A 115,343-nucleotide genomic window follows, 5' to 3' on the forward strand; every position below is an offset into this window, starting at 1 on the left:
GATTTTTCTAAGGAATGAAGCATATTTTCCTGTTATTTTATCAAACCCGCTGTTAAAAGAGTCTAAAGCTTTGGTGAAAATATTGACTTTCTTAGGTTTTCCATGATGGTTTTTCAATAGCATTGCAGCTAAAACCGGAGTCAGAGTAAGGGCTACTACCGCAGAAATCACAATAGAGCTTGCCATGGTAATAGAAAACTGACGATAGAAAGTTCCCACCGGACCTGTCATAAATGAAATAGGAATGAATACGGCTACCATCACGGCTGTAATGGCAATAATAGCTCCGGCAATTTCACCCATCACTTCTTTTACCGCTTTATAAGGCGAAATATTACTGTCTTCCATTTTGGCGTGAACGGCTTCTATCACTACAATCGCGTTATCAACCACAATACCGATGGCCAGTACCAAAGCAAAAAGAGTAACAAGGTTGATGGTTAACCCAAAGAATTGGATCACAAAGAATGTTCCGATCAAAGAAACCGGCACGGCAATAATAGGAATCAAAGTAGAACGCCAGTCACCAAGGAAAATGAAAACCACGATGGCCACAAGGATAAACGCATCTCTCAACGTATGCATTACCTGTTCGATAGAAGCATCAAGGAATTGGGAAACGTCATAACTGATTTTATAATCAACTCCCGGAGGAAAGTTCCCTTTCATTTCTGCTAGTTTTGCTTTCACATCTCTGATTACGTCATTGGCATTACTTCCGTAATTCTGTTTTAAAACGATAGATGCGGAAGGATGCCCGTCAAGATTGGAATAAATATCAAAGAATTCACTTCCCAATTCTACTTTGGCAATATCTTTTAGCTTTACATTTTCTCCTTCGGCATTGGAACGCACGATAATATTTTCATATTCTTCCGGTTTGTTGTATTGCCCTTTATAAGTCAGTACATATTCCAGTGACTGTGCTGCAATACCGGAACTTTGTCCGATTCTCCCCGGGCGTCCAATGATACTTTGTTCGCCGATAGCTTTCATCACCTCATCTACAGAGATGTCATAAGCACGCATACGGTCAGGGTTCAGCCAGATACGCATGGCATATCTTCGGCTTCCCAGGATCTGAGATTTTGCAATTCCGTGGATACGGTTAATTTCCGGGATGATATTCACCATAGAGTAGTTGTACAGGAATTTTTCATCCATACTTTTATTGGTGCTGTAAAGGTTCACGTACATCAGCATACTGGGCTGAATCGGGTTTACTACAACCCCTTCTTTCTGTACCAGTTCCGGTAATAAAGGCATTACCTGATCCACTCTGGTTTTTACCAGAACTACCGCTTCATTGGGATCGGTTCCGGGATCAAAGACAACGTTCACCGTAGCTTCCCCGGCACTGGTAGCATCGGTGGTGATATAACGCATTCCCTGAACTCCATTGATGGCATTTTCAATTGTAATCAAAGATGATTTTACCAATACATCTGCACTCGCTCCCGGATAAGCAATAGAAACAGCTACGGTGGTAGGGGCAATTTTTGGAAACTGTTCAGTAGGAAGCTGCTTCATAGCAATCCCTCCCATAAACAGGATCACAACCGATATCACAATGGCGAAAACCGGTCGGTGTATTACTTTTTTAAACATAATGCTGTTTTTGGGTTACTCGGCGTACAGATCCAGGTTCGACATTACTTTTTCAGGCTTTTGGTATTTTGAGCTGATCTTCTGGTTTTCCTGAACCATTCTAAGCCCTTCCAAAAGGATTCTGTCATCCTTTCCAAGCCCTGAAGCGACGACATAAATATGGGGTAATTCAGCAGCCACTTTTATTTCTCTCGCATGTACTTTACCATCTTTACCAATCACATAGACATATTTCTTTTCCAGCTCTTCGAAAGTCGCTTTCTGTGGAATCATCATTGCATTGGCATAAGGTGAGGTGATAACGATGTTTCCGGTTTCTCCGTATCTCAACAGTCCTTTCGGATTTGGGAAAGTAGCCCTGTAAGCGATATTTCCGGTTTCATTGTCAAAATCAGACTCTATGGTTTGTACAATACCATCTTGTGTAAACTCTTTGCCATTGGCCATTCTTAAACGTACATGCATTGGATTATTATCCTTTTTGGCATCCATCTGATTAAGATATTCAGCTTCCGGTACATTGAAATATACCCACATTTTGCTGTTGTCGGAAAGCTCGGTTACAAGCTCACCTTCATCTACAAGACTTCCTTTACGTACGTGTAATTTTCCTACAATTCCATTGAAAGGAGCACGGATTTCGGTAAATTTTAAATGGGTATTCATTGAAGCAAGTTCGGCCTGCGCTTTTTCATACCTTGCTTTAGCCATAGCCATTTCCTGAGGAGCAACGATGTTTTTGTCAGAAAGGTTTTTGGTATTCTGATATTCGATTTGCGCATATTTGGATTCCGCTTTGGCACGGTTTACATCAGATTCATAAAGATTAGGCATGATTTTGAACATCAGCTGCCCTTTCTGAACAAATTGCCCTTCATCTACATAAATAGACTGGATGTATCCTTTTTCCTGGGCACGAAGCTCAATATGATTGATAGAACGGATCTGTGCAACATAATCTTTGTTGACTAAAGTATCTTTTATAAGAGGGCTTGTTACGTTGAATGACGCTGCTTCTGTTTTTTCCTTTTTTTCAGATTGACAGCTTACAAACAAGAGAATAAGGCACAAGTTGATATACATGAGACTTTTCTTGACCATGATAAATATTGTTTTTATAATAATTTATAATTGAAAAAATAGAGTTACCGGCTCTCACAATAAAGCATGAAAGCAGATAAGATTTTCGAAAAAATTAGTATAAAATCACAGTCGGATGACCCTGTACTGAAGGTACAGATCATCATGTAAGGTCTTTAAATGTTCTGATTGAGCAAGTGAAACAGCAATTTGTTTGTTGTGAAATGTCGTAACAAAGCCTGAAATAAGATGCCAGAAGCCATCTTTGAAAAGAGCAATAAGTTCTGTAGAACCGGAGGACTCTACGTTGTCGTCATTTTCATTGTCGTTTTCAGAAAGATTAGCTCTGATTTTATTGTAGCGGGGATGGCTGACATTGTAGGCATCATTAGACTCATTTTTAAGAAATGCAAAAGATTCTTTGATGCTCTTTTTTTCATGAACAAGAAGATCCGTAGTAAAATGAAGGTCAGAAGAAATATCCGTTGAAATATACTGCTGAATTTGCCCATAGTACCATCCTAAAACGGTAAGCAACGCAAATAACAAACTGTACAAATATTGATAAAATCTTTTCCGCATTCCAGAGACAAAGGTAATTAAACTTAAAAATAAGTGCAACGGCTAAAGATTAAAAAAGTGTTAAAAATTTGATTGCTTCATTGAAAAAATACATCTGTTTATGATGTTTCCTTTTTGGCTAATAAGAAAATAGGTTTTAGTGAAGTCTTCTGATGAATATTTCGGAATTTTGTCTATGCAAAAAAATAACAGGTGCTTTAGGGAACCTCTTAAACCATTTACAAATGGATTATATTTTTTATATGAGCATGAACAAAAAAATTAAAGCATAATATTTCTAGCTGGAGGCTCAAAAAAATAATATTATCTTTGAATTAGCTTTACTTTGCACAATTTTTGCTATAACAAGCTACTTTTATTTTATCGGTTAAAACATAACTGACAGTACAAACCCCTCCAATATTTAGTATGATGAAAAAATACCTTATTTATATATCACTTTTTGCAGCACCCTTATTTTGGGGGCAAGGTAAAGTAACTGAAGAATCTGCATACCAGCAGAACCTGGCATTATCAGAGAAAGAAAATGCAGCAATGGCATTTGATGCCGATATAAAATTGTCCGATGCAGAAATGACTTTGGATAAAAAACTCTTCCAGATCCGTAAACAGTTTCTCAGTGATTCGGAAGCAAAGAAAATATCTTTATATAACAGCTCTTTTAATGAATTAAAACCATTAATGGAAAGCAGCAAACTGTTTGAAATCCTTCAGACCATGCCGAAAGGTGGTCTGTTGCATACCCACAGTGGGGGAATTACAGATGTGAAATGGATTATTTCGACTGCCAGAAAATATCAGGAATGCTATGTTTTTGATCAGAAAGATAATGATCAGTACATTTTCGGACAGCTGGCTTTTTTTGAAAAAGGAAAAGTTCCGGAAGGATTTGTAAGCCTTGATAAAAAGCTGGCCTCAACCACTGGTTTTGAAAAAGAACTGCAGGACCTTCTTACATTGAAACGAGACAATCTTTGCTCTTACACAGATTATTGGATTGAATTTGAAAAACGTTTTAAACGTATCAGTTTACTGCTTCCGTACCGTCCTTTCTTTAAGGCATATTATCTGAAAGGATTTCAGGATTTGATAAAAGACAAAGTACAGCACGTAGAAATCAGATATATCTTTGATGAACTTTATGATTTTCAACATGGAAAATATCCTATGAAGACGACGATTACAGATCTGCAGGATATTCTTAAAGAAGTACATCAGTCAGATCCGCAGTTCACCCTTAAACTGATCTATTCGAGTTTTAAATTCTTAGATAATGAAAGTATTGAGAAGCAGCTGGAAACGGCATTTGAAATGAAGAAAGAATTTCCGGATATGATCTCAGGCTTTGACCTTGTGGCAGATGAAGCAGCGGGACATCATATCAGTTTTTTTGAGAAAAGCTGGGCCACAATGAGCGGACTTCATAAAAAATACGGAGTAGAACTGCCTCTTTTCCTTCATGCCGGAGAAAGCAATTCTATCCTGAATAAAAATATTCTGGATGTAGCGCTGCTCAACAATAAAAGAATTGGTCACGGACTGAATCTGATCTATTTCCCCAAAACGATGGAACAGATCAGAAAACAGGATAGGCTGGTGGAAGTAAGCCCACTTAGTAATCAGATCTTAGGATATGTAAGTGACCTGAGAAATCATCCTGCAAGGGTTTTATTGAGCAACGGAGTACAATGTTCCATTAACAGTGATGATCCTTCAGTGTATGGATACACAGGTCTGAGCTATGATTTTTGGGTAACACAGATCTATTGGGAACTTAATGTGAAAGCATTGAAAAAACTGGTTTTTAATTCCATTAATTATTCTTCTATGAATGATGGTGAAAAAAAGAAAGCAATAACTTATTTGAACCAGCAATGGAATGATTTTGTCCAGAAAACAAATCAGAAATTAAATTAATAGGAGCTTCCTAAAAAATAAAATCGCATTATTGAAGTCAATAGTGCGATTTGTCTTTTTAATAGTTCTCCATTACTTTTTAAACTTTACTTTGGATAATTCTTTTTTGATAACAGTGGTCAATTTTGATGGACTTACTTGAGTCAGAGCCAAAGACTCACAACCATTGAAAATGGCAAAGCGTTTTAAGGTCTCTACGAAAGGCTTAAGCCATAAATCAAGATTAATAGTACTGTTTTCAATATGTAAATGAATAAGCTCCAGTTTTTTTTCTTTTCTGTGCGCTTTACAATCAACCCTTCCGATAAACTGATCTCCAAACAGGATAGGCAGACAGAAATAACCATACTGTCTTTTTTCTTTTGGAGTATAGCATTCCAGACGGAAATCAAAATCAAAAATCTGTTTGATTCTATCCCGATGAATAATGGAATTGTCAAACGGAGACAACAGCCATACACTGGAGCTTGCCTGATCAAATGTTTTTTCCAGTATTTCATTTTGAACAAAAACAGAAGATCCTCCTTCACTGGTCACTTTTGATATTGTATCTTCTTCAAGCATCATCTGTAAAACCTTATTGACATTCGTTTTTAAAGCATTTCCTTTTCTGAGGTGAGTGATTTGTTTTAATGTCGTAAATCCATAGGCTCTCAGATTGGTTTTTACCAGATATTCTGCAAACTCCAATGGAGTAGGTTCTGAGATATTCGTGGAAGATGGCAGAACCCTTTCGGCCAGATCATACGTTTTCTGCATTCCGGAACGTCCGCTGATCATCAGATCTCCCTGCATGAAAAGTCTCTCAAGAGCCAGCTTGGCAGGTTTCCAATTCCACCAGCTTCCTGCTTTATGGCTTTCATTCTCAAAATCTCTTGCTCTTTTAGGACCTTCATTGCGTATGGTATCTACTACATACTTCATCACTTTAGGATCAGCATTGTAATAACGGGATTCTCCTCTTTTAATCATCAGCATCTGAGGCAAAACATATCGGAAATCCTGCATCGGAAGATAAGAAGCAGCATGAAACCAATACTCAAATACTTTACGGTCCTCTACCAGTTCTTCCAGATTATCTGCCTTAAAATCCGGGATTCTTGTCCATAGCGTATGGTGATGAGCCCGTTCCACTATAGATAATGTATCAATCTGTATATATCCGAGATGTTCCAAAGCGTTCAAAACTGCAGTTTTTCCGGTTCCGAATGGTGTATTTTGTGTTAATCCCTGACTGTCTAATGTTAGCCGTTTTAAGTGTTCCGGTGTCAGCTTCTTTTCCATATTTTAATTTGAATAAAACACGTTTGATGATGTTCCTCCAAATATAATGATTTGGCAGAAAAACATTAAAGAGTATCTGACTTAAGTATATTGAGGATGAAGTGCAAAGATCAGTTGTTTTGACGGTTATTTCTTTTCAATTCTCTTTCTACTTCATTTATATAAGGAAGGGGAGTAAGGTAGCTTTCTTCAATATACTTTCTGATACTTTCGTCCGTTTTTTTGTTAACCTTTCTGATGAAAAGCTGATTACCAGATTTTAATGATTGAATATAATTGAATGTATTCTGTGTATTTTGAAAAAAGGAGGTCTCAAGTACTGCTCTTTTATCATCATTGACGATAATATCATTGAACGATGTATTCATAAGAACAGTCTGAAAAAATGAATCTGCAGGTAAAAAAGTATGAAGATAATAGTCTTCAAAATCCATTACCATTTTGTTGTTTGTTAAAAATAAGCAGGTTTCTCTTGTAAACATAAACCATTTACCACCTATATAAGGAATCACATCTTTCATAAAAGATCTTTTGTAGATGAAAGATGAAATAACATAAGCCAATTCTGTAAAGTGATTTTGTATTCTTTTCAGCGTGTCGGGTCTGTAAAACTTCTGATCATAATAAAAAAGATAATTCCTGCCTTTATTGGTCGTAAGAAATTTACGGATAATATTTTGTGATTTCAATGGATAATCTTCACCGCTCAGATTAATAAAATAATCCCATTCTTTGCTTACATTCAGGAGGAATTCCATAGCGTTCAATTCTGCCTGAACGATGTTGAAACCTCCCGAAACTATATTCATACTGTCCAGAATATAGACATTGGGAAAATGAACGATGTAAAGTTGTATTTCTTCAATGAACTCTTGTTTCGATTTTTTATCAATATGGATAAGATAAAACTGATCTCTTGTATAGATTTTCTCAAACATGCTTTTAAATACTTCAGGTTTATGATGTATCATAATGAAATAAGCAATTCTTACATGTGGGCCGGAATGGGATTCTGATATTCTGGGAGAAGGTTGGGGGATGGGTGAAAAAGCTTGCATATTCCGGAGTTTAAAATCATCCGCGTCAGCAAATAATTTGGTTAATTTGCAGAAGGTACGAATAAATTTTTGATAATCAGTTAATTAAATAATGTGGTGTTATTTTTTTTATTGTAGGTTTGCAGAACATTTATAAAAACAGGTCACTGCCTTTGCTATTCTGTCATAGTTTAAAATCACTTTTTTCTTTCAGTTTTGCTTTTTCAGCTACCAATTTATAGCCTTTGTTTTCATAGTGGAAATAAGAGATTATAAAGTTCTATTGTAGATAAGAGCGACACGTTATTGCCTGGCCATTCGTAATATAGATAAAAATATTATTGTAGCTGAAGCAAGAGAAAGATGAACAGAAAAGAATACTCTTTTTGTTTGTCATTATAATATACCGATTCAAATTCTGATCAACAGATTTGTGTTAAGATACCGGGAATGCCGGATTTATAATGAATTTTAAAAATTTAAATCTAATTAATCCTATTATCCGTGCAGTGACAGAAGCCGGATATTCCAGGCCTACTGAAATACAGTATTCTGCAATTCCGCATATTTTGGCAGGAAGAGATATTATAGTGTCTGCACAGGCAGGTGCTGGAAAAACAGCTGCATTTGCGATGCCTATTTTACAGCTGCTGAAAAGACAAACTCCGGATCATAAAGAAATAAGAACTTTAATACTTACACCCACTCAGGAACTGGCAATACAGATAGAAGAGAATTTTAAAATCTACAGTAAATATTTACCATTATCTCTGCTTTCTATTTATGAAGGGGTTTCCATTGGAAGCCAACTTGCTGCACTGAGAAAAAGAGTAGATGTTCTTGTGGCAACACCCGGAGGATTGCTTGATGTAGAAAATCAGAGACATATTGATCTTTCTAAAATTGAGCTGTTTGTTTTAGATGATGCCGATAAAATGCTTGATATGGGATTCGCTAATCATATAAAAAAAATATTAAATCTGGTTTCTCATAGAAGACAAAACCTGCTTTTTTCTGCTGCAATGCCGGGAAGTTTAAAATATTTCGCCAAAGCAATCCTGAACAAGCCTGTAGAGATTATTGCAGATCCTGCATCTTCAATACCACAGACGATGAAGCACCCGGATCTTAAAAATATTCAACCATTGATGGGAAGCACAATACCTCTCAGAATATCATAAATAAAATCTGTAGCGTTTACAGATCATAATACACAATTTTTTAATAACAATTACAATGCAAGAAGGCACCGTAAAATTTTTCAATGAAGCAAAAGGCTTCGGTTTTATTACTCCGGCAGACGGAAGTAAAGATATATTCGTACATTCTTCAGGATTAAACACAAGAATGATCCGTGAAAATGATAAAGTAGTTTTTGATATACAAAAAAGCGATAAAGGTTTAAATGCTGTTAACGTAACGTTGGCATAATAAAAGTCTTAATTGCAAATATGTTGAAATAATATACTTTGCCATATCAAGCCTCATATTTTATATTTTTTCTTATTCAAATCCATAAAACTTCTGGATCTGGATATATTGTCTGAAAGAACATTGATGTAATACGGATTACTTTTTATTTTTTATTTTCATGATGTTCATTAGCCTCTTACTTTTATGTAAGAGGTTTTCAGGGATTTAAGAAAATAAGGCAGCAATTGGTCTGAATATTGACAGACTAAGACCGGATGCCTGGAAAATAAATATGCAGACTTGATATACACTCGGCTACGATGATAATGATTGAGCTGTACATATTGTAATTCCTAAAAGGTTCAGAAAAAGATATGATTATTATTAATAATTTTAGTGAGTATAAGTCTCTTGAAGGGCAAATGCTGGGAGATTCTGCCTGGCATACGATAAGTCAGGATCAGATTAATAGATTTGCAGATGCCACCCTGGATCAGCAGTGGATTCATACGGATCAGAAAAAGGCAGAGAAAGAAGGCCCTTTTAAATCAACCATTGCTCATGGGTATTTAACATTGTCTTTGATTCCCTATCTCTGGAAACAGATTGCAGATGTGAGAAATGTAAAAATGGAAATCAATTACGGAATAGAAAATCTTAAGTTCGGAGAAGCTGTTCCCGTAAATAGTGAGGTAAAACTACAGGCAACCGTAAAATCTGTTACTAACCTTAGAGGAACTGTAAAAGCAATCGTGGAGGCCAAACTCCTGATTAAAGACCATGTGAAACCTGCCTATACTGGAGATGTGATTTTCCTTTATCATTTTAAAGATTGATTTTATTGTGAGTGTTCAAGTTGTTGATATTTTGCATTTTACAAATAACAAAACATCATTGAATACAATGATGTTTTCGATTTTGATGACCTTCTAATAAAATAATTACACTGTAAGTACAATCTTCCCCAATAATGGTCTGTCCCGTTTAGAATCCTCTATTCTTTGATGAGCTTTTTGAACCTCTTCAAGCGGATATGTACTGTCTATCACAGGTTTTACTTGTCCGTTCTCAATTAATTCAGTGATCTGATACAGCTCATCTCTGCTTTGTCGGGTAAAAACAAAATGATAGGTGGCATTTTTTTCCCAGGCATTGATAAGGTTTTGAGGTTGTGGAATATCTACCAGTGTTACAACAGAACCATAATCTGCTAAAGCAAGTGGGCTGTCTGAAAGTGTTGTTCCTCCTACAGTATCAATAATCACATTAACTCCTTTTCTGTTGGTATGTGCTTTTATTTCTTCAATCCAGTTTTCCTTATGGTGATCAATGACTACATCTGCTCCAAGCTTTTTTAATTCCTCATGCAGAACACTTTGTCCAGTTGTATACACAAAAGCACCCAGTGATTTCGCAACTTGTATAGCCAGTGTTCCTACGCCACCTGCACCACCAAGAATGAGAATGCTGTCTCCTTTTTTCAATTGAGCTCTTACCACAAGCATTTCCCAAACTGTTCCTCCAATAAGTGGAATGGCAGCAGCCTCTTCATAGCTGATGTTATCCGGCATTCTGGATAATGAGGACTCATCAGTAAGGTGATACTCCGCATAACCGCCTGAGCTGCCAAAGCGAGGAGAATAGTAGACTTTATCACCAGGCTTCCATTGTTTTACCGCTTCACCTACAGTCATAATATCACCAGCGATATCATGACCCGTTATAATAGGGAGCTCGAAAAATGATTCATAATCTCCCCGTCTTATCTGATAATCAAGAGGATTAATAGATGTTGCTCGTACTTTTACTAATACCTGAGAAGGATTTGTTATCATAGGAACAGGCATTTCCGCAAGTTGCAGAACTTCAGGTCCGCCAAAGTTTTTAATGACAATTGTCTTCATAATGAAATGTTTCGATTATTTCTTAATTGATTCAATAGCTTATAGCCACTATCGAGGTAATGTTCCCATGAATTCAAAGATTTCAGCACCTATTTCTTCCGCATTCGTTTCCAGGGCAAAATGTCCGGTGTCATAAAATTTTAATTTGGCTTCCGGCAGATCTTTTTTATAAGCTTCAGCTCCTGCAGGTAGGAAATAGGGATCTTTGTTCCCCCATACCAGTAATAATTTGGGCTGATGCTTTCTGAAATATTTATGGAATTTTGGATATAAAGCCACATTGGTTCTGTAATCTTTAACCAGATCCAGCTGGATTTCAATATTTCCAGGTCGGTCAAGGAATTTTTGATCAAGGGTATAGGCTTCCGGAGCAATCAAAGAAGGATCAGACACACCATGCTGGTACTGAAACAAAGTAACTTCTTTGGAAACAAAACCTTTTAATGCAAGACGGTTGGCTTCCGTTGTGTCATACCAGTATTTTTGGATCGGATTCCATTCACTGCTTAATCCTTCTTCATATGCATTTCCGTTTTGTGAAATGATCCCTGTAATTTTCTCAGGATTGTTCATCGCGAGACGTAAACCTACCGGAGCGCCGTAATCAAAGATGTAAATAGCAAAACGTTTCATATCCAGCTTTTCTACAAATGCCTGTACGGTTGCTGCAAGATTGTCGAAGGTATAAGAGAACTCCTTATGATCAGGAGCGTCAGAATAACCGAATCCCGGTAGATCCGGTGCTATGACATGGTATTTTTTGCTTAAAATCGGGATCAGATTTCTGAACATATGAGATGAGGTAGGATAGCCGTGTAAAAGAAGTATCGTAGGCGCATTGGCCGGACCTGCTTCTCTGTAAAACAGATTTAAATCATTTACTTTGATGTTGCGGTAGTGAACAGGTTGATTTTTCATAATGTGATTATTTACATATAATTTTGATTGTTTTATGCTATTGTCATAGTGCCAGTGAAAAGGACAACTGATACACCTGCAATGAATGGTCTTGAATTTATTTTCATTTATTTTTTTTGATAGTCCAAAATTAATACGGATATTTGATTATTAAAAACGATTAATTGTAATGAATTGAATCACTAATAATGATTGATTAAGATGAATATTAATGATTTAAAAATATTTGAAGCCGTAGCTGAAACGGGAAGTTTTACAAAGGCTGCTTCTGTGATGTTTACGGTTCAGTCAAACGTTACGGCAAGAATAAAAAATCTTGAGGATGAGTTTGATACAAAGCTTTTCTCCCGTACATCCAGAAGGGTAGAGCTTACTTCTGAAGGGATGATCCTGATGCAGTATTCAAAACAGATTCAACATTTGGTGGAAGAAGCAAAAAATAATATCCGGAGTGGTGATAATATCAGAGGATGTCTGAAAATAGGCTGTATAGAAACAACCATGGCGCTGAAAGTTCCGGAAATCCTCCATACTTTTGATGAAAAATTTCCTGATATTGAGCTTGAATTCAAATCAGATACCAGAGATTCAGTGTTGTCTGATGTTTTGAATTACAACCTGGATGCTGCCTTTGTTTCTGCTCCAGTGAATGCCAAAGGACTGGAAAAAATCTGCATTAAGGAAGAACAGCTTGTGATTCTGGCTTCCTCAAAAGGTCCGGATCTGCAGACGTTGATGGATAAAGAACCCTTAAAAATAGTGGTATTTGATGAAGGATGTATTTTCAGAGAAAGATTAGAATCCTGGTTAAGCCACAAAGGAATTCTTAACTACAAAAGTACAGTTCTGAATTCCATTGAAGGAGTCATCAACTTTGTGGAAGCAGGATTGGGAGTCAGCATATTGCCGGAAGAAGTGGTTACTAAATATTATGCCGGAAGAGGCATTAAGACCTATAAACTGAATAAGCAGCTGGGAACGATGAATACCATTCTTGTTTTCAGAAAAGACGGACCACAGTCAAGAGCATTACAATGTTTTATTGATATGCATTTAGAGGTATAAATTTTACCGGGAAAATAAAGGCTATGGCAAAAACTACCGAGACACTTGATGAGTTTTACAGGAATAAATAGGAAGCTTTATCAGGCGATTTTCCCAAAAATGACGGACAGTTTAATGTCTTCAGAACAGATACAATATTGGAAGGAACTTTCCTCATCCACAGATTTTAAAGAATAGCGCTACAGTCATTTTAATGATGTCATTTTTTACCAAATGGTAAATACACCCAAATGATAATGGCTAACTTTGTTGTTATGAAAGAGTTTATAGAATTTATTCTGCAGTTTGGTCATTTGAACCAGCAGCAAATAGACCTCATCACAAGCAAAGCAAAAGAGGTTGAGCTAAGCAAAGATGAGTATTTTGCAGAAGCAGGAAAAGTCCTCAGGCAGGTAGGTTTTATTCTTGACGGAATCATTCGTATCTGCTATTATAACAATAAAGGAGAAGAAATTACCAAGATCTTTATTGAAGAAAAACATTTGCTCTTCAATCTGAAAAATGTGCCTTCCACAGAATATATTCAGGCTGCTACGGATTGTAAACTTCTTGTGTTTTCTAATCAGGATTGGAAAGAAATTTCAGATACCATTATCGACTGGGAAAATATTATTCAAAAAGTGACCAATAAAGCCCTTGCCCAAAAGCTGGAAAGAGTAAGCCCGTTAGTCTCTCAGGATGCCACCACCCGCTATCTGGAATTTATGGAAAAATACCCCACATTGGTCAATCGTATTCCTTTGTCCTATATCGCTTCTTATCTTGGAATCACGCAGCAGTCATTAAGCAGAATCAGGAAAAATATCAGGTAAGATGCTTTTTACCAAATGGTAAACAGGTTCTTTTTTTATCGTTGCAACTTTGCAATATCAATCTAAAACAATAAAAAATGAACCCAACAATTTTCATTACCGGCGCTTCATCAGGACTGGGAAAAGCCACCTCCAAACTGTTTGCATCAAAAGGCTGGACGGTAATTGCAGCAATGCGATATCCTGAAAAAGAAACTGAACTTACAGAATGGTCTAACATTCATCTCCTGAAATTAGATATCAGCGATTCGAAACAGATTTCAGAAATTGCTTCAGAAGCAGAAAAAATAGGTCCGGTAGACGTAGTCCTTAATAATGCTGCTTACGGACTTATGGGACCTTTTGAAGGAATTGAGGATGAACAACTTGCCAGCCAGATCAATACCAATTTCTTAGGAACACTACTGGTGACAAAGTCATTTCTTCCTTATTTAAGAGCCAGAAAAAATGGAACAATTATTACGGTAACATCATCTACTGCCAATATTCCTTACCCGTTTGTTTCCGTATATGCTGCCACAAAATCTGCATTGGAAAAGTGGTCTGAAGGAATGAGCTATGAACTGAAAGAGTGGAATATTAAGATTAAAACAGTAGTTCCTGCTTATATGCAGACCAATTTCGGAAATAATGCACAAATGGTTTCGCATCCGGATTACCAGTCTATTTTTAATCAATATATAACAGCCATGAGAGCCGATTCATCCTCAAAACGTGATACTCCTGAAACCATAGCTGATATTGTGTATGAAGCCGCCACAGACAACAGAGAGCAGCTTCATTATATTGCTGGTGCACTGGCAACTTCTGAGTATGAATGGTTGAGAAAAGAAGGAATAGAAACGGTAATTAATGAGATGAATGAACATTTTTTTGGCTAATGAGTCAATAGTTAGTCATGTCTGTAAATAAACTCCTCAATTTCCGTTTGTCTGGCATTGGCAAACCCTTTATCGGTACCGATTTTTATAAAACCACATTTTTCCAAAACCTTTTGTGAACCCAGATTATCAAAGGCAACCCGTCCAAAAATTGGTCTTGTAGTTTCTATTGTGAGAAAATCTTTTAGAGCGGTTGTGGCAATACCTTTTCCCCAGAAATTTTTGTCAATCCAATAAGTGATTTCGACATCATCTTCCATGATAAACTTGGCTATACTTCCAACAATCACTGTACCGGCAATGATCGTTTGGTTGTTGATGGTGGGATCAGCCAGTAGTTTGGTGAACTTGGCGATATAGGCTTCTTTATTGGTAGAATCTTTTGATGTAAATGCTGCCAGATGATTGGCTTCATCATCAAGCTGAAACTGAAAAAGAGTTTCTAAATCTTCCACTACAGTCGGCCTGAGTTTGATGTCATGTTGAATATCTTTCATGGTGTGAGATAGGTGTTGATTGGTTTTCAAATATAGAATTTATTTAAGCTATTTACCTAGTGGTCTGATCTTTAAAAATTAAATTATAGAAGATTTATTTTTCCCACGGATGAAACAGATTTTCCCAGATGTTGATGTTTAAAATAATGAATTCTTTTTTATACGTACAAATGCCTATCGTCTACAGTACAAATACTTGGCTTCAAAATCGGAAACTTATACTCTGAAATTCGCTCTTTTTTCGCCGTTACTTTGGTATGTTCAAAAGAAGCTTCAAAACCCTGAACAACGGCAGCATCCGAAAAGCCAAGAAAAGAGTAGGAACCATATCAATATTATTATCATGAAAAATCCAGAAAATGTTGCTCCCTTTGTAGAAGCATCACAAATTATTACAGAACTGAAAGACAGAGCTAATGATATTCTTTCCAGTGTTTTAAGTACAAAACTGTCTGCGATCACCATTAACGGAAAAGGAAATTTTCCTTATTACTGGCAGGACCCTTCTAATCTGAAGTTTAATAAGAAAACTTACGACTGGATCTCTTCCAACCTTAGAGCCAATACTGAACCAGTGCAGCTGGATCAGGTGTTTACCAATTATTTTATTGATGCGTTCTCAAAAGTCAATTATTCTTTATCTGTACAAGATACTGCTGTCCTGAATGATGCCCATACAAGAGCTACAGATCAGCAAATGGCTTTACTCAATGCCTGGGTAGCGGCTTATAATACGCTTCCTCCTGCTACCGAGACCATGCAGCCTATTGATATCATTATGGATAAAATAGCTACGGAATGGGCGAATCCTTCCACTACTTTATACCAGATTCAGAAGAGTGATAACCTTGATGCGCTACTGAATAAGACCCCGGCAAGCGGTAAGCCTATTCTCCCTGTCTTAGCCAATTATCTGGATGCACTGGGCGCTACGATATCATTACAGAACAATGTAACGATGAATAATGGTTACCTTTCCAAAGCATTGAAGAATGTACAGAACCCTAAAAAAGAAAATGGCGGACTGCTATTGAATGACGATAGTATTTTACCGGCTTTTGAGGTGACCACTCCGCTTAACGAAATTTTAAACGGGCTTAAAAATACTTCTCAGACCGCTCAGATTGATATGCAAGTGACCCGTGAATCTGAAAGCCGTTTCAGTGTTTCCGTAGAAGGGAAGACTGGTTTTTCTATTCCTATCTTTGATTTCTTTACCTTAGGAATTGGGGGGAATGCCAATTATTTCAGTGAAGATATTGCAATCAGCAAAAACTCCATCCAGATCTCGATGATGTTTACGGGAGTTACGCTTGTGAACTTTGGACCCAAAGACTTTAATATTGCCAGCAATATGTACTGGGCGTGGTTTGACCCTATCCGTAAAGCGCAGATTAATAGCGCAGACAAAGAGAATATCTCAGGATATAAGTTTTCTCCCGATCCGGGGATGAAATTCGGACCGGAAGGACCTTTCGGGTTACTGAATGGAGTAGCGATTTCCAATTATCCTACTGTAGAGATCACGGTAACAGGTGAAGATTATAAAAGTATTCAGAAAACTTTTGAGCAATCTTCTTCAGCCACGCTTTCTTTCTTAGGAATTCCGTTGGCAAGCGTTAAAGAATCTACGTATTCTTCTTCCTACTCTGTAGACCATTCTAAATCTTCCATCAAGATTACACTCAGTCCTCCGCCAAGTCTGGTGGCTGGTAACAACAGAGATTCCATAGCATGGGTTCTGGGTGCGGTTGTAGATTATCCGGCTGAGGTAAGTGATGACGTTGAATTTCTTAATGATGAAGAGTTAGTTGCTAAAGGAGCTTATCCCAACTATCAGCTGTATAAAGATAACTTCGGAACTACCTATTGCTCTGTAAAAAAAGTGAAATCTCATGCCGTAGGTGCTACATGGGTAAGTGACTGTCTTGCTGCCCATCCTGGAACAAGCCCTGCAGGAAAACCATGGACAAGCCCTAAACAATCCGGGGTGATCTGGCCTTAAACAACAAAATACGTATAATAAAATAGACTGTCTCAACAAGGCAGTCTATTTTGCTATATTTTAATTCGAGTTTTTTTATTCTGTCAATTTTCAGACTTTTTTGGTTGGGACCTATTTGACCAGGAGATAGATTCCTACCCCAATGGCGGCATAAGCCGTAACGGTAAGAATATCAGCAATAGGCTGCGAAAATCGTTTTTCTGCAATTCTCTCACTATTGATCTGATTCTTATGGAATTTCAGACTTTTTTTAGCATTGCGAACAGGGTGTGCTACCAGACTGTCTCCTTCCCAACGGTCAACAATGACTTTATAGCTCTTGTTGTCTACTTCAATTCTGACATTTTTACCGGCAGCCAGTTTTTCCTGAACATTCACCGGTGCAGGGGCTGGTTGTGCATTCATGTTTGGAGCGGCAGTAGTTGTCCCCATCATTTGAGAAGAAGTATTATTCGCTATATCGGTATTCTTTTTAGGGCCTTGATTATTGTTAGCTGCCACAGCCGGATCCACTGGCTTTTTTACCTGATAGGTATAGCAGCTGGTAAGCGTAGATAATATAAAGATGAAATAAAGATTCTTTCGCATAAGCCAAATTTAAGAATTAAACGGAATATTTGGGATTTTCTTTTGAAAGATGATGTTTTTTTATTGTTTTTCACCGCATGTAAGACAGGTATCATCCATATCTATAACATTTCTCTGCTACCGCACGAATCCTTTCTTGCGGTAGCAGAGAGAGCTAAAGATGCTTTAAAAGCAGCCCATATTACAATTTTAAAGCATATTTTAAAAACAGAAACAAAAACAGAGCTAAGCCCGCCTGAAATAAAAAATCTTATTCATCAACTGGAGCAATAAATGGGTAGGACCTCCTTGCTAAGAGCCGCTTGTAATGAGATGTTTTTAATAATAAAGTAATAAAAAGGGACAAGCTAAATATAACTTGTCCCATATGTTTATTTTAAAACCTGCTGGTCATAAAGAATATTATCGTCTTCATCAAAGCTTATGATCAACACTTTAAATTGTTTGGCGCTGTCGTTATTGAAAAATTTAATTCTTGGCGGAACATAATCACTGTCAAATAAATTAGGATTCCAGTACAGTGTCTCACGCGTATCATTTTCAATTTTTTCAGGAGCATCATTATCTATCATTTCAATAGGGAATTCTGAAGGTTTATCATAACCCTTGATGATGGATGAGTTGTTCTTTTTTACTTCTTTTTCGTTGCTTTTAGCCTGCATATTGCCCTTCATTGTGTAGATGGCTACGGCATCACCTACCAATCCTGATCCTTTGATGATTTTTACCATCGCAATATTGTTGATGGGAAGAGTGGAGATCATGCTGGGATCGGTAGCTATTTCATCTAAAAAGAGCTTGGCTTGCTGTCCCCGGATATAAGGAACGTTGGCTCCTGAATTATTTCTCTGAAATGTCAGGCCGGCAGCTTTTCCCTGCAGCCAGTCTAAAATATTGGTGTATCCTGACGTATGCTGGTCTTCATTCACGAAATCAAATACAGTAGAATTGACAGAACTGAACATTCCGCTGGAAAGTTGTTTATCAAGATCTGCCTTCGCATCTTTCTTTTTTCCAACTAAAGCAACTTCCTGAATTTGTATATCATTACTCTCTTTCTTTTTTATATTTTTTTGCGTATTGATGGCTCTGGAAATAGTTGGAGGAAGAGTTTTATTTTTATCAGCTTTTACCAATGTATATTTTGTAGCCGGGAAATTGCCCTTAAATGGGGAAGGTGTGACTAACGGTTCTATGGTGACAAACAAATCCTGATTCCCTGATTCTTTATTTTCTGAATTGACAAAGGCTGAAACTTCCAGCGGTTCATCATTATTGAGGTTATTTAAATAGATATATCCGTTTTGATCTGTTTTGAATTGGCTGAATACAGGCTGGCTTTGACCAGATTTTGATAATAAATTGATACTCGTGTTGGGCAGCAGAGCATTATTTTTAATAGGTTTTACTCTGTAAGAAAGGTATTTTTGAGATTGGGTTTTAATGGCGGGTACAGTTCCGCTGAGTACAGCATTCCAGTCGAATCTTTTCCAGTTTTCTGAAATAAGAAGTGCATCCAAAGCTTCAGTGTTGGCATTCTTAGCGAAGTATTGTGCAGGGCTGTCTATTCTTGTGGTAAAATCTCCCGTTAGCCAGAGCCCGCTCAGAATATTGTCTTCTTCAGGAGTTGGGTTACCATTATCTTCGCTTACCACAACTGTATAATTTTTGAAATAAGATTCCGGAGAAAGATCAATACTGTTGAAAGCTCTTGGTGTTGGTTTTAAACTCTGACCTACTATTTCTGCTTTCTCAACCTTTAAATTACCAGGTTTTATAAAGCAAAGCCTCTGTGCCACCACATTGTCCTGTTCATCAAGAATAACCAATTGCAGGATACCGTTGGCACCACTACTGATTTTTGTAGGAATAAGGCTTGATGCCTCATTCGTCAGGTGGTTGATATTGGCTCTGTAAGCAAGATGGTTGTTGATCAGTCCAATAATTTTATAACCCTGAAGCTGTTGTTTGAGATTGACAACTTTTAAATTGTACTTTATCCCTTCTTTAGAGCTTGAAACCTCTATATTCAGGCCGCTGTCGGCAACTTGTGGTAGATCTATTGTATGACTTTTTCCTGCATTGTCCTGAATAATGGCCTGATATTTCTTTCCGGATGCCGGAGTTATCTTAAAAGAAGCGACATTTTTATCAAAAGATTTGAATGTAGTAACAGGAGTGTTGGGGTTTTGGCTGTCTATAATTTTTCCGGACCAGTTTTCCGGCAGAGAAGAATTGGAAGATAATCTTACAGCAAACTTTGTAGGCATACCGTTAATGAAAGTTCCGCCTTCCGGGAAGACCTTGGCAGACCAATCAGAACTTTTAGAGATTACCAATGATTCTGTAGAGTTTGGATTGTAAACCGGAATTGTTTTGACAATTTGGAAATCCTCATTAAAATTGGTCATGTAAGGGGTGTAAGCTCTTACAAAATAAACCTGTTCGGGAAGATCTTCTTTCAGTTGAAAATCTCCGCTGCCTTCACCATTCGTAAGAAGTACCGTTTTCCAGTCTATTAATTTTTTATCAGAATTATACAGCTCAACAAAAAGCGTAGTGGATAATTCAGAACGGTTATATCCGTCAAATACAAAACTTTTGAACCAGATTTTATCACCAGCTGCATATTGCGGTTTGTCCGTAAGTACATATACTTTTTCCTGCTCGTAATGATCCTCAAGATTGGTAATTGCTTTTTCTAATTTGGTTTGTGCCAGTACAGGCTGTACCATTGAAAGGAGCAATACACAGAACATATTTTTCATAGAAATCTCAGCACATTTTAATTCTTTGCTAATGTAATCATTTAAAGACTTCTGGAGTTGATATTTTATATGTTATTTCACAAGAGTGAAAAGAAATTGATGATGTTTTCAAGTCAAAAATCTTGAGATACAGTGCATGGTGAGGTATTGGAAAATACCAATAGAGAATTGTGAATTAAACAGGAACGTGCTGTAAATTAAAATTTTAGAGATGTGAATTTAATCAACATTTAGTGATAAAAAATATTTTGAATGAATATTTTTATTATTTTTATAAAATAAACTAAAACATGAAAATATATGAAATTTATTACCCTTCCCGAATTCAACCTGACATAGAACCTTAAAAAATCCTTTTAATTTAAAATTATCAATAGGCCTCATCTGATGAGAGGCCTGTAGTTCTATGTATATCAAAATAAAGCATAATTCAAAATCAATACAACCAAAATTAAGCTTACACACAATCCTTAAATCCAATTATTCCCATGGAAAAATCACACAATCACACGCAGGGCTGTACTCATTGCTCTTGCCACAATCCTGTTTTGGATGTTCTTAAAGAAGAACTTTTCAGTGCAGAAAATTTGACCAAAATAAATCCGGGTTCCGGAAAAGCCACCCACGAAAAACCACAAACTCTGATGGTATGCGGAGGAATCATCCGTCCTATGATTGGAGGATCAACAGCTACCGTTGAATCTGTTGGGATCGCTGATGGAAAAGTAGTGGTGACCGGTACAAAAGATCAGGTAGAAGAGTATATGAAGCAGCATTTTCAAGGGTTTCAAAGAAAAGAACTAGCCGGTACTCAAACTTTACTTCCGGGGCTGATAGAACCCCATGTTCATATGGTTCCAACAGCAATGATGCAGGGCTGGCTGGATCTGAGCCCTTTTGAAGGACAGAATTTAAAGGCTGTTTATGACCTGACCTCTGTAGGGACCATCATCAACAATCATGTTCCTAAAATTCCGGGGGCTGTTATTTTAGGGAGAGGTCTAGACCCTTCATTAATGCCTTTTAAGGAAAAAGATGGTAAAAAAGAGTTAATAACCATCGATAATATACTACTTGACAGTATTAATCATAGGACACCGATGATGTTGTTAAGTGCTTCTATGCATACACTTTATCTGAATACCAAGGCGCTGGAATATGTATTTAAACATAATTCCGATATCAGTACTGAGTATAAAACCGTTGAAAATTATATTGCTGAGACCAAAGGTCAGCTGCAGGAAGGCTTACAAATGACTCCTGCATTGAAGACGGTAAAGCTGCAGATCATTGCGATGAGCATAGAGATTAACAGATATCTTACCAATCTTTTCAATACAGCCAATTCAAGAGGGGTTACTTTTATGTATGATGCCGGACTGAATAAAGGTTCAGAAGTACTGTTAACCAAATACTTCGAGACTCACCCGGAACGCGTAAGAACAGGAGGCGCTTATCTGTGTTCCAGCCAGGAAGATGTTGATAAACTGGAACCTTATAAAGAACCGGAGCACTATAAACCTGTATATTACGGGCATATTAAAGTGGTTTCAGATGGTTCCAACCAGGGATTGACAGGTTATCAGAGCGCTCCTTATCTGTGTAATCCTGCGAACAACACAGGGGTATTTAATTTTCCGCAGACAGGTATTCCGGCCCATACGATTCCTCCGAACTATAATACATTAATCAACAGCGTGGTCGCTGTAAAAGGCTGGCCGCTGATGGTTCATGCTAATGGAGATCAGGCAGTAACATTTGCCATTAATGCTTATCAGCGTAGTTTGGCTCAATATAGAGGTCCGGAGCTTCGTAACCGTATTGAGCACTGTTCACTGCTGACATCAGAGCAAATTACCAATATGCTTCAAATGGGAGTATCTCCAAGTTTCCTGATCGGCCACGTAGGCTACTGGGGCTATGCTTTTAAAGAAGTAATATTCGGGGAAAAAGCACAAATGCTTGATCTTTGTGGTTCAACGCTTGCTGCCGGTATGAGAATTACCCTTCACAGCGACAATGAGGTGAGTCCATTAGGTCCTCTGAGAATGATGGAACAATCCATTACCAGAATCATGGAAAAAAATCCAAACGATATTGAGGTCTTAAACAGCGCGGAACGTATTACCCCGGAGCAGGCCTTAATTGCCGTTACTTATGATGCTGCCTGGCAGTGTTATGCAGATAAATGGGTAGGATCGTTAAATGAAGGATACTTTGCTGATTTCGTTATTTTGGAACAGGATCCTCTTTCATTGAATACACCTTCATTACAGTATATGAAAATGAGAGACATTCCGGTATTGGAAACCTGGGTAGGCGGTATACCTGTGTATGTGAATCATAAGACTGAAAAAACACTAACAGAGAAAGATGTTGTTTTTTCAGATAAATCATAAAAGGTTCTGAAAAGAGCTTAAATAGTTGCTAATTAAATACCTATCAGAGCAGATTATTTCTGCTCTGATTTTTTGTTTTTAATTAAGAGGTTTTCTGCCGGTAAAAATATTGATCAGAACAACAATAATGGCAACAACCAAGAGTGTGTGGATTAAGCTTCCTGTGTCCATACCGGGAATGATTCCGAGCATTCCCAGTAGCCAGACAGCGATGCAGATGACTGCAACAAGCCATAATAGATTTCTCATAATATTATTTTTTGTGGTTAGTGTTGTGGTGTAGTGGCGGCTTCACTTTATTGATGTCTTAAACCTTTATGGTGGTATTGTGTGCTTTTATGATCAGTTTTATAATTTGAATAAATGGTATCAGTGGTAGTACTGTAATTTTTATTGAAAGACTGATCATCCTCTAACTTGGGCACTGGATAATGAAACTCCTTGCCGTTCTTATAAAGCTTATTATCGTAAGTCCGGTAAATCTGGTTTTCTTTATAAGTGTTTCCGTCAGGGGCAAGATATACTTTGCTTTTCTTGCCTTTCTTTCGCAGGCCCATATAAAGCAAAGAACTTCCTGCTGCAAGAGCCAATGTAATTTTTACTATATTGTTCATACGATTGTGATTTGATTTTAATAATTACAATTTTTTTGCCATAAGATAGAAATGTGGTACTTTTTAGGCATATAAATGTTTGATGAAAAGAAAAAGCCTGGCAGAGCCAGACTTTATTTGTTTCAGAGCGTTTGTTCTGTATGTTTTCCTTCCCTGATCTCTTCTACCATTTTGGCATTAAAGGCAGGAAGATCTTTTGGTGTTCTGCTCGTCACGAGTCCGGCATCTACTACCACCTCGCTGTCTTCCCAGTGTGCACCGGCATTTTTTAGATCCTGGCTGACGGAGTTAACGGAAGTCAGATTCCTTCCTTCTACCACACCCGCGTTGATCAGTACCTGCGGTCCGTGGCAAATGGCTGCTACAGGTTTATGCTGGGCAAAAAAATCTTTTACAAAGGTGAGTGCTTTTTCATTGGTTCTCAGCTGATCGGGATTAATAACGCCTCCCGGTAATACCAGCGCATCATAATCTGAAGCAGCTGCATTGTCCAGCGTTTGATCTACAGGATATTCCTTACCCCAGTCTTTTTCTGCCCATGCTTTAATGCTTCCCGCTTCAGGACTTACGATGTGGGCGGTCCATCCCTGTTGTTCAAGATATTCTTTTGGTGAGCTTAATTCACTCTCTTCAAAGCCATGTGTGGCCAGTATTGCGATTTTCTTTGACATAGTACTGTTTTTTGTGTTAAGTATCGGAAGGTCTGTGACCTCCGATTACAACGTACGATTGTTGTGTGATGATTAAATAAAAAACTTACCTCATGAGAAAGAGGATATCTACTTTTTTAAATCTTCAAGAACTTCAAATTTATCATGAGAAGCCTTGAGCTGATGAAGCTGATCCAGTACCACTCTGGAACTTTCCGGGCAAAGATCACCGCTGTCTAAAGCATCCTGATAAGCATCTATAGCAGCATTTTCACCATATACAACATTTCCTAACGTAGAGCCGGCTGTATCTGTGGCAAAAGAATTTTTAACATCAATCCATGCTCTGTGGATAGCTCCCGCAGCTGATCCGGATTGATCCGGTGTGCCTCCTCTTTCTGTAATCAGATTGCTCAATTCGTTTTTCATCTTGTGAGACTGGGCTACCATGGTATCATAATCTGCTCTCAGCTGTGGATACTCATCCCATACTTTGTCTTCCACTTTTGAAAAGCCCTGAATTCTGTCGTTGGTAATGTTCAGTAAATCATTTAATACTGAAACTGTTTTCTCGTTGTTCATATTTTTATATTTTAAATTGGTACTATGAACTTTGCAAGCGCCGTGCCTCAAACACCATATCTGCAAAGATGTGGTATTTAAAAAAACTTAAAATTTTGAAAACAAATCTTAATTAAAAATACCTGATGAACTGCAAAAACGCCACAATTAAAAGTGGTACAGAGGTATAGAGAATTTGTGCTGCAAAGTTATGCTTCTCTGACAAGACATTTATCGGCCAGTATTTTTGCAAGCGATGTTTGATTGATCAGCAAACAGAATTGATAAAGGTTTCAGCTTTAGCTTCTTTAGATAGAGTAGAAGGGGTGCTTAATAAAAATATAATGTGGCATCCCGGAGTACAATGCCATAATTTTTTCTATATTTATAATAAGTAAGTATATGTTTTACTAATGGTTAGAAAAATGGCTTGTGTTTGTATTGTACACTCTAGAACATGCCTGTAAATAATATAAAAAAAGACAATGCCAATAAACCTAATACCTCCGGACGGAGGCCTGTTATATAAGGAAACAGATATGACTCAGTTTTTCCCTGAGCCCTTCAATGCAATAACAGCTCTATTATTTTTAGCCATCGCTATTTTCTGGACCTTTAAAATGAAAGGTAATTTTAAAAAACATCCTTTTTTAACCTACTGCCTGGTATTATTATATATTGGTGCCATAGGGGGAACGGTTTACCATTCTTTCAGGCAATGGCCGGTATTTATCATGATGGATTGGCTGCCTATTATGCTGCTCTGTTTGTCTGCCGGATTTTATTTTATAGCGCAGAGTACCCGATGGTACTATGCTGTTGTTCTGGTTCTGGTATATACAGCACTTATGGTGGGTTTGAGAAACTGGATTTTGGCAGATAACCCTTCTCTTTTTATCAACGTCAATTATGCCATCATGGCTTCATTGGTAGTTTTCTCGGTACTAAGGTATTTGATCTATACCCAATGGAAGGCTGGCAAATGGGTAGGCTTTGCGGTGTTGTCATTTGTTTTTGCACTGACCTTCCGTATTGCTGATAAGTGGGAATGGTTCAGTTTCGGGACCCACTTTTTGTGGCATACTTTCGGGGCGGTGGCGACGTTTTGTATGTTTAATTATATCAGTCTTACAGGGGATATAATTAGAAAAATATAATTGGTTTTTATTATGCTGTGCAAGGCTTTCTGGCTTTGGATTTATAAGTAAGATTATTTTTCTTTAAGCTTGCAATGAGACTTCGAGTAAGCGGAAAATAAATTGCTGACGATTAATTAATTTTTTATATGATTAGAAGGAATAAGAATTCCGAAATTGTAGGATTTCGGAATTCTGTGAAGTGATTTTATTAAACAATTTTAATTTTCGAGATTCTATATTAATATATTATAAAAATTAACTTGCTATTACTCTTAGGTTGATACCTCCTTCTTTTTTCAAATGATTTGAGGTAACACCTAATAGATTTAGAATTGATTGAGTTACAGTATCCCTAGAAAAGCCAGGTTGAACAATGCTAATGTTGAATTTTAATTCCTTATTCCATTTGGCTTCAAAAAGTAACTTTTCTAATAGTTCTATATCACCTTTTCTAATACGAGTTTGTCCATTTCTTTGCTTTTTATATTCTCTTTTGATCAGGTGATTGAAAAACTCCGCATTTTCTTTATATTTCCAAATTAAAGATTTCTGGGCTTGACCACAAACCTCATATAGATTTTTAATCTCGGTAGAAACCACCCCTCTAGTCGCAAATTTTAAATGATATAAATCTATAATAATTGCATCATCAGTATTTTTCACAGCAACGATATCAGCAATTTCCCCACGATTATCATCATTATAAATTAAATCATAATCTTCTTGTATTAATTTTTCAATACAAAATATTGAATTGATTCATTATTTAAATCAGTAAATCCTTCCGACTCATCGTTCAGATTTACACCTGTCCAATCCCAAACTTCTATATTCTCCGCAGGATAGTTAAGGATTTCTTCATTAAATTTCACATAATCATTTCCTTGTAAAAAAGATCCATCATGAAACCACAATTTTGGTGGAAACTCATTAAAGAACTCCACAACCGTATAATTTTTCGAACCCATTTTCACATTTGCATCAGTAGGGGAAGTTTTAACAATAGCAAAGCTGAAAATTCTACTTCCATTAACCAATGTTTCACTTAGATTTAGCTGAAATGTGATTTTGTCTGTTTCTGTGTCTAAAGAGAAAGATAACAAATTCTCATTCTCAGGATTATGAGTATTAAGTTCTATACATGATAAGTCAAACTCATTTCCATTAATACTGAAAACAACCTTATCTTCAATTGACTTGTATATTTCATGATTCCAATCTACAGAAATAGGATAGGCATTAGGTTTAACAGATAATTTATTTGGTTTTATAGCATTTCTAAATAGGATGTTATTTGGATCAATATTGTTGTCCACAAGCTTAGTCCCAATTTCATCACACCAATCTAAGAACTGGTTAATTGTTCCTCGGGAATAAGACCAGATTCTTCCTTTTCTTGAACAGCCTATTGAAGTCATATCACCATCTTCAAATCCTACTCCAAAAACATTATTATTAATCCCCGATTGTTCTTCCGCTAATGAAAGACCTTCTTGCACTCCTTTTCCGTAATAGGATTGGAATGTAATATCTTTACCTAATCCTTTTCTTAATCCCAAATTGAAAAGCTTAACTCTATCAATATTGTGAAATGTTCTGAAGACATTTTCATCTTTTATTAATAGAGCGCCCTCCCCAATAACTGCATTAGCTAATTCTTTGTATTGACTTCCCTTGTCAGAGGAATGTATAAACAATAAGTTATTTCTTTGCTCCCAATAAACAATATAAATATCCCACTCAATATTGTAAACATCCTTGAAGTTTCCCCAATCAACAGCTTTTTTATTGCCTAAAAAAACTAGTAAAGTTTTTCTTTCTCTGTTTAAGTCGTGGAATTTATAATCATAGTTTTCATATCCTTTTATCCCATTTTTAAAATTCATTGGATGCCAATCATTAGTTTGATTTTTGTAAACTACCGAACTGAACGCAGGACGAATATCTTGAAAAGGTATGATTGATTGATCTAAATGATTGAACCCAGATAAAAATTCTTGCAAGTCTATCTGCTCTTGAGTAGCTTGTAAACTTAAAGATGGTAATATCGAATTCCAATTTGACTCCTTAACGTACAACAAACTCAATTCGTCACTCAAACTTGGTTGATAAAGATTTGCGATAAAGCTAGCTTTACCTAAATTGTTATCTCGATTAGTACGTGTAAATCTACCGGCAAACTGTAAAGTAATCGGTAAACTTTTTCTTACGTCATGAAATGCTGCTACCTTTAATTCTGGCAAATCAAAACCCTCTCCCAGCATATCCACACAAACAATAATTCTATGTTGTTTATTTATAATTGATTGTTTAATCTCAGATTGTCCTTTTAAATTGGAATATATTTTTATTGGATTTAAGTCTGTATATCCTGAATAAAGTTCAAAAACCTCATCAGCACGAGCTTTATCTTCACATCTCGCCATTAAGATATGTTCATATCCATTTGCAATATCCTCTCTCAATTTATTTACGGCTACTTCGGATAATTTTAAATCCGCACTTTTTTGGTCATATTCTCTAATTGGAATAAAATCAATTTCTTTAAAATATCCTTGCTCTTGAGCTTCCTTTAGTGTAAAATTGTATATAATCTTTCCATCAAGTAATTGTCCATCATTTCTATATGGAGTTGCAGTATATAACACCACTTTCTTTTTGTCGAAAGATTTTATAAATTTATCCCAACTTTTCGCTTTTGAATGATGTGCTTCATCAACAAAGAGATGTGAACATTCTTCAGTTAATATATTTGTTTGCTGTATAGACATAGAAGTTAATAAATTCATTGTAGAGACGACAACATTACACTTATCAAGAAAGTTCTTTAATTCATCTTCGTTTTCAAACCCTGTATTTAATATTCCTACCTTGGGATATTTAGCATCAAAAGATACAATAGACTTTCCATTAACATCGGTTTTTTTTAGCCAACCTAAATCATAAAATTTACTAGCCAATTGCCCCCTTAGTGCATCTGAAGGTACAGTCACTAGCAGTTTATTACATCTATTAGCAATTAACACAGATAACATAGTTTCGGTTTTGCCAGTACCTGTTGGCAAAACAACTGTCGCAATTTCATTTGCATTTGTTAAATGTCCTAAAATTGAATGGATAGCACCTATTTGTGGTTTCCGTAGACCAATACTATTATTTTCTACATATTCTTCTTTAAAAGTAAATGTATCTTTCCAGGAATCAGTAATAGCACTTGGTAAATATTCTACATCATATGGATGCTTCAACCATTTATCAAATATAATATTTCCATTCTCTGCATCAGCTTTGAGAAAACTTTTTGAAAGTAAAACAAAATCATGATTTTCTGGGATATCATTTTTATTTGTTGTTACATAATATTCAATATCATCAGAATCTTTTATAATTGTTTTGCCTCTTTGAAATGAAACTAATTCAAAATCCTTTTCAATTTCTTCTAAAACTAAATGTATTATAATATTTTTTTTAGAGAATTTCCAATTTTTTCTTCTCTTTGTAATCTTGGTAATTTTAATATCATATTGTTGTTTTTTAATACTTGTATAATTGTCAGGACAAAATATATTGAGGTTATTTATTTCTAATATAATAATTCTGTGAATAAATACATTACGGCTTTCCGTAAACACCAAAAATAAAAACCCTCTTATAATTTTCTATCAGTATTTTCACGGAATTTCTTAAAGATTTCGAAAATTTAATCACAAAAAATCCCAACTTTCGTCAGGGATTTTCAATTCTATTTTGTTGACTTATTATCTTCTTCTCGGGGCACTTCTGGTATGTGGCCTTACATAAGTTCCATCTTTTCTTGTGTAGCCTTTTACATGCACTGTTCCTCCGCCGCTTGTACTAGGAGTGTAATTGTAGGAAGAAGTGGATGTATTGTAATGTCTAGTCGATGTATAAGCACTATAAGAAGTATAACTTGGATTATAAGCTAAGCCGTAATAATTTCCCCATTTTATTTTTTTGTAATTCTTTTTGTTTGCTTTATCTGATATATAGACTTGAGTGTCTTTGGGTATTGTGGTTATAAGATTTTCATTACTGCTGGTTGCATATACATTGGTATCTTCAGTTAGTAATACCGTATAGTAATTTGTACAAGAGGTCATTGATAATAGAATTATCAAAAAGAAAGCGATTTTTTTCATGGATTTATTATTTAGTAATTAAAATTTTTTGCTGTTTTATAGATACAAACTTATCCTATTATTTCTGTTGAATATTACGGTTTTCCATAAAACAAAAAATCCCAACTTTCGTCAGGATTTTCTCTTATTTTGGTTTTTAAATTCTTTTTGTAGCTGATCGATTTCACCTTCAATCTTCTTTAGCTCTTTTTCATTGAGTTTTGTAAATAAATGTAATAGATCAATCTCAAGAAAATTACAGAATGTGACAAGACTTTCAATGGTTGGATTCGTTTCAGCCCTTTCAATCCTACCAACATGATTACTTGATATATTGAGCTCATTTCCAAGCTGAAACTGTGAAATTCCCTTTTTAAGCCTATATAACTGAATAAGCTTTCCAATTTGAAATTTTAATTCTTCTATTTCCCATTTATACATTTAGTAAAGTTTGAGCTTTCTAAAATTTTTCATCAACACATATATGTGTTTTATTGTTTTTTTTCTTACATTTATAAAAAAATACAAACAATGAAAAAAAGCAGAACAAACTTTGATCCCTGGTTTCGGGCAGAAAAGAAGAACTCCGGCTTGCAGCTGATAGAAACTTTCTTTCAGTATAATGAGCTGGATGTTTCCAAAGAAAGGCTCAGCAACATTATGAATTATGCGGTAAAGAGAAATAGCTGGATTCATGAAGATCCGGCGGTGATCTTCCAGTTTCATCAGTCGATGAGGTCATTGATCCGGGCGGGCTATCTCATGATGCTGAAGGACAGAAAATGGACGGTCGATACACAATCGGAAAAGATTTCCCCTTGGGTTCTTGGTCTGCTTTCGGAGAAAGAATACCGGAATCCTCTGTTGGTTTTCAAAAAAGCATTCAGTGCCTACAGCATCAAGGAATTTGATTACTTTATGTCCGGAATCGTCTATTTTTCAATGGGTGTTTATGAAAATCTACCGGAAAGAAATATCGTGATGCCCTACATCCATACAGTGAAAATGCTGGATGCTGCACATCTTATTCTTCAGAGAAGAAGAGAAAAGAAGATAACTGAAACCCATTAAAAATAAAAAATGCCCCTTTTTCAGGGGCATTATATTATTGAGCTTTTACTTGCTCTATCTTTATGTAAATTTTAGAAAGGTTGGGTTGGGCACTCCCTGAGGTGGGGGCTCCTGCCATAATGGTTGCGGTATAAGCAGTTTTTGAAGAAGCGTTGCTGTCTATCCAGGTATATCTTCTATGCTCAGGTCCGCCACTGGAACCATCTATAATCCCTACGTTCCCCCAGTAAGCGCTTCCTACTGCTCCGGTGCCTTGAGGAAACCAGGTAGCTGTTGCATCTCCCATACCGCCCCATACTCCTGAAGTAATATTGTTGGTAGTTTGAGCTGCTCCAATATAACCGCCATATTCGGTATTGTAATTCCAATATAGATTTACGGTAGAACCTGTATTGTTAAATAATTGTACATTAGGAATTGCGGCGGTTGTACCACTTGTGGTATCAAATATTACTCTGATGGAATACTTACCATCCGGGGTAGCAAGAGGGAAGGTATAAGCTTGTTTCCCGTTGGAATCAGTTGTCAGAGTAGGATATCCCATTGCTGCAACAGGTGCAATGTCTGCACGGCTGCTATTTCCCACGGTAGCGGTACAGTTTTGCGCTGCTGTTAGGAAAGAAACCGTACTGTTGGTCATCGGAATAGTCATGTCATTAGCAGTGGTGGGAGTTCCGCTTACTGAGAATACCAGTTCGCCATCACCAAACTCTAAAGTTCCCGGTCTTAGCTGGAAAGTCAATCCGTTGATGGTAAAAGGAGTTCCTGAATTATATGCTCCGCCGTTTCCTCCGCTATAAGTGACTCTCAGGTTTCCGGTGTAAGGAGTACCGGGAGTATAAGTAGAAGGACTTAAGTAAGCTGTAGTACACTGTAATGTAGAAATTGCCGGAGCTACGGCATTGGTTGCCTGTGTCAGTCTTTGCCATACTGTTCCGTCAAAATAATAATAACCCATAGCAGTAACATTGATACGTTGTCCTGTGGCATCTCCGCCGGTGACGTCCGTAATATAAATTAATGCGCCGGTCTGATTGGTGCCATAGGTAGCGGTATTGGCTGTAAGCTCAGCTCTGGTAAGCCTTGGGGCCTGTAATCCGAATGTTTGTGTGTTATTCGTAATCACTCCTGAAGTGTCCCTTGTGGCAGATACATCCAATGTTGTTTTAGGTGAAGCTGTGTTGATCCCTACTTGGGCAAAAGAAATACCTGAAATAAGAATAGCAGTGAGATGTGTAAATTTTGTTTTCATATGAGGGTGTATTTTGTGTGAACCAAATATAATTCTTTTTTTTGTGAAAAATGAAAAAAAGAAGTTTGTGATTGATAAAAATTAACTAATTGGTAATATTGAGTATCATTATGATATGTTTTTTAAGATAAAAATTTAATTTTTTTTATCGGCTAATTTTCATTTTTTATGAGCAATAAAAGGCACAAGAGCTTTTTAAACACTTTAGTTATGTAAGCTAATCTGCTTTGTGTATAAGAAGTCCACTAAAGTTTTGTAGAAAATCGAAGATATTCATCTTATGTGAACTTCATTATGTAGTGTTTCCTTAGACTTTGTGAAGTGTACTAAAGTGTTTAAACAATAAAATTTTCTGCCTTTGCGGTTAATTTTAAAAAAAAATTCTGTAAAATTCACAGCCTGATTCTTTTAATGTTGAAAGAAAGAGGATTTACTTATATTTGCCGCAAAGCAAATTTAAATGTTCAAAAAAGTAAGCACTATATTTATCCTTGGCTTTTATACGGTATTTTGTTCGGCCCAGCAGGTCCGGCCTTCCCAATCATCTGAAATTTACCGTGAAATCAAAACGCTGAAACATCTTCCTAAAGTTTTATACCTTGCAGCTCATCCCGATGATGAGAATACGGGATTGCTCTCCTGGTTAATCAACGACCAAAATGTAGAAACGGGCTATCTGTCTTTAACCAGAGGTGATGGCGGGCAGAATTTATTAGGCACAGAACAAGGTGCTGCATTGGGTTTAATCAGAACGCATGAGCTTTTGGAAGCAAGAAAGTTAGATGGTGCCCAACAGTTTTTTACCCGTGCGATTGATTTCGGGTTTTCTAAAAATACGACCGACACTTTTAAACAATGGAATGCAGACAGTATTACAGCAGATGTAGTCTGGGTAATCCGTAAATTCCGTCCGGATATTATCATTTGTCGTTTTCCTCCTACTGCTGCGGCAGGGCACGGACAACATGCAGCTTCGGCTGTGGTAGCGGAAAAAGCCTTTAAGCTGGCAGGTGATAAAACGGCTTTCCCGGATCAACTGAAATATGTCAATGCATGGCAGCCAAAACGCGTATTGTGGAATACTTTCCGCTTTGGTGGAGTGAATACCACTGCTGAAAACCAACTGAAAGTGACCGTTGGGCAATATGACGCTCAACTGGGAATGGGTTACGGAGAATTGGCCGGATTAAGCAGAAGTTTGCATAAAAGCCAGGGAGCAGGAACACAGTCTGTAGCCGGGATCAGAATAGAATATTTTGCCCACGTTGCCGGTGAGCCTGCAGAAGCAACTCTTTTTGACGGAGTTACTAAAACCTGGACTTCACAAGGAAACGCTGATATTGATCAGTCATTAGATCAGATTATTTCTGCTTTCAATTTCAATCATCCAGACCTCAGCTTACCTGCTTTGCTTGCTTTGCGAAAAAAGGTCATGGCAATCAAAGATGGAGATTTTAAAAAGGATAAAATTAAATCTCTTGACCATATTATTTTAAGCTGTGCCGGATTTATGGGTGAGGTTGTTACCAATCAGGCTGAAGCGGTTGCCGGAGATCATTACACTTTCAGGTTAAATCTGATTTCAAGAGCTGCAGATCCTGTTATTTTAGAGGACGTACAATGGCTAAGTCAATCAGAAAATTTTAACCGAAAACTATCAAAAGATTCTTTAATTACCATTCAGCACGACATTCAGATTCCTGCTGATGCAGCACTCACAGAACCTTACTGGTTGGCAAAACCTCCCGTGAATGCAGCCACTTTCTCCGTTCCCAATGATACTTTAATCGGTTTACCGGAGGCAGAATCACCGCTGAATGTTTTACTTGGTTTAAAAATCGGTTCAGAAAAGTTTCAGGTTAAGCTTCCTTTATCTTTCAAGAAATTAGATCCGGTGCGTGGTGATGTGGTCGAAGCTTTGCGCATTGTTCCAGCATTGGAACTGAAATTTACACAATCACTTTATTGGGTCAAAGAAAATGAAGATTTACATTTGAGTTTACATTTTAAGATGAATTCCAACAAACCGTTCAATAAAGGTGTTTTGAACCTCATGTATAACGGAGAAAGATTAGGAAGTGCTGAAGTAAATTCTGTAAAAGAGAAAGATTTTACTTTCGATTATGTTATTCCAAAAGCTAAGCTTGCTTCCCTAAGCTCAAACCGTTTGCAACTGGACGCCAATTATGTTGCAGATGGAGCTATCTATAATAAAAAACAAATATTAATTCAGTATCCGCATTTGCCTTCCCTGCAATATTTTGCGCCTGCCACTGTGACAGTAATGAAAGGCGATATTCAGGCGAAAGTAAAAAAAGTAGGTTACATACAAGGTGCGGGTGATTTTATTCCCGAGTTTCTGCGCATTGCAGGTGTTCAGGTAGATATCCTGAAAGACGAAGATTTTTATGGAAACATAGATGAATCCGGCGGAAACGGCAATCAAAACAAACTATCACAATATGATGCCATTGTATTGGGTGTTCGTGCCAATAACACCGAAAAAAAGCTGGGCCGCTGGATGCCGTTTTTATGGTCCTATGCCAAAGCCGGAGGCAATCTGGTGATGCAGTATAATACCAACCAGGATACAACCGTTGACAAATTGGGAATGTACAATTTCACTATTGCCAATAAGCGTGTTACTGAAGAAAATGCTGCGGTTAGGTTTTTAAATCCCAATCATAAATTACTGAACTTTCCGAATAAAATAACTGCGGATGATTTTAAAGGCTGGGTACAGGAACGTGGTGCCTATTTCCCTGCTCAATGGGATGCCGCATATGAACCGCTTTTTGAAATGCATGATACGGATGAAGAGCCTCTTCAGGGATCAACTTTATATGCCAGATACGGAAAGGGTAATTTTATTTATACACCGTTAGCATTTTTCAGACAGTTGCCTGCGGGAAATGTAGGAGCTGCACGTTTATTTTTAAACTTTTTATCTGCACAGAAAAACTAATGAACAAACAACTTAAAAACTGGAATATCTGGTACATACTATTAGCCGTTGCATTAGCAGTACAGATCGTATTTTATTATGGGTTTACTAAATTCTGGGCATGAGTAATATAGATTGGACGGTTCTTATTGTTACACTTGTTGCAGTGGTGGTTTACGGCGTATTCATCGGTCGTGGCCAAAAAAGCAACGAATCCTACCTGAAAGCAGATAATAAAATGCCCTGGTATATTGTGCTCATCGGTATTATGGCCACCCAGGCAAGTGCCATTACATTTCTTTCAGCACCGGGCCAGGCTTATACAGACGGAATGCGCTTTGTGCAGTATTATTTTGGCTTGCCTTTGGCGATGATTGTGATCTGTATTACTTTCATCCCGATTTTTCAACGCTTAAATGTTTATACTGCCTATGAATATTTAGAAAACCGTTTTGATAAAAAAACAAGGGTGCTCACTTCACTGCTTTTTCTTTTTTCCAGAGGGTTATCAACCGGAATCAGTATTTACGCTCCGAGTATTATCTTATCAAGCGTTTTAAACTGGAATATTTATTTAACCAATGTTTTAACAGGTGGCATTCTGTTGATCTACACTTATATTGGAGGTGCAAAAGCGATCGCTCACACCCAGAAATTACAGTTTCTTATTATTCTCGGAACTATGGCTTTTGCAGGGTATCTCCTTATTCAGAATATGCCGGATGGAATCGGTTTTAATGATGCGCTGTATCTGGCGGGGAAATCCGGGAAGCTTAATGTCATCACCACGGAATTTGACTGGAAAGATAAATACAATATCTGGAGTGGAATAATTGGTGGTTTTTTTCTGGCGCTTTCTTATTTCGGGACAGACCAGAGCCAGGTCGGTAGGTATATCACTGCAAAAGATAATACTAATGCAAAAATGGGCTTGCTGCTGAACGGATTGGTTAAAATTCCGATGCAGTTTGCTATTCTCCTGATTGGTGCTTTGCTTTTCGCTTTCTTTTCTCTGAAACCTGCTCCGATTTATTTTAATGAACGTTCCTATCAGCATTTAAAGGAAGCAAATCCTGAACAGGCTGCGGCTTTTGAAAAAGAACATCAGGATTTACAGTTAAAATTTAATGCAGAATCGAAGGAAATTCTCAAGTTAAAAGAAACGCATTCTCCACAACTTCAAAAAACAATTCAGGATTTTAAAAATACACAGACAGAAGTCAAAGCATTACACAGCAGGGTAGAGGAAGCTATCAATCATTCCAACTATACTACGGAGAAAACAGATACGAATTACATTTTCCTGTATTTCGTAAAAAATACATTGCCTGTAGGGATGATCGGTTTACTGTTTGCCGTTATTTTTCTGGCCAGCTGGGGCTCCATTTCGGCCGCGCTTAATTCCCTTGCTGCCTGCTCATTAAAAGATGTTCATTTACTATTTAAAAAAGAACTTCCTGATGAGAAAACCGAATTGAAGTACAGCCGCCTGCACACTTTAGCATGGGGTATTTTCTCAATCGGTGTAGCCATGTTTGCCACGCAAATGGGTTCTCTCATTGAAGCGGTGAATGTATTAGGTTCTCTTTTCTACGGTCCGATCCTGGGAATTTTTCTGGTGGCATTTTACTATAAAAAAATTGACGGACCGAATGTATTTATTGCTGCAATTTTATCAGAAATTACGGTCATTGCCATTTATCAGTTTGATATTGTTTCCTTCCTTTGGCTTAATGTAATAGGGGCAGCAGCGGTGATTATATTTTCAGCAATCGGATTGCTGTTTTATAAGCAGAAAACAGTAAATTCGTAAGCAAATAATAATAAAAACAAACAAATAAAATATTATGAAAACAATGATTAAATCAGCTACTGTACTTTTTGCAGCAGTGACGCTTTCCGTAAACGCTTTTGCACAGGAAACTAAAAAACCTGCCAGCCCTCCGGCTACTGCTACAGGAAAAATTAAAGATGCAAACATTACAATTGCCTATAGCAGTCCTTCAGTAAAAGGACGTACAATCTGGGGTGGTTTGGAAGCTTATGATAAAGTTTGGCGTGCAGGTGCTAATGAAGCCACTACTTTCGAAACGGATAAAGATATTACCGTTCAGGGTAAAAAACTACCTGCAGGTAAATACAGCTTTTTCTTAATCCCTAAACAAAGCGGAACCTGGACTGCGATTTTTAACAAGGAGCCAAAACAATGGGGTGCTTATAAATACGAACAATCTAAAGATGCTTTACGTGTTGATGTAAAAACAAAGGCTTTGCCGGCTACACAGGAAACTTTAGTTTATAAAATAAACAATAATGGATTTACAATGGATTGGGATAAAATCTCAGTGCCTGTAGAGATCAAATAAATGTAAGTATAAGAAATGAAAATCCCGGATTAACCGGGATTTTTTGTTTATTATTTTGATATTGTATCCAAGATTACTGTCATTACATCGAAAAAAGTGTAATTTATTTTTGAGTAGTCAAAAGTTGATTGATTTTCAAAATCATTTCCTTCGCATTCTGATTGGTCGGATCAAGTTCCAATGATTTCTGATAGTCGCTTTTTGACAATGTATATTCTTTTTTGTTAAAATAAGCTTCACCACGACTGTCATATACATTTCCTGACGTTGGAAATTCATTGACATTTAAGTTAAAAATCTTAAGTGCTGCCTCTGATTGGTTGTCTCTTAGCAATTCATAGCCAAGCTCGTTGAGTTCGTTTTCATTGGAGAAGTTGTAGCCATTGGGATTATTCTTTTTTAGTTCCTGGTACAATGCAATTCCTTTGTCAATATTTTTTAAACATTCCTTTCTGATAGTTAAGGCAATGGATTCTTTTTGAGGCTCAATGGGATAATTTTTCCATTGGTTCAAACTGGCAATACTTAAAAGAATTTCATCGATGAGTTTGAAATTATTGCCGTTAGTCATTACAACCAGACCGTTTCCGTCTTCAACACTTCCAATATAGTAACACGCAAAACCTTCATTCCCACCACTGTGTCCGAAATATTTTGTGCCTTTGAAATCATTCAGAAACACGCCGTAATTATTTTCAATTCTCTTTACAGACATTTCCTTTGATAAAACTTTATTCGATTTGCCTGCAAATGACAATTGCGTTTCGATGATATATTTTGCCAGATCATTGGGGTTGGTCCATAAACCGGCTGCTGCTTTTTCAGGATAAATATGATATTTACCTTTTACTTCCTTTCCGTTAACATAAGCCGTTGCCAGTAATTTTTCTTTATGTGAAGAAGGCGGTTGATTATAAGAACTTTCATTCATCCCTAAAGGGGTCAAAACATTTTTCAACATATAATCTTCATACTTTTCTCCTGTAGTATTTTCAAGGATTAATTGTGAAATGGTTGTTCCCCCTCCTGAATATTGAAATTTAAGGTTGGGCTCAAACACACACCGCACCGCAGGAGAATTGGCAGGTTTTTGTCCATCGAGAATTTGTAGGAGAGTAGGTAATTCTTTCCCTCTTTGATAGCCTCCGAAACCATGAACGGATAAACCTGCTTTATGGCTTAACAGATTAGCAAGGGAAATTTTTTTGCCTTTTGAAACCGAGTCGTATGGAAATTTCCAGGTTTTTAAATACTTATTGATGTCATTGTCCAAGTTTAATTTTCCTTGTTCAACCAATTTTAAAAGACCGAGACTGTTGATAGACTTGCTGATAGATGCGGCCTGAAACAGCGTTTGCTGAGTTGCTTTTCTGTTTTCAGCAACATCTGCATAGCCATACGCTTTTATCCATTCTATCTTATAATCTTTTATGACCGCAATGCTTACTGCATTCATGTTGTAGAAAGCCATTCTTTCTTTTAGCGTCCACTTTTTTGTTTTCGATGTATCCCAGCTCAGCAGATTATCTTCGAATGATTTTATTTTATCCTTCACACTTTGGGCGAAAACATTCAACGATAAAGAAAGCAGTAGGATGAGGTGTATTTTTTTCATTTAGAAATATTGAATTGGTTATGTATGTAATAAGACAATTCAAAAGAAGATGTTGTTACATTTTGTACTTGTTTTACTTTTCCGTTTGCCTCTCCATTTTTTCTGTCATTTCTTCGTTCCCCCAAGACCTATTGCTTTTTTATAATAATCTAATGCTACATCATATTGCTGATTGGTATAGTACACTTCTCCCAGACTATCCAATAGACTATTTTGTCTTGCATAAAAAAAGGGGAATCATTTTCGATTCCCCTTTTATATTTTATATTAAGCCTCAATAAATTCCAAAAGATCTTTATTAATGGTTTCGTGCTCCGTAGTAGGCATTCCGTGAGGGAAACCCGGGTACGTAATCAGTTTTCCGTTTTTCAACAGTTTTGCAGATTTAATGGCAGAGTTTTCGATGGGAACAATTTGATCATCTTCTCCGTGAAGAACCAAAACAGGAATATCTACAGCTTTTAAATCTTCAGTAAAGTCAGTCTCGGAAAATGCTTTGATTCCGTCATAATGTGCCACGATTCCGCCCATCATTCCTTGTCTCCACCAGTTTCTCTGTACCCCGTCTTTTACATTAGCTCCTTCTCTGTTGTATCCGTAGAAAGGGAAAGTCAAATCAAAATAAAACTGGTTTCTGTTATTCAAAGTCTGTTCTCTGATTCCATCAAAAACTTCCATCGGAACACCGTCAGGGTTGTTTTCACTTTTTACCATTACTGGTGGAACGGCGCTGATTAAAACTGCTTTTTTGGCTCTTCCGTTAGAATATTTATGAACGTAACGGATCACTTCACCACCTCCTGTAGAGTGACCAATGTGAACGACATCTTTCAGATCAAGGAATTCAACCAATTCTGCAGCGTCAGAAGCATATTGCTCGATGGTGTGATTGTAAATATTCTGGCTGGAACGACCGTGGCCTCTTCTGTCGTGTGAAATTACTCTGTACCCTCTCTGAAGGAAGAAAATTACCTGTGCATCCCAATCGTCTGATGATAATGGCCATCCGTGGTGAAACATTAATACTGGCCCTTCTCCCTGGTCTTTATAAAAAATCTCTGTTCCGTCTTTTAATTGTAATGTGCTCATTGTTTTTAATTTTTAATGTTGGGTTAATTTATTTGATAAGTATTTGTTTTCTTATTTCTTTAGCAAATGTATGGTGGATAAAGCAGATAGAAATTAATCTAGTTTAATTTCGTGCATTTTGATAAAGTTTTTTATTCTGATAGTTATTTTTATCTTCCACTTGCCCCACTTATCATGCTGCTTTCAAAATCTGTATCTACTTTCTCTTCAAAACTAACACAGCCACCTAATTTTTTTAGGATTGTAAAAAACATGAAATTCTAGAAAGGATGATCGAAAACAATGGAGGTTGAAAAGGGAAAATACAACATGATGAAAGAGTTTGTCTGGGTTATGTCAAAGAAAATGAAGCAGATATTATTTTGCTGGGTTCAGGATTGTAAAAAAGTTTGAAAATGAGATTTAAAAAAAATGTAAAAATATAAACCGAAAATATGAAGATAATTGATCATTACGGCTGTGGCAGAGTGCTCCCGGAGATTGAAATTTACACACTTTTGCCTAATTTGCAGCTGTAAAATAAATTTATGTTTCAAAATATTATCAAAAACATCTCACGATTTGTTACTTTAACAGAAGAAGAGGAAAACATTTATGAAGGTTTGCTCACACTTCAGAAGTACCCGAAGAAAACACACCTTCTGCGTGAAGGAGAAATTTGTCAGTTTGAAGGTTTTATAAAGCAGGGCTGTACACGAACATATTATCTTGATGAAAACGGTTTTGAAGTGACCCTTCTGTTTGCTGTTGAAGATTGGTGGATTACGGATATTGATTCTTTTAATAATAAAACGCCTTCGAAGATTTTTATAGAAGCCCTGGAAGATACCGAAATTTATATTTTGAATCCGGAAACCAAAGAGGAATTACTGCAGAAGGTTCCGAAGTTTGAAAGAGCATTCCGGCTGATGATGCAGCGGTATGTGGTGACGCTTCAAAATCGCCTTATCAATACAATTTCTCAACCTGCCACTGACCGTTACCTGGAATTTATCAGAGTTTATCCTACCATCCCGCAGCGTGTAGCGCAGTATTATATTGCATCATACCTTGGCGTTTCTAAAGAGTTTGTGAGTACAATTCGAAAACGTTTAGCTAATAAAGAAAAACAGAAACAATAAGCAGAAAATTTTCCTTTCCCGAGGTGAAAACGAAAATTCTAAGAATTTTTAGGGTGGTTTATACAAAATGTGTAAATCACTTTTTTATTGAGAATACAAGAAAAAGTCATTTATTAAACCAGTTCAATTTCTGAGGTTTTTATCAGTTCTATATTTGCTTTATTAATTTAAACAATAAAAAAATGTTACAGGAAAACAACAAAATAGCAGAAGGCTTAGGAATGCCTTGGGAAGATATCTACGGATATGCACAGGCGGTAAAGAAAGGAAATACCGTTTGGATTTCAGGTCAGTTGGGTCACAACAAGAAAGGCGAATTGGCAGAAGGAATGGAAGCGCAAATGAAACAAACTTATGCAAACATCAAAGAATTATTATCAAGATATGATATGACGATGGAAAATGTGGTGGAAGAAGTGATCTACGCAATGGATATGACGACGGCTTTTGAGGCGAGAAAAAATTTCAAAACAGAATTTTATGATAACCCTAAAGCTGTTGCCAGTACAATGGTTGGAGTAAGCGGGCTTGCATTGCCTGAGCAGCTTGTCGAAATTAAAATTGTGGCAACTGTATGAGTTTCTGGTCTTGAAGAGAAAAGGAAGATGAAAACGGATGCGGATTGATAAAACTGATTTATTGTAATATTGATGAGGTTTTCAGATAAAAAATCAGAGCAGAAATAATCTGCTCTGATTGTATTTTTTACTTATTGATAAATGCCTTCTAAAAACAGCATATACCTTCCGGGTTGAAATTCTCCATATGAAAACAGATAGATCACATCATTCTTTTTCAGATAATGAACTTCTAATCCTTCTTCAGATACGTATTTTTCAATAAAAGTATTTTTTACATTAAATTGACTTTCCTTGACGATGGTTTCAAAGCTTTCATCATCTATTTCTTTTTTTAAATCTCTTAACGGACTGTTGTAAAAATCAATCAATTTGATTTTGTGATTTTCAATTTCAAAAATTTCTTTTAGGCATTCTTGTTCATCGCCATCAAATAATTTTTGCCTGGTTATATCGTTTTTTCTGATCATATTTTTTTAGTTTAGATTTAATATAATAATTTACTAAAGGATATGTTCTTTAAGCCTCAATTTAAAATTATTGTGCTTCTGAAATCAATTTTTCTATTAACTTCCAATCTACATTTTCATCAAAATGATCCCAATCTGAAATTTGGTTTGGTCTGTTTTCAGGGGGTAAAGGAGATACGTAAAATATACATCGGTAAGCAGTTTCCCTAATATTAACTTCAGTATTTTTATTTTCGAGAATTGAATAAAGTGTTTTCATAACTGATGCTTTATTCTGTTTACGATATGTGTTTGCCCAACTTATCAGGGCATCTGATCGTACGTCGTCATCTTTATCATAAGAAAACATTTCCCATGCTTTATCTCTAAATTCGTCCATTCCCCAATAAAAGCACAAAACTCTGATGGATGCACTGCGTGCTTGCTCGTTGGGATCGTCGCATATTTTTACAATAGTATTCTTTAACTGATTTTTTTCCTGAGGTGTCCAAGAATATTTTTTTCCGCAATCTATTAACAAATCATATAATTCGTTTCCGTCTGATTCATTTTCAAGTAATTGCTGCATTTCTTTTACATTCATGATATTTGTAATTAATTTTTTATTGTTTTATTTATTTCTTCTTTTAATTTACTTAAATCTTTTAGTAAATCTTCAAATTCCTGATAGTTTAATGGATTTTTAGACATTTGGCTTTTTAAAGCTTTCGTAGCATTTATAATACTGTTCATTGCTTGTTCATTTTCAGCCAGATGATCATAAGGAATTCCATTTGAATCTAAAATTTGCTCTCCTCTTTTCTCCTTAATTACAGCAGCTAAATCATCTGGTGTTAGATTTTTTTTAATACTGTTCCGAGCTTTTTCAAGCTTTCTCTTTAAATCCTGCAAATGATGAGAAAAATCCAAATCCCTCCATTTCTTTAAGAAATTATTTCTATAGTTCTGCCAATCAATTACTCTTTGCAGTTCTTCGGGAGTAAGCGGAGGTTTGTTTTTTCCTGTTGAAGTCAATTGGTCCTCTGGATATCCTGTGGTTTTTACTTTTTCAACCTGAACTACCTCTTCCTTGCTATTGATTGGTGTACTTTCTTCTCCTAAGTCTTTAATTCCTGATGTATGTTCACCTTCTGTAATAACTTTTGACTCAGCTAAAGTAGTGTTTTTTGATGTTTTAGCGATAGGTTTTATATATCCTTCTTTTATTAAATCATTGATAGATACCGGAAGTTCATATTGAATACCTCCGCCTTTTTCTCCAAACCAAGGAATGATTTCCCCTTCACTGACTAGAGGTATGTCTTTCAGAACTTTATACCTTGTATATGGTTTACTATCTGTCCCTTTAGATAAAGCTCTGTCTGTATAAGGAGTACCATCTTTTCCTGCAAAGGTTCCTTTATCCTGGAAAACTCCATTTTCATCGATCCATCCGCCGTATCTGTCAAAAATAGTTCCTTCTTTTAAGGTAACCTCTATGGTACTTGTTGCCCCACGGTTCGGAGGCCAGTTTTCATTGAGATTCTTATCCGTAAACAATTGTTCTAATTGTTTCCAGTTTTTATTTTTAAATAAATTATAAGCCTGTTTTGCGATTTCATCAGATGGGAAACCGGTTTCAACGGATTTCAGGAACTGATTAAAATCGGGTTGTTTATAAGTATTCTCCAGAGCGTGTACTGCCGGTCTATTGGTGGCTGTATTTTTAGGTGTTTTTCCGCCCGTTAAATTCTCAGGCGTATCAATAAACTCACTATGCTGCTCCGGATTGTAAGGTTTTTTTGAGGTTTGCCTTTTTACCTTTGGCAGTTTCTCTAATTCTCCTCCTTTTAAGTTTTTACTGCTTAGCATGACCAATCCTGCAGTTAATGTCAACTGTCCTAAAATTTTAACAATCGCATCTATTTTTTCTGCAGTAGTTAAGTTTTTATTATCATGGATATCTTGTATGCTTTCCAAGCCATCAACTGTAATCATCACTGCAGCAGTGCCATTAAGGGCAAAATCAGTTAAAATGATATACTGCATCCCTGTTGATGATATTTTTATAATAGAGGAAGCCTTAGCGATGCTGGACAATGAGCCTGCCATTCCTAAAAAGCTGGAAGCTATCATAATGACATCTAAAGTCAGGGTTTCATTGGTCAATGTTCCTTTTTGTACTTTATCAATAATGCTGGCAGTTCCTGAAGTGGCACCTGTGGCACCTGCAGCTATAAATAAGTAAGGAGCAATAGGTGCTGCCGGCGTAAATGAAGCAACCAATCCTGCTACTGCGAAACCTAAAGAAGCCCAACCCGCTCCCGTGGAAAGCGATTCCATGAACGATGCCCCATTAGTAGTGAAATTCCCTTTTAGAGTAGGATAACCTAATCTATTGGACGGAATTTCATAAGCCAGAATCCCATCCGGATAGGTGTTTCTGCTGTCAAATTCTTCAAATAAATCTTTTAAATTATTTCCTTCATAAGTACGCTGATGCTGTACACCTGGAGTAAGATCTGTTAATACATAATTGCCCGGATTCTTTTTGCTTTTTCCTATAAACAAATTGAGAGACAAGGTTTCTGTTGTTTCCTCATTGATGGCTACGGCATTAATAGCTAATGCTGTTTGGGGAGCAATGGTATTAAAGCTTTTGTCAATGTTTTTCTTATAGTCTCGTATGTTTTTTAGAGCCTGATAATCATCCTTGGGTAAGATAACCTGTCGGTAAGATGCTTCCTGTCCTGTCAGATTATTATTTTTGTCTAATACCAGACAATGAATGGTATAAACTCCTGTTAGTGAGTTTACAAAAGTAGCTGTTGTCTGAGCCGAATTCATATTCCAGCCATCACGGCCAAAGTATTCTCCTCTTTTATAACCGTAGACATCCGCATTTTTAGCATATTCTACTCCCATTTCTTTTGGAGTATTGATTTCAGCAAACCAGAAATAATGATGATCTTTAGGAATAGGCCGTCCTTTAATCGAATAATACAAACGTGGAATATGATTAGGAGAAACACTTCCAACTTCTTCAGGGTTTTTAGATTCGGATTTAATAAAGAAATTTGGATTGCTTTTCTGCTCTTCAGCTGCTCCTTTCGAAAGATTGAACTCAATAAAAGCTACCTGTTGTCTGAAATCTGAATAATTTTGAATTTTATTATTTTTCAAATCACCCGCTGCCGCCTCTTCAAGGGTCTTAACCTGATATTCTTTGGTATAAGCTCTGAATTCCTTTGTTAGGGTATTTTCTATGATGAAGACAAATGTAAAGTTCCCTGATTGATGGGTATTAATAGAAAACTGGCTGATTACCGTTCCATCCTGTCTGAATGTTTTAGTGTCCTTTCTAAAAGGATATTCAAACAGGTTGTATACTCTGCCGTTATTCCGGATCAATACTTTTCGGACAACTTCCGGAACTTTTGGTTTGTTTCCTTCAGCATACATAACAGGAGTTTCATATTGATAGGTACAATCAAACTCTATAGGTTGTCCTTCTATGGCATACTTTGTCTTAGGCTTAATCCATGATCCTTTACCTGTGACTACAACTTCCTGCAGCAGCTCACCTTCAGGATGTGCCGGCTCTGGCTCCAGCACTGGTTGTGGCTCTTCATAGTTTGCATATAATAACCGGATTGCTTTAAATAAGTCTTTGTTGCCTAATTCTTCATATAAATCCTGTACTAAACCTACTTTTCTTTTAGGTTTGTATGTTGCGTCATAATATTGAATAAGCTCGTATCTTTCTTCATAGGAAAGTTTTTCTAAAGCCATAAAAACTTTATCTTCATCAGTTCCTGCAAAAATCCCCATTGTTCTGTGCTCAAAGGCTTCGTACAGCATTTTTGCACGTTCAGAAACAGGAAGTCCAACTTCTTTCCGACTGTTTAAGAAATTCAATGCTTCATTCATTTTCAGCAAGGTTTCTCTATTAAGAGTACCGGAAGTATTAATATTATTTTTGCGTTGAAAGTTGATAATTCCAGTTTTGGTTTCGTTCCAGAAAAGATTCTTATTTTCAGGAGTTTGATGTCCTAATTTATTAAGGGCGTTATGAAGCGTTGAGATATGCTGCCCTTTGTCAAATAATTGAATAACAGAGGCATTTTTTTCTACTTTATTGAATGCTCTGTTTTTAAAAGGTTCATATGTTATTTGGGTACTTTCTGCTTTAGCGAGAGATATTTTGCTGTCCTGATCGGTGATTTGCTCATGCTTATCTTTATCCTCTTTACTATTGGTATTTTGCTTCCCGGACCTGCCAGCCCTGGGTGCAAATGTCTTTTTGTGTCTGCTCATGTTATTGGTTATTAGATGAGTTTTTTATTCTTGTTTTTGTACAAATGGGCTGAGACGGGATTGATTTTTTCCAAAAGCCTTTTCGTTTTCTATCATTAAATAGGTGCTTATTAATGAATAGGTAATGCAGGTTTCATTACGGTCATGCAATGCCATCGCTACATTTTTCATAATGTTTCGGATGTTAGCCCCCGTATAAGTGTATTCTTTGGTCAAATGTTGCAAAAGATCATTACTTTCAAAAGTTATGTTTTTAGGCAAATAATGCTCCCACAGGGCTTTTCTGGTTGTTTCTGTAGGGCGTATTACATTGACGGAAACATCTATACGGCGCTTGAAAGCGTCATCCATATTGTTTTCAAAATTGGAGGCCAGAATTGTTAGTCCGTCAAATTTTTCTATTCGCTGCAATAAATAGGAGACTTCCTGGTTGGCGTAGCGGTCATGGGCATCTTTTACATCAGAACGTTTCCCAAACAAAGCGTCAGCTTCGTCAAAAAATAGCATACAGTTTTTACCCTGCAGTCTGTTGAATAACACTTCAAGATTTTTCTCCGTTTCACCAATGTATTTGCTCACAACCTGTGAGAGATCTACATGGTACATATCAATACCATAAGTGTTGGCAAGAATTCCGGCAAGCATTGTTTTTCCCGTTCCCGGCGTACCGTAGAATAAAGCAATGAAGCCTGGTTTAAAGCTATGCTCATTGGTTTTGAAAAAGCCGTTTTCCAATGCTTTTATATAATGTCCGATGGGTTTTATCTGTTCACGGACATTATCTTCCAAAATAATATCTTCCATGGTAAGATCAGATTTGTAAAGCCTGCCGGGAAAGTAAGAACCATGATCCAGTTGTGGTTTCTGCCCTGATAAGAAATAATTCAGATAAGCGGTATCCAATTCAATTTTTCCATGAATAAATTCTGTTGAAGAACGATTGTAAATAATATCATTTTTCAAAAGTACACTGCCATTGACGAGTTCTGCACCATACTGAGACCACAGTGATAAATCTTTACCCGCCAGCAAAAAAAGAGCGGTTTGAAATGTTGGTTTAAAACTGCGGCTGATTCTATCATATTCACCACCTGCTTCAATAGCAAAAGCATTGCTGCTTTCTTCTATCTGTACAAATGTTTTCAGGACGGACGGATAATGAGCCGAAGCAATGCCCAGCGCTAAGATGATTCTGTCCAGAACAGTAAGCTGGTGTTTTTCTATTGTAACAGAATAGGGAGATTGGTCATCTGATTCCGGAGTTTCAGGTATTTCGTAGCCCATATTCAACTCGGTTTCATCTTCCAGAAACAATTCTTTGCATCGTTTTTCAATAAGCGATTGCAGCCATTTCATTTCTTCATTTAAAGAGTTATGATTGACAGGGTTGGCTTGAAATAAAGGATTGGTTATTTCTGTTTTTTCATTAATAGTGGTTTTTATTAATGGTGAATGTTCATGGTTATTAGGAGATTTCATAATCTTATTTTGAATTAATAGGGTTGCAGTGAGGGTATTGCTGATGTAAAATCAGCAACTTCAGAGTATTTGGAAAGCTTTAGAGTATTTAGAAAATGTAACCTGTTATTACCAGTTTACGAATATGAATTTTTTCTGCCAGGGAAGTTTTACGAGACCAATTCCCCAGGAAAGTTTTTCAAGAAGAATATCCTGTGTCTTTCGTTCTACAATAAGAGTATCATCTGAGTCCGTGATGACTAATTTTCCTGTACGCTGGAAGAACTCATTTTGTAGTAATGCAACAGATGATTTTTTCATGGGAGCCCAGTTGTGCTGTACACTTTCTATAACTTTTTTGGCCTGCGATTTATGCTTCCGTGAAAGTTTAATATGTCTGTTAATCGTTTGATGTATAGGAATATTGCACAGGAATTTTTCAAAAATCATGTCATATTCAGGAGCATTTGTTTTTCCTGTGGCAATATAATGCAATAGATGGGCACACAATTCCGGATCAATGAGCTGCTGGGTTTTGGCATCCAGGAGTTCACAATGTTCAAACAGAGGTCTGATGAATGGATGGATCAAAATAAGCCCCGCATTTTGAATATATTGTCCCTCGTTCTGATTTACATCTTCCTGAATGATTGCATTTTTTTCCTGAATGGTTTCTATTGAGGTTCCTGCATTTTCAGATTGACCCGCTGCATTCGTTCTGATGTTTTCAGAAATTTCATTTTCTGTAATAAAGGGGAATATCTTAACTATTGTTTTCCTGTTCTGATGATTGTTTGTTGTTGATAAACCAATCTGTTCTATTGTTGAAATTGCTTGTAAAAGATACTCCCGGGGCTGATTATCGGATGTATTCAGATACTCCGATATGACACTGAAGACCAAATTCCATATTGCATTTCTATCCACATGGCTCAGCTTCGATAAACGACGTATTGTACCAGGCTCCAGGTTGATGGTCAGTTTCTTATTTTTCAAAACTGCCAGACATAATTGTGCAATTTGTTCATTGGAAAACTGATTGATAAGTCGGTTTCGGACATTTTCTTTTGATAAAGCAGATATGATACTTTTTTGAAAGCCGGCGACCGAAATAAGGCGATCAAAAACGGCTGGTTCCAAAACAGACATCGCATTGCTCTCGGAACTCCACCAGGGCATCGTTCCTTTTTCTAAAAAATAGATCAATGCTTTGAGCATCTTTTCCTGATGATCTATCACATAGGATTTAGCATCACTTTCTGTTACCTGATGGGGAGTTTCAACGGGTTTGGTAATTTCCGACAATTCATCTTTAAAGAGTTCAGCTATTTGACCTTTTAACTCCGTATTTAATGCGCTGCTTGTTACTTCCACATTTAATTCTAAACGGGGAATCTGCAGGGTATGACCAGCCAGCTTATCTTCTAAAGCCTTAATATGTTTTTCTATTTCCGGGAAAACATCAATAGACAAAAAGCTGTTAATATCGTCTTTTATACGAAGAGCCTTTTCCTTGTTGTTGACGGTGATTTCAAGAAAAACTTTCTGAATGATATGATTTTGCTTCACATTAAATAGGTTTAAATGATACAATATTGAGAAACATCGGACAGTTCTACTTTTTGTCGAATTCTCCACCCCAGAAACCTGCAGGACAAAGACTGAATCTTGATCTCTGCTTGGCACTCAATCTGCATCCGCAGCCTCTTACAAATCCATCTTTTGGACCATCTATTACTTCCAGAGTCTCTGGATTAAGCCATTTCATTGCGTTGCAATTGTTACCGTTTTTTAGAGGACATGCATTACAAATTTCTTCCCTTAAAGAGAAAATAGCTTCTTCATTCTGATCTGCCATACCCAATTTGGAACGTAGTTCATTAAAATGACCGCCAATGATTTCATTGCGTTTACTGAAAAGATTTTTAATGTTCATATGATTAATGTTTTTAAAATTATTGGGTCAAAATTAGAAAGAAGAGATCCTATTTTTCGAATTATAAGGCCGCTCTATTCTGTCTTTGCAGTAAAAGACAAAATCATATTCTAAGGATGCGGATTTATACCTTTTGGAAATTACCGGATGCAGAAAAGCTGATCTTTCTCATCAGGAAAGCCTATATTTTTTGGTGAACTTATACTTTAGAAAATCAATCACCATATTCGAATACGTACCATTCAAAAAATGCGAAACCACTAAAACAACTATTTCATTAAGGCATAATCTTAGGTTGAAATACAATGGACTTTTTAAACAGAATAAAAGCTCAGTTGGCAGACTGAAATTGACCATCATTAAAGGATAAAAATCTTCAGGTTAGAATTTTATTTTTAAATGTCGTTTTTAACGCATTTATCTTCAGTGAATTAATGGTGTTGTTTTTAGTTTTCTTTGATAAGAATTAAAATCCTATTTACTGCAAAGACTGTATTGAGCGCCCAAAATATTTGTCTTTTGACGGGGGGTGATTGTATGTTTGCACCATAATAATTAAGAACAGAAATTATGATTAATAAAGTATTAACAGTTTTAAAAAATCAGCTAAATGCTCCGGATGGTTTATGGGATCCTAACGTTCCTGGTGAGATTGAAATTGCTATCGTTGATGACATCGCAAAACATGATGAAAACACTGAAGGACTTAGTAACAAAGTAGTAATTAGTCTGCTCAATATTGAGGAAGAATCAACATTGAAAAACAGATCAAGGTATCAGCCGGTTGTAGTGGAAAACAATCCGGTCCGATATGATAAGGAAAGTACTCCTGCCTACTTAAATCTATATGTAATGATTGCTGCCAACAGAAGTACGTACAGCAAATCTTTACTGAGTATTTCAAAAGTTATTGAGATATTTCAGGCTAAGAATGTTCTGGAGTATGTTGACCTTGAGCCTGAAAATAATTTCAGCTTCAGAATTGAACTGCATTCCATTCCCTTTGAACAGCTAAGTTACGTATGGGGCTTATTAGGCGGAAAAATAATGCCTTCCGCTTTATATAAAATCAGTGTGATAAAAATTGCAGCTAAGGAGGTAGTTCCTGTTAAATTAATTAATGACATTAATATACAGAGTATTAAAGTTGATTAATCATAAAAACAAAAACTAAAAAACTAAAAACTAAAAACTAATAACCCTTTAAACTTTTGAACATGTTAAATCCAGCAACACCAGGTGTTTCTGTTGAAGAAATTACGAAACTTCCATACTCAGTTGCCTACATAGAAACGGCTATGCCAGTATTTATCGGGTATACCGAATTACTCCCTGTTGGGTATAATGAGCCATTCATCATCCGTTCTCTTTTAGAATATGAGCAATATTTTGGAAAAGCAAAAGAAGAGAATATCCAGCTACAGGATGTAGAAGGCAAAGGAGCAACTATTGTAGCACCTCAGGTACAATTTTTAATGTATTATTCGCTGCAAATGTATTTTGCCAATGGCGGTGGACCATGTTATATCATTTCTGTAGGGGATTATACATCAGTACAAGTACAATTATCCTCATTGGAAGCGGGACTGTCTAAAATCGATCATAAAAAAATTAAAGAACCGATTCTTATTATTTTCCCTGATGCTATTTCGCTTACCAATGAATCTGAGTTTTATAGCATTTACAATCAGGCTATTGATAAAGCTAAAGATGAGACTAAAAACAGATTTGTTATACTGGATACCTATTACGGAAATTCTGTGATCCAATCAGACAATCTTACCACGATTGAATCTTTTAGAAATAAAGTAAACCCAACCAATCATGCAGCCGCTTACTTTCCTCACTTAAAAACCATTTTGAATTATACTTTTGATGAAACCAAAACACCTATAGTACATGCCGGTTTACAAAAAGCAGGACAAGGAAGTGCTCTTTTTTACGCTGGGGAGACTGCTGCTTTAGATGAATTAAAAAGTTTGGCGAGTGCCGAAATCTCAACCGGATCTGCGGATGCTTACGTCCTTGCCGATTTATTAGGGCAGGCTATTGCGATAGCAGAAGAAGTGAATGAAAATGCAGATGCAGGTGATAAAAAAAATGCTTTAACCGTAGCAATTTCTGAGGCACAGATTGTATTAGAAGCCATTTATGACGGAACAATAGATGATTTTATGATCCCTGATGGCTCAGATGAAAATGCACCTGGTTTCACCGGAGAGTTTACTGATTTAAAAACGGCAATTCTCGGGGTAAAAGACGAAAAAGGAGATGCAGACGGGATTACCCTTAAAAATCTGGAATCATCCAATTCGGCATTATATAATCAGGTGAAAAAAGAAATGCAGTCGTTAAAAGTTGTTTTACCGCCATCATCAGCAATAGCAGGAGTATATGGCAGAATAGACAGCACAAGAGGAGTGTGGAAAGCTCCGGCAAATATCAATATCAGCCATGTTATTACTCCGACAGAAAAAATTTCAGATCAGGAACAGGCTGCTTTAAATATAGATGCTTTCGGGAAATCCATCAATGCGATCAGAACATTTACAGGAAAAGGTACCTTAATCTGGGGAGCCAGAACGCTTGAAGGAAAAGATAAAAATGATGAAGGGAAAGATAACGAATGGAAGTATGTACATGTACGCCGCTATTATAATATGATCAGGCAATCGGTCAACGATGCCCTCAACAAGTTTATGAATGAGCCTAATATCCCTCACACATGGTTACGGGCAAAAACAATGCTGGAAAATTTTCTTAACCAGCAATGGATGGAAGGTGCATTGGCAGGAAGTACTCCGAAAGAAGCTTATGAAGTAACTGTGAAAGGAGTAGAAGGAACTACTATAATGAATGTAGACCTTAAAATAGCATTAGTGCGTCCTGCAGAGTTTATTGTACTCAACTTCTCGCACAAATTACAACAGTTCTAGAAAGATAAAATCAATAAATCAATCACGAATAAATACCCGAAGTTTTACTTCGAGGAATAATTAATATTAACGTAAAATTTTTTAAAATGAATTACAAAACCCCTGGAGTTTACGTGGAGGAACAAGGAAAATTTCCCCCTTCCGTAGCGCAAGTTGAAACGGCTATCCCTGCTTTTATTGGGTATACAGCGGATGGACCGAAAAATAAACCAACAAGAATTGCTTCGATGTTGGAGTATGAAGAAATTTTTGGAAAAGCAAACCCTGAAATCTTCGCTGTAGCTTTCAAAGATGGTGTTGCAACAGCAATTCCAACTAAGGTAAGCGACTTTAAAATGTATTATGCCATGCAGATGTATTTTGCCAATGGTGGAGGTCCTTGTTATATTGTTTCTGTAGGAGATTATAAAAGTCCAGAGGCTGTAGGTGCTCCTACACCGGCAGAAGCTTTTTTATCAGGTCTTGAATTACTAAAAAAAGAAGACGAACCTACCCTGATCGTTTTCCCGGATCTTCAAAGTTTAGCTCCTTCTGCTGCTGATGTTGCTGATGCTCAGTCTGTTGTTGCTAAAACGGTATATGCTAAAAATATTGCCTCTGCCGCTAAAAGTATTGCAGGTGTTGTTGCAGATGCTGTTGCAGGGGCTAATGTAGACGCTGCAGTTGCTGCTGCAGTTGCTAAGGCAGCTGAGTTTAATGTTGCTAATCCTAACGATTTACAGGTTGCTGGTGCTAAGGGTGGTCAGGCTGTTGTAGCCGCAGTTAAGGTAGCTGCTGCTGTTGCTAATGCTACGGTTGCTACGGTTAAGGCTGCTGCTCAGGCTGTTGCTACTGCTCTTGAAACAGATTTTACTACAGCTTCTACTATGGAGACTGATGCTCTTGCTGCCAGCAGTCTTGTTACTTCCAGAGCGGGTAATTCTGTTGCTATCGGCAAAATCTATGCTTTGTATAATAAGGCTTTAGATCAGGCAGAATTATTAAAAGACAGATTCGTTATTATGGATATTCTTCAAGACGCTGCCGCTTTTAGAGACAAAGTAACTTCTACAGGTCTGAAATATGGTGCGGCTTATTATCCAAAACTGAAGACTGTTTTAAGCTATGATTTCAAAGATGCTGATATTTCAGTTACCGGTGCATCTGGTATTACAACTTTAGCAGAATTGAAGATTGCTAATTCTGAAATGTATAATCAGGCTAAACAAGCAATTGAGTCTGCGTCAGTAGTACTGGCACCTTCATCTGCAATTGCCGGAGTTTATGCTAAAGTAGACAGTACTTCCGGAGTATGGAAATCACCGGCTAATTTAGGGCTTAGCCTGGTAGATGTACCCGCTGTAAAAATCTCCAACAAAGAACAGGAGCTGCTTAATGTAGATGCTACCTCAGGAAAATCAATCAACGCGATCAGAACTTTTGCAGGAAAAGGAACATTAGTCTGGGGGGCAAGAACATTAGACGGAAACAGCAATGAATGGAGATATGTATCTGTACGTAGATTTTTCAACATGGTAGAAGAGTCTGTGAAGAAAGCTACAGAACGTTTCGTCTTTGAACCGAATACTGCCAATACTTGGACTCGTGTACAGGCTATGATCGAGAATTTCCTTGATCAGCAGTGGAGAGATGGTGCATTAGCAGGAAGCAAGCCGGAAGAAGCTTATTACGTAAGTGTTGGTCTGCACAAAACAATGTCGGCTCAGGATATTTTAGAAGGAAGAATGAACATTGAAATCGGTATGGCTGCAGTTCGTCCTGCTGAATTTATCGTCCTCAATTTTTCACACAAATTACAGGAAGCATAAAATCAATTAAATAACAATTAAAATTAAAAATAAATTATGAGTACATATCCATTAGTAAAGTTTGCCTTTGAAGTAGATTGGGGCGGAACAAAAGTAGGTTTTCAGGAAGTCAGCGGTTTAAATGTTGAAGCAGCTTTAATTGAATACAGACATGGCGCAAGTCCTGACTTCAGTAAAATTAAGATGCCTGGAATGAAAACTTTCAGTAACATCACTTTAAAAAGAGGAACTTTTAAAACTGATAACGAATATTTCGATTGGTTCCAAAGTATTCAGCTAAGTACAGTAGAACGCAGATCCATCACGATTTCCCTTCTGGATGAAACAGGAGCTCCTGCAGTAACGTGGAAAGTGAAAAATGCATTCCCGCTTAAATTGCAATCAACAGACTTGAAAGCTGAAGGGAATGAGGTGGCTATTGAAACACTGGAAATTGCCCACGAAGGATTAACTATTGAAAATAACTAATATTAACTTTAAATTTTTAACAAATGAATTACAAAACACCTGGAGTTTACGTAGAAGAAATTGCGAAATTCCCACCCTCTGTAGCACAAGTAGAAACGGCTATCCCTGCTTTTATCGGACATACGGATAAAGGACCAAGAAATGAACCGACAAGAATCTCTTCTATGTTGGAATATGAAACCATTTTTGGAGGAGCAAAAAATGAAAAAACAGCGATCTCTATTTCGATTGAAGATACTGTGGTAACGGCAAAAGTAGACAACGCCAAACTAAGTCCTTATAAAATGCATTATGCGATGCAAATGTACTTTGCCAATGGTGGAGGTCCATGTTATGTCGTTTCAGTGGCAGATTATGATAAAACTCCTGCCTTAGGAACAGAAACACTTGCCGGCGGTTTATGGTTCGGATTAAAATCATTGGAAAAAGAAGACGAACCAACGCTTATTGTTTTCCCGGATGCTGAAGTTCTAGGAGCAGATGCTTATAAACTTTACAATAAAGCGTTGGATCAGGCAGAAGATTTGAAAGACAGATTCGTTATTATGGATGTTTTTGAAGATGCAGCTGCTTTTAGAGCCGGAGTAAACGCTACAGGATTAAAATATGGAGCTGCATATTATCCAAAATTAGAAACAGTATTAAGCTATAGCTTTGATGATAAAGACGTTAAAATCGATAGCTATAAAGAAATCAATGCTGCAGGAGCACTTGTAGACGTTACAATGCCTCAGAATGAAAACAATTTAGCATGGTTGAAATCAAAAAGTTCAGCATTATACAATCAGGCTCAGACAGTCATTGCCTCTAAAAGAGTGGTACTGACTCCATCTTCATCAATGGCTGGGATTTATGCTAAAGTAGACAGTACTTCCGGAGTATGGAAAGCACCTGCCAACTTAGCAATCAGCAATGTACTGGCACCTGTAGCGAAAATTTCTCATGAAGAGCAAGAAGGATTGAACGTAGATGCGGTAGCAGGAAAATCAATCAACGCGATCAGAACTTTTACCGGAAAAGGAACATTAGTCTGGGGAGCAAGAACGTTAGACGGAAACAGTAACGAATGGAAATATGTACCTGTACGTAGATTCTTCAACATGGTAGAAGAGTCTGTGAAGAAAGCTACAGAACGTTTCGTTTTTGAACCGAATACTGCCAATACATGGGTTCGTGTACAGGCTATGATTGAGAATTTCCTTGATCAGCAGTGGAGAGATGGAGCATTAGCAGGAAGCAAGCCGGAAGAAGCTTATTACGTAAGCGTTGGTCTGCACAAAACAATGTCGGCTCAGGATATTTTAGAAGGAAGAATGAACATCGAAATCGGTATGGCTGCAGTACGTCCTGCTGAATTTATTGTGTTACGTTTTTCACACAAATTACAGGAAGCATAAAATCAATTAAATAACAATTAAATATAAAAATATTATGAGTACATATCCATTAGTAAAGTTTGCCTTTGAAGTAGATTGGGGTGGAACAAAAGTAGGATTTCAGGAAGTCAGCGGTTTAAATGTTGAAGCAGCTTTAATTGAATACAGACATGGCGCAAGTCCTGATTTCAGTAAGATTAAAATGCCTGGAATGAAAACTTTCAGTAACATCACTTTAAAAAGAGGAACTTTCAAAGCTGATAACGAATATTTCGATTGGTTCCAAAGCATTCAGCTAAGTACAGTAGAGCGCAGATCTATCACGATCTCCCTTTTAGATGAAACAGGGGCTCCTGCAGTAACGTGGAAAGTGAAAAATGCATTCCCGCTTAAATTGCAATCAACAGACTTAAAAGCTGAAGGTAACGAGGTGGCTATTGAAACACTGGAAATTGCCCACGAAGGATTAACTATTGAAAATAACTAATCATGGCAGTTTTATATCCTCCAACCAGTTTCTCTTTTATTGTTAACGGGATTTCAACAACAGAGGGTATTGACTCCAGATTTCAATCTATATCTGGTTTATCAACAGAAATTGGAACTGAAGAATATGCCGAAGGAGGCGAAAACAGGTTTACACACCAGCTTCCTTTGAGACCCAAATATCCTAATTTAGTTCTTAAGCGTGGGTTAATCGTAAGTTCCGGATTGATAAGCTGGTGTAGAAATGCGATGGAAAACTTCCAGTTTGAACCCAGAGACCTGATCATTACTCTTTCAGGCGGGATTCAGTCTACAGCACCCCTAATGGTTTGGAATGTAGTGGGAGCATACCCCGTAAGATGGGAAGTATCCGAATTCAACGCAGAAGAAAGCAAACTTGCTATTGAAACAATAGAACTGAAATATAGATATTTCACAATACCCTCATCGTTAGCAAGCTTAGGCTTGTAATTTCTAAATCAAATCTAAGCACTTGAACGTGTGTTAGTTTAAAGATAAATTTTACCCAAATCTTTTTTCATAAAAAAACAACAGATTGGTCTATAACAGAGACTGAACACACCCTTCATGTGCTTGGATTTTTTTAAATAAACATGTTAAATCATTGGTTATTAGTGTTTTGAATATTAATGATCATTAAAAAACAAACGAAATGCCAATAGAAATAAAAGAGCTTCACATTAAAATAAATGTGGACGAAAAAGCAGAAGCAACTACAACTGCCACCTCGGTAGATGAAGCACAGCTCATGCGCGCCATCAGCGAAAGTGTAGAACAGGCAGCAAAGATAGAACACCGTAAAAAAGAAAGATAATGAGAGGAGCAATTCAAAAACTGACAATCGGAACCTACGAAAACTCTGATTATGATAAAAGAATTCAGAGCGGTGCTTTTAAAGCTTTTATCAATCCGACAGGTTTTTCCATGACCTATAAAACGAAATATAATAAAGACCAGGCAGATGGTAATTCTAAACCTAATTTAGGATATACCTCATCAGCTTCACCTGATTTGCAATTAGAATTTCTATTTGATGGGACAGGAGTTACGGAAGCAAATTCCGGTATTAAACTGATCAATAAAATTAAAGGAAAATCTTTTGCAAAAACAGCTGTAACAAAACAGATTGAAGATTTTTATAAGGCGACAGGTGAGCTCGAAGGCTCTATCCATAAACCCTATAATGTTATCCTTAACTGGGGGAGTTTTGAATTTAAAGGAGTGCTTTCTGAATTAACGTTAGAATATAAACTATTTGACAACGAAGGCCAGCCTTTACGAGCTATAGGAAAAGCAACCTTCAGTGAATCTACAAGTCCGAAACTTGCCGGTAAAATTGAAAATCTGCAATCTCCGGATCTTACTCATAAAAGAACAGTACAAGCCGGGGATACATTGCCCTTAATGACCGAAAGAATTTACGGAGATTCCAAATACTATCTGGAGGTAGCTAAAATAAACAATCTTGTCAATTTCAGACAGCTAAAACCAGGGCAGGAATTATTCTTTCCGCCGTTAGAAAAAGTTTCATAATATGAATAATAGCGGATACATACAAACAGCAAAAAATCCGGATTTAGTTACCTATAAGGTGATGTCTGGAGGCACAGAACTGCCGGGGAAGTACGGAGTGAAAAACATTATCGTGGAAAAAGAATTCAACAGAATTCCTTATGCCCGCATTGTTATTTTAGACGGAAGTGTACCGGAGCAGGATTTCAAGCTCAGTAATGAAGATCTGTTAATTCCCGGAAAAGAAATCGAGATCACCGCTGGATACCATTCTGAAGAAGAAACCATTTTTAAAGGAGTTGTCGTAAAGCACAATATCAAAATCAGAAACGGTTCTTCTTATCTGATTGTAGAATGCAGAGATAAGGCTGTAAAAATGACCTTAGGAAGAAAAAGCAAATATTTCTACGAAAGTACAGACAGTGATGTTATTGAAGAATTGGTTGGTAATAACGGACTTACTGCCGATGTTGAAACGACTTCGAATTCACATAAGGAATTGGTTCAGTACCAGGCTTCCGATTGGGATTTTATGCTCACCAGAGCACAGGTCAACGGTAAACTTTGCTCAGTTGAAGACGGAACCATCAAAATCGCTAAACCTGATTTTAGTGGTGAAGCCGTAGAAACAGTGGTTTACGGATCATCTGTACATGAATTTGACGGAGAAATTGATGCCAGAGACCAGTTCAATAAGATTACAGCCAAAACATGGAGCTATACCGATCAGGAACTGACTGAAGTGGAAGCTCAGGATCCTGCTGTCAACCTCAACGGAAATCTTTCATCAGGTGATTTAGCGGATGTTTTCGGAATCGAAGACCTGCAGCTTAAACATGGTGGAAACCTCACTCAGGGAGAACTGCAGGAATGGGGTGATGCCAAAGCAACCTTCCAGCAATTAGCCAAAACAAGAGGAAGAGTAAAATTCCAGGGAATTCCATCTGTGAAACCGGGAGTTACTTTGACACTGCAAGGCGTTGGAAACCGATTCAACGGAAAAATATACGTAACCGGTGTCCGCCATGAAATTGCTGAAGGAAACTGGCTGGTGGACGCTCAGTTCGGACTTTCTCCAACATGGTTCTCAGAAACCTATGATGTAAGTGAAATGCCAGGTTCAGGAATTATTCCTGCCATAAGCGGATTGCATGTAGGAGTAGTGTCTCAATTGGAATCAGATCCGGACGGAGAAGATAGAATTTTAGTACAGATTCCTATCATTAATAACGAAGAAGAAGGGATTTGGGCAAGAATAGCCACCCTTGATGCAGGAGAAAACAGAGGATCATTCTTCAGACCGGAAATCGGAGACGAAGTCATTATCGGATTTATTAATGATGATCCCAATGATGCTGTGGTACTTGGAATGCTGAACAGTAGTGCAAAACCTGCTCCCATTGTAGCTTCTGATGATAACCATGAAAAAGGATTTGTGACCCGAAGCAAAATGAAAATGATCTTTAATGATGACAAAATTTCATATACGCTCGAAACCCCAAAAGGCAAAAAAGTGATTGTAGATGAAGATGCAGATGTTATTAAAATAGAAGACGAACATTCTAATATTCTTACCCTTAACAAAGATGGTATTAGTATGGAAAGCGGGAAAGACATCAAGATCAAAGCAAAGGGTGATATCAATATGGAAGGAACGAATATCAATGTAAAAGCAAGCGCTCAGTTCAAAGCAGAAGGAAGTTCTGGTTCAGAGCTTAAATCAGGAGCAGTAACCGTAGTAAAAGGATCTCAAGTTAAAATTAATTAATAATCATGAAACCGGCAGCAAGAATTACAGATATGCATACCTGTCCTATGGTAACGGGAACAGTTCCCCATGTAGGAGGTCCTATCATTCCGGCAGGAGAACCCACGGTACTTATCGGCGGAATGCCTGCAGCAAGACAAGGAGATAAAGCAGTATGTACAGGGCCACCGGACACCATTGCGTCAGGATCTTCAAGCGTATTGATAGGTGGGAAACCTGCCGCCAGAATGGGAGATTCTACCGCTCATGGAGGGGTAATAACCGCAGGTGATGCTACTGTTTTAATAGGCGGATAATAGGGAAGACAGCTTTAATACCATCATAAGCTCCCATATACATAGAATCCGACTCAACATAAAAATGTAAAACATCAATAATAAAACGGTTAGAATAACCAAAAACTCTATGCACAGATGCAGGATGTGAACATTCAATATAACAAATAACGTATGAAAATAAATACAGATTTTTTAGGAACAGGCTGGAGTTTTCCGCCTGAGTTTAACGAGACTGAAGGAAAACTGGTCATGACCACAGATGTAGAAGACATCAATAACAGCCTTAAGATTTTATTGTCAACACGCCCTGGTGAACGTGTCATGTTCCCAAATTACGGGTGTGACTTGCAGGAAATGCTCTTTAAACCTCTGGACTTAACGCTGATTACCCAAATGAAAGGAATCGTTGAGCGTGCTATTTTATATCATGAGCCCAGAATCAATATTCTAAGTATTGAAATTGATACTCAGGAAGAACTTCAGGGTGAAGTTTTAATACAAGTTGACTACGAAGTAAGAAATACTAATACAAGAAGCAATATGGTTTTCCCTTTTTACAAAGGAGAAGCTACCGAAATATAATGAATTACGGGATGTCTGTAGCCATTTTGAATACTACCAAACACTACAATAAGTATTGCATCTGACCATAGAAAGATAAATATAAACAAATGAAAAAAACAGATACATTTTCACATTATCGTGAAGGAAAATCACAAATGCAGCGCTTTTTAGCAGAACTAGATCCTGGGAATCTTGAGTTACACGATTTCGATTTGTTTGACTGGCTATTATTCGCAAACAATTTTGCTCAACATGTAAACTATTTTGACAAAGATGATAATACAAAACCCAAAGGAAAGTGGGGAAACTTCTTTCTGGGTGCTGATGCCGACCCTATCCCGCGTAGAGAAAGCGTTGAGTATAAAAGTATGAAAAAACAGGTTACAGATCTTATGTCCCAGTTTGAACAGGATAGCAGCCTGACACCTCACCTGACTTTATTTGTTTGCTTTTTAAAATTATTGGATTTCTCAAAAAAAGCCTTCAATAATCTGACGAAAAGGCACCTGGATTTCTATTATAATGAAATTCTTCAAATTGAGAAAAATGATGCCAAATCAGACAAAGTTTATGTGATTTTTGAACTCGCCAAAAAAGCGATTCAGGAAAAAATTCCAGCCGGTACATTACTGGATGGGAATAAAGATGCTAATGGCAAAAAACGAATTTACAAAACAGGTGATGAACTTATAGCCAATCAGGCAAAAGTAGTTGAGATCAAAAGTTTTTTAAATGACGTGGAAAACAGAGAACTGAAAATGGCTCCCGTAGCCAACTCTGCTGACGGATTGGGTGATAAATTGCCGGAAAACAACAACTATTGGTGGCCGTTTGGATATAATTCTGATGAAACCGTTTCCAATAAATCTATTTATAAGGAACTTCCAAAAGCCAAACTGGGTTTTTCCATAGCATCCTCATTACTTGATTTAAAAGAAGGAGAGCGTACCATTACTCTTAAGATCGATTTTAATAAGAACTCAACCCAGAAATTACAAAGCCTTTCAAAAACAGAGATTAAAAATAATATCAAAGTGCTTTGCAGCGGAGAGAAAGAATGGTTATCAGGTGCTGATTTAACATGTATTAAAAACGAAGAAGAAAGATTAGAACTTTCTATTACATTACAAAAAGAGTTCCCGGCTGTTGTTAAATACAATAAAGAAGTGCTGGCAGAAACATTTCAAACCAGCTTTCCTGTAGTAAGATTGATGATTGAAGGAGAAAAATACTATGATGTGTATGAAGCTCTTTCAGAAAAATCAATAAAGAACATCGAAATAGCAGTTGATGTAAAGGGAGTAAAATCTATTCAGCTAGAAAATGACAATGGGGCGTTAAATTCAGAAAAGCCTTATTATCCTTTCACCGCACAACCTGTTAAAGGATCTAATTTCTATATCAAATGTCCTGAACTGTTTTCCAAAAAATGGCAAAATGCAGACATCACGATCAATTGGAAGAATGCTCCGGATTCTATAAAAGATTTATACAGCGGATATGTTATTCAGCCAAATCAAAATATCAGCTTGACTGATTTTGAGGCCTTAAAAAGCTCCTCAATCGTAGGTTCTGACGCTTATTTTAAAGCAGATATTGCCTTGCTGGATAAGGAAATCTGGTATGAAAAGGCTAATGATATTGATGTATTCACGAAAGTAAAAGACGCTTATAAAATCCAGTTTTCCGTAAATAATGCAAGTAATAAAGCCGGAACAAGTGAGACGATCAGAGTAACGCTGAACCAGTCGTCATTACAGGATGTATACCCTAAACTGTATACATTGGCATTATCAAGTAATCCGAGCTTTAAAAAACTTATTCCTAACGAGCCATATATTCCTTTTGCTGAAGATATAGAGCTGAATTACAGCGCGAAAGAAAATGTGTACTCGTATCTGGAAAAAGAATCTGCCGGAGAAGCTTCAAAAAATAAAGAAGTACAGCTGTATCACGAAGACGTGTTCGGTCAATACGAAAAGGAAGTCGAAACCAAAAGCATTGTACCGGTACACCAAAACGGAGGTGAATTGTACATCGGTCTGGAAGCAATGCCCCAGACTACCGTGTCTCTATTAATTCAAATGCTGGAAGGAAGTGAAAACCCTCTGGTGGATACTTTCCTTGAAAAAGAATTTATAGAATGGAATATCCTTTCAAACAATACATGGAAAAGTTTGTCGGATTATATGCTGCAAAACGAGCCCAGAAAGTTCCTGGAATCAGGGATTGTCAAGTTTAAGGTACCTAAAGATATCGATAAAAGCCATACAAGATTTACCAATGGATTAGTCTGGATCAGAGCCAGATCACAAAGAAGTTATGATGCCGTATGCAAAATCCAGGGGATCTACACTCAGGCTGTTTTAGCAACCTTCGAGAATCAGGATAATGACCTGTCTCATCTCAATAACGGACTGGAAGCGAAAACCATTACTAAGCTTATCACCAGAGTTCCTCAGGTAAAATCTGTCAGCCAGCCTTATAACTCATTTGATGGTAAATACAAGGAAACAGATACGGAGTTTTACAGACGGGTAAGTGAACGATTAAGACATAAGCACAGAGCCATTACCCAATGGGATTACGAACATTTGGTATTGCAGGAATTCCCGGAAGTCTTTAAAGTAAAATGTTTAAATCATACTTCCGAAGATTCATATATGGCGCCGGGCCATGTAACTCTGATGGTGGTTCCGAATATTAAAAATAAAAATGCTTTTGATGTCTATCAGCCGAGAGTAAGCCGTGCTTCATTGAATAAAATTCAAAATTATGTAAATGAATTAAATACAATGCACGTGAAAGCTCAGGTCATTAATCCCAATTATAAAGAAGCAAAAGTAGAAACAAAGGTCAGGTTCTTTGAGCAGTATGATGAAGCATTTTACATCAAACAGCTGGACGAAGATATTAAAAAATATATATCGCCATGGGCTTTTACAGACTCTGAAAATATTGATTTTAATGTAGAACTGAATATTAATCAGTTGGTTAATTATCTGGAGCAGTTGTATTATGTGGATTACATTGATGAGATTAAAATATTTGTGAATAATGTCCTGCAAAGACAATCTTTAATTGAAGTAGATCCGAAATCAATTCTGGTATCTGCCAAGCAGCACAATGTCACGATTACAGAACAGGTATGTATTTAATAATAAACAAGAAGAAACATAATCATGTCAGAAAATAAACATATTAGTATATCAAAAAATATAGAAACCGGGGATCAGACAGATTTTCATTTTCTACGCAAAACAGGAATTGAATACATAGAAAAGTTAGGAGGAAAACTCTGGACCGATTATAACTCTCATGATCCTGGTATCACCACTCTGGAAGTTTTAAGTTATGCCATAACGGATCTTGGGATGAGGATGAACCTGAACATGGAAGATATCTTAGCATCTGATGATGCAAATAAAGACATTCATACCCAGTTTTTAAAGGCTGCAGAAATTTTACCTTCAAGACCTTTAAACGAACTGGACTACAGAAAGTTGTTTATCGATATCAGCACGGCTGGAAGTCTTAAAAGACCAATCCGTAACTGTTGGCTGGTTCCTAAAAATGAAAAATTATATGTCGATTGTAAAACCGGGGATTTAGACTTTAAACCTATCGGAGAAAAGACAAAAAGTTTTAACATAAAAGGATTGTACGACCTTTATGTAGATTACGCTGAAGATATTGATGCGGATGGTATCGGATGTGAAAAATCCAATGTCAATATCAAAATATTAGACAGCTATCATGCTAATAGAGGGCTTTGTGAAGACCTGGCAGAAATTAAAGAAGTTGAAATACAGAAGGTTGCAGTGTGTGCCCGTATCGGACTTGTCAGCAAAGCAGATGAAGAACTGGTGCATGCTAAAGTCATCAGAACAATCAATAATTATCTGTCTCCGGAGGTTCATTTTTATTCGCTGAAACAAATGCTGGACAAAGGTCTGACTACAGATCAGATTTTTGAAGGTCCGCTTCTTGAGAATGGCTTTATCGATACGGAAGAGCTTAAAAACAGCCAGTTAAGAACAGAAGTTCGTCTTTCCGATATCATCAGTGAAATCATGAAAATTGATGGGGTTAAAGAAATTCATGACGTGTCTATTGCAGGTTGTGACAGTGTGATCAAACAAAATACTGATTGGCTGATCTGTATTGAAAAAGGCAGAAAACCGGAACTGTGTGAACTGAGTTCATTCAGTTACAGCAAAGGATCTCTTCCGTTAAATATCAATGACAAAAAAGTTCAGGATTACTTAGAAACCCTTAAAAGAGAAGAAGAAGTACTTAGAGAAGATGCAAGGCAGAATAAAGAATTGATATTGCCACAAGGAACTTCATATGATATTGCGAACTACGCTACTATTCTGAATGAATTCCCGGATACCTATGGAGTAGGAGAATCTGGAATTATTGGAAATCCATCCCCGGAGAGAGAAGCCCTGGCCAAACAAATGAAAGGGTATTTGTTATTTTTTGATCAGATCCTTGCCGGCTATTTCAAACACCTGGAAAAAGTAAAAGAAGTGTTAAGCATTAATGGTAAGTTAAAAAGAACCTTTTTTACCCAGGCTCTTAAGAATATTAAAGGCTTTGATGAACTGGTTTCTGACTATGATACTGAGAGTGATGATCAACTTACAGATTCGTTATATGAAGAGCTGGATAACAGCGTGGAACGCCGTAACGAAGTTTTGGATCATCTGATCTCCCGTTTTGCTGAAACATTCAGCGACTATACCTTCTTAATGAAATCATTGTATGGGAAATCCACCGATGAAATTGTCTTAAACAACAAAGAAAATTTCCTGAAAGAATATTCATCATTAAGTAAAGACAGAGGGTTGGGATATAATTATACCTTAATTGGAGATTCAGATCTTTGGAATACCAGTAATATTTCAGGTGTTCAGAAAAGAATTGCCCGCTTGCTGGGGATTAAAGATTATACTCAGAGAAACTTATCTCAAACACCGGTATCCATTATTGAAACAACAGATAATGCTGGTAAAAATACTTATACCTGGAAAATAAAAGATGCCGGCAGTAATATTATCTTATCATCTGTAAATAGCTATACGACTGAGCATATTGCTATAAAAAACCTAAATGATGCCATTTATCAAACCATTCAGATTGATGAGGAAGATCTTCAGAATGCATTAGACATCTTAGATGAGAAACATCCTGAAGTTACATTGGAAAAATTAAAAGCATGTGAAAAGGGATACTGTTTCATTGGAAATATAAAAATCCGTGTTTCATTGGGTGGTAACTATTATTTTGAAATTGTAGATGATACCGATGAACAAAATGTAATTGCTGTCCACAAAAAAACCAACCCTTATTCAGATTTGAAAGAATTGAAAGACGGAATTAAGGCAACGGTGAAGTATTTCAAGTATGAATTTACAGAAGAGGGTATTTTCCTTGTTGAGCACTTATTATTAAAGCCAACCACTAAGGATTATAAACTCATGGGAGGTATTGGCTGTATGTCTATCGGAGGTACTTTCAGAATAATGTATGATCTGGAGGAAGAAAACCCTGCAACAGATCCGATAGAATATTCGGAAGCCTTTATGTCTTCTTGTGAAGGTTGTGAAACAGATGTGGATGTGTTTGATCCTTATTCTTACAGGGTAAGTGTTGTCCTTCCGGGGTTTGCTTACCGTTTCCAGGATCCGGATTTCAGACGTTATGCGGAAACAGTGATCAGGCAGGAAATCCCTGCTCATGTTTTAGCAAAAATCTGCTGGGTGGGAGACCGTTTGAGTGAAAAACAAACTGCTCAGAACGATTTGGCCGAATTTGAAGCAGCATTTAAAAAATACCTCTCAGATAAATCGAGAAATAATATTACGAATCTTGGAAACAGCATTACGGATTTACTGAATGCTCTCAGCCATTTAAACAATATTTATCGACCAGGAAGACTTTTAGACTGTGATGCCAATGATAACGACACGCTGGACGGAAAGATCATATTAGGACAATCGAACTTATCAAAAAAAATGAAAAATAATGAACACTAAATTAGACAATGTAACAACCCAATATAGAAAGTTCAACGACAATCAGGCGTTAACAGAAGGGCAATTAAACGAATTTATAGACTATTTTGAAGATCAGGACAGATTATCAAGAACCCGACTGAGCGGCGTAGGAGTGGTATGCGGTTTTCAATCAAAATATGTGGAACTTGAAATCTTACCTACTTTAACAGAAAAAACATCCAGACCCGGAGATATGGATCTTGAGATTCCTCTTGATACTATTATGATTACACAGGGAGCCGGGGTTACTACTGATGGAGACTTGATAACACTGCGTCAGGCAGCAAGCAAAAAATCAGAGGCTGTTATAGACTTCGATGCTAAAAATTACAGATACTATAGAAATTATGTTGATGTTCTGGGGTATGAGCATTTTCGTATCGGAGGACAGCAAATTCCTCTTTTAGAATTGTTTACCACACAAGAGTATACACAGTTAGTGAACGAAGGAGCTAATGCTGCAGATTTTAAACAGGTAAGAGAGATTTACAGTTCATTAAATGATAAAATTGTAATTCTGTATCTGGAAAGTTATTCTAATGATGAAACCCCATGTCAGGATGCAGATTGTGACAACAATGGAGCAGAGCAGGTTGCTAACCTTAAAGTGCTTCTGGCAGATTCTGCATCTGTTTCAGAGCTTATCACGAAAGGTGACGCAAAAGATGCGATCTATAAGCAGCACAATACTTATGAAAAGCTTTTTGACAGTTTACCTCATATAGAGGCGAAAAGAGTTATTCTGGATCCTCTTGTAAAAACCGCGCCGCAGTTAAAAACAAAATTTCAAGGTGCTATCAGTACTGTTGCAGAATTAAGTGATGGTTTTACCTCTATTGCAGGAGCTTTTAACGTAAATATGAATCTGGGTGGGCAGACGCTTTTTGATAAACTGAACCCTTTGCTGACAAGCACTTCTCCAGGCTTAGAAGATTATCAATACCGATATGATTTATTAAAAGACTTAATTGACACCTACAACGAAATAAAAGGGCTGATCCTGCATCTGAATGCTGAATGCTGTCCGGATATTGCTTCATTTCCTAAGCACCTTATGTTAGGGCCAGTCGGAGCAAAGCAGGAATTAGGAAAATATATCCCTTTCCGTCACAGTTTTTATAATTCACCTATTACTACTAATGATGACGAGAATTATGAGAGAGTTGTAATGCTTGCCAATCGTTTTGTGCAGAAGGTTAATGGATTTCAAACCTATATCGGACGAATTAAAATTACACCTTCAAATATGAATGTGAGATTGGGTAATAAGGCAATACCATATTACTATAACGTAGACAAATCCTTGTTAGCCCAATGGAACTTTGAAAAAACAAAAACAGATAGAGCAGCTTACAATTTAAGCTATCATACAGCCAATTTAGCAGGAGAAGATTTTATCCAGAATCCACTGAATTATAACATTGACAATAATGATTTTTATAGAATTGAAGGTCACCTGGGAATGCCTTATAAAACAGCATTGCAAAACATCAATGATCTTAAAACACAATACGGATTAGCTTTTGATGTCATTGCATTGGTTTTGGAAAAAGGAGGAAAGCCTGGTAGCGAACCGCCAATCCGTGAAAAAACAGTATCTATTGATGAACTCAGAAAGCAGCTGATATCCATTTCCAGCGATGTCAGCAACAGAACACTTAATTCACAGAGTACTTTACTGAACATTTCTAAACTGGATGAACAGCTGAGATTGCTGAACCAGGCTGAATTCTCAAAAGAAGGATCTTCAGATGGCGTTACAGTAGTAAAACAGGATCCTAAAAAAGACGATGTGGTAAGTGAGCTTTTAAGCGAATTCTTAGAAAGGAAATCAGGCCTTGAACATAAGGCAGGAGTAGAGCCGGGCGGAACTTTCGCATTGATTTATTACTCAGAAGATGAAAATCAGGTTCTTGCGGACTTTTCACTGCCTTATCTGTGTTGTTCTAAAAAGGATCCTGCATTCCTGTCCTTACCGGCAAACAAACTATGTCAGAAAGATGCTCCGGTGTTGATGACCATTGTTCCGTTAGACGGACAAGTAAAAGCATTTGTGAATGGTGCTCCGATTCCTGCAGTTACACAATCCGGAGGTCAAAGCTTCTTCGATCCTGGTCTGGTTAACGCAGCTTATTTCGGACAGACGATTACGTTTACCGTTAATGATGATCCTGTTGAAGCACAGATGGTAGTGTACGCACAGCCAAACGTATCTGTTACTACCGGTACTGTGAGTTATGATGCTCCTACGATGGACGAAAATGCAAACAATCCGGATGCTACGGTTGAATTTGACGTTACAGGAGACTTTACAGGGGTTACATTTACCTGGAATTTTGATGATGGTACTCCAATCATCCATAATGAGGCACCTGCTAACAAAAAACTCCATGTATATAAACTTGTTGCAGGACAAGAAAAAACTTTCAATCCAACACTTACAGTAACCAATGCTAACGGCTGTAGTACGGTCTATAAATTAGCTCCGCTAAAATTAAAAGGTCAATCCACTATTGCATGTTTAAGTGGGATGAGAGTGGTTATTCAGTACAGAGATGATGTAGACCAAGGCCACGTTTGTAATGATGCTACTTTCAACTTAAAAGGAAATGATATTGTAATAGGAGGGGTCAATCCATACCCTGGCTTTATTGGAAATATCCATTTAAGTAATACAGGAGGTAATCAGGATAGAGGTAACCATAAACCAGGTACTCCTGCATTGAGCAGATATAATGAAATTATCATTACTCAGGCTGAAGCTAAGCAAATGGCATCACAATCATCAGATGGTTTTGTAGAGTTTTCACTGGAATGTGCTTTACCAGTTAATAACAGACCACCTACTGGTTGCCACCAGGATGTTGCTTATACGGAAATTTACTTAGCAAACGCTACAGTTCCTATTTATAAAGGATATCCAAACGGGAATTTCCTGAAAATAAACCCTTGTACAGGAGTGACAAAATAATAGTCAGATAATAACTTCATAGACAGTCTGAATTGTCTATGAAGTTTATTAAAAGACCTTAATAAATCATTAAAAATGAACAATAATGAAGAATCAATTAAGTAATATAGCAGTCCAATACCGTAAATTCAGTAAAGGGCAGTATATAGAAGATCCTGATCAGTTCAATGAGTTCCTGGATTTTTTCGAAGATCAGGACCGTTTGTCCAGAGTATTGCTGCAGGGAGTGGGTATTGTATGCGGTCTCAAACCGAAACTTATTTATAAAAACAGGCTGCTCAGCAGCATACAGCTTTCTCAGGGAGTAGCACTTACCACCGACGGAGATTTATTAACCCTGAACAATACGAGTAAGAAGAGTGAAGATCTGTACATGAGTGATCTGAAAACGGTTGATCTGGCAAATAAAGACTTCACCCATTTTAAAATATATGATAATTTTAAAATAAAATACCCGTCATTTTACGAGGGAAGCGAGCAGATTGAACTATGGGAATTGGCAACAGCTCAGGAAGCAATATCAGATTTTCAACCTATTAATAGTCTTACAAATTTAGAAGACAAATACCTGCTGCTGTATTTGGAAGACTATGAAAAAGAAATTAAACCTTGTAGAGGAGTTGATTGTGATAACCATGGAATACAACAAATTAGAAACCTTAAAGTATTAGTTACTACAGCAAGTGGGATCAATCATATTCTTGGAGAAGATGGTTTTACGCTACCTGACCCCATAACAGGTGAGGTTCAACTGAAAAGAAAAGATCGTCTTCAGCCTCATCCTTTGTTTATCGAAGATATCATGGAGCCGGTGAAACAAAACCGGGTTATTTTAGAACAGTTTGTTTCAGAAAAAAAGTTGAGCGCTTCTGATTTAAAGAATATATATATCAAAGCTCTGGATAAAACAGATTTTGGGAAGATGGTTTTTGATAGAATGGATGCAATCGGTAAAATAGTAGGGATTTCAACCGCCAACCATGATACATTTAAAGCATCATTTACCAGAATTTTTAATCAGGATTCAGGGTTTCAGTATGCTTATGATGTCGTAAAGGATTTAATGGATACCTATTCTGAAATTATAGAATTGCTTCCCAAAGCATTCACCAAATGTCTTCCGGATTTTGTTTCTTTTCCTAAACACATCATGCTTGGGAAATTACAATCAGATCTCCAATTGGATTTCTCAAGACACCAGTTTTATAACTCGCCTGCTTTGGATGATGATAAAGCAACCCAAAAAGTTAAAACCCTGATTAATCGCTTTAATCAGCAAGTAGGATATTTTAATCCTGATAATATTATTAGAAATAAGGAAAAGGTAAAAATTACTCCATCACAAAAATTAAATCCTCTGAGTAATAAAGCAATTCCTTTTTATTACACGGTTACAGAAGATTTCTTAAAAGCATGGAACTTTGATAAAACAAGCAATAGGTCTTCTGACAGCAATCTAACATTTGATACGGATTGGGTGTTAATAGGAAAATCCGAACAGGAAAATCCTTTACATCTCAACATAGATAACTATTCGTTTTATAATATAGAAGGTCATCAGGGAATGGATTATCAGGTTGCTTTTGAACAGATAAAAGAAATCAAGGATAAGCTGCAGCTGGGATTTGATATTATGCTCTTGTCTTTGGAAGAATTAAAAGGAAATAAAGACCTGTCAAAAGCATATTTCAATGAATACGTAGAAAAGAATTCGGGATTGGAACATAAGCGGGGAGTAAAAAGTGGAGGTACTTTTATCCTGGTTTATGATTCCATAAAAAATCCAAAAGTTATTGCAGACTTTTCACTTCCATACATCTGTTGTACTCCAAAAGCGATTGTCAAATTAAGTTTGCCAACTTCTGTTATCTGTGCTGAATCCAATCCTGTACCTTTTACAGTATCCCCAATGAATGGTGTTGTGAAAGCAAATATCAGTAATGGTGTGAAATTTATCAATGGACAATATGTCTTTGATCCGAAGGCTGTGGAAGAACAGTTCTATGATCAGCAAATTACCTTTACTGTCAATGGAAAACCTACTGATTGCAGCATTAAAGTGATTTCGGAACCGGATATAAAAGTAGAAGTTGTTCAACCTGTTATTTATCCTGGAGGAGATTCAACCGCAACAATAGTAAACTTTAAAGTTTCCGGAGCAAACTTTGCCGACTATGCATACAGCTGGGATTTCCTGGGGACTGATGTTTGGACCCCTGTCAATCCGGATAAAAATGGATATCTGAGTTATAAGTATTACAATCTGGATCCTTCAAGGATTCCAACAGTAAGAGTGAAGGTGATTGGTAATGGCTGTACCCAGGCGGTAGCTGTAAATTTACCACTGACCAAAGAGTGTCCTGTGATTTCAAATATTAAATATTCCGTTGTTGATAATGGTGATGGTACCCAGACATTCACATTTGATTGGGATTTACCTAAAGATCTGACTGGAGTAACAGGCTTGAATATTTATGATTCAAATGACCAGGAAAATGGATGGCATTATGAATCCGGATCATACAATCCGCGAAGATCAATCAAATTGCCTTTAGGTAAATACGATATTAGATTCGGATTGGTGGGTTCATGTAGAGAAGCGGGAGACACTGTGAATCTTCCGGGATTTGATGATATTGGAATTGAAAAAGATCAGAATAATCACCCACCTGCTGCATTGATCAGATGGAAGGATAATTCAGGAGTTGAGGACAGGTTATGCAGACAGTCGGTTTGTAGTTTTACTATAGACGTTTATGCAACGGATCAGGATGAAGATATTGCAACTATTCAGATTTTTAAAAGTACTGATAATGGAGCTTCATGGAGCTTGTTTATTGGTAATCTTACTGGAACTTCATTTACAGATACCATCAACAGAGCTGGTACACAATTGTATAAAGCAATTGTTACAGATAGAAAGAACAATACAACAACTTCAAATATTCTGTCTTATAAAAAAGAAAATAACCTACCTGTTGTGTCGATCAAATGGACTGATACAGACGGAATTGAAGACAGGGTATGTACACAGTCTGCTTGTAGTTACACAGTTAGTGTAAATGCAAGTGATCCTGATGGTGATATTACCAATATTCAGATTCATAAAAGCACCAATAACGGGGCTACATGGAATGTGTTTATTGGCAATCTTACGGGGACTACATTTACAGATTCTATAAGCGGGGTTGGTACAAATCTATATAAAGCGGTTGTAGTAGATGGAGAAAATAATTCAGTGACTTCAAACATTCTTTCCTATAAAAATGAATATCGTCCAACGGTTGTGATCAATAGCATTAGCTTTCCTAATAAAAATTGCTGTATTGTTGAGCTGCCCACTATTTTAGCCAGTGCCGGTGGTAATCAGAATATTCTTTTGTCTAATTTACGTTTTAGAGAATTGGGACTGAAAGGATGGGGTAGAGGAGCAGATGTGCTTCTGTATTTCTGGAGCAAATTAGAAGGTCCGGATGTAATCCTTGAAAATGTTAATGAACCGACTCTTACCATCAAAGATTTACAGGTTGGGAAATATAAATTCCAGCTTTTAGTCAAAGATGCTAATAGTGATGCATTTGAAGTTGATGTAGCAGAGATAAGAGTGGATTAAGGAACATATTCTTTGTGCTATATCTGATATAAAGGGGTGTTTTTTTATTTTTTGGAATAATTACAACATCCCTTACATACTAGAAAAATAAATAACAACAATAAACATAATATAATGGAAAAATGTGATGTTTCATTTAAAATACAATATCAATCTTCCGAGACAATAACAGAGGCTTCTGTGAAATACAATTATCCACCGGGATCCGCAAATGTAGAAACCGTTGATATAAGGAATGCAGTGCTTCAGGATAGTAATTCAATAAAACTGCCTGGTATTCAGGAGGTAGGTACGTACAATCTGGATGTTGAACTGGGAGTAAATGGAGTTGTGGCTAAAAGCAATGCTACATTGAGCGTTGGAGGGTGCAGCGCTTCCTGTGAAACTCCTAAGGTTCTTGATGTAAAAGTACTGGAGGATGGGCAGCTGGTAATGAACTATGTGGTTTTTAATACCAGCAATCTTGCGGCATTGGAATACCAGATAGCGAAAGATCCTGCTTTTAAAGATGAGGATATTATTTATTCAAAGGTAGGCTTTAGTGATGTAAATTATACCCAATTTGAAAATATTGACATGAGAAATGGAAATATTCCAGATAAAACTCCTTTATACATAAGAATAAGAAAATATTGCAGACCCAATGGAATTTCGGAATGGTCGGATTTCGCGAAATTTGACTCCGGAATATGGGGAGTAGAAGCTTACTGCTTGTCTGGGGTAGATGATCGGAACCGGGATTCTCTTTGTTTCGGAACATCTCCTGCCTGGAAAATGAAAGTAACTTTAAGTCCCTTTAGACCAGGTATAGGAAGCTTGATCTACCTGACTAATGGTATGCTCGCAATACCTGATAATATAAGAGAGTTTGAGCAAAATGCACCTGAGAATTTCAAAAAAAGCGGAATAAGATGGATACGATTTCTAAGGTCTGATTCAGAATTTAACCCAGGTTTAATTTATTGGGTAGATCCGCAATCAGCTGAAATACAGAGAATCGATGAAGAGCAGTGTTATTAGAATATCTTACACTATAATGATCTGAAATGCCCCAATAAAATCCTCAAGAAATTGAGGATTTTATTTCCCGGGCAGTTATCTTCTGTTGTTTTTACGTCTTGTACTTATAATATTGAAAAGTTTCGCAACATCCTTCAAATGGATCTCGAAATCTTCATAATACTCATTCAGAGAATGAAGGGTAATAATCCCTCTCTCCACATCATGGTTAATGATTCGCTTTACCAAAATCCCTTTCTCTTTGTGAACGATTACAAAATCCCACTTGTCATAATGGAGTTTACTCATCCAGTAATCCTGTCTGATGTTTCTGCATAAGATAATATCACCTTCCAGATAGCTTTCGTATGATCCGTTATCCATACTGTCTCCTTTTACTTCAAAACACATGTATTCACCTCGGTGCTCTACATCGTCTGTAAAAGGAATTGTGGGTAAGCTTTCTATATATTCCTCATCAGCAAAATTACTCAGATAGCCAGCTTGTGCGTATTGATTCGCCAATGGAACGTGCATGATTTTTAAATCTGAAAAAACAACCGGAGACGCACTGTCATCATTAAGTTCCTGTTGTTTTAACAGTAAATTGGTAACAAAGTAAGCCGTAGTTTCCGGTATTTTTCGTTCGCCTTTTTCCCAATATTGCACGGCTCTGGTGCCCACTCCTATAGATTTTGCTATATCAGCCTGCTTCATGTTTAGTTTCTTTCTGATTTCTTTGAATTCTAAATAGTTCATTTTGATATGTTTATAGTTATTTGTAAAAAAAAATGAATAATTTGTTCGTTTTTGTTTTGAAAAACGAACAATGTTCGTATATTTGTTTCGTCGTTAAGATGGAACAGTACAAATGTACAAAATTATATTTAAAATTTAATTTTTTTTAATATTTTAAAATATTGCTTTTTGTATTTAATTAAATGTAAATAAATAAGTTAAGTGTTTGTTTTTTATGTGTGGTATTTAAAATAAAGATATTTTATCTTTTTGTTTTATCTCGAGCTAGTAGGGATAGAGAAAATTTTAAATACTCTATAAGGTGCAAAAAGTGCGTTTTATTGTATGCTTTTATTCGTTTTTTGTTCGTTTTTAATTTGTTCCATTAATGATAAAAATGCGTTTATTTTTGATAGATATCTGAATAAAGCAATCATTTTGCTCTTTGTTTTTTCCTAAAAATAAAAAAACAAGCCCAACATGTAGAATAATACTCTGCTCAACATATAAAATATCGATTAATTATAGTTGTCAGTAAAGTTGCTAATACATTCTTAGAGGGCAAATGAAATTTAAAATAAAGAAGTCAGGGTAAGATTTTTATTGAGAAATACCTGGTACCGGCTTCTAAAAAAACAAAAATTAATTGAATTAGACATCTTTTTAGAAGGCGGAACGTTCGTCTTTAGGGATTCTTATGACTTATTGAAACGGTCAACAGGCAAGAGAAGAAAGCCTGTCTGATTAAAAAAAAACTTTTTAACCAAAAAAACTTTTAACCATAGAATATGAAACGTAGTAAAGAATTAGTCGAAAAAAGAAAAGATTTTGTCATTGATTATGTAAAACGTAATCAGGATAAACAGATGAAAGTGATTGTTAACGAGCTGATGGAAATGTTGTTCCTGTCTGAGAGAACAATATATAACATCATTCTTCAGCCATAGTATAAGGTCGCGGAAGAAAGCTCAGTCCTTACCATTTAATATTGTAATGTGAATATCAGTAAGATAATGTTTGTAGATAGTGTGTATTCATAATTCATTTCTTGAAATTATTCATTCTAAAAAGATAAAAAAGGATTCAAAGCTATTGCTAAATCCTCAACAGCCTCATCCATCAGATTAAAAGGCTGCTCTGATGTCTTTCTCAAATTTAAATTATAGGTAAAATATTAAGGTGAAAAACGGTTTTTGCTTTGTTGTTCTGTTTTTTTAATTGAAACATGAATTGTAAAAGTAAACCGTTTGGCCTTAGTGTATTGAAGGAGAAATCTATTTTAAAAAACTAAAAAAGCAATTATTCATTTAACAAAATTCTAGTAACCATGAAAAAAAGGAAAAGAAAAAAAAGAAAAAAGATAAGGAAAAACTGAAGAAACCAGGTAGAGATATCAATGATATTATTGACGAGTTAGCATATGCGGATGAGAGCGAAAATATCATGAAAATCAGAAAGTTTTTAGATGATATGTATATCCTTTCTCAGGAATAACTAAACATCTGAAAATGGTTTGAAAATTAAACATTTTAATAAATAATAGAGAAGAAAAGAATGAATCTGGATAGTATAAAAGCCCTTTTAATCGGAACTGCAATAGCATTTTCAGGAGGATTACTGAGGGTACTGGTCTCCATACAAAATAAAGAGAAAAAACAACCATGGGAACATTTTATCACATTGGTAATCGTAGTCATCGTAGGCTTTACAATGAGCTACTTAATGAACAGAGCTGAGCTGCATGACAAATGGTATTCAACAGGGATATTATTTGTGCTTGGCTACGGTTATGATAAATTCCTGAAAATGATCACTACAAACCTTCCCAACTGGATTGATAAAGCAGTGAATCTTTTTATTGAAAACCGATATGGAGTGAAAACCGACAGACAGTCTGACGAGGAACAAGAAAAGAAAGATGAGATGAAATAATAAAAGATTTTCAGACAGTCTTTACCGTAATAACAAAATCAATCACTCTGTAGGAGATATTATCCTGAAAAAGAGTGGATTTAAAACTTAAAAACCTGAAAATTTAAAAGCAAGAGAACAAACAAGGAAATGGTTCAGTGTTGCCTGTTTCTCAAAGTCAAATACCATTTCTATTTACTTACATTCTTAAAGAATCTACCGCACCCGGTATGATTTTTCCAACCCGGCAGGCACCCTATAAGGCACAATATTTTAGTTGTGCCTATAGGTCTTTTAAAATAATATGAAATTAAAAAACTAAGTCAATGAAAGCAGCAAAACCTGTAGAAAAAGACAATAAGGCCCATAAAAACCAGAGCAAAAAGCAAAAGCCGAAAAATCCGGTAGTTGTACCTCTGTCCGAGGTAGATGTGGTCAGTATTCAAACCCAGAAATCCGGAAATAAAGGCATTACTACCAGATCAGGAAACCCTAATGACAGCCTGCTCAACCTCAATGGTACTATTGCAGGGGTTCATGATTCACGAAATATTTATGGGCAGGGAGCAGAAAAAAATTATGGAAAACTCCAGGAGAGTCTGGCGAAAACCGGAGATATCAATCATCCTGACACCAGGAAAATTGAAAAAGGCTATATGTCTACTTTGAATGACAATCAAATACAAGATTATCATAAACTCAAATCGGGAACCTATCTGCCCAAAACAGTACAAGAACAAGCTGTAGTTTATCAGGAAAGCAAGAGCAATCAGGAAGCAAAAGCGGATACAAAGACGACAGGAAAAGCCGTTTCCAGGAAACCGGAAGTGGCTGTTGTAGAAAAACCTCAGTCTGTCATTGCAGATAAAACGTTGGAAGCTGATACTGAAACTAAGACTTCAGCAAATGCTACGGATAATCCCGGATTTATAGAATTGAGCGGACGGATCAGTGCTACAGCTCAGGTGCAGAAACGCCACGAACCTGCAAAAAAATCATCTGAAGATGCACAGGCAGCAGCACCATCACCAGCCAACGAACGTCAGAGTATGGCGCAAGCCAGCCAGGTGAACACCATGGATGAACAAAAACCAGGGCTGTTCAAGAAAGAAGATTTTAAAGCTTTACTGAGTGAAAAAATACATAACATCAGGCTTCCGAAAAATGAAGAGCAGGCAGATGAGTTTGAGAAACACAACAATATACAGGAAGTTAATCAAAAGGCAGTAGGCGATGTTAAAAAAGAGAAGAATCTGGCATCTAATGATATTGCTTCTGCAACAGCTGCACAACCTGATACCGCTGCACAGCCTGTTCGTGCCGTTGCAAAAATGCCAGCACAACATATAGGTAATGCTCCGGGAATACCCAATGTAGCGAAAGCGATGCCAGTGAAAAGAAATGCAGAAAGCGTAGAACAGCCTATTAAGGAGCAAACAGCAAGCATCGACAGTGAAATGAAAGCTAATGGAGTCACCGATACGATGTTGGCAAAATCTAATGAGCCTACGTTTACAGATGCTTTGGCACAAAAGAATAAAGCCAAAACCCAAAGTGCTGCAGCAACTCAACAGTTCAGAACCAACGAAAATAAAGAGCTGTCTAAAACCCGTAATGAAGCCCAAACACAGGCGGCACATCACATTAGTGGCATGCATGGTGCAAGAAAAGGCGGATTAGGTAATGTACAAGGTGAACAAAAGCAAACCTCAGGCAAAGACAGTCAAAAACGAAAAGAAATTGCCGATCACATTAATACTATTTATCATACTTCTAAAACCGATGTGGATGGTATTTTAAATAATCTGGATAAGTCGGTGGCCGAAAAATTTGATAATGGCAGCAGAGAAGCTAAAAAAGCATTTGAAGCCCATGTCGATAAAGAAATGAAGGCTTATAAAAAGAAGCGTTATGGAGATGCCTATGCAAAATACGGAGCTTTAGTTGCCGCTGGGAAATGGTTGTGGGACAAAGCTACAGGACTACCTAAAGAAGTCAATAAATTTTTTGACAGTGGTAAGGACCTGTACATTAAAGTCATGGATAAGTTTATTGACCAAATTGCAACCCATGTTACCACTCAGCTTAATGCAGCCAAAACCAGAATTGCTAAAGGCAAAAAAGAGGTACAGACTTATGTCAACAGCTTATCACCAAGTTTAAGAAAAATTGGAAAAGATGCTATTGCAGAGATCCAAAGCAAATTCAATGCATTGGAAGACAGTGTAAACAGTAAAAAGGATGCATTAATTGATGTATTGGCTAAAAAATACGCAGACAATATAACCAGTATTGATGCCAGAATTTCAGACTTAAAAACACAAAATAGTGGATGGGTTAATCAGGCTCTTGAGGTACTTAAAACCAGCGTGTTTGCTATTATTATTGAAATTAAAAATACGCTTACCAATTTATTATCCGGGGTTATCAGTGCTATTCAGGCGATCATCATGGATCCGATAGGGTTTTTCAAAAATCTTATTGCCGGAGTTTCACAAGGGTTTACCAATTTCGGGAACAATATCTGGACCCACCTTAAAACTGGCTTCTTTGGATGGTTAACCGGAGCGATGAAAGGTATTTCTATCACGATGCCGGAAGATGTATTCTCATTAAAAGGAATTTTCTCCATTACCACGCAGGTGCTTGGCCTAACATGGAGCGGCATTAGAGCCATCGGTTCTAAAGTGATAGGAGAACCTGTAATGAAAGTTCTTGAAACAAGCTTTGAAATGGTACAGATTGTTCGTAAAGAAGGTGTTGCCGGACTTTGGGAGCATTTGAAAGATCAGTTTGCAGACCTTAAAGCTACGGTAATGGATGCTATTATGGACATTATCCAGACACAGGTAATTCAAGCGGGTATTAAATGGGTGATGGGATTATTGACTCCTGTAGGAGCATTTATAAAAGCAGCAATGGCGATTATAGATGTTGTGAAATTCTTTATCCAGCGGGCTGCACAAATTATGGAACTGGTAAAAGCCTTTACCGATAGTATAAAAGCAATTGCCAGTGGAAATGTAGGTGCCGTAGCTAAATCGATAGAAAATGCATTAGGAAGAGCTGTTCCTGTACTGATTGGCTTTTTGGCTTCATTACTGGGAATTGGCGGTTTAGCAGATAAAGTTGTTGGAGTAATACGTAAAATACGTGAGCGTATTGTGAAAGCGATTACTAAGTTCTGGACTTTTGTGAAAATAAAAGGAGGTAAACTGTTAAACAAACTGGGCATTGGTAAGAAAGGAAAAGATGGCGAAAAGGATAAGAAAGGGATGACCAAAAATGATAAAAAACTTGAAGATAGTGAAGTTGGAGAAACCATTTATTTTTCTGCTGAGGGAGAGAATCATAGACTCTGGATTAGTACAAAAGGTAATAATGTTGAAGTAATGGTAGCGAGTACGCCTATGAGTGTAGGTGACAGACTAAAGAAATGGGAGGATGAGCTTCATAATTTACCAAAAGAAGAACAAGTAAAAGCTAAAACTCTATTGTCTCAGGCTAAAGGTCAATATCTTGAAACCCATAAAGGTGCAAAAGAAACAGATAAAGCATTGGATAAAGCTAAAATACAAGGCGCATCAAGCGATGAAATTAAAAGAGCAGAAAAATTAGATAATAATGTAGAGAATAAAGAAGAGCAACTTTCTAATACGCTACAGCAATTATTTAATATATTTGGAGAAGGCAATGCACTGAATTATAGCATACAAAAAGTTGCTTTTATCAAAAACGAAGAGTTCGTGAAAAATGAAGAGGCAAACTTAAAAGAAGGCAAATATCCGGAAAGAGTAAGAGAACAAATGCTAGAGTTTATTAAGCATATACCAGGGTTAAGAAAAGGTGGAAATACTAAATTAAGAAGAGAGATGGTATCTAGTGAGTCAACAGCAATTCGTAAATGGGAGATCGCACAAGGAGCAATATATTCTCCATTTGTAGAAGAATACCATGAGGCATTACAAGAGATGCGAAAAGAGCTAGATGGACAAGAATATATTATAACTACAGAAACAGGTGGGTCCTTTTTGGGAGATGCTGTAACTAAAGGTACATCTATCAAAAATGAAAAAATAGAAAAAATGCCAAGAGATAGAGTAACAGGTAAAACTCATAATACTCAGCAACCTGAAGATATAGTAAAGTATGTAAAAGAAGCGATGCAAGGAAGAGAAAATCAATCTGTTATATTTACTATTGTAGAACCAGTATTTTCCGGTAGTGCTTTAGGCTCATTAATAAGAAAAGCTACAGGGGAATTATTATCTACTTATCCTAATGTTTATTTTAAATTTGTAACCATGCAAGAAACTTTAGGATTTGATAAAGATGAGGCACATAAAAAGATAGAAGCAAGTAAAGGAAAAATGAGAAGGGCAGCTAAAATTACAGAAGCACAAGCTAATAGAGTACAAGTACATTATGCGCAAACTACTTACGTATTAGGAGAAGATGTACCTACACACACCGATTATAGAGCTAAAGATCCTGTAATCGTTTTTAATGCTACTGATAAAGTAATGACAGTATATCAAATAAAGCCATCTGATCACACTACTACTAGAGACATTGTAATTGCTATAGGGAATGGTGAATTTAAAGGCAAACTCAAAGATGTTTTATAAGAATATAGTATATTGAACTTAACAATTTTAACAATAAAAATAATAATATGGCAATAGGTATAATACAAGTAGATTTACATAATCCTAGATCAGGATCTTATTATGATGAAATACAAGAATTAGTTAATAAATATTTGTCGGGAGATCATTCTTTAGAAACAGTTAATGCATTGATCGTAGAACTTATAGACGATGAACTTATGTTTTTTGCAGAAGAAGAGTTTCCTTATGCAGAATTATCTAGATGTAAATATAGTGTAATTTCTCAAGATACTTTTATTAAGTTGCAACAAAACAAAATGTTACCTTCTAAGTTAGAATACTCTTCAGATATGTATGGGAATTTTAAATATGAAAATAATGAGTTTATACATCCAGAAGGAGAAAAGAATTATTTATATTTAAATATGCCATGTATGGTTTTTTTTCAAAATAACATAGTTACATTTTTTATTCTTTATGAATATGGAGATAAATTTGTTTCTTATTCTTTAAGTTATGATGATTTAAAATAAGAAAATCTTGATAAAAAAGGTATTTGAAATGGACAATATACCTAGTAAATAAAAGTATTAATATCAAAGACTTCGCATATATATCCTAGTTTTGCGGAGTCTTTTTAATTTAGCAAAGTTTATACTGTGATAAAAATCAATGCTTTATGATGGGAATTGTAATTATATGTGGAATGTAAAAGCTTATTTTTATTGTAGCTTTTTATAATTTTTCAGGGAAATTCAATTTCATTATATTTTTATCTAAGTGAATTGGAAAACTTGGTATCTTGTAAAAAAATATAAAAGCTTGGATTATATGTAATCCCAATTAATAATAAGGAATTAATAACCATTAAAATCTTCAAACCATGAAAAAATACTATTCTTTTGTTCCCTTCTCTTCGGTCTTTCTGTAGGTGCCCAAACTATAGAATCCGGAAGCCACAGCACCACTGGTTATATCAAAAGTGATGGGACCATAGAAAACAGCAGTCATTCCACTGTGGGATACATTAAAAATGATGGGACTATCGAAAATAAAAGTCGAAGCACTATTGGGTACATCAAAAGTGACGGAACTATTGAAAATAAGAGCCGTTCTACGGTAGGGTATGTAAAAAAGATGGTACTGTAGAAAACAGCAGTCATTCCACCATTGGCTACATCAAAGATGATGGAACGGTTGAAAACAGCAGCCATAGTACGATTGGTTATGCGAGAGGAGTTAAAAAAGAGTGGGCGGCGGTAGTATATTTCTTCTTTAAGCTGGATTAATCATCAACTCTGCGAAAAAAATTAACGTTAAGCATAGAAGCTAAAATGGCTCGGATTATAAGATCCGGGCCTTTTTTATTCCTGAAAAGTAGAGGGTACTGCAACTACAGAATAGCGGGGCCAAAAAACTTTCACAGGAACAAAAAAAGTATGAATTTTGGGCAATGAAACATAAGAAGTCATCATCCTGCTTCTTATAACAAAACGGTGCTGTAACTACAGCGTAACGAGACTAAAACCCTTTTCCAGGGATAAAAAAGGATGAGTTCAGAACTTTAAAACATAACATAAATTATCATTGAAACCAAAGTGTAATAATGCCCGGAAGCATAAATTATAAAGAAGTATTATGGAGGAAAATAAACTAACAACCAGAGACCAGTTAAAAAACTATTTTGAAACAGGAAAATATCCCACACAAAGCCAGTTTGAAAATCTGATAGATTCCTTAAGACTTAGAGAAGATGTTCTTACCAAAAGAGAACTGGCCATTTTTGCCAATAGTTTGGCAGCTATTGATAACTCATACGTTAATTTTTCAACAAATAATGTCGGAAATCTAAAATTTTCAATCGTGGTAAGCACCAATGATGAACCGGATCAGGTGATCTCATCTGCTGATTTCAAAAGCTTTTTAGACAAACGTTATTTTGTAGGGAGTGCACCTTATACGATAAAAGTAAAAGAAATCTTTGAAGGTGATTTGAAGGAAACGGAATATTATAGTTTGGCGTATCAATTAGATCAAACCTACACTGTTTACAGATTTTTCGGGAATAATCTGAAGACAATCCCCGTTGGATTTGACTTTGGAGAGCTGGAAGGTATTGGGTTACCTATACAACTTTCGAAAGGAGGTTTTGGAAGAAAAATAAACATTTTAAACACCAGTGTTAAGTTCGTTAATAAAACTGAAGTGCCTATCCAGTATAGAATAGAAAGCGCGGGATGGAATAATCGATATAGAGCTGAAGATACAGTTACGGATCATTATGACCTGGAAGATTCTTTGAGTTTCTATTATAGAGCAGACCTTACAAAAGCCAGTCAATCCATTAAATGTGAAATCTTTAATGCTGAAAATGACACCCTTTTGGCCACCGGTTATTTACCAGCAGGGCAAAACCAGGTTTCTTTGAATGGCGGTCAGGTTAATGGAGTCAGAAATGTAAGAATCGAATGCAGCTATTCTGAAAATGTAAAATAGTAAAAGCTAAAAGAGGAGTTCTGATTCATCCCGGTGATTTGGGGAAGGAGGCTATTGCATCCGAGATGTTCAACGCTCTGGGTCTTTAAAAAAAACACTTACTGCAACTACAGAACAGAACATTCAAAAAACTTTCCCGGAAAGAGAAAAAAGATGAACTTCGGTTTCGAAATTAAGTAATCCAGCATCCGATTATTAAAACCAAAGGATACAGCAGAATGGAGAAACTTTTAAATTTTTACAGGAATAACAAAAGGATGAATCCCGAATTTTAAAAACATAAAAAAATAATCATTGAATCCAAAGGCAATTAAATTGTAAAGAATAATAAAATATAATGGAAGAAAATAAATTAACCCCAAGAGAAGAATTAAAAACCTATTTCGAAACAGGTAAACATCCAACGCAAGGTCAATTTTCGGAATTGATAGATTCCTTAAGGCATAAGAATGATGTCCTGACAAAAAGAGAATTGGTAGCTTTTGTTAACCGTATGGCATATATTGATAATGCATTTGTTTACTATTCTGCAAACAACATCGGAGACTTAGAAGTACAGGTTGTAGTCACTTCACAGGATGAAGAAGATCAGGTGATCATTATTAGAGATTCCACCAAAGTAGGTACAATAAGACAATTCTTATTGGGCAGTGCACCTTATACTATTGCAATAGAAAAAACAACAGGAGGTGGTGATTTAAAAGGAACCGAATATTATAGTTTTGGCTATCAATTAGGTAATAACTATTACGTTCGTAGATTATTTGGGAACAATCTGCCTGCAATTCCTGATGGATTCGACTTTGGAGAACTGAAGAACTATAATGTCCCCATAGATATTCATAAAGAAGATATTCAACAAAAAGTAAATGTTGTCAATACAAACATTACGTTTATTAATAAAACTGAAATACCTATCCAATATAGAGCATATTCGCAATACTGGGGAGATAAATACAAAACTGAAGATTCTGTTACCGAACATTATGATATATGGGATTTCCTGTATCTCTATTATAATGCAGACCTTCAGGAAATCAATCAATCCATACAATGTAACGTGTATGATGTGGATGATGATAGACTTTTAACAACTGGAATCTTAAACGCCGGGCAAAGTCAGGAGAGTTGGTGGGGCGGTCAGGTAGAAAAAGTCAGAAATGTAAGAATCGAATGTAGTTATTCTATTAATGAAAAATAGTCTGGCTGGGATTGCTTGACAGCAATCAGTAGTACAAATTATTCATACTTCTGAAGTTACAGTACTGCTATAAACCATCATTTGATTTAAAAAAAAATTAAGAGTTACTGCAATTACAGTACAGATAGGGCAGAAAACTTTTATAAGAACAAAAAAGGGATTAATTTTGAACTGTACACAACAACATAGTAATTGCTATTATGTAATACAACAAGCCGCATCCTATCCCTATAAAATATATTAAGATCATAAGGCGGCAGAGAAGTAATCCATTACATTCTCATTACTAAAAATACCACCTCAATCGGAGAGACTTTCACTGGCACACCTTTTAGCATCTGAAGTTCCGGAATTTTTTAATGTATAAGCATTAGGCAGAATGGCAGGTCTTCGGATCTCTTCTTCTCTTTTAAATGCAGATTTATTCTTTAAAAAGAAGGGTTCCAATGAAGGAACTACTTTCCAAAAACAGCAGTGTGTCAACTGTAGAGAGATACTCGAATGTGAGCAACTTTCCGGTTGAGGTTTCTTGAAATCAACGACAGGATCAGTGGAAGCATCTTAAAAGTGAAATGGATGCAGACCACAGGATCTTAAAAAAGATAAAAACCAATGGAGTCAGAACAATTACAAAAATTATTTACTCATTTAGAAAAGATTATTACATGGCGTATCAATAATCCTTCAGAGGATTTTAATGTAGGAGCTCCTGAATTTAATACTAATAACCATGAAAATTTTCAATTAGGTGATTATATTTCAGAGAAAGAGCTTGCCCATCAGGAAGTTGTGATTCTTTTAATGGCTTTATTGCCACGATTGGATCCCGCATTTCTGAAACGCATTTATCTGGAGTTTCCGGGGAGTGCACTGTTTGACTTCTGTTCAACCAACGATAGCGGCAGGCTCTTTTATCCTACAATTCAGGCAGTCCAGTACGTTTTGGGAGGGGATAGTATTTCAGAAAGATTAAAATCACTGGATTATTTCGGCCCGGATTCAGTTTTGAATCAGGAAGAGATCATTGTTTTTTCAGGTTCAGCCCATGAACATGCATCAATGAGCAGTCAGATTAATATTCATGAAGAAGCTTTTAAAAAGATCATGTTTGGCTTGGAATTATTACCAAAAATGAGCAATGAGTTTCCTGCAGAACAAATACTCACCCATCGATCATGGACAGATTTGATTCTTCCTCAAACTACTTTACAGGAGCTTAAAAGTATTGAAGCCTGGTACAATAGCAGCCGGACTTTGATGGAAGATTGGAATATGCAGACCAAACTTAAACCAGGGTTCAGAGTGTTGTTTCATGGAGAACCGGGAACAGGAAAAACTCTTGCGGCCAGCCTTTTAGGGAAATATACTCAACGGCCTGTTTTCAGAGTGGATGTTTCTATGCTGGTCTCAAAATACATCGGAGAAACAGAAAAACAATTAGCTAAACTATTCAACAAAGCAGAAAATAAAAACTGGATTTTATTTTTTGATGAAGCAGATGCTATTTTCGGAAAACGAACCTCTGTAAAAGATGCCCATGACAAATATGCCAATCAGGAAGTTTCTTATTTGCTGCAACGCATAGAAACATTTTCAGGGCTTATTATTCTGGCCTCCAACTTTAAAAATAATATGGATAAAGCCTTTACGCGACGCTTTCATAGCTGCATACAATTTAATAATCCAAAGCATGAAGAGCGTCTGCGTATCTGGCAGCAAAATTTACCCGAACAATTACAACTTGAAGATATTGATCTGGAGCAAATTGCTCAACGATATGAGTTAACCGGTTCAAATATTATGAATATCATACAGGATGTGAGTTTAAAAACAATTGCGTTAAAAGAACCTGGTTTCAAAGTAAGCTTAGACATGTTGCTGGATAGCATCAAAAAAGAATACGTAAAAGAAGATAAAATCTTTATGTAAGAATTTGAATATCATTTGGATTTTCTGGGATTGAAGAATTCAAGATAAGCCTTTTCAATTTTTAAAACTAAAACTCATGAAAACAAAAATTCTGTTATTGCTCATATTGAGCAGTCTCATGTTGGGCTGCCGGAGTAAACACAAAATTACAGCCACTTATAAAGAAAATACAAAAAAAACAGAAGAAATAAAAGCTGATTCTTTAATCCTTCAAAGCTCACAGTCAGCTCACAGTATATCGGATGAGGTGTCGCTGAAGGAAGAGAGAAATGAAATATCCGGAGAGCTATTGATTAAAGGAAAATCGGATGCATCTAATCCCTTTGTTTTCCATAATGTAGTGGGACGTGATACGCTTCAACGTATTTCTATTGTGGGAAATGCAGAATATTCCATCAGCAGCTCTTACGCAAAGGGCAACCATGAAAAATCAGAGCTTAGAAAAGAAGAAACTACTCATGTTATCCAGGATTTAATCCAGAAAACAAGTTTAAAAGAAACAGTCAAAGAAGTGGCTGCAAAAGTCTCTGAAGAAACCAGGAAAATTCAAACAGATGGATTGGAGATCCTGGCCTGGATTTTCATTACGATTATTGGAATCACTTTAATACTCATCTTTTTCACCTACAAATATTTTAAAACATGAAAACATCACAAAAGGGAATCAATCTGATTGTATCATTTGAAGGTTTCAGTTCAAAGCCTTATCTGGATTCTGCAGGAATTCCGACAATTGGATATGGCAACACGTACTATCCCGGAGGGAAAAAAGTAACCATGAAAGATCCTGCCATCACTAAAGAGAAAGGAATAGAGCTATTTTCATCAGTTTTACCAACTTATGAAAAAATCGTCAACAGTAAAATTAGACTGAATCTTACTCAGAATCAATTTGATGCTCTTGTTTCACACACTTACAATACCGGTGGATCAGACGGACTATTTTCTTTGATTAATAAAAAAGCAGAAGAGCAGGCAATCAGAAATTGGTTTACCACAAAATACATTACGGCTGCCGGAAAAACATTAAACGGACTCATCCGCAGAAGAAAGGCTGAAGCTGATCTGTTCTTTTCTAAATAAACGATTTCTACCTAATACTGGGAACTCTAAACCCTCTGTTATCATTGGAAATAAATCTCCAAATTCATGTGCAGCCTACTTTGTTCCGCCTTCAAACTGCTCATACAGTTCAGGTTTCAGGCAAAGATGTTATAGTATCATTGTAATATTTTGAGATCGCAAAGTGGAATCCGCTTCATTGATTCTTTCTGAGTGAATGCAATGTGGTATAGCATCATCTGCAGATATATGGACTTCTTCGCTCGCTTAAAATATCACACGATAGAAATCATCTTTAAGCCTTTCCCAATTAACAATTTTATCAAAACTAATTATCAATTATCAAATGAGTACACCATTACATACAATTTTAAGTTGGTTTGAAACTGGAGATTTTCCAACAGAAACCCAGTTTAAAGACACGTTTTTATCTTTTTATCACAAAGATGACTTAATCCCTGTGACAGGTATTGAAGGATTTGAAGAAATCTTTCAATTATTTGCCAGTGCGGAAGCATTTCAGGAACACTTAAAAGACCCAAAAGCTCATTCGGAATATCTGGCTTTATTGAATGCCGGTAATCTGACCTCGGCTCATGTTGACAGCTGGAAAAGCAAACTTGGAATAAGCAATGTTGCTACCATTGACAGTTCTGATCAATTGGGGAATGTGTACACTAAAATACAGGTAAATAGCTTTGTTGATGCACTGAAAGATGCTGATAAAGACTTAGCCCTGAAGATAGAAAATATTAGAAAGATCCTATTGTCTAATGATCTGTCTTTAGATGAACTTCAGGAAATAGTAAACTTCATTAAAAAAAACCGTGATGATATTGAAGCTTTAAAAGCTCTTCCTATCGGAGAATCAAGTGAAGATAAAGTAAAGCTGGTATTGGACTACGATTGGCTAAGCAGCCCGAAAAATCAACAGGAATTTAATAAGCAGATCTATGATAAGGTTTTGCTGATCTCTCAGACAGCTGAAAGTGCAGTAGTGCAGATTACCGGAAGTGCAGTATTTCCCAATACCCTTGAAACGGAAAATGTAATCATTCAGGCCCGGGATAGTGTTACCGGAAAAAAAATAAATATTGACGATTATGCAACCAATCAAACCATCGAGATCAAGATGCTGGGCGACCTTGCTAATCCTATAAACATTCTCATTTTAAAAGTTAAACCATAAAAAATAAAAAACTATGAATAACAATGCAGTAATCAGTAACAACGCAAATCAGGATAATTTTTTCGGGGAACTACAACGTACCCGTTTTCAACAATTTACTTCGTTTCCCAGTACGGATGGTGTTCCTGCAGGCTGGGTAATTGATTATAACGGCCAGTTGCATCAATGGAACGGAACCGAATGGATTAATTTGGCCGAAAATTATGTACATCCGGATTATCCGCTGACTAATAATCCATTTCAGACCAATCAGACAAGCGGGCTTCTATTGCTAAGTCAGATACTGACCAATAGTTCAGGGCATGTTATTAAAGTAGCAGGCCGAAATCTTACCAATGCAGATATTGTTTCTATTGTTGTGAATGACGCTATTCAGTCAGGTACCTTTACATGGTCATCCTATAAGATTAAAACTTATGTTGAAAACTTCATAGGACAAAGCCTTACAGGAGCACTGATCTATCAGCCGGGAGGTTATATTCCTTCTACTGTTGAAGGTTCAATGACGATGCCATCACCTGCTACAGCAGCTGTAATTAAAACAGGAATGGTATGGGTAATTACAGCCAATGGATGGGTGGGCAATGAACCTGTATCTGTGGGTGACCATCTTATTGCCAATACCGATGATGCTTACAATATCCCTAAAAATTATCAGATTATAGAAAAAGGTATTCCTGATATTGTAGACGCTACAGATTCGGTAAAAGGTCTGATCCAGATCGCTACAGATGTTGAAGCTATTGAGGGAGTCAATATTACTAAAGCAATGACTCCAAAATCTACAAAAGCTGTTTTGGATGCAAAAATTAAATCCCAAACATGGCACATCGGAGACGGATCGTCCGTTACTTTCCCCATCACCCATGGCTGGAATACCATCAATGTTGACTATATCTGTTATCGTAATGCTGATAATAGAAAAATAAATGTAAGCTGTACGGTTATATCAGAAAATGACGTACAAATAGATGTTTTGGCACCTCTTACCCCGAATGAATATAGAATTACTTTAACTGCTAGATTAGACTAATGATTGCTCCTGAATATTTTAACAATCATATCGCTGTAGAAGGCGAAATAATTGTGAAAAGTGTTCCAAACGATGCAGGTTCTGTAATGGTTTGGAATTCTGTAACGAAAAAAATTAGCACACGAACCCATGCGGAAATAGTTTCTGATTTAAATTTAGTAACAACCAATACATACCAGGATATACCGGTAAGAAAATCCTTTTCAGGAGCTACAGGTAATGCTTATAATGCAGTTGCTTTAGAAGTAAGAGGTAATGGTGTGTCTGATACAATTTACCCTGCAATTTCTTTTCATCAGCCGGGGCTTTACGCTGCTACACTGCAGTATAGGCCAAATGGGTATCACTTTATGAATATCAATGGCAATGCTTTTGATTACGTGAGATCGGCCGGGTATTATAAAGATGGATCAGATAATGAAAAATTTCTGACGGGAGGCGGTGGAGATTATGATTCCCGAAGAAAAGAAGACTCCTGGTATCATTCGGGAAGAAACTTCCCACAGGGTACCTTAATTGAAACTGATGTAGATTATTCTGTAGACTATGGAGATCAGTTTCTTTTAGAGATTAAAGGTAATATGTATGGCAATGATCAGCCTTTAGATTGTAAGATCCAGGGCTATATCTATAACGGTACCATTATTTCTCATAGCGGCTATTCTACATTATATTACTGGAATGGAATTACGGCCTTAAACTTAAATGGTAAACTTTGTTTTTGGTTTACCCAATTATCTTACTGGCAGGGGTTTGATGTCAAAGTAACGGTTGGATATGGAGGTTTAGACCAGGGGAATAACAGAGTTACTTCAGTGTCGGATCACCCGGATCCGGGAGGTACAAAAAGGGTTCAGATAAATCTTAAACATTTGCTCACTAAAGAAGAGTTAGTTTCTGGTAATACATTTTGGGAGAAGAAAGATACAGGTAGCTATTGGGCATTAGATTCAGATAAACCTATAGCGGGTTTAAACGGTAATAATTCTCAAGTTATTTTATCTGGTGGTTTATTGGCCTCTTCTTCTTATACCGACTCCCAGTTTATTCCTCCTTATGGTATCCATTCAAGAGGTTTTGTGCAAACAGATGAAGGATTTCAAAACAGGTTCTACAAAACCGATGAAAGAAATAGAATCTGGTCATTTGCTAATGCAGATGCTTATGGACTTTCTTATTATCAGGGAAGTGCCAATAGCTTGAATGAAGGTATTGGTTTCCATTTTGGAGATCCGGATCATCCTACCCATTATCTGGGACGCTCAGGTCAGATTTATTCTAAACAAGGTATTTATTCTACTTCATTTACTACAGGTAATAACCAGGTGTTAAATTATAGCGGTTCCTCCACATTATACATAGGAAACCCAACGATTAATACTATTATAGAATCTAATAACAATGATATAATACACTCTAAAAACGGAGTAAATGGAGTGGTTTGGGATGCTCATAATTTAAACCCGTCAACTTTTGTTAATACATCAACTTTAAATAATTATGTTCCTTATACTGGCGCATCACAGGATGTTAATCTTGGTACAAAGGATTTAGAATTTGAAGATGGGGGATCTATTAATAAAAGCCAAAATAAAGTAAGAATATTTAATAAAGTTTATCAGGGCTATTATGATGTTGGAGGACATACGGGTATTTTAGCGATTAAAATGCCACAAGCTTCACCGGAGCATGCAATGTTTAGTATTGATATTAATATTTATGGATATGAAAGCCAGTACTTAGGTAAAGTGAATGTCGCTTTCTATAAATATGTATCAGGAACTCTGGTTACTAATGGTTCAAAAGCGATATGGGAAGTAACAGATAATTTTCCTACCACTACTGCAAGGATTGGGATTGGGACTGATGGATATGTAAGTATTTTATTAGGAGAATCAGAGACTTTTTGGAATGGGTATTTCTCATTTGAAGTGGCTAGAGTGGAAGTTAAATACGGAAACTATTATCAGGATTGGAATCTGGGATGGTCTCATGCATTAGAACCTAATCTTGACTTATATCCTACCCATATCATTACTTTACCGTCTGATGTAGTCGCTACAAGAAGTTGGTTAACTAATTTTGCAGACAGCAGCTATATTCCAAAAGCAGTTCAGTTTAATGATAACTTCAATAGTCTTGGAGGGTATTCCAGTTCCGGAGTTTACAGAGCAAACAATAACGCAGGCGGAGTTCAGCATCTATATAGTCCTATGTTGCACATGGGTGCTCAGGACACTACAGCACAGTTGCAGATAAAATATAATGATACTAATGCAGATGCAGGAGAACTGGTGTATAGAAGTGGGCATAATGGAAATTGGACACTATGGAGAAAAGCCTGGGATAATGTAAATTTCAAACCGAGCGATTACCAGACGAGAAATACGGATGAAATTATATCGGCAGCAAAATCCTATTATAACAGAATACCTTTCAAACTAAAAAACAGTTCATATAAATCCTGGTCAATTCAGAAACCTACCAATAACAATTTGATATTGGCGCCCTCTGTTACCAATAATGCAGAAGATTGGGATTTAAATAATGGTATAACATTTACTGATGCCGGTCAGGTTTCCTCAAGAGGTTTCAATAAAGTTGGGTATAATGATAACTATATCTTAACAGCGGGTGGTGGCCAGAGATTAGCCTCAGATTTTGTGTCATCTTCAGATTTAGGAAACTATCTCAGAAAAGATGGTGGTACTATGACAGGTGCTTTCAATATAGAAACTCCAGCTATGTTAGGGAGATGGAAAAGTACAGCACAAACAGGGAATTATCTGACCTGGCAAAAGTATGATGGATCTAAAGATATAGCCTATATTGGAGCTGATGGAAATTCTGCCGTATGGAGTGGAGCAGGAGATAGCTTTGCAATGAGAGCTGTAAATGGTGGTGACTTATTATTAAGTTCAGATAGTGGTGCAGTTAAAATTCAGGGAGGCATTCCGTGGACTACGAACAATTTAAATCCCGGAGAATATCTTGCGAAAAGAGGGAACCATCAGGATGCAACTGCAGTAAAAACTGATTATCCTTTAAGTGTTACAGATTGGGCGACAGGTAACGGATTTCCATCTACTTATGGTAACTCTTTACACATAGCAGGAAATAATACATGGTATCACAGGATAGATTTTCCTTTATTCAGCAATCACTTAGAATATTGGCAGGCGATAAATACAACAACGATGACGAAAAAAGGGAATATTCCTTTACTGTCAGATGGAGAATCGCTTTGGACTAATAATAATTTTAACCCTGATACTAAAGTTAATTCTGCCGAAAATGCTCAAACATTAGGATTCTCAAATGGTTTATCAGCAGGTGCGCCTTACATATACCACAGAACAGATGGTTATGTATTTTTAGCAACGCATAATTGGACAAACAACAAGTTTGTTAATGTCGATGGCCAGCAGGATATTACCGGACTTAAAACTATTAAAGGTAGAGCAAAAAATACAGGCACAGGCTGGGGCAATACCAGTACATCAGCCGAATACTCTTTCTTAGTAGAAACTGAAAGTGGTTCAAATCCTGATAATCAATATACAGCATCCATTGGATTTTATTCTAATAGCGGTACACAAGCCGGTATATATGTACGAAGTAATGACGGAAATGGTACATCTATGGCTTTTGCAACAACCAATTCGTTTGCAGCAGGGCCTCAGATAGCGATGACCATTGATAATTATGGTGCCATTAATCATCTAAGATCAAGACCAACTTTTCAGGGAAATGTAATTTGGGATGCTGGTAATCTTACCCCTGCTATGATCAGTAATTGGAATGATAAGTTTAAAGAACTAAAATATGTTGCTAATTTAAATTTAGTTTCTGAATCTGGAATTTATAGACAGGAAGCCCCATCTTCAGGGTTTAATTATACAACTACTTTAAATCTGAACTCGGCTGATGGCAGACAACAGCTAACTATTGACAGAACAGGAAATGGGATGAAATTCAGAGGAAGTTATTCAGGCTCTGGAGACATAGGATGGCAGCCTTGGAGAACTGTTTGGAGTGACGCAGATTTCTCTCAGGGTAATATCAATAGCTGGAATTATATGTCTAATAACGGTGTTATTGTAAACCAGCAATTTACTAGTCATACAGGTAATGGATTAATGGTTGCTGATGAATATAATGGCGGAGAATCTGGTATATATAATGAACAGGATGGGTTCTATTTAACTGTATTGGAAGGTGAGTATTATAAATATTCAAGTAAATATAAGGGTTGGGAAGGTATTAACTTCCATAGAAAGAGCCATAATATTGGTATAGGTGCACCGGCTAATGATTCGCATAAAGTTAATATTGCCGGTCCAGTATATGTTGAGGGCTCTGTAAAGGCTACTGAAAACTTTAAATCAAAAGATGAAAAGCCTAATACTTTATTTATTCCTGACGGAAGTCTTTCCTACCTTGATGATGAGATTATCAATGAGGACTCTAGAATGAGATTGTCTCATGGAATGATTGAGCAGCAGCCAGGAATTCAGTATTATGATTCTGATAATAGAATGCTGGTCATCAGATGTATGTATGGTGAGCAATTTACATTAGGAAAAGTTTTCCGAGGTCAGAGAATACTCGTATTAAATGCCAGTGATAGTTATGGGCAGGGATTTGATATAAAAAGCGCAGGGTATTCATACAAAATACCACCGTATAGCTCTATTCAATTATTTGTTTGGGATGAAAAGACAGTTTATAAATATGCAGAAAATAAGATGTATTAAAACTTGAAAATTCAAAATAAGGAATATATAACCCATATAAAATGGTGTCACTTTTTTTAAGTGGCGCCATTTATATTTTATTATTAAAATGGAATGTTTAAACAGTAATTTTATCAGGGAGAAGTTCCTTAAGCATTACAATACTGTTAACTTGATCAATTATTCTTACGATACCTATGCTGATTCCATGATTTTCGGCGAAAAATCTACATTCACTCACATTAGAGTGAAAAAGCTTTGGTGATGTCATATATTGTTATTAGATTTATAATGAATTCAGAATGATAATATTATTACACCTCACTAAAATTTATTAATCATGAAAAAGCAAATTTTTATCATTGCGCTGTCTTTGGGAGCAATCGCCTTAGGAACCAACCAGATTATGGCACAAAGTTCAGAGCAGGTGAGTACATCAGTAAATATTATTTTATCGGACGTTATTGCCATGGACATTGGCTCTGTTGCTTCAGAAGGTACTGTAGATTTTAATTATGGGAGCACAAAAGACTATAATTCATCAAAAAATGTGACTGTTCCCAACAGTTTAGTCATTATTTCCTCTAAAAATTTTGATGTAAAAGTAAAATCTGAAGGGGCACACTTTGTAAGTGGTGCAAATGTAATTCCTGTAGATATATTAAAGGTCAAGGCAATACCGGGCGGAAGTTTGATAGGAACCCTGAATGAGGTCACTTTATCTACAACTGATCAGGTGCTGGTGAGTAATGCAAGTTTAGGAACCAAACAGTCTTTAAATATTGCCTACTCCATTTCGGCGGAAAATGCATCTAAGGTCCTTCTGGGAAAACCACAGGGAACTTACACACAAAAAATAACTTATACCGCCACTGCATTGTAAGTAAATAACAATTCTAAATAGAAAAGCCCTCAATACTGTCAAAGTATTGAGGGCTTTTCTATTTAAGTCCAAATGATAAACCGTGTAGTGATTTTACTACACGAACTTCCTTTTTCCACTACAAGGAAACTTTTAGCACCACTATAAATTTGCAGTATACAAAAGATAACAATTAAGTAAAAAATAACAATTAAATAATACAGCCATGACAAAACAAATCGTAATCACAGCCTTAACTTTCGGAGCCATGATATTAGGAACTAATAATGTTCAGGCTCAAAATACAACCGCAACCACCACGGTAAACATTACCCTTAACGATGTGATCTCTATCGATGCAGGAAGTACTGCCATTGGTAATACGGTAGATTTTAACTATGTTACTGCAGCAGATTACAACTCTGATCAGACTATTACTAAAGCCAACTCTCTGAAAGTTACTTCCACAAAGAACTTTAATGTTAAAGTAAAAGCAGGAGGTGCTAATTTCATGAATGGAACGAACTTAATCCCTGTCAATGTTTTGACCATTAAAGCAGCTACAGCTGCCGGAACAATGGGCGGGACAAAAAATACTGTAGTTTTATCTGCAACAGATCAGAATTTAGTTACAAATGCTCCTCTTGGAAGTGCGTTAACGCTGAATCTGGATTACACTATTCCAGCAGCGAAATCATCATCTTCTGATATTTTAGGTAAACCAGCGGGAACTTATACTCAAACAGTAACTTATACTGCAACAGCTTTATAAGCTAATTTTTTCATATTAATATTTTGTGATTTGGTGTTTCGAAGGCTTCCTCAGGAGGCCTTTGATTTTTTATGTATTGTACCAATATAGATAAAATTCAAAATCCTTGCACTCTTATGAAAGTAGATTGCTGAATGCTTGGTGCATTATTGCCATTACAATAACAAATTAATTATATTAGTTATTTGCTTTATATTACCATAATACTCTTAAATAACAATCATAATAAAGTTACCAATCTATAAATATTTTTTTGTGAAAACCTAAAGAAAAATTATACACAAACGGTAATTTATATGACGACAGCTTTATAATAGAAATAACAGCAATTTATATAGGCCCTCAATATTAAGAAAATGTTGAGGGCTTTCCTATTTAAGTCCAAATGATAAACTGTGTAGTGATTTTACTACACGAACTTCCTTTTTCCACTACAAAGAAACTTTTAGCACCACTATAAATTTGCAGTATACAAAAGATAACAATTAAGTAAAAAATAACAATAAAATATTACCATCATGAAAAAACAAATCGTAATCACAGCCTTAACTTTTGGAGCTATCATATTTGGAACTAATAATGTTCAGGCTCAAAATACTACAGCAACCACTACTGTAAACATTACCCTGAACGATGTAATCTCCATCGACGCAGGAAGTACTGCCATTGGTAATACGGTAGATTTTAACTATGTTACTGCAGCAGACTACAACTCTGATCAGACCATTACTAAAGCCAACTCTCTGAAAGTTACTTCCACAAAGAACTTTAATGTTAAAGTAAAAGCAGGAGGCGCTAGTTTTATGAATGGAACAAACTTAATCCCTGTCAATGTTTTGACTATTAAAGCCGCAACAGCTGCCGGAACAATGGGTGGGACAAAAAATACTGTAGTTTTATCTGCAACAGATCAGAATTTAGTTACAAATGCTCCTCTTGGAAGTGCGTTAACACTGAATCTGGACTACACTATTCCAGCAGCAAAATCATCATCTTCTGATATTTTAGGTAAGCCAGCGGGAACTTATACGCAAACGGTAACTTATACGGCAACTGCTTTATAATAAAAAATACATCAATTTTATAATAAAAAAACACATCAATATACATGCCCTCAGTACCTGAAAAGTACTGAGGGTTTTTCTGTTTATTATGTGAATAAACTGTGTAGTGATTTTACTACATGTACTTCCGTTTTCCACTACAAAGAAACTTTTATGACCGCTGTAGATTTGTAATGTTCAAAAGAGAACAGGTAAACAAGATTAACAATTAAATAATATTATCATGACAAAACAAATTGCAATCACAGCCTTAACTTTTGGAGCGATCATATTAGGAACTAATAATGTACAGGCTCAAAATACTACTGCAACCACAGTTGTAAAAATTATCCTGAACGATGTCATCTCTATCGACGCAGGAAGTACCGCCATTGGTGGTATAGTTGCCTTTAACTATGCTACTGCAGCAGACTATAACTCTGATCAGACCATTACTAAAGCCAACTCTTTAAAAGTTACTTCCACGAAGAACTTTAATGTAAAGGTAAAAGCAGGGGGACCGAATTTCGTCAATGGTTCAAACTCGATCCCAGTGGATGTTTTGACAATCAAAGCTGCAGAAGCTCCCGGAAGTATGGGCGGAGCAAAAAACGAAGTGGTTTTATCCCCAGGAGAAAGAACCTTAGTATCCAATGCTCCTCTCGGAAGTGCATTAACACTGAATCTGGACTACACCATTCCAGCAGAGAAATCATCATCTTCGGATATTTTAGGTAAGCCAGCGGGAACTTATACGCAAACAGTAACTTATACGGCGACTGCTTTATAATAAAATTTTTAGTTTGTAAAGGCTTATTTTGCTACGTTTTCAGTAGTTTTGAGAATCTTTATTATTAAACTATTTACACCATGAACAAGTTTATTCACCTTTTCATTTTCTTTATTCTTACAGGATCTTCTTCACTTTTGGCACAAAGTATTTCTATGTCGCCTACAAGATTGTTTTTCACAGGTAATCCAGGAGAAAAAGTAACAAAGACAGTCACGCTTCAAAACAGCTCGGATAAAGATTATGTTTTTAATCTCAACTATAAAGATTGGGTTAGAGAAGAAGACGGAAATAAGGTTTATCTTGAAGCAGGCAGTTCAAAAACTTCCAATGCCTCCTGGGTGTCTACCTTAGAAAACACTGTAACAGTTCCTGCGAAAAGTACAAAGGAGATTGTAGTAACCATGCAAATTCCGGTAAACGCATCACAGTCTGTCGTTACAAACAGCATGCTGTTTTTCACACAGCTTCCTCAGCAGGCAGATAAGGCACGTATTCAGAATGGTATTGGTATTATCACCTTATTTGAGGTAGGACTTCACATCTTTTACACTCCACCGGGAAACCATGTGAAAAGTCTGGATATCACCAATATTTCAGAAGTGAAAAATGAGAATGCTGCGAATAGAAAAGTTGCTGTAAGCATCCATAATGATGGAAACACCATCAATGATGCCACCGTTGAGTTTGAACTCACCAATACAGACAGTGGTAAGGAAATAAAATTACCCGCAATTTCCATCTCTATGTTTCCGGATACCAATCAGGTTGTTCAGTTTTCTTTACCAGAGAACATTTCAGGGAACTTCCTTGGCGTGGTTATCGTCAAAATGGCCGAATCTAATGATTTACGTGTAGGAGAAAAAAACTTTAAATTTTAAAATTAAGCTTTGAAACCACAGAATGGAATATCAGTATCAGTACTAAGAAGAACAATCTTATTTTTTATATTTGTTCTTCTGAACTTTTCGTGGGCCTTTGCACAGGAAAAGAAGGATATACAAATCCATTTTGAAAATGACAGTGTAACTGTTGAAAAGGGTTCTACTTTTACTAATTTCCTGATCATTGAGAATAAAAGTTCTGAAGAGATGATGATTCAGAATATCAGCCCTCAGGAACAGTATCCGGGATTGCTTTTCTATCCCAAAACTGACTTTACCCTAGGCCCGGGTCAGTCTAAAAATCTTCCTGTGAAACTGATCGCCAACGTTGATTTTATGAAGCTGAGATCCAATAAGATCCAATTTCAGGTTTCGTATGCCACTTCAAAGGTCACCAGGGCTGAAAACGCCTCATTCTTCGTCTCTAAAGGTGAGAACAAAAACATCGCGATTTATACGGCTACCTACGAAAATTTTATTAACCCTGCTTTGCCCCAATCTTCAATTCTGCTGACAGTAGAAAATCAGGGGTATAGTAAACGTACCGTTAAGATTGATTTGCAGTCAATTCCGGATGGTCTGGAAATTTTGCCAAAACAGCAAACCTTATCTCTGGAAGGTTTAGAAAAACAAACGCTTGAAATTAAAATTGCCGTCAGAAAACAGAATACACTTTACCCAGAGTTTAATATTAATGCAATTGTCACAGATCTGCTTGATAATAAAATTGTGGGAAGCAACACGCTCTACTTGGTTATTTTATCGCACAACAGACAAATTGCCCGTGGAAACGAAGCGGCGAGTGGAAGTAACTTTGCGGAAATGAGCTATAATGAAAACAGTTCAGGGTTCAATTTTCTTCAATTGAGGGGAAACACAGCATTCCGTATGTCTGAGAATTTAAAATCACGCTTCAATATCGGTGCAGATTACTATTTTGAAGACGGCCTTTATAACGTGTATGATACCTGGCTGGAACTGGAGAGAAAAAATACGGTTTTACGCTTGGGAAATGTTAATAGCAGCGATTACGACTACCCGGTTTTCGGAAGGGGAGGAAAAGTTTCTACCAGATTTGGTAACAGTAATCAGGTTGAAGTTCTTGCGCTGGAAAGTAATTATAATCTGTATGGTACTTATTTCCAGCAAACAGAAGGATCTACCATGGTAGGTGCAAAATATGCTTTTGGAAATGCTAAATCTTTCAATGGAAAAGTATCCTATATATTCGACCATGATCCACGCTTTAACGTAGATACACAGGTAGCGAACGCGGTAACATCATTGTTAATTAACGAAAAACATATCATCCGCACGGAGGTGGGAGTGAGCAACGAAAAAGGCCTTTTGAATAAAGACGAAAACACAGGAGCTTCCATGGGAGCCAATTACGAAGGAAAAATAGGGAAATGGGATATACAATCTTTCAATTCCTTTGCCACCAAAAGTTATGCAGGGATTAAACGGGGATCTTTTTTCTCAAATCAACGGATCGGCCGCCAATTTTCTGCTGCTCAGCGTGCTTTTATACAATATCAGAATTCGCAGGTAGAACCCGAGTTCCTGAGTTTCCAGAGTGAACCTATCCAACCTGGGAATACCTCTAATTTGCGTTATTATTTCAACAGCACGGAAGCTTTGGGACTAGGGTATCAGTTTTCTTTAAAGAAGTGGAATTTCCTACTTTATCCAAAGGTTGAAAAACAAAAAACAGCTAATTTTTACACATCACAGGAACTTTTTTCTTACCGGTTGGAAGCCAATATCAGTACTACATTAGGTGCTCACGGATTGAACCTGACGGCGGAATATTCTTATTCAAAAGAGAATGATAATCCAGAATGGTTCAACAGTTTGAAAACGACTTTATCTTACAGATATAAATCATTCTCCCTCAATGGAACAGCCCAATGGAACGCGATCAGTGTCTTTGATTTAAATTCTTATTATGATGGAAACCGTAATTTCGCCAACTATAATGTGTATGCCTCCTATAATTTCCAGATGTTTAATCATAATCTGACCGGATCTTTTTCAGCCGGGACTTTCTATTCGGAACTTTATAAAAATTTAAACAGCAATATCACCGGTAATCTGGAGTATAAGATTTCGCCTTCCTGGTCTACCACAGGGTATTTTAATCTTTCCGGTTATAAATCTACAGCTGAATATGCAACCAGTGGAAGTTATTACCAGTTTAGAGTGGGGATTAAAAAATATTTTACCACAGCAACAACTCTCGGAAATCATAAAGTGGCTTTCCAGTTCTTTGAAGATAAAAATTTTAATGGACTGCTGGAATCCGGCGAATCGTTACTTGCTAATGAAATTGTAAAACTGGACAATTATGTAGCGATAACAGATAAGAATGGAAAAGTAGTTTTTCAGAATGTCCCAGAAGGAACTTATACACTGAAAATGAACGAAAGTGCAGGTGCCCGATTGATGATGGATCCAGTCATTATGGTGCATGCCAATATTAACCGTAAAGTAGGCTTGGTAAAAAACATCAGGGTAAGTGGAAAATTAACAGAGATCAGACAAGCTTACGATGTTCTGGAAACGGATGTAACCGGAATCGTGGTATATGCAAAAAGTGAAGAGGGTATGATCTATACTGCTGTGGTTAACCAAAAAAATGAGTTTGAATTTTTCCTGAAAGATGGAAAATACACGCTCTATATTGAAAATGACAAATACAGCTATACGCAACCCAGCCAAACTATTCAGGTGACAAAAGAAGGTTATTCAAAAACTGTGGTTTTTGAATATAAGAAGAAAGACACCACCATTAAGGTGAAAAAGTTTTAAATTTAAAAGTATGAAAAAGATGAGGTCTTTTCTAATAGGAATTTTTACCGTATTGTTCGGGGCTGCGGTTACGAAAGCTCAGGATGTATATCTGTCGGTTCCTGAAAATAATATTTTTAACAGGAGCGAATTTACTTCAGTACCTACAAGAGTAATGACGAACGCGAACAGAACCAACTGGGATTATGCCTTTTTGGGATTACTCCCAACAGCTCCTACATTTACCTCTGTTTCCGGGCCCAATTTTACTCACTCTTCTTCCTCACTTACTTTACCCGGTTCCGCGCTTCTGTGGCAGTTGGAAAGTATGGGAGGACAGATGCCATCTACTGGATTTTCAGGTTATTTACCAGGTTTTCAGTCTTTCAGTACAAGTGCTGTAAGATGGTTTGAACCACCATCCATCAGTCTGGGAGGAGGATTCAACCGGGGAAATATCAATTTTATCTTTAAAATTCCTGCCTCACAATTTAGTGCCAATGCCTTCCGGGCCGGGAATTACTCCATGGATATCACTCAGAATTATAATGACTTCACACCACGTAATTTTAAAACAATTTTAGTCATTCCTTCAGCTATAAAATGGGTTGCAAACTCTTTAACAAAATACATAGAAATATCTTCTTTGAATGACTACCGCAGTACAAGCACGCGAGTGTGGGATTTGGGGAATACAGAAATTGCAAATACGGTTGATTTTAATTTTTGGGCGAAAGCTGCTGCCACAAACATTCAGTTCACGTCCTCTAAAGGTGTTCCGGGAACCAGAAATATAGCCAACATTAAATTGGGTAGTAACGGATCTTCACTCACAACCAAAGCCTTATCTTCCGATTTTCAGAATTTTTCCGCGGCTAATTTCAGTGTAGTAGCAGGAAACAGAAACAACTTCATTCCACAGCTTTATGTGTCTGCGGAAGATTTTAAAAACTTCTTTTTTGAAGCCGGAACTTATACGTTTGATTTAAACTTCAATGCCAGCAGTACAGATAACTCCATTAACAGTTTGCAAAATACGGCTGTTCAGTTAAAGGTACTTCCTCTGTCGGAGATCACCATCCCCAGTTCTGGACGCAATGTAAACTTCAATTTTAATACCGCTGCACATTACACCGATGGCCAGACACAAATGATTCCCAACCAAATCATGTTGTCCAATAATGAAAATTTTGAGCTCTATGTAAAATCGGACGAAAATTATTTTAAGAAAGGTGGTTTACAGACCAACATCAATTCAAATATTTTACAAATCGGCATAGATGGGAGTTCTGTAAATGTTCCTTTATCCAAAACTCCTCAGAAAATACTCTTTAACGGAGCTCCGGTTTTAGACCGGGGATTGAACGTAAGATATACCATATCACCTACGAATGCCCAAAGTTTGGTAGGGAAGGAAAACACTACTTACTCTATCAATGTTTATTATAGCTTTACGGCAATTTAACAATACTTTTTGAAAATCAATCCTCTTATTTGCTGATGAAAAATTTCTCCATCAGTATAAATAAGGTGTATGTCTTCCAATAATTCGTTTTCTGAGTGCATTTTTTTACAGCATTTTATAGCTGTGGTTTCATCATGCAATTGGCAGAAAATACAAAACTGCTCAAAAATTTTCTGAAGTATCGCTATAGATACGTTTTCTTACTTTGATGATTTTTCTTTCATCAATCCGCTTCAATATCTGTAGATGTATTTTGGTAGTCCGGCTATCAATGATTGTCACTTCAGGATGCCATTTTTTATCTTGCATCATTCAGCTGTTTGTGATCAGTAATCTATGATACTGTTCTATATTTCACTTTTCTCTATTTTCGATAATACCGGTAAACAGTCTGCCAGAGTCAAAATTCTCCTGGAATCTGATACAGCCATTTTGTGAGATAAACAGAACCTGTATTATTTCAGGTAAATCCCATTTGATTTTTTTTTAACCAATATGATATTTTTTTTAACTTGCTACCTTCTGGAAGAAAGGTCTGAACTATATGTTTTTAGTTACATTGAAGCAATATAACTCTTTCTGCCTTCTTTCAAAAAAATAACTCAAACAGCTTCTAAAACCGTGATACTTAATTTATGAATGATTTAATCAACGAACTCCAATTAAAAATTGAAAGACTGGAAAACGAAATCAATTTCAAGAACGGATTGATCTCGATTTTGTCTCATGACTCAAAAGAACTGTTGGGAACCTTTCTGTGGCTTACAGAAGAGCTGGAGCAAAATACTATCAATGAGGAAGATTTTTTTAAGTTGTTGCCGCAGGTAAAACGAGATGCTCAGAAAAATCTGCAAACTATACAGGACACCATTGCCTGGCTAAAAACACAATACGGGGAATTTAAGATTAAACCCGTTAAAATCATGGTGATAGATCTTTTTCACTATTTGGAAGAAAAATATGCTGCTCGATTAAAAGAAAAAAAGATTAAGTTTTATTTTAAAGGAGATCACAATGCATTTCTTACAGGCGATCGCATGTTGCTCGAATATGTTTTAGACAAAATTTTCAACAACGCGGTAAAATATTCATTGCCAGGTCAAGATATTTATTTACAGGAGATTACAGAAGGTGATCAGGTTGAGCTTTCTATAATTGATTCCGGAACAGGAATCAATGAAAAGTATTTACCTGGGATCTATACTTATGGTAATCCTGTATTTCTGGGAACTGCGGGCGAGAAAGGAGTGGGATTAAGTTTGAAAATTGTAAAAAATTTTATATCCTTGCTTAATGGAAACATCCAAATCATTTCCACTGAAAATAAAGGCACCACAGTTTCCCTTTTTTTACGTAAATTTATAGAGTAATGGGTTTAAAAGTAAACATTCGCATTGTTGTAGCAGACGATCATGGTATCGTTCGGATGGGTTTGATACAGACAATTAAACGATTCAGACCCGATGCTATCATTTCAGAAGTAGAGGATTATAAATCGCTGTACAATTTAATTCTGAAAGAAGAATTTGATCTGGCCATTATGGACGTTAATATGCCTAATGGTACTGTTCAGGAAGCAATAGATTACATAAAAATTCACCAACCTGCATTAAAGACTTTGATATTTTCTTCCCAGGATGAAGAATTGTATGGAATGCGTTATCTGAAAATGGGTGCTGGTGGTTATCTAAGCAAGCTAAGCTCCACTGATGTAATTGAGACTGCTTTAACAGCGATGCTTAATAAAGGCCGATATGTCAGTGAGAATATAAAAGAAGCGATTTTTTTAGAATCACTAAACGGCTCTGTAAAAACTTCTCCCTTTGAAGCTCTATCAGACCGCGAATTGCAAATTGCCAATAAGCTTGCAGAAGGTCTTCCCCTCAAAGAAATTTCTAATCAGCTGAATCTCCATTCATCAACGATCAGTACATACAAAATCAGGTTGTTTGAGAAGCTTAAAATACGGTCCATACCCGAATTGGTAGAGATTCTCAGGTTGTATAATCAGTAAATATTCTATCACAAAAATCTGATTGTGATTCAATCTCTGCTCCTTTGTACAAAGTTATTTTCAGAAACTCAATAGTTCAGTGGAAAATACAATTGAACAAGATAGGTATAAATCTATTTAACAAAAAAGTAATGAATGAATTTATAATCCTAAAGTCAAGTTGGGGAATAGGTATCTTTTATGAGATAATAGAAATCATAAATCATAATCAAAATGATGAGAATGTATATGAAATAGCTCCTTCTGTTTTTATAAAGTTAAAGAGTGATTTATTGGATACTATTTCGTTAGAGTATTTAAAGAAAGGAATACAGAGTATAATACAATTTATCAAAGAATTTCCAGTCTGCTTTTGTATAGAAAAATTGGAATATAATATTTGTAATTATCAACCTGAGGGTATGTATTATATGTTCAGGAAATGGTTTTTTGAAAGTCATAATATGGAGATTCCTCCTATGAATATTTATTACGATAAGGAGACAAATAAATACGTTTTTCCTGATTTAATTGATATTGGAGAATTATCTTAATTCATACATGTTATATGGATTAATTATAACAGAAAATACCGAATTTACTTATTGGGATAATTTTGACTATCAAATAAATGATAGTATACTTGTTTCTAATAATGTTAAAAAGTATAGGTCTTCTGATGAGCTATTGAAAATATGTCGTCCTGTTTTACTATACATTATAAGAAAGGAATCCAATGTGGAAATAGTTTTACAAGCAAGGTTTTGCACGTATTTTAGAGGAAAAATTCTGATATCTGATTGATGTCGGAATTCTTATAATCAACATAAATATGATAATGAAATTCATTAAGTTTTTTCAAAATCCTAAGAAATTCATTCTTCTCAACTTTATCAAGCTTTCCGGATAAAATTTTTGAGATTAAGTTGACATTAGAAACAGATGCGTGGAAAATTTCTTCGCCTTTTTTAGTCAAATTTAATCGTTTGCTGCGCTTATCATCTTTATCATTTTTCTCCTCCAAAAATCCCGCTTCCAAAAGTCTTTTGATGATTTGAGTTCCGGTTTGTTTCTCGTGACCGTTTTTTTCGATCAATTGAATTTTCGTTAAAAAAGGTTCGTCTTTTAAGCGGTACAGGTAGGTAAATTCTTCATTCGCTAATTCAGGGAAATCTCCCAACCCTTTTCTGATCAGTAATTTAGAATATCGTCCTAATAAGAGAACCTGTTTGCAAATTTCATTTTCGGTAAATGAAACCTGATGATTCTCATTTTTAAAAAGCTTGGTAGGGCTTTCATCAGCATATTTTTTATCATTCATCCACACGCGGAAATCATCAACGGTGGAGTTGGATTTGCAGGCGTCAGAATGTTCAAATTCTTTCACGTGATGGAGCAGGTCTATGAAAAAGTCGGTTTGCATAATAATTTTGGTAAAGATATTAGTTTTTGGGAATGATTACAATTTGATGTTACTCATTCCTCCGTCAATCCCAATGATCTGTCCCGTGATCCACGCTGAATGATCAGATAGTAGAAACGCAACCATTCTTGCGATTTCGTCGGCTCTTCCGACTCTTTGCAATGGATGTCTTCTTCCTGAAGCTTCCCGTTTTTCAGGTGTTGAAAGAAGTGGTGAAGCTAAATTAGTATCCGTTAAAGAGGGAGCAATGGCATTCACTCTGATTTTCTGAGTAGAAAATTCTGCGGCCATACTTTTCGTCAAACCTTCAACAGCACTTTTACTTGCAGAAATTGAGGAGTGAAAAGGCGTTCCCAGCTTTGCCGCCACCGAACTGAACAACACAACAGAAGCCGTTTCCGACTTCTTCAAATTAGGCAACAGTTTCTGAATCGTTTTCACAGCACCCAAAACATTGATTTCAAAATCATTTCTGAAATCTTCAATCGAAAAACGGTTAAATGGTTTTAAATTAATACTTCCCGGCGCATAAACCAAACCGTCAATAACTTCAGGGAATATAATTTCATCCAGATTCCCCGAAAGAATATCTATTGGATGAAATTCAATATTTAAATTTTCAATTTCAGGATTTTCGGTTCTTGAAATACCAATAACGTAATGATTTTCTGATAATATTTTTGCAGCAGCAAATCCAATTCCCTGTCCGCAACCGATAATGACTATGTTTTTCATTTTATTCTGTTTTTATCGTTTCGAAATTTTATTATGACTTATTGTACGCTGTCTTTTACATTTAAACCTGTCAATTTCAGGATTTCTTTTCATCAGATGCTTCTGGCTTACTCCAGAATTCACTCTTTTTCTCCAAAGCCGAAAACTCGATGGTTTCAGTTCTCTTCTCATCAATTCAATCACTCCAGATTCTGAAATTCCAAACTGAAATGCTATCGCTTCAAACGGCGTTCTGTCTTCCCAGGCCATTTCAATGATGCGGTCTGTCTGTATTACATTAAATTCTTTCACCATTATTTTAAATTTTTAATCGTGTGCCTTGCGATTTTAAAGTATTCAGATTTTTTCTCATCCGTCATTTTATCCATAGTTCGCAACATCATTCCCAATCTCGGATTTGTTTTGAAAAATTCTTTGTTATCATTCACAAAATTCCAAAAGAGGGCATCCCATTTTTCCGTCCAGTCGTCATCAGAGTAATCGCTCATCTTTTTGATGTAATTGCTTCCGCTGATGTACGGTTTTGTACTCATTTTTCCTCCGTCAGAAAAGCTGCTCATCCCATAAACATTAGGAACCATTACCCAATCGTAGGAATCGATGAACATTTCCATAAACCATTGGTAAACGTCGTCTGGATTAAGTTTCAACAGATTCATAAAGTTGGCGAAAATCATCAATCGTTCGATGTGATGTGCATAACCAGTTTCCAGAACCTTCAAAATTGTGCTGTCAATCGGTTTAATTTCAGTCCTTCCTGTATAAAAAGATTCAGGAAGCGGATTTTGATGTTTCCAATAGTTTTTATTTCGCTGATAAGTTCCCTCATAAAGGTAAATCCCTCTCACAAATTCTCTCCAACCCAAAATCTGCCGCACAAATCCTTCAAGAGAATTGATGGGGATTTTATATTCGTTCGCATATTCAATGGCTTCTCTCAAAACGTTTTCTGCAGTTAAAAGTCCAATGTTTAACAATGGCGAAAGCACGCTGTGATGCAGAAAATGTTCACGCTCTACGATACTGTCTTCATAAACCCCAAAATCGGCAAACCGCAGTTCCAGAAACTGATTCAGCCAATTTTCAGCTTCCTCAAAAGTGACGGGATAGAGTTGATACGACGTTAAATTGCCATAATTTTCATTAAAATTTTTCCGGATATAAATTTTCGCTTCCTCAAAATATGTGTTGTTTTCCGGGAAGTGAATGGATGGAGCTTTTTTGTTCTTTGGATATTTTTTACGGTTTTCTGTATCGAAAGTCCATTTTCCACCGATGGGTTTTCCGGCTTTCATTAGAAGATTTCGGGAAATTCTCTGTTGCTTGTAAAAATCGGTTTGATGATACGATTTTTTATCTTCAAAATAGTCTTTCAAATCTTCCTTAGTATTGATAAACAAAGGACTTTCAATAATCTCTAATTCCAATGTAGTTTCCTTAATTCTCTTTTCAAGCCAATTGTCACAAACATCCGTGATGAGAATTTTGTCAAAATTTAGTTTTTCCAAATGCTTGATTAAATTTCGAACATCAGAAAGCGGGGAAGCACTTTCAATATATTCCACCTTGAATTTTTCTTTGGTCAAAAATTCCTCATAAAACTTCATACTCGCCCTATGAAAGGCAATTTTCTGTTTGTGAAATTTATATTGTTTAAAAAACAGAAACTCTTCCACCAGAAAAACAGGGTGATTTTTATCCAGATAATCCGTGTCTTTAAAAAGCTGATGCGGAAATATCAATTGCGCCGTTGAAGATGCTACTTTAGCCATAAATTTCTGAATTTTCGATCCGAATCATACTGTTCAGCCTGTTTTTCAGCATTGAAAGTTCTGCTTCTCGGGTCATTTCCAACGCCGGCGAGATACATCCAGTTTCCATAATTGCTGTGAACATCGTAATCGATGAGCATTTTCTCAAAATAAGCTGCACCCATTCTCCAATCCTGCTTCAGGATTTTGCAGAAATAGGAAGCTGCGTTTTGTCGTCCGCGGTTGCTCATCCAGCCCGTGTTTTTAATTTCCAGCATATTGGCGTTGATAAAATCAGAATCTGTCTCGCCATTGATCCATTGGTTAATTAAATTTTGATCATATTTCCATTCGTATTTTTGTTCTGAAATTCCATTTTGCTGAAATATTGTATCCCGAAACTGCATTGAAGTAAATTTGAAAAAGTCTCGCCAAAGCAATTCGAAAACAAGCCAATACGTCGATTCGTTACTTCCAAATTCTTTCTCATATTTCTTGATTTCGTGGAAAATAGACACTGCAGAAAGACTTCCGTTGGCAAGCCACGCAGAAAATTTGCTGCTGTAGTCTTTATCAATTAACCCATTTCTTGTTTCTTTATAACAACTTAGATTTTTAGTTTTAAAAAAGTAATGATTTAATCGTTGCAATCCTTCAGTTTCACCACCTGAAAATGGAAAAGCAGAAGATTGATGCATTTCAAAATCGTCAAAACCTAAAGTCTTTAATGTAATATCGTCGCTGTTTATTTTTAAATTTAAAATGGATTTATTGTAAACCAGATGTTCAGCATTAAATTCATTTCTGATTTTAAAATCTTCCTCTATTTTTTGTCTGAATGTAGTAAACAGTAAAGGAATTTTATCTAATCGTTCTTTTACGAAATCTGGTTCAAACAAAAGTTGAGAATAAGATTTTACCCATTGTACATCAGGAAAAATGGTTTTGATTTGATTTTCCAATTCAATTTCTTCCTTTGTCCACTCTCTCTGACAGAATATTTTTTCAACCTCAAAATCTTTAGATATCTGCTTAAAAACATCTTCGGTCTTACCCAATTTTTTAAGAAACGGAATCTTCTTTTCTTTTAAATTATTTTCCAAATCCGAAACAGTTTGCAACAAAAATTTAGTCCGAAATTTTCCAATTTTCTTAAAATTAAGTTGTGTCGAATGGAAAAAAGATTTGTCAAAAATATACACTGCAAGAAAAGGTAAATGTTCTTGCATCACGTTGTAAAGTGATTCATTGTCTCTGATTCTTAAATTGTTTCCGAACCAGAGGAGGTTGATTTTTTGTTTTTCCGGCATTTTTCGCTGCAATATTTTACTTCGTTCCAGTTTTTCTTCCACTTTTTCCGCCAGTTGAAGGGCAGTCCGCAGACTTCACAAATCTTTGAAGGTAAGTTGGCAGGCATTTATTCGTTAAAATTTTTGTACTGATTGATTACGACATTTTTGGCTTTCAAATCGTGCATCATATTATACAAACCAAAAAATGTACGGTTCAGATAAATAAAATGTTTCGAACCTCTGTTGGTATTCATTCCTTTCATATCGCTTATTTTAGCGTATTTCTGACCCAGATCTGCAATTTCCTGAAAAAACGATTCATCAGAAAAATCAAAAATTTCTGCGTTAAAAGGTCTTGTGAACAATTCCAGTAATTCGTAGAATAATTTGGTGAAAAATTCCTGTTCTTTAGCAGAATCATTAGAACTCAAAATCTCCAGATCGTATAATTTTTCTTTGTAAAATTCAGGATTATTCAGATTCTCAAGTTGAGCCAACTCAAAATAGGGTTTATAAAAGTCATTCGGGATTTCTTTGATACATCCGAAATCAATCACGAGCAGTTTTTTATCTTCTGAAACCAGGAAATTGCCTGGATGTGGGTCTGCATGAACTTGTTTTAGGACGTGCATTTGGTACATATAGAAATCCCAGAGTGTCTGTCCGATTTTATTCAAATCTTCCTGAGAATTTTTCAATTTTGTGAATTCCGAGAAATGTTTTCCGTTCATCCAATCCATTGTGATGATTCTTTCGCAAGATAATTCAGGATAATATTTGGGAAAATCCAAATTCGCAAGATGACTGCATTTTCTAGAAATTTCCTGACTTCTTTTCAGTTCAAGATCATAATCTGTTTCCTCAAACAATTTATTTTCTACTTCCTGAAAATAAGATTCTGAACCTTCTTTCTGGATATTAAACATTTTCATCGCAATAGGTTTTACCATTTTCAAATCACTTGAAATGCTTTCTCTCACACCGGGATACTGAATTTTTACAGCAAAATTTTGACCATCTTTTTTCGCTTTATGAACCTGTCCGATACTTGCCGCGTTAACGGATTCATCCGTGAATTCATCAAATAGATCCTCCGGATTTTTTCCGAAATATTTTCTAAAAGTTTTCTTTACCAAAGCTCCCGAAAGCGGCGGAACAGAAAATTGCGACAAAGAAAATTTTTCAACATAAGCCTGCGGAAGAATGTTTTTCTCCATACTTAACATTTGGGCAACTTTCAAGGCTGAGCCTTTCAGCTCTTTCAGAGAATCGTAAATGTCGGTTGCGTTGTTTTCATTCAAAGCTTTTTTCGCTTCGCCCTCATCTTTATTTTTTGTGATTTTATTTCCGTAATATTTAATGTAATTAACACCGACTTTTGCTCCTGCTTTCAGCAAACTGCTCGTTCGTTCCAGCTTTCCTGTTGGTATTTTATTGAGTGTTTTCATCTGCTATTTTTTAAATTTTTCTTTAAATAAAAACTTTCCGAGGTCAACTATTTTTCTCAAAGGTTCGTTTTCCATCAGTTCAAATCCTGCGTCAATTGTTTTTTCGATGAAAATATCCGTCTTTTCGAATGATGGAGATGTATCTTTTTTCCAAAATTCGATGGCGGAAACCAAATGAACCCACAACGCTTCTTCACGAGCTTTTTCGTGGAAATTTTTCAAATCATCTTTCGCTTTTTGAATCATTTCCCAATCATTAAAATCAAGAGTTTTGACGAATTGTCGATGCGTTTCCTTAAGTTGATTTGAAATTTTTGCCAAGTGTAATTTGTCATTCCCCAAGATCATCAGAACCAGAGAACGGTTCATCGTCATATTTTCAAAAAAGATAAAATAGACATTCAACAGTTTTTCTTTTGAAGTAATTTCATCAGAATTGTTAATTTCCGAAGCTAACTCTACAGATTTAACAAAAAGATTGACCAACATTGATTTTTCTATCTGTTCAAAGCTTGAGAAGTAATCGTAAAAGTCTTTTTCTTCGAATTCATTGTCTTTTGCGAAACGGTAAATGTTTTTTGGTCTTTCGCCGTGATTCAAAAGGTAGTCACCGTACAATTCAAATATTTTATCTTCCGTAATTATATTTTTTGGTTCCATTATTGATTTTATTTATCAACAAATTTAGTAATTAATTTTACTACTTAAATAAATTAAGTATAAATTTGTACTATAACAATAATTCAAAATATAACTAATGCTTACAATACAGGCTCAATCTAATGTACCGACCGATTTTGGAATGTTTACCGTCTATGCATTTTCTGAAAATGAAAATGACTGGTGTCCACATTTGGTTTGGGTGGCTGAAAAAACAGATTTTAATGAAGTTGTTAATGTTCGTTTCCATTCGGAGTGCATTACCGGAGAAGTTTTCCATTCGAGGAAATGTGAATGCGGACAACAACTGGATGCGGCAATGAAATTTATGTCGGAAAACGGAGGAATGATTATTTATCTCAGACAGGAAGGCAGAAATATTGGAATCATCAATAAATTAAAGGCTTATGCTCTTCAGGAACAAGGTTTTGATACGGTAGAAGCAAATTTGAGATTAGGTTTGCCGGCAGATGGTAGAAGTTTTGATGTTGCAATCGAGATGCTGAAAATGCTGGAAATTTCTAAAGTTAATTTATTGACCAATAATCCTGAAAAATTGAAAGCTTTCAACAACAGCGGGATTTTGCTCAATAAAAGAATTCCTTTGGAAATTGAATCTAATTCAGTCAATGCGTCGTATCTTACAACAAAGAAAGATTATTTTGGGCATCTCTTCGAAAAACTTTAAGTTACATTGAAAATTCAAAGAAAAATTCTTTAACTGATTCAAAATTAATTCTTATGAAAAAGATTTTATTAACGGGAGCAACAGGTTACATCGGTAAAAGGATGATGAGTGTGATTACAGAGCAAGGCTACAAAGTGGTGTGCTGCTGCCGAGATGTCTGCCGATTTTCCAGACCTGCCGGGATCAATGATGATTTGATCGAAGTTATCGAAGTTGATTTCCTGAGAGAGGAAACTTTGAAGAATATTCCGGAGGATATTTCAGGGGCATATTATCTGATGCATTCTATGAGTGCGAATGGTGATTACGAAGAATCGGAGAAAATCTGTGCTCAGAATTTTGTTTCAGCAATTGAAAAAACGGCGTGCAAACATATTATCTATCTGTCAGGATTAGTCAATCAGAAAGAATTATCAAAGCATTTGAATTCAAGATTTAATGTAGAAAAGATTTTAATTGAGTCTAAAATTCCAACAACGGTTTTACGAGCTGGGATCATCATCGGTTCTGGAAGTGCATCATTTGAGATCATTAGAGATTTGGTTGAAAAATTACCGGTCATGATTACGCCAAAATGGCTCAATACGAAATGTCAGCCCATAGGAATTGCAAATGTTTTGGATTTTCTAATTTTTACTTTATTCAAAAAAGAAACTTACCGTAAAAGTTTTGACATCGGTTGTGAAGATGTCTTGACTTACAAAGAAATATTGCTGGGTTTTGCGAAAATCAGAGGTTTGAAAAGAACTATTATCACATTGCCGGTAATGACTCCGAAACTGTCTTCGTATTGGTTATATTTCATCACTTCAACCACTTACAGTCTGGCAAGTTCGCTCGTCGGAAGTATGAAAATTGAGGTGGTTTGTAACAATGAAAGTTTATCAGAGATTAAAAAAATAACTGGAGTTCAACCATTT

Annotated in this window: 94 protein-coding genes and 1 pseudogene (2 of these 95 running past the window's edge); 59 read left to right on the plus strand and 36 right to left on the minus strand. The window is 36.4% G+C overall.

The annotated features are described in order from the left end of the window. The 3 genes from KBP46_RS22770 to KBP46_RS22780 form a co-directional block, all read right to left on the minus strand. Positions 1 to 1,608, minus strand: the 5' portion of a protein-coding gene (locus tag KBP46_RS22770) for an efflux RND transporter permease subunit (protein WP_062671968.1). The gene continues 1,554 nt to the left of window position 1, outside the view; the window shows 1,608 of its 3,162 coding nt (coding positions 1-1,608); its start codon is at positions 1,606 to 1,608; the stop codon falls past the left edge of the window. A 15-nt stretch (positions 1,609 to 1,623) separates the two neighbouring features. Next, positions 1,624 to 2,709 carry an efflux RND transporter periplasmic adaptor subunit gene (locus tag KBP46_RS22775; protein ID WP_123279627.1) on the minus strand — a complete coding sequence of 362 codons (1,086 nt, stop codon included), beginning with the start codon at positions 2,707 to 2,709 and terminating at the stop codon, positions 1,624 to 1,626. A gap of 105 nt (positions 2,710 to 2,814) precedes the next feature. Then, a complete protein-coding gene (locus KBP46_RS22780) occupies positions 2,815 to 3,246 on the minus strand; it encodes a hypothetical protein (protein WP_131797483.1) in 432 nt (143 codons plus the stop codon). Positions 3,247 to 3,678: 432 nt separating this feature from the next. Here KBP46_RS22780 and KBP46_RS22785 point away from each other — a divergent pair, with 432 nt between their 5' ends. Further along, the gene (locus tag KBP46_RS22785; RefSeq protein WP_216444262.1) at positions 3,679 to 5,187 is read left to right on the plus strand and encodes an adenosine kinase; all 1,509 of its coding nucleotides are present in this window, start codon (positions 3,679 to 3,681) and stop codon (positions 5,185 to 5,187) included. A gap of 72 nt (positions 5,188 to 5,259) precedes the next feature. Here the strand turns inward: KBP46_RS22785 and KBP46_RS22790 are convergent, their stop codons facing one another. Further along, entirely contained in the window at positions 5,260 to 6,471 is a 1,212-nt protein-coding gene (locus KBP46_RS22790; RefSeq protein ID WP_216444263.1) for a winged helix-turn-helix domain-containing protein, read from the minus strand. Positions 6,472 to 6,581: 110 nt separating this feature from the next. Next, positions 6,582 to 7,529, minus strand: coding sequence for a beta-1,6-N-acetylglucosaminyltransferase (locus KBP46_RS22795; protein WP_123279623.1), 948 nt, complete (start codon positions 7,527 to 7,529; stop codon positions 6,582 to 6,584). A 443-nt stretch (positions 7,530 to 7,972) separates the two neighbouring features. On the opposite strand from KBP46_RS22795, the gene KBP46_RS22800 reads away from it, so the two are divergent. From KBP46_RS22800 to KBP46_RS22810, 3 genes are all read left to right on the plus strand, one after another. After that, positions 7,973 to 8,689, plus strand: coding sequence for a DEAD/DEAH box helicase (locus KBP46_RS22800; RefSeq protein WP_228432471.1), 717 nt, complete (start codon positions 7,973 to 7,975; stop codon positions 8,687 to 8,689). 55 nt (positions 8,690 to 8,744) lie between these two features. After that, the gene (locus tag KBP46_RS22805) at positions 8,745 to 8,939 is read left to right on the plus strand and encodes a cold-shock protein (protein WP_062671956.1); all 195 of its coding nucleotides are present in this window, start codon (positions 8,745 to 8,747) and stop codon (positions 8,937 to 8,939) included. 356 nt (positions 8,940 to 9,295) lie between these two features. Next, positions 9,296 to 9,757, plus strand: a complete 462-nt coding sequence (locus KBP46_RS22810) for a MaoC family dehydratase (RefSeq protein WP_216444264.1) — start codon at positions 9,296 to 9,298, stop codon at positions 9,755 to 9,757. Positions 9,758 to 9,862: 105 nt separating this feature from the next. On the opposite strand, the gene KBP46_RS22815 is transcribed toward KBP46_RS22810, so the two are convergent. Continuing rightward, positions 9,863 to 10,825 (minus strand): zinc-binding dehydrogenase, encoded by a 963-nt coding sequence (locus KBP46_RS22815; RefSeq protein ID WP_216444265.1) that lies wholly within the window; start codon positions 10,823 to 10,825, stop codon positions 9,863 to 9,865. Between the two features lie 48 nt (positions 10,826 to 10,873). Beyond that, positions 10,874 to 11,743: an alpha/beta fold hydrolase gene (locus KBP46_RS22820; protein WP_216444266.1), complete on the minus strand. Its 870-nt coding sequence runs from the start codon at positions 11,741 to 11,743 to the stop codon at positions 10,874 to 10,876. 201 nt (positions 11,744 to 11,944) lie between these two features. Here KBP46_RS22820 and KBP46_RS22825 point away from each other — a divergent pair, with 201 nt between their 5' ends. The 3 genes from KBP46_RS22825 (at position 11,945) to KBP46_RS22835 (ending at position 14,501) form a co-directional block, all read left to right on the plus strand. Further along, complete coding sequence (locus KBP46_RS22825; protein WP_216444267.1) at positions 11,945 to 12,808, plus strand: LysR family transcriptional regulator; 864 nt, start codon at positions 11,945 to 11,947, stop codon at positions 12,806 to 12,808. A 254-nt stretch (positions 12,809 to 13,062) separates the two neighbouring features. Then, the gene (locus KBP46_RS22830) at positions 13,063 to 13,620 is read left to right on the plus strand and encodes a Crp/Fnr family transcriptional regulator (protein ID WP_062671945.1); all 558 of its coding nucleotides are present in this window, start codon (positions 13,063 to 13,065) and stop codon (positions 13,618 to 13,620) included. A 77-nt stretch (positions 13,621 to 13,697) separates the two neighbouring features. Then, on the plus strand, positions 13,698 to 14,501 hold the full coding sequence (locus tag KBP46_RS22835; RefSeq protein ID WP_216444268.1) for an SDR family oxidoreductase: 804 nt from the start codon (positions 13,698 to 13,700) through the stop codon (positions 14,499 to 14,501). Positions 14,502 to 14,512: 11 nt separating this feature from the next. Here KBP46_RS22835 and KBP46_RS22840 read toward each other — a convergent pair whose 3' ends face one another. Continuing rightward, the gene (locus tag KBP46_RS22840; RefSeq protein WP_216444269.1) at positions 14,513 to 14,998 is read right to left on the minus strand and encodes a GNAT family N-acetyltransferase; all 486 of its coding nucleotides are present in this window, start codon (positions 14,996 to 14,998) and stop codon (positions 14,513 to 14,515) included. A 343-nt stretch (positions 14,999 to 15,341) separates the two neighbouring features. On the opposite strand from KBP46_RS22840, the gene KBP46_RS22845 reads away from it, so the two are divergent. Beyond that, on the plus strand, positions 15,342 to 17,003 hold the full coding sequence (locus KBP46_RS22845; RefSeq protein ID WP_216444270.1) for a lamin tail domain-containing protein: 1,662 nt from the start codon (positions 15,342 to 15,344) through the stop codon (positions 17,001 to 17,003). A 111-nt stretch (positions 17,004 to 17,114) separates the two neighbouring features. On the opposite strand, the gene KBP46_RS22850 is transcribed toward KBP46_RS22845, so the two are convergent. Next, complete coding sequence (locus tag KBP46_RS22850; RefSeq protein WP_062671938.1) at positions 17,115 to 17,591, minus strand: hypothetical protein; 477 nt, start codon at positions 17,589 to 17,591, stop codon at positions 17,115 to 17,117. Between the two features lie 42 nt (positions 17,592 to 17,633). Here KBP46_RS22850 and KBP46_RS22855 point away from each other — a divergent pair, with 42 nt between their 5' ends. Next, the gene (locus KBP46_RS22855) at positions 17,634 to 17,864 is read left to right on the plus strand and encodes a hypothetical protein (RefSeq protein ID WP_062671936.1); all 231 of its coding nucleotides are present in this window, start codon (positions 17,634 to 17,636) and stop codon (positions 17,862 to 17,864) included. A gap of 98 nt (positions 17,865 to 17,962) precedes the next feature. Here KBP46_RS22855 and KBP46_RS22860 read toward each other — a convergent pair whose 3' ends face one another. Next, a complete protein-coding gene (locus KBP46_RS22860) occupies positions 17,963 to 20,359 on the minus strand; it encodes a hypothetical protein (protein WP_216444271.1) in 2,397 nt (798 codons plus the stop codon). 488 nt (positions 20,360 to 20,847) lie between these two features. Between KBP46_RS22860 and KBP46_RS22865 the strand changes: the two genes are divergently transcribed. Beyond that, positions 20,848 to 22,758 carry an amidohydrolase gene (locus tag KBP46_RS22865; protein ID WP_216444272.1) on the plus strand — a complete coding sequence of 637 codons (1,911 nt, stop codon included), beginning with the start codon at positions 20,848 to 20,850 and terminating at the stop codon, positions 22,756 to 22,758. Positions 22,759 to 22,836: 78 nt separating this feature from the next. On the opposite strand, the gene KBP46_RS22870 is transcribed toward KBP46_RS22865, so the two are convergent. The 4 genes from KBP46_RS22870 to KBP46_RS22885 all read right to left on the minus strand — a co-directional run bounded on the left by KBP46_RS22870 (position 22,837) and on the right by KBP46_RS22885 (position 24,604). Continuing rightward, positions 22,837 to 23,007, minus strand: a complete 171-nt coding sequence (locus KBP46_RS22870) for a lmo0937 family membrane protein (RefSeq protein WP_047433678.1) — start codon at positions 23,005 to 23,007, stop codon at positions 22,837 to 22,839. A 47-nt stretch (positions 23,008 to 23,054) separates the two neighbouring features. After that, on the minus strand, positions 23,055 to 23,372 hold the full coding sequence (locus tag KBP46_RS22875) for a hypothetical protein (protein WP_216444273.1): 318 nt from the start codon (positions 23,370 to 23,372) through the stop codon (positions 23,055 to 23,057). A gap of 122 nt (positions 23,373 to 23,494) precedes the next feature. Further along, positions 23,495 to 24,043, minus strand: coding sequence for a type 1 glutamine amidotransferase domain-containing protein (locus KBP46_RS22880; RefSeq protein ID WP_216444274.1), 549 nt, complete (start codon positions 24,041 to 24,043; stop codon positions 23,495 to 23,497). A gap of 108 nt (positions 24,044 to 24,151) precedes the next feature. Beyond that, positions 24,152 to 24,604 carry a PA2169 family four-helix-bundle protein gene (locus KBP46_RS22885; RefSeq protein WP_120231721.1) on the minus strand — a complete coding sequence of 151 codons (453 nt, stop codon included), beginning with the start codon at positions 24,602 to 24,604 and terminating at the stop codon, positions 24,152 to 24,154. Positions 24,605 to 25,068: 464 nt separating this feature from the next. Here KBP46_RS22885 and KBP46_RS22890 point away from each other — a divergent pair, with 464 nt between their 5' ends. Next, a complete protein-coding gene (locus KBP46_RS22890) occupies positions 25,069 to 25,740 on the plus strand; it encodes a hypothetical protein (RefSeq protein ID WP_216444275.1) in 672 nt (223 codons plus the stop codon). 237 nt (positions 25,741 to 25,977) lie between these two features. On the opposite strand, the gene KBP46_RS23980 is transcribed toward KBP46_RS22890, so the two are convergent. The 4 genes from KBP46_RS23980 to KBP46_RS22905 form a co-directional block, all read right to left on the minus strand. Beyond that, positions 25,978 to 26,385 carry a hypothetical protein gene (locus KBP46_RS23980; RefSeq protein WP_253297120.1) on the minus strand — a complete coding sequence of 136 codons (408 nt, stop codon included), beginning with the start codon at positions 26,383 to 26,385 and terminating at the stop codon, positions 25,978 to 25,980. Positions 26,386 to 26,450: 65 nt separating this feature from the next. After that, a complete protein-coding gene (locus tag KBP46_RS22895) occupies positions 26,451 to 29,354 on the minus strand; it encodes a DEAD/DEAH box helicase (protein ID WP_253297302.1) in 2,904 nt (967 codons plus the stop codon). A gap of 126 nt (positions 29,355 to 29,480) precedes the next feature. After that, positions 29,481 to 29,882, minus strand: coding sequence for a hypothetical protein (locus KBP46_RS22900; protein ID WP_216444276.1), 402 nt, complete (start codon positions 29,880 to 29,882; stop codon positions 29,481 to 29,483). Positions 29,883 to 29,993: 111 nt separating this feature from the next. Beyond that, positions 29,994 to 30,302 (minus strand): helix-turn-helix domain-containing protein, encoded by a 309-nt coding sequence (locus KBP46_RS22905; protein WP_216444277.1) that lies wholly within the window; start codon positions 30,300 to 30,302, stop codon positions 29,994 to 29,996. A gap of 90 nt (positions 30,303 to 30,392) precedes the next feature. Between KBP46_RS22905 and KBP46_RS22910 the strand changes: the two genes are divergently transcribed. After that, positions 30,393 to 30,932, plus strand: coding sequence for a hypothetical protein (locus tag KBP46_RS22910; protein WP_216444278.1), 540 nt, complete (start codon positions 30,393 to 30,395; stop codon positions 30,930 to 30,932). A 34-nt stretch (positions 30,933 to 30,966) separates the two neighbouring features. On the opposite strand, the gene KBP46_RS22915 is transcribed toward KBP46_RS22910, so the two are convergent. Then, positions 30,967 to 32,184, minus strand: coding sequence for a hypothetical protein (locus KBP46_RS22915; protein WP_062671921.1), 1,218 nt, complete (start codon positions 32,182 to 32,184; stop codon positions 30,967 to 30,969). Between the two features lie 460 nt (positions 32,185 to 32,644). On the opposite strand from KBP46_RS22915, the gene KBP46_RS22920 reads away from it, so the two are divergent. From KBP46_RS22920 to KBP46_RS22930, 3 genes are all read left to right on the plus strand, one after another. Then, complete coding sequence (locus KBP46_RS22920; protein ID WP_216444279.1) at positions 32,645 to 35,149, plus strand: PIG-L family deacetylase; 2,505 nt, start codon at positions 32,645 to 32,647, stop codon at positions 35,147 to 35,149. 100 nt (positions 35,150 to 35,249) lie between these two features. Next, the gene (locus KBP46_RS22925) at positions 35,250 to 36,941 is read left to right on the plus strand and encodes a sodium:solute symporter (protein WP_216444280.1); all 1,692 of its coding nucleotides are present in this window, start codon (positions 35,250 to 35,252) and stop codon (positions 36,939 to 36,941) included. A 34-nt stretch (positions 36,942 to 36,975) separates the two neighbouring features. Further along, a complete protein-coding gene (locus KBP46_RS22930) occupies positions 36,976 to 37,494 on the plus strand; it encodes a DUF2911 domain-containing protein (protein ID WP_062671916.1) in 519 nt (172 codons plus the stop codon). Positions 37,495 to 37,597: 103 nt separating this feature from the next. Here the strand turns inward: KBP46_RS22930 and KBP46_RS22935 are convergent, their stop codons facing one another. Both KBP46_RS22935 and KBP46_RS22940 read right to left on the minus strand, forming a co-directional pair. After that, positions 37,598 to 39,109 (minus strand): serine hydrolase domain-containing protein, encoded by a 1,512-nt coding sequence (locus tag KBP46_RS22935; RefSeq protein ID WP_216444281.1) that lies wholly within the window; start codon positions 39,107 to 39,109, stop codon positions 37,598 to 37,600. A 267-nt stretch (positions 39,110 to 39,376) separates the two neighbouring features. Further along, on the minus strand, positions 39,377 to 40,198 hold the full coding sequence (locus tag KBP46_RS22940) for an alpha/beta fold hydrolase (RefSeq protein ID WP_062671912.1): 822 nt from the start codon (positions 40,196 to 40,198) through the stop codon (positions 39,377 to 39,379). A gap of 527 nt (positions 40,199 to 40,725) precedes the next feature. Between KBP46_RS22940 and KBP46_RS22945 the strand changes: the two genes are divergently transcribed. Together KBP46_RS22945 and KBP46_RS22950 are read left to right on the plus strand one after the other, a co-directional pair. Beyond that, complete coding sequence (locus KBP46_RS22945) at positions 40,726 to 41,319, plus strand: Crp/Fnr family transcriptional regulator (RefSeq protein WP_062671909.1); 594 nt, start codon at positions 40,726 to 40,728, stop codon at positions 41,317 to 41,319. Positions 41,320 to 41,501: 182 nt separating this feature from the next. After that, the gene (locus KBP46_RS22950) at positions 41,502 to 41,897 is read left to right on the plus strand and encodes a Rid family hydrolase (RefSeq protein ID WP_216444282.1); all 396 of its coding nucleotides are present in this window, start codon (positions 41,502 to 41,504) and stop codon (positions 41,895 to 41,897) included. A gap of 131 nt (positions 41,898 to 42,028) precedes the next feature. Here the strand turns inward: KBP46_RS22950 and KBP46_RS22955 are convergent, their stop codons facing one another. From KBP46_RS22955 to KBP46_RS22980, 6 genes are all read right to left on the minus strand, one after another. Further along, positions 42,029 to 42,367 carry a hypothetical protein gene (locus KBP46_RS22955; protein ID WP_216444283.1) on the minus strand — a complete coding sequence of 113 codons (339 nt, stop codon included), beginning with the start codon at positions 42,365 to 42,367 and terminating at the stop codon, positions 42,029 to 42,031. 67 nt (positions 42,368 to 42,434) lie between these two features. Then, positions 42,435 to 42,950: a hypothetical protein gene (locus tag KBP46_RS22960; protein ID WP_062671639.1), complete on the minus strand. Its 516-nt coding sequence runs from the start codon at positions 42,948 to 42,950 to the stop codon at positions 42,435 to 42,437. Positions 42,951 to 42,961: 11 nt separating this feature from the next. Beyond that, positions 42,962 to 46,663: a TNT domain-containing protein gene (locus KBP46_RS22965; protein WP_216444284.1), complete on the minus strand. Its 3,702-nt coding sequence runs from the start codon at positions 46,661 to 46,663 to the stop codon at positions 42,962 to 42,964. Positions 46,664 to 46,687: 24 nt separating this feature from the next. Further along, on the minus strand, positions 46,688 to 48,142 hold the full coding sequence (locus KBP46_RS22970) for an ATP-binding protein (protein WP_216444285.1): 1,455 nt from the start codon (positions 48,140 to 48,142) through the stop codon (positions 46,688 to 46,690). A 108-nt stretch (positions 48,143 to 48,250) separates the two neighbouring features. Continuing rightward, entirely contained in the window at positions 48,251 to 49,690 is a 1,440-nt protein-coding gene (locus tag KBP46_RS22975) for a contractile injection system tape measure protein (RefSeq protein ID WP_216444286.1), read from the minus strand. 46 nt (positions 49,691 to 49,736) lie between these two features. Continuing rightward, positions 49,737 to 50,057: a hypothetical protein gene (locus KBP46_RS22980; RefSeq protein WP_062671646.1), complete on the minus strand. Its 321-nt coding sequence runs from the start codon at positions 50,055 to 50,057 to the stop codon at positions 49,737 to 49,739. A 570-nt stretch (positions 50,058 to 50,627) separates the two neighbouring features. Here KBP46_RS22980 and KBP46_RS22985 point away from each other — a divergent pair. The 17 genes from KBP46_RS22985 to KBP46_RS23065 all read left to right on the plus strand — a co-directional run bounded on the left by KBP46_RS22985 (position 50,628) and on the right by KBP46_RS23065 (position 74,943). Next, positions 50,628 to 51,212 (plus strand): DUF4255 domain-containing protein, encoded by a 585-nt coding sequence (locus tag KBP46_RS22985; RefSeq protein ID WP_062671648.1) that lies wholly within the window; start codon positions 50,628 to 50,630, stop codon positions 51,210 to 51,212. A 62-nt stretch (positions 51,213 to 51,274) separates the two neighbouring features. Then, on the plus strand, positions 51,275 to 52,993 hold the full coding sequence (locus KBP46_RS22990) for a phage tail sheath C-terminal domain-containing protein (RefSeq protein WP_216444287.1): 1,719 nt from the start codon (positions 51,275 to 51,277) through the stop codon (positions 52,991 to 52,993). Between the two features lie 86 nt (positions 52,994 to 53,079). Beyond that, positions 53,080 to 54,801: a phage tail sheath C-terminal domain-containing protein gene (locus KBP46_RS23985; RefSeq protein WP_253297121.1), complete on the plus strand. Its 1,722-nt coding sequence runs from the start codon at positions 53,080 to 53,082 to the stop codon at positions 54,799 to 54,801. A gap of 36 nt (positions 54,802 to 54,837) precedes the next feature. Next, positions 54,838 to 55,269, plus strand: coding sequence for a phage tail protein (locus KBP46_RS23000; protein WP_034699490.1), 432 nt, complete (start codon positions 54,838 to 54,840; stop codon positions 55,267 to 55,269). Positions 55,270 to 55,292: 23 nt separating this feature from the next. Then, positions 55,293 to 56,666: a phage tail sheath C-terminal domain-containing protein gene (locus KBP46_RS23005; protein ID WP_062671653.1), complete on the plus strand. Its 1,374-nt coding sequence runs from the start codon at positions 55,293 to 55,295 to the stop codon at positions 56,664 to 56,666. Positions 56,667 to 56,700: 34 nt separating this feature from the next. Beyond that, on the plus strand, positions 56,701 to 57,132 hold the full coding sequence (locus tag KBP46_RS23010) for a phage tail protein (RefSeq protein ID WP_216444288.1): 432 nt from the start codon (positions 56,701 to 56,703) through the stop codon (positions 57,130 to 57,132). Between the two features lie 2 nt (positions 57,133 to 57,134). Continuing rightward, positions 57,135 to 57,602 carry a phage tail protein gene (locus tag KBP46_RS23015; RefSeq protein ID WP_047388278.1) on the plus strand — a complete coding sequence of 156 codons (468 nt, stop codon included), beginning with the start codon at positions 57,135 to 57,137 and terminating at the stop codon, positions 57,600 to 57,602. A 202-nt stretch (positions 57,603 to 57,804) separates the two neighbouring features. Continuing rightward, a complete protein-coding gene (locus tag KBP46_RS23020; protein ID WP_167348777.1) occupies positions 57,805 to 57,966 on the plus strand; it encodes a DUF5908 family protein in 162 nt (53 codons plus the stop codon). Beyond that, positions 57,966 to 58,685 carry a LysM peptidoglycan-binding domain-containing protein gene (locus tag KBP46_RS23025; RefSeq protein ID WP_123279999.1) on the plus strand — a complete coding sequence of 240 codons (720 nt, stop codon included), beginning with the start codon at positions 57,966 to 57,968 and terminating at the stop codon, positions 58,683 to 58,685. Before KBP46_RS23020 ends, KBP46_RS23025 begins: the two co-directional genes overlap by 1 nt. 1 nt (position 58,686) lies before the next feature. After that, positions 58,687 to 60,432, plus strand: a complete 1,746-nt coding sequence (vgrG, locus tag KBP46_RS23030) for a type VI secretion system tip protein VgrG (protein WP_120231701.1) — start codon at positions 58,687 to 58,689, stop codon at positions 60,430 to 60,432. A 5-nt stretch (positions 60,433 to 60,437) separates the two neighbouring features. After that, positions 60,438 to 60,728, plus strand: a complete 291-nt coding sequence (locus KBP46_RS23035) for a PAAR domain-containing protein (RefSeq protein WP_034699500.1) — start codon at positions 60,438 to 60,440, stop codon at positions 60,726 to 60,728. 153 nt (positions 60,729 to 60,881) lie between these two features. Next, positions 60,882 to 61,292: a GPW/gp25 family protein gene (locus KBP46_RS23040; protein ID WP_034699502.1), complete on the plus strand. Its 411-nt coding sequence runs from the start codon at positions 60,882 to 60,884 to the stop codon at positions 61,290 to 61,292. A gap of 89 nt (positions 61,293 to 61,381) precedes the next feature. After that, entirely contained in the window at positions 61,382 to 64,432 is a 3,051-nt protein-coding gene (locus KBP46_RS23045; protein ID WP_216444289.1) for a baseplate J/gp47 family protein, read from the plus strand. Between the two features lie 24 nt (positions 64,433 to 64,456). Next, on the plus strand, positions 64,457 to 67,318 hold the full coding sequence (locus KBP46_RS23050; RefSeq protein WP_216444290.1) for a hypothetical protein: 2,862 nt from the start codon (positions 64,457 to 64,459) through the stop codon (positions 67,316 to 67,318). Continuing rightward, entirely contained in the window at positions 67,308 to 70,310 is a 3,003-nt protein-coding gene (locus tag KBP46_RS23055) for a PKD domain-containing protein (RefSeq protein ID WP_216444291.1), read from the plus strand. The genes KBP46_RS23050 and KBP46_RS23055 overlap by 11 nt, the downstream gene beginning before the upstream one ends. 85 nt (positions 70,311 to 70,395) lie before the next feature. Further along, positions 70,396 to 73,923 (plus strand): hypothetical protein, encoded by a 3,528-nt coding sequence (locus KBP46_RS23060; protein ID WP_216444292.1) that lies wholly within the window; start codon positions 70,396 to 70,398, stop codon positions 73,921 to 73,923. Positions 73,924 to 74,037: 114 nt separating this feature from the next. Further along, positions 74,038 to 74,943: a hypothetical protein gene (locus KBP46_RS23065; RefSeq protein ID WP_216444293.1), complete on the plus strand. Its 906-nt coding sequence runs from the start codon at positions 74,038 to 74,040 to the stop codon at positions 74,941 to 74,943. A gap of 75 nt (positions 74,944 to 75,018) precedes the next feature. On the opposite strand, the gene KBP46_RS23070 is transcribed toward KBP46_RS23065, so the two are convergent. Further along, the gene (locus KBP46_RS23070) at positions 75,019 to 75,681 is read right to left on the minus strand and encodes a S24 family peptidase (RefSeq protein WP_047378128.1); all 663 of its coding nucleotides are present in this window, start codon (positions 75,679 to 75,681) and stop codon (positions 75,019 to 75,021) included. 767 nt (positions 75,682 to 76,448) lie between these two features. Between KBP46_RS23070 and KBP46_RS23075 the strand changes: the two genes are divergently transcribed. From KBP46_RS23075 to KBP46_RS23180, 23 genes and pseudogenes are all read left to right on the plus strand, one after another. Beyond that, a complete protein-coding gene (locus tag KBP46_RS23075; protein WP_156106583.1) occupies positions 76,449 to 76,607 on the plus strand; it encodes a hypothetical protein in 159 nt (52 codons plus the stop codon). Positions 76,608 to 77,214: 607 nt separating this feature from the next. Then, a complete protein-coding gene (locus tag KBP46_RS23080) occupies positions 77,215 to 77,592 on the plus strand; it encodes a hypothetical protein (protein WP_216444294.1) in 378 nt (125 codons plus the stop codon). Between the two features lie 305 nt (positions 77,593 to 77,897). After that, positions 77,898 to 82,199, plus strand: a complete 4,302-nt coding sequence (locus KBP46_RS23085; protein WP_216444295.1) for a hypothetical protein — start codon at positions 77,898 to 77,900, stop codon at positions 82,197 to 82,199. A 47-nt stretch (positions 82,200 to 82,246) separates the two neighbouring features. Next, positions 82,247 to 82,714 (plus strand): hypothetical protein, encoded by a 468-nt coding sequence (locus KBP46_RS23090; RefSeq protein WP_120231693.1) that lies wholly within the window; start codon positions 82,247 to 82,249, stop codon positions 82,712 to 82,714. Positions 82,715 to 83,174: 460 nt separating this feature from the next. After that, a pseudogene (locus tag KBP46_RS24185) lies at positions 83,175 to 83,470 on the plus strand (5-fold beta-flower protein). 349 nt (positions 83,471 to 83,819) lie between these two features. Beyond that, positions 83,820 to 84,677 carry a hypothetical protein gene (locus KBP46_RS23095; protein WP_216444296.1) on the plus strand — a complete coding sequence of 286 codons (858 nt, stop codon included), beginning with the start codon at positions 83,820 to 83,822 and terminating at the stop codon, positions 84,675 to 84,677. A gap of 337 nt (positions 84,678 to 85,014) precedes the next feature. Beyond that, positions 85,015 to 85,878 carry a hypothetical protein gene (locus KBP46_RS23100; RefSeq protein WP_216444297.1) on the plus strand — a complete coding sequence of 288 codons (864 nt, stop codon included), beginning with the start codon at positions 85,015 to 85,017 and terminating at the stop codon, positions 85,876 to 85,878. A 612-nt stretch (positions 85,879 to 86,490) separates the two neighbouring features. Beyond that, complete coding sequence (locus tag KBP46_RS23105; RefSeq protein WP_216444298.1) at positions 86,491 to 87,807, plus strand: ATP-binding protein; 1,317 nt, start codon at positions 86,491 to 86,493, stop codon at positions 87,805 to 87,807. Between the two features lie 76 nt (positions 87,808 to 87,883). Further along, positions 87,884 to 88,453 carry a hypothetical protein gene (locus KBP46_RS23110; RefSeq protein ID WP_216444299.1) on the plus strand — a complete coding sequence of 190 codons (570 nt, stop codon included), beginning with the start codon at positions 87,884 to 87,886 and terminating at the stop codon, positions 88,451 to 88,453. Continuing rightward, positions 88,450 to 88,890 (plus strand): lysozyme, encoded by a 441-nt coding sequence (locus tag KBP46_RS23115; RefSeq protein WP_120231686.1) that lies wholly within the window; start codon positions 88,450 to 88,452, stop codon positions 88,888 to 88,890. The genes KBP46_RS23110 and KBP46_RS23115 overlap by 4 nt, the downstream gene beginning before the upstream one ends. 325 nt (positions 88,891 to 89,215) lie before the next feature. After that, positions 89,216 to 90,058, plus strand: coding sequence for a hypothetical protein (locus KBP46_RS23120; RefSeq protein ID WP_120231685.1), 843 nt, complete (start codon positions 89,216 to 89,218; stop codon positions 90,056 to 90,058). A gap of 13 nt (positions 90,059 to 90,071) precedes the next feature. After that, positions 90,072 to 91,091, plus strand: coding sequence for a hypothetical protein (locus tag KBP46_RS23125; RefSeq protein WP_062671693.1), 1,020 nt, complete (start codon positions 90,072 to 90,074; stop codon positions 91,089 to 91,091). Beyond that, on the plus strand, positions 91,091 to 95,848 hold the full coding sequence (locus KBP46_RS23130) for a hypothetical protein (protein ID WP_216444300.1): 4,758 nt from the start codon (positions 91,091 to 91,093) through the stop codon (positions 95,846 to 95,848). The genes KBP46_RS23125 and KBP46_RS23130 overlap by 1 nt, the downstream gene beginning before the upstream one ends. A gap of 319 nt (positions 95,849 to 96,167) precedes the next feature. Continuing rightward, positions 96,168 to 96,710 carry a peptidoglycan-binding protein LysM gene (locus tag KBP46_RS23135; RefSeq protein WP_216444301.1) on the plus strand — a complete coding sequence of 181 codons (543 nt, stop codon included), beginning with the start codon at positions 96,168 to 96,170 and terminating at the stop codon, positions 96,708 to 96,710. Between the two features lie 205 nt (positions 96,711 to 96,915). After that, positions 96,916 to 97,461: a peptidoglycan-binding protein LysM gene (locus tag KBP46_RS23140; protein WP_123280014.1), complete on the plus strand. Its 546-nt coding sequence runs from the start codon at positions 96,916 to 96,918 to the stop codon at positions 97,459 to 97,461. 518 nt (positions 97,462 to 97,979) lie between these two features. Further along, positions 97,980 to 98,525: a hypothetical protein gene (locus KBP46_RS23145; protein WP_062671701.1), complete on the plus strand. Its 546-nt coding sequence runs from the start codon at positions 97,980 to 97,982 to the stop codon at positions 98,523 to 98,525. Between the two features lie 223 nt (positions 98,526 to 98,748). Beyond that, complete coding sequence (locus tag KBP46_RS23150; RefSeq protein WP_062671703.1) at positions 98,749 to 99,294, plus strand: hypothetical protein; 546 nt, start codon at positions 98,749 to 98,751, stop codon at positions 99,292 to 99,294. Positions 99,295 to 99,374: 80 nt separating this feature from the next. Continuing rightward, positions 99,375 to 100,175 carry an Fn3-like domain-containing protein gene (locus KBP46_RS23155; protein WP_228436717.1) on the plus strand — a complete coding sequence of 267 codons (801 nt, stop codon included), beginning with the start codon at positions 99,375 to 99,377 and terminating at the stop codon, positions 100,173 to 100,175. Positions 100,176 to 100,184: 9 nt separating this feature from the next. Then, on the plus strand, positions 100,185 to 102,989 hold the full coding sequence (locus KBP46_RS23160) for a hypothetical protein (RefSeq protein WP_253297122.1): 2,805 nt from the start codon (positions 100,185 to 100,187) through the stop codon (positions 102,987 to 102,989). A gap of 10 nt (positions 102,990 to 102,999) precedes the next feature. Continuing rightward, the gene (locus tag KBP46_RS23165) at positions 103,000 to 104,433 is read left to right on the plus strand and encodes a hypothetical protein (RefSeq protein WP_120231682.1); all 1,434 of its coding nucleotides are present in this window, start codon (positions 103,000 to 103,002) and stop codon (positions 104,431 to 104,433) included. A 635-nt stretch (positions 104,434 to 105,068) separates the two neighbouring features. After that, positions 105,069 to 105,803, plus strand: a complete 735-nt coding sequence (locus KBP46_RS23170; protein ID WP_216444302.1) for a sensor histidine kinase KdpD — start codon at positions 105,069 to 105,071, stop codon at positions 105,801 to 105,803. Continuing rightward, positions 105,803 to 106,447: a response regulator transcription factor gene (locus tag KBP46_RS23175; protein WP_062671712.1), complete on the plus strand. Its 645-nt coding sequence runs from the start codon at positions 105,803 to 105,805 to the stop codon at positions 106,445 to 106,447. Before KBP46_RS23170 ends, KBP46_RS23175 begins: the two co-directional genes overlap by 1 nt. Before the next feature lie 131 nt (positions 106,448 to 106,578). Beyond that, on the plus strand, positions 106,579 to 106,980 hold the full coding sequence (locus tag KBP46_RS23180) for a hypothetical protein (RefSeq protein ID WP_216444303.1): 402 nt from the start codon (positions 106,579 to 106,581) through the stop codon (positions 106,978 to 106,980). A 221-nt stretch (positions 106,981 to 107,201) separates the two neighbouring features. Here the strand turns inward: KBP46_RS23180 and KBP46_RS23185 are convergent, their stop codons facing one another. Genes KBP46_RS23185 through KBP46_RS23220 form a run of 8 tightly spaced genes read right to left on the minus strand, consistent with a single transcriptional unit; the run spans position 107,202 to position 113,735 of the window. Then, positions 107,202 to 107,849 carry a MarR family winged helix-turn-helix transcriptional regulator gene (locus tag KBP46_RS23185; RefSeq protein ID WP_123280019.1) on the minus strand — a complete coding sequence of 216 codons (648 nt, stop codon included), beginning with the start codon at positions 107,847 to 107,849 and terminating at the stop codon, positions 107,202 to 107,204. Positions 107,850 to 107,885: 36 nt separating this feature from the next. After that, positions 107,886 to 108,584, minus strand: coding sequence for an SDR family NAD(P)-dependent oxidoreductase (locus KBP46_RS23190; protein ID WP_216444304.1), 699 nt, complete (start codon positions 108,582 to 108,584; stop codon positions 107,886 to 107,888). Positions 108,585 to 108,596: 12 nt separating this feature from the next. Further along, complete coding sequence (locus tag KBP46_RS23195; RefSeq protein ID WP_120231673.1) at positions 108,597 to 108,878, minus strand: TIGR03643 family protein; 282 nt, start codon at positions 108,876 to 108,878, stop codon at positions 108,597 to 108,599. Continuing rightward, positions 108,878 to 110,356, minus strand: a complete 1,479-nt coding sequence (locus KBP46_RS23200) for a cryptochrome/photolyase family protein (protein WP_216444305.1) — start codon at positions 110,354 to 110,356, stop codon at positions 108,878 to 108,880. The genes KBP46_RS23195 and KBP46_RS23200 overlap by 1 nt, the downstream gene beginning before the upstream one ends. After that, positions 110,344 to 111,645 carry a DASH family cryptochrome gene (locus KBP46_RS23205; protein ID WP_216444306.1) on the minus strand — a complete coding sequence of 434 codons (1,302 nt, stop codon included), beginning with the start codon at positions 111,643 to 111,645 and terminating at the stop codon, positions 110,344 to 110,346. The genes KBP46_RS23200 and KBP46_RS23205 overlap by 13 nt, the downstream gene beginning before the upstream one ends. Further along, entirely contained in the window at positions 111,597 to 111,752 is a 156-nt protein-coding gene (locus KBP46_RS23210; RefSeq protein ID WP_082798729.1) for a DUF2256 domain-containing protein, read from the minus strand. The genes KBP46_RS23205 and KBP46_RS23210 overlap by 49 nt, the downstream gene beginning before the upstream one ends. Further along, entirely contained in the window at positions 111,753 to 113,075 is a 1,323-nt protein-coding gene (locus tag KBP46_RS23215) for an AarF/ABC1/UbiB kinase family protein (RefSeq protein WP_120231671.1), read from the minus strand. It lies immediately after the preceding gene. Positions 113,076 to 113,078: 3 nt separating this feature from the next. After that, positions 113,079 to 113,735, minus strand: a complete 657-nt coding sequence (locus tag KBP46_RS23220; RefSeq protein WP_216444307.1) for a TetR/AcrR family transcriptional regulator — start codon at positions 113,733 to 113,735, stop codon at positions 113,079 to 113,081. Positions 113,736 to 113,832: 97 nt separating this feature from the next. Between KBP46_RS23220 and ribA the strand changes: the two genes are divergently transcribed. Together ribA and KBP46_RS23230 are read left to right on the plus strand one after the other, a co-directional pair. Next, positions 113,833 to 114,423 (plus strand): GTP cyclohydrolase II, encoded by a 591-nt coding sequence (gene ribA / locus KBP46_RS23225; protein WP_062671730.1) that lies wholly within the window; start codon positions 113,833 to 113,835, stop codon positions 114,421 to 114,423. A gap of 53 nt (positions 114,424 to 114,476) precedes the next feature. Further along, positions 114,477 to 115,343, plus strand: the 5' portion of a protein-coding gene (locus tag KBP46_RS23230; RefSeq protein ID WP_216444308.1) for an SDR family oxidoreductase. It continues 567 nt past the right edge of the window; the window shows 867 of its 1,434 coding nt (coding positions 1-867); it begins with the start codon at positions 114,477 to 114,479; the stop codon falls past the right edge of the window.

Source organism: Chryseobacterium sp. PCH239, assembly GCF_018924625.1.
GTDB lineage: Bacteria > Bacteroidota > Bacteroidia > Flavobacteriales > Weeksellaceae > Chryseobacterium > Chryseobacterium cucumeris.

What these genes read in the sequence shown, in the direction of transcription:
- KBP46_RS22775 (WP_123279627.1), bottom strand. Translation starts at nt 2,709, where the DNA reads ATGGTCAAGAAAAGTCTCATGTATATCAACTTGTGCCTTATTCTCTTG.
- KBP46_RS22785 (WP_216444262.1), top strand. Translation starts at nt 3,679, where the DNA reads ATGATGAAAAAATACCTTATTTATATATCACTTTTTGCAGCACCCTTA.
- KBP46_RS22790 (WP_216444263.1), bottom strand. Translation starts at nt 6,471, where the DNA reads ATGGAAAAGAAGCTGACACCGGAACACTTAAAACGGCTAACATTAGAC.
- KBP46_RS22795 (WP_123279623.1), bottom strand. Translation starts at nt 7,529, where the DNA reads ATGCAAGCTTTTTCACCCATCCCCCAACCTTCTCCCAGAATATCAGAA.
- KBP46_RS22800 (WP_228432471.1), top strand. Translation starts at nt 7,973, where the DNA reads ATGAATTTTAAAAATTTAAATCTAATTAATCCTATTATCCGTGCAGTG.
- KBP46_RS22805 (WP_062671956.1), top strand. Translation starts at nt 8,745, where the DNA reads ATGCAAGAAGGCACCGTAAAATTTTTCAATGAAGCAAAAGGCTTCGGT.
- KBP46_RS22810 (WP_216444264.1), top strand. Translation starts at nt 9,296, where the DNA reads ATGATTATTATTAATAATTTTAGTGAGTATAAGTCTCTTGAAGGGCAA.
- KBP46_RS22815 (WP_216444265.1), bottom strand. Translation starts at nt 10,825, where the DNA reads ATGAAGACAATTGTCATTAAAAACTTTGGCGGACCTGAAGTTCTGCAA.
- KBP46_RS22820 (WP_216444266.1), bottom strand. Translation starts at nt 11,743, where the DNA reads ATGAAAAATCAACCTGTTCACTACCGCAACATCAAAGTAAATGATTTA.
- KBP46_RS22825 (WP_216444267.1), top strand. Translation starts at nt 11,945, where the DNA reads ATGAATATTAATGATTTAAAAATATTTGAAGCCGTAGCTGAAACGGGA.
- KBP46_RS22830 (WP_062671945.1), top strand. Translation starts at nt 13,063, where the DNA reads ATGAAAGAGTTTATAGAATTTATTCTGCAGTTTGGTCATTTGAACCAG.
- KBP46_RS22835 (WP_216444268.1), top strand. Translation starts at nt 13,698, where the DNA reads ATGAACCCAACAATTTTCATTACCGGCGCTTCATCAGGACTGGGAAAA.
- KBP46_RS22840 (WP_216444269.1), bottom strand. Translation starts at nt 14,998, where the DNA reads ATGAAAGATATTCAACATGACATCAAACTCAGGCCGACTGTAGTGGAA.
- KBP46_RS22845 (WP_216444270.1), top strand. Translation starts at nt 15,342, where the DNA reads ATGAAAAATCCAGAAAATGTTGCTCCCTTTGTAGAAGCATCACAAATT.
- KBP46_RS22850 (WP_062671938.1), bottom strand. Translation starts at nt 17,591, where the DNA reads ATGCGAAAGAATCTTTATTTCATCTTTATATTATCTACGCTTACCAGC.
- KBP46_RS22860 (WP_216444271.1), bottom strand. Translation starts at nt 20,359, where the DNA reads ATGAAAAATATGTTCTGTGTATTGCTCCTTTCAATGGTACAGCCTGTA.
- KBP46_RS22865 (WP_216444272.1), top strand. Translation starts at nt 20,848, where the DNA reads ATGGAAAAATCACACAATCACACGCAGGGCTGTACTCATTGCTCTTGC.
- KBP46_RS22870 (WP_047433678.1), bottom strand. Translation starts at nt 23,007, where the DNA reads ATGAGAAATCTATTATGGCTTGTTGCAGTCATCTGCATCGCTGTCTGG.
- KBP46_RS22875 (WP_216444273.1), bottom strand. Translation starts at nt 23,372, where the DNA reads ATGAACAATATAGTAAAAATTACATTGGCTCTTGCAGCAGGAAGTTCT.
- KBP46_RS22880 (WP_216444274.1), bottom strand. Translation starts at nt 24,043, where the DNA reads ATGTCAAAGAAAATCGCAATACTGGCCACACATGGCTTTGAAGAGAGT.
- KBP46_RS22885 (WP_120231721.1), bottom strand. Translation starts at nt 24,604, where the DNA reads ATGAACAACGAGAAAACAGTTTCAGTATTAAATGATTTACTGAACATT.
- KBP46_RS22890 (WP_216444275.1), top strand. Translation starts at nt 25,069, where the DNA reads ATGCCAATAAACCTAATACCTCCGGACGGAGGCCTGTTATATAAGGAA.
- KBP46_RS22900 (WP_216444276.1), bottom strand. Translation starts at nt 29,882, where the DNA reads ATGAAAAAAATCGCTTTCTTTTTGATAATTCTATTATCAATGACCTCT.
- KBP46_RS22905 (WP_216444277.1), bottom strand. Translation starts at nt 30,302, where the DNA reads ATGTATAAATGGGAAATAGAAGAATTAAAATTTCAAATTGGAAAGCTT.
- KBP46_RS22910 (WP_216444278.1), top strand. Translation starts at nt 30,393, where the DNA reads ATGAAAAAAAGCAGAACAAACTTTGATCCCTGGTTTCGGGCAGAAAAG.
- KBP46_RS22915 (WP_062671921.1), bottom strand. Translation starts at nt 32,184, where the DNA reads ATGAAAACAAAATTTACACATCTCACTGCTATTCTTATTTCAGGTATT.
- KBP46_RS22920 (WP_216444279.1), top strand. Translation starts at nt 32,645, where the DNA reads ATGTTCAAAAAAGTAAGCACTATATTTATCCTTGGCTTTTATACGGTA.
- KBP46_RS22925 (WP_216444280.1), top strand. Translation starts at nt 35,250, where the DNA reads ATGAGTAATATAGATTGGACGGTTCTTATTGTTACACTTGTTGCAGTG.
- KBP46_RS22930 (WP_062671916.1), top strand. Translation starts at nt 36,976, where the DNA reads ATGAAAACAATGATTAAATCAGCTACTGTACTTTTTGCAGCAGTGACG.
- KBP46_RS22935 (WP_216444281.1), bottom strand. Translation starts at nt 39,109, where the DNA reads ATGAAAAAAATACACCTCATCCTACTGCTTTCTTTATCGTTGAATGTT.
- KBP46_RS22940 (WP_062671912.1), bottom strand. Translation starts at nt 40,198, where the DNA reads ATGAGCACATTACAATTAAAAGACGGAACAGAGATTTTTTATAAAGAC.
- KBP46_RS22945 (WP_062671909.1), top strand. Translation starts at nt 40,726, where the DNA reads ATGTTTCAAAATATTATCAAAAACATCTCACGATTTGTTACTTTAACA.
- KBP46_RS22950 (WP_216444282.1), top strand. Translation starts at nt 41,502, where the DNA reads ATGTTACAGGAAAACAACAAAATAGCAGAAGGCTTAGGAATGCCTTGG.
- KBP46_RS22955 (WP_216444283.1), bottom strand. Translation starts at nt 42,367, where the DNA reads ATGATCAGAAAAAACGATATAACCAGGCAAAAATTATTTGATGGCGAT.
- KBP46_RS22960 (WP_062671639.1), bottom strand. Translation starts at nt 42,950, where the DNA reads ATGAATGTAAAAGAAATGCAGCAATTACTTGAAAATGAATCAGACGGA.
- KBP46_RS22965 (WP_216444284.1), bottom strand. Translation starts at nt 46,663, where the DNA reads ATGAGCAGACACAAAAAGACATTTGCACCCAGGGCTGGCAGGTCCGGG.
- KBP46_RS22970 (WP_216444285.1), bottom strand. Translation starts at nt 48,142, where the DNA reads ATGAAATCTCCTAATAACCATGAACATTCACCATTAATAAAAACCACT.
- KBP46_RS22980 (WP_062671646.1), bottom strand. Translation starts at nt 50,057, where the DNA reads ATGAACATTAAAAATCTTTTCAGTAAACGCAATGAAATCATTGGCGGT.
- KBP46_RS22985 (WP_062671648.1), top strand. Translation starts at nt 50,628, where the DNA reads ATGATTAATAAAGTATTAACAGTTTTAAAAAATCAGCTAAATGCTCCG.
- KBP46_RS22990 (WP_216444287.1), top strand. Translation starts at nt 51,275, where the DNA reads ATGTTAAATCCAGCAACACCAGGTGTTTCTGTTGAAGAAATTACGAAA.
- KBP46_RS23985 (WP_253297121.1), top strand. Translation starts at nt 53,080, where the DNA reads ATGAATTACAAAACCCCTGGAGTTTACGTGGAGGAACAAGGAAAATTT.
- KBP46_RS23000 (WP_034699490.1), top strand. Translation starts at nt 54,838, where the DNA reads ATGAGTACATATCCATTAGTAAAGTTTGCCTTTGAAGTAGATTGGGGC.
- KBP46_RS23005 (WP_062671653.1), top strand. Translation starts at nt 55,293, where the DNA reads ATGAATTACAAAACACCTGGAGTTTACGTAGAAGAAATTGCGAAATTC.
- KBP46_RS23010 (WP_216444288.1), top strand. Translation starts at nt 56,701, where the DNA reads ATGAGTACATATCCATTAGTAAAGTTTGCCTTTGAAGTAGATTGGGGT.
- KBP46_RS23015 (WP_047388278.1), top strand. Translation starts at nt 57,135, where the DNA reads ATGGCAGTTTTATATCCTCCAACCAGTTTCTCTTTTATTGTTAACGGG.
- KBP46_RS23020 (WP_167348777.1), top strand. Translation starts at nt 57,805, where the DNA reads ATGCCAATAGAAATAAAAGAGCTTCACATTAAAATAAATGTGGACGAA.
- KBP46_RS23025 (WP_123279999.1), top strand. Translation starts at nt 57,966, where the DNA reads ATGAGAGGAGCAATTCAAAAACTGACAATCGGAACCTACGAAAACTCT.
- vgrG (WP_120231701.1), top strand. Translation starts at nt 58,687, where the DNA reads ATGAATAATAGCGGATACATACAAACAGCAAAAAATCCGGATTTAGTT.
- KBP46_RS23035 (WP_034699500.1), top strand. Translation starts at nt 60,438, where the DNA reads ATGAAACCGGCAGCAAGAATTACAGATATGCATACCTGTCCTATGGTA.
- KBP46_RS23040 (WP_034699502.1), top strand. Translation starts at nt 60,882, where the DNA reads ATGAAAATAAATACAGATTTTTTAGGAACAGGCTGGAGTTTTCCGCCT.
- KBP46_RS23045 (WP_216444289.1), top strand. Translation starts at nt 61,382, where the DNA reads ATGAAAAAAACAGATACATTTTCACATTATCGTGAAGGAAAATCACAA.
- KBP46_RS23050 (WP_216444290.1), top strand. Translation starts at nt 64,457, where the DNA reads ATGTCAGAAAATAAACATATTAGTATATCAAAAAATATAGAAACCGGG.
- KBP46_RS23055 (WP_216444291.1), top strand. Translation starts at nt 67,308, where the DNA reads ATGAACACTAAATTAGACAATGTAACAACCCAATATAGAAAGTTCAAC.
- KBP46_RS23060 (WP_216444292.1), top strand. Translation starts at nt 70,396, where the DNA reads ATGAAGAATCAATTAAGTAATATAGCAGTCCAATACCGTAAATTCAGT.
- KBP46_RS23065 (WP_216444293.1), top strand. Translation starts at nt 74,038, where the DNA reads ATGGAAAAATGTGATGTTTCATTTAAAATACAATATCAATCTTCCGAG.
- KBP46_RS23070 (WP_047378128.1), bottom strand. Translation starts at nt 75,681, where the DNA reads ATGAACTATTTAGAATTCAAAGAAATCAGAAAGAAACTAAACATGAAG.
- KBP46_RS23075 (WP_156106583.1), top strand. Translation starts at nt 76,449, where the DNA reads ATGAAACGTAGTAAAGAATTAGTCGAAAAAAGAAAAGATTTTGTCATT.
- KBP46_RS23080 (WP_216444294.1), top strand. Translation starts at nt 77,215, where the DNA reads ATGAATCTGGATAGTATAAAAGCCCTTTTAATCGGAACTGCAATAGCA.
- KBP46_RS23085 (WP_216444295.1), top strand. Translation starts at nt 77,898, where the DNA reads ATGAAAGCAGCAAAACCTGTAGAAAAAGACAATAAGGCCCATAAAAAC.
- KBP46_RS23090 (WP_120231693.1), top strand. Translation starts at nt 82,247, where the DNA reads ATGGCAATAGGTATAATACAAGTAGATTTACATAATCCTAGATCAGGA.
- KBP46_RS23095 (WP_216444296.1), top strand. Translation starts at nt 83,820, where the DNA reads ATGGAGGAAAATAAACTAACAACCAGAGACCAGTTAAAAAACTATTTT.
- KBP46_RS23100 (WP_216444297.1), top strand. Translation starts at nt 85,015, where the DNA reads ATGGAAGAAAATAAATTAACCCCAAGAGAAGAATTAAAAACCTATTTC.
- KBP46_RS23105 (WP_216444298.1), top strand. Translation starts at nt 86,491, where the DNA reads ATGGAGTCAGAACAATTACAAAAATTATTTACTCATTTAGAAAAGATT.
- KBP46_RS23110 (WP_216444299.1), top strand. Translation starts at nt 87,884, where the DNA reads ATGAAAACAAAAATTCTGTTATTGCTCATATTGAGCAGTCTCATGTTG.
- KBP46_RS23115 (WP_120231686.1), top strand. Translation starts at nt 88,450, where the DNA reads ATGAAAACATCACAAAAGGGAATCAATCTGATTGTATCATTTGAAGGT.
- KBP46_RS23120 (WP_120231685.1), top strand. Translation starts at nt 89,216, where the DNA reads ATGAGTACACCATTACATACAATTTTAAGTTGGTTTGAAACTGGAGAT.
- KBP46_RS23125 (WP_062671693.1), top strand. Translation starts at nt 90,072, where the DNA reads ATGAATAACAATGCAGTAATCAGTAACAACGCAAATCAGGATAATTTT.
- KBP46_RS23130 (WP_216444300.1), top strand. Translation starts at nt 91,091, where the DNA reads ATGATTGCTCCTGAATATTTTAACAATCATATCGCTGTAGAAGGCGAA.
- KBP46_RS23135 (WP_216444301.1), top strand. Translation starts at nt 96,168, where the DNA reads ATGAAAAAGCAAATTTTTATCATTGCGCTGTCTTTGGGAGCAATCGCC.
- KBP46_RS23140 (WP_123280014.1), top strand. Translation starts at nt 96,916, where the DNA reads ATGACAAAACAAATCGTAATCACAGCCTTAACTTTCGGAGCCATGATA.
- KBP46_RS23145 (WP_062671701.1), top strand. Translation starts at nt 97,980, where the DNA reads ATGAAAAAACAAATCGTAATCACAGCCTTAACTTTTGGAGCTATCATA.
- KBP46_RS23150 (WP_062671703.1), top strand. Translation starts at nt 98,749, where the DNA reads ATGACAAAACAAATTGCAATCACAGCCTTAACTTTTGGAGCGATCATA.
- KBP46_RS23155 (WP_228436717.1), top strand. Translation starts at nt 99,375, where the DNA reads ATGAACAAGTTTATTCACCTTTTCATTTTCTTTATTCTTACAGGATCT.
- KBP46_RS23165 (WP_120231682.1), top strand. Translation starts at nt 103,000, where the DNA reads ATGAAAAAGATGAGGTCTTTTCTAATAGGAATTTTTACCGTATTGTTC.
- KBP46_RS23170 (WP_216444302.1), top strand. Translation starts at nt 105,069, where the DNA reads ATGAATGATTTAATCAACGAACTCCAATTAAAAATTGAAAGACTGGAA.
- KBP46_RS23175 (WP_062671712.1), top strand. Translation starts at nt 105,803, where the DNA reads ATGGGTTTAAAAGTAAACATTCGCATTGTTGTAGCAGACGATCATGGT.
- KBP46_RS23180 (WP_216444303.1), top strand. Translation starts at nt 106,579, where the DNA reads ATGAATGAATTTATAATCCTAAAGTCAAGTTGGGGAATAGGTATCTTT.
- KBP46_RS23185 (WP_123280019.1), bottom strand. Translation starts at nt 107,849, where the DNA reads ATGCAAACCGACTTTTTCATAGACCTGCTCCATCACGTGAAAGAATTT.
- KBP46_RS23190 (WP_216444304.1), bottom strand. Translation starts at nt 108,584, where the DNA reads ATGAAAAACATAGTCATTATCGGTTGCGGACAGGGAATTGGATTTGCT.
- KBP46_RS23195 (WP_120231673.1), bottom strand. Translation starts at nt 108,878, where the DNA reads ATGGTGAAAGAATTTAATGTAATACAGACAGACCGCATCATTGAAATG.
- KBP46_RS23200 (WP_216444305.1), bottom strand. Translation starts at nt 110,356, where the DNA reads ATGGCTAAAGTAGCATCTTCAACGGCGCAATTGATATTTCCGCATCAG.
- KBP46_RS23205 (WP_216444306.1), bottom strand. Translation starts at nt 111,645, where the DNA reads ATGCCGGAAAAACAAAAAATCAACCTCCTCTGGTTCGGAAACAATTTA.
- KBP46_RS23210 (WP_082798729.1), bottom strand. Translation starts at nt 111,752, where the DNA reads ATGCCTGCCAACTTACCTTCAAAGATTTGTGAAGTCTGCGGACTGCCC.
- KBP46_RS23215 (WP_120231671.1), bottom strand. Translation starts at nt 113,075, where the DNA reads ATGAAAACACTCAATAAAATACCAACAGGAAAGCTGGAACGAACGAGC.
- KBP46_RS23220 (WP_216444307.1), bottom strand. Translation starts at nt 113,735, where the DNA reads ATGGAACCAAAAAATATAATTACGGAAGATAAAATATTTGAATTGTAC.
- ribA (WP_062671730.1), top strand. Translation starts at nt 113,833, where the DNA reads ATGCTTACAATACAGGCTCAATCTAATGTACCGACCGATTTTGGAATG.